At 62.7% G+C, this 115343-nt stretch carries 84 protein-coding genes, 1 pseudogene and 1 riboswitch (2 of these 86 only partly in view); of the genes and pseudogenes, 58 read left to right on the top strand and 27 right to left on the bottom strand.

Going from position 1 to position 115343, the window contains the following annotated elements:
- On the bottom strand, positions 1-1215 hold the 5' portion of the coding sequence (locus JM946_RS18950; RefSeq protein ID WP_203168927.1) for a GntT/GntP/DsdX family permease. It extends 96 nt beyond the left edge of the window; the window shows 1215 of its 1311 coding nt (coding positions 1-1215); it begins with the start codon at positions 1213-1215; the stop codon falls past the left edge of the window.
- A 185-nt stretch (positions 1216-1400) separates the two neighbouring features.
- Between JM946_RS18950 and JM946_RS18945 the strand changes: the two genes are divergently transcribed.
- Entirely contained in the window at positions 1401-2312 is a 912-nt protein-coding gene (locus JM946_RS18945; RefSeq protein ID WP_203168926.1) for a polysaccharide deacetylase family protein, read from the top strand.
- An 83-nt stretch (positions 2313-2395) separates the two neighbouring features.
- On the opposite strand, the gene JM946_RS18940 is transcribed toward JM946_RS18945, so the two are convergent.
- The gene (locus JM946_RS18940; protein ID WP_203168925.1) at positions 2396-2746 is read right to left on the bottom strand and encodes a UrcA family protein; all 351 of its coding nucleotides are present in this window, start codon (positions 2744-2746) and stop codon (positions 2396-2398) included.
- A gap of 326 nt (positions 2747-3072) precedes the next feature.
- On the opposite strand from JM946_RS18940, the gene JM946_RS18935 reads away from it, so the two are divergent.
- The 11 genes from JM946_RS18935 (at position 3073) to JM946_RS18885 (ending at position 23341) form a co-directional block, all read left to right on the top strand.
- Positions 3073-4926: a winged helix-turn-helix domain-containing protein gene (locus tag JM946_RS18935; protein ID WP_203168924.1), complete on the top strand. Its 1854-nt coding sequence runs from the start codon at positions 3073-3075 to the stop codon at positions 4924-4926.
- Between the two features lie 125 nt (positions 4927-5051).
- Complete coding sequence (locus JM946_RS18930; RefSeq protein WP_203168923.1) at positions 5052-7457, top strand: TonB-dependent receptor; 2406 nt, start codon at positions 5052-5054, stop codon at positions 7455-7457.
- 98 nt (positions 7458-7555) lie between these two features.
- Entirely contained in the window at positions 7556-9118 is a 1563-nt protein-coding gene (locus JM946_RS18925) for an MFS transporter (RefSeq protein ID WP_230979863.1), read from the top strand.
- Positions 9115-10257, top strand: coding sequence for an HlyD family secretion protein (locus JM946_RS18920; RefSeq protein WP_203168921.1), 1143 nt, complete (start codon positions 9115-9117; stop codon positions 10255-10257). Before JM946_RS18925 ends, JM946_RS18920 begins: the two co-directional genes overlap by 4 nt.
- Positions 10238-11683 carry an efflux transporter outer membrane subunit gene (locus tag JM946_RS18915; RefSeq protein WP_203168920.1) on the top strand — a complete coding sequence of 482 codons (1446 nt, stop codon included), beginning with the start codon at positions 10238-10240 and terminating at the stop codon, positions 11681-11683. The genes JM946_RS18920 and JM946_RS18915 overlap by 20 nt, the downstream gene beginning before the upstream one ends.
- Before the next feature lie 174 nt (positions 11684-11857).
- Positions 11858-12181 carry a hypothetical protein gene (locus JM946_RS18910; RefSeq protein ID WP_203168919.1) on the top strand — a complete coding sequence of 108 codons (324 nt, stop codon included), beginning with the start codon at positions 11858-11860 and terminating at the stop codon, positions 12179-12181.
- A gap of 510 nt (positions 12182-12691) precedes the next feature.
- Positions 12692-14908: a cytochrome-c peroxidase gene (locus tag JM946_RS18905; RefSeq protein WP_203168918.1), complete on the top strand. Its 2217-nt coding sequence runs from the start codon at positions 12692-12694 to the stop codon at positions 14906-14908.
- A gap of 46 nt (positions 14909-14954) precedes the next feature.
- Positions 14955-16811 carry a hypothetical protein gene (locus tag JM946_RS18900; RefSeq protein WP_203168917.1) on the top strand — a complete coding sequence of 619 codons (1857 nt, stop codon included), beginning with the start codon at positions 14955-14957 and terminating at the stop codon, positions 16809-16811.
- A gap of 479 nt (positions 16812-17290) precedes the next feature.
- On the top strand, positions 17291-18475 hold the full coding sequence (locus JM946_RS18895; protein WP_203168916.1) for an HlyD family secretion protein: 1185 nt from the start codon (positions 17291-17293) through the stop codon (positions 18473-18475).
- Positions 18472-21204, top strand: coding sequence for an ATP-binding cassette domain-containing protein (locus tag JM946_RS18890; RefSeq protein WP_203168915.1), 2733 nt, complete (start codon positions 18472-18474; stop codon positions 21202-21204). Before JM946_RS18895 ends, JM946_RS18890 begins: the two co-directional genes overlap by 4 nt.
- Entirely contained in the window at positions 21197-23341 is a 2145-nt protein-coding gene (locus tag JM946_RS18885; RefSeq protein WP_203168914.1) for an ATP-binding cassette domain-containing protein, read from the top strand. The genes JM946_RS18890 and JM946_RS18885 overlap by 8 nt, the downstream gene beginning before the upstream one ends.
- Positions 23342-23349: 8 nt before the next feature.
- Here the strand turns inward: JM946_RS18885 and JM946_RS18880 are convergent, their stop codons facing one another.
- Positions 23350-23835, bottom strand: coding sequence for a DinB family protein (locus JM946_RS18880; protein ID WP_203168913.1), 486 nt, complete (start codon positions 23833-23835; stop codon positions 23350-23352).
- Between the two features lie 89 nt (positions 23836-23924).
- Between JM946_RS18880 and JM946_RS18875 the strand changes: the two genes are divergently transcribed.
- Positions 23925-24548 carry a TetR/AcrR family transcriptional regulator gene (locus JM946_RS18875; RefSeq protein ID WP_203168912.1) on the top strand — a complete coding sequence of 208 codons (624 nt, stop codon included), beginning with the start codon at positions 23925-23927 and terminating at the stop codon, positions 24546-24548.
- Positions 24549-24551: 3 nt separating this feature from the next.
- Here the strand turns inward: JM946_RS18875 and JM946_RS18870 are convergent, their stop codons facing one another.
- A complete protein-coding gene (locus tag JM946_RS18870) occupies positions 24552-25520 on the bottom strand; it encodes a LysR family transcriptional regulator (RefSeq protein ID WP_203168911.1) in 969 nt (322 codons plus the stop codon).
- Between the two features lie 200 nt (positions 25521-25720).
- On the opposite strand from JM946_RS18870, the gene pcaD reads away from it, so the two are divergent.
- The 6 genes from pcaD to JM946_RS18840 all read left to right on the top strand — a co-directional run bounded on the left by pcaD (position 25721) and on the right by JM946_RS18840 (position 33081).
- Positions 25721-26479 carry a 3-oxoadipate enol-lactonase gene (gene pcaD, locus JM946_RS18865; RefSeq protein ID WP_407700582.1) on the top strand — a complete coding sequence of 253 codons (759 nt, stop codon included), beginning with the start codon at positions 25721-25723 and terminating at the stop codon, positions 26477-26479.
- 155 nt (positions 26480-26634) lie between these two features.
- Positions 26635-28191, top strand: coding sequence for a S10 family peptidase (locus JM946_RS18860; protein ID WP_218042981.1), 1557 nt, complete (start codon positions 26635-26637; stop codon positions 28189-28191).
- A 466-nt stretch (positions 28192-28657) separates the two neighbouring features.
- On the top strand, positions 28658-29071 hold the full coding sequence (locus JM946_RS18855; protein WP_203168908.1) for a hypothetical protein: 414 nt from the start codon (positions 28658-28660) through the stop codon (positions 29069-29071).
- 502 nt (positions 29072-29573) lie between these two features.
- A complete protein-coding gene (locus tag JM946_RS18850; protein ID WP_203168907.1) occupies positions 29574-31313 on the top strand; it encodes an amidase in 1740 nt (579 codons plus the stop codon).
- 92 nt (positions 31314-31405) lie between these two features.
- Entirely contained in the window at positions 31406-31894 is a 489-nt protein-coding gene (locus tag JM946_RS18845) for a hypothetical protein (RefSeq protein ID WP_203168906.1), read from the top strand.
- The gene (locus tag JM946_RS18840) at positions 31891-33081 is read left to right on the top strand and encodes a PQQ-dependent sugar dehydrogenase (protein ID WP_203168905.1); all 1191 of its coding nucleotides are present in this window, start codon (positions 31891-31893) and stop codon (positions 33079-33081) included. Before JM946_RS18845 ends, JM946_RS18840 begins: the two co-directional genes overlap by 4 nt.
- A 31-nt stretch (positions 33082-33112) precedes the next feature.
- Here JM946_RS18840 and JM946_RS30530 read toward each other — a convergent pair.
- Positions 33113-33829, bottom strand: a pseudogene (locus JM946_RS30530) (DUF6597 domain-containing transcriptional factor); the annotation flags it as partial.
- 287 nt (positions 33830-34116) lie between these two features.
- On the opposite strand from JM946_RS30530, the gene JM946_RS18835 reads away from it, so the two are divergent.
- Both JM946_RS18835 and JM946_RS18830 read left to right on the top strand, forming a co-directional pair.
- The gene (locus JM946_RS18835) at positions 34117-34734 is read left to right on the top strand and encodes a porin family protein (protein ID WP_203168904.1); all 618 of its coding nucleotides are present in this window, start codon (positions 34117-34119) and stop codon (positions 34732-34734) included.
- 217 nt (positions 34735-34951) lie between these two features.
- Complete coding sequence (locus JM946_RS18830; RefSeq protein ID WP_203168903.1) at positions 34952-37270, top strand: PQQ-dependent sugar dehydrogenase; 2319 nt, start codon at positions 34952-34954, stop codon at positions 37268-37270.
- Between the two features lie 75 nt (positions 37271-37345).
- Here the strand turns inward: JM946_RS18830 and JM946_RS18825 are convergent, their stop codons facing one another.
- Complete coding sequence (locus JM946_RS18825; RefSeq protein WP_203168902.1) at positions 37346-38743, bottom strand: pectate lyase family protein; 1398 nt, start codon at positions 38741-38743, stop codon at positions 37346-37348.
- Between the two features lie 316 nt (positions 38744-39059).
- Here JM946_RS18825 and JM946_RS18820 point away from each other — a divergent pair, with 316 nt between their 5' ends.
- Positions 39060-39284 (top strand): hypothetical protein, encoded by a 225-nt coding sequence (locus tag JM946_RS18820; protein WP_203168901.1) that lies wholly within the window; start codon positions 39060-39062, stop codon positions 39282-39284.
- Between the two features lie 140 nt (positions 39285-39424).
- Positions 39425-39709 (top strand): EF-hand domain-containing protein, encoded by a 285-nt coding sequence (locus JM946_RS18815; protein ID WP_203168900.1) that lies wholly within the window; start codon positions 39425-39427, stop codon positions 39707-39709.
- Between the two features lie 66 nt (positions 39710-39775).
- On the opposite strand, the gene JM946_RS18810 is transcribed toward JM946_RS18815, so the two are convergent.
- Positions 39776-41041 (bottom strand): putative Na+/H+ antiporter, encoded by a 1266-nt coding sequence (locus tag JM946_RS18810; RefSeq protein WP_203168899.1) that lies wholly within the window; start codon positions 41039-41041, stop codon positions 39776-39778.
- Between the two features lie 230 nt (positions 41042-41271).
- On the opposite strand from JM946_RS18810, the gene JM946_RS18805 reads away from it, so the two are divergent.
- Entirely contained in the window at positions 41272-41916 is a 645-nt protein-coding gene (locus JM946_RS18805; RefSeq protein WP_203168898.1) for a YciE/YciF ferroxidase family protein, read from the top strand.
- On the opposite strand, the gene JM946_RS18800 is transcribed toward JM946_RS18805, so the two are convergent.
- Positions 41913-42299 carry a c-type cytochrome gene (locus tag JM946_RS18800; protein WP_203168897.1) on the bottom strand — a complete coding sequence of 129 codons (387 nt, stop codon included), beginning with the start codon at positions 42297-42299 and terminating at the stop codon, positions 41913-41915. The two genes, JM946_RS18805 and JM946_RS18800, sit on opposite strands and share 4 nt — an antisense overlap.
- A 118-nt stretch (positions 42300-42417) precedes the next feature.
- Between JM946_RS18800 and JM946_RS18795 the strand changes: the two genes are divergently transcribed.
- Positions 42418-45462 carry a M36 family metallopeptidase gene (locus tag JM946_RS18795; protein ID WP_203168896.1) on the top strand — a complete coding sequence of 1015 codons (3045 nt, stop codon included), beginning with the start codon at positions 42418-42420 and terminating at the stop codon, positions 45460-45462.
- 46 nt (positions 45463-45508) lie between these two features.
- On the opposite strand, the gene JM946_RS18790 is transcribed toward JM946_RS18795, so the two are convergent.
- Positions 45509-48385, bottom strand: coding sequence for a di-heme oxidoredictase family protein (locus JM946_RS18790; RefSeq protein WP_407700574.1), 2877 nt, complete (start codon positions 48383-48385; stop codon positions 45509-45511).
- Between the two features lie 222 nt (positions 48386-48607).
- Between JM946_RS18790 and JM946_RS18785 the strand changes: the two genes are divergently transcribed.
- Positions 48608-49366, top strand: coding sequence for an SDR family NAD(P)-dependent oxidoreductase (locus tag JM946_RS18785; protein WP_203168894.1), 759 nt, complete (start codon positions 48608-48610; stop codon positions 49364-49366).
- A 55-nt stretch (positions 49367-49421) separates the two neighbouring features.
- Here JM946_RS18785 and JM946_RS18780 read toward each other — a convergent pair whose 3' ends face one another.
- Entirely contained in the window at positions 49422-51221 is a 1800-nt protein-coding gene (locus JM946_RS18780; protein WP_203168893.1) for a glycosyl hydrolase family 18 protein, read from the bottom strand.
- Between the two features lie 385 nt (positions 51222-51606).
- Complete coding sequence (locus tag JM946_RS18775) at positions 51607-51777, bottom strand: hypothetical protein (RefSeq protein ID WP_203168892.1); 171 nt, start codon at positions 51775-51777, stop codon at positions 51607-51609.
- A gap of 335 nt (positions 51778-52112) precedes the next feature.
- On the opposite strand from JM946_RS18775, the gene JM946_RS18770 reads away from it, so the two are divergent.
- Both JM946_RS18770 and JM946_RS18765 read left to right on the top strand, forming a co-directional pair.
- Complete coding sequence (locus tag JM946_RS18770) at positions 52113-53177, top strand: zinc metalloprotease (protein WP_203168891.1); 1065 nt, start codon at positions 52113-52115, stop codon at positions 53175-53177.
- Positions 53178-53298: 121 nt separating this feature from the next.
- Positions 53299-53667, top strand: coding sequence for a nuclear transport factor 2 family protein (locus JM946_RS18765; protein WP_203168890.1), 369 nt, complete (start codon positions 53299-53301; stop codon positions 53665-53667).
- 53 nt (positions 53668-53720) lie between these two features.
- Here JM946_RS18765 and katG read toward each other — a convergent pair whose 3' ends face one another.
- Positions 53721-55943 carry a catalase/peroxidase HPI gene (katG, locus tag JM946_RS18760; RefSeq protein ID WP_203168889.1) on the bottom strand — a complete coding sequence of 741 codons (2223 nt, stop codon included), beginning with the start codon at positions 55941-55943 and terminating at the stop codon, positions 53721-53723.
- A 213-nt stretch (positions 55944-56156) separates the two neighbouring features.
- Between katG and JM946_RS18755 the strand changes: the two genes are divergently transcribed.
- Positions 56157-56438, top strand: coding sequence for a DUF4880 domain-containing protein (locus tag JM946_RS18755; protein ID WP_203168888.1), 282 nt, complete (start codon positions 56157-56159; stop codon positions 56436-56438).
- 3 nt (positions 56439-56441) lie between these two features.
- Here JM946_RS18755 and JM946_RS18750 read toward each other — a convergent pair whose 3' ends face one another.
- Positions 56442-59297, bottom strand: coding sequence for an ATP-binding protein (locus JM946_RS18750; RefSeq protein WP_203168887.1), 2856 nt, complete (start codon positions 59295-59297; stop codon positions 56442-56444).
- A 323-nt stretch (positions 59298-59620) separates the two neighbouring features.
- Here JM946_RS18750 and JM946_RS18745 point away from each other — a divergent pair, with 323 nt between their 5' ends.
- The 8 genes from JM946_RS18745 (at position 59621) to JM946_RS18710 (ending at position 71850) form a co-directional block, all read left to right on the top strand.
- Positions 59621-60247 (top strand): TetR/AcrR family transcriptional regulator C-terminal domain-containing protein, encoded by a 627-nt coding sequence (locus tag JM946_RS18745; RefSeq protein ID WP_203168886.1) that lies wholly within the window; start codon positions 59621-59623, stop codon positions 60245-60247.
- Positions 60241-61284, top strand: a complete 1044-nt coding sequence (locus JM946_RS18740) for a TetR/AcrR family transcriptional regulator C-terminal domain-containing protein (protein WP_203168885.1) — start codon at positions 60241-60243, stop codon at positions 61282-61284. The genes JM946_RS18745 and JM946_RS18740 overlap by 7 nt, the downstream gene beginning before the upstream one ends.
- A 156-nt stretch (positions 61285-61440) precedes the next feature.
- Positions 61441-64296 carry a TonB-dependent receptor gene (locus tag JM946_RS18735; RefSeq protein WP_203168884.1) on the top strand — a complete coding sequence of 952 codons (2856 nt, stop codon included), beginning with the start codon at positions 61441-61443 and terminating at the stop codon, positions 64294-64296.
- A 7-nt stretch (positions 64297-64303) separates the two neighbouring features.
- Positions 64304-65575 (top strand): alginate lyase family protein, encoded by a 1272-nt coding sequence (locus tag JM946_RS18730; protein ID WP_203168883.1) that lies wholly within the window; start codon positions 64304-64306, stop codon positions 65573-65575.
- Positions 65562-66092 carry an RNA polymerase sigma factor gene (locus JM946_RS18725; protein ID WP_203168882.1) on the top strand — a complete coding sequence of 177 codons (531 nt, stop codon included), beginning with the start codon at positions 65562-65564 and terminating at the stop codon, positions 66090-66092. Before JM946_RS18730 ends, JM946_RS18725 begins: the two co-directional genes overlap by 14 nt.
- Positions 66089-67090: a FecR family protein gene (locus JM946_RS18720; RefSeq protein WP_203168881.1), complete on the top strand. Its 1002-nt coding sequence runs from the start codon at positions 66089-66091 to the stop codon at positions 67088-67090. The genes JM946_RS18725 and JM946_RS18720 overlap by 4 nt, the downstream gene beginning before the upstream one ends.
- Before the next feature lie 76 nt (positions 67091-67166).
- On the top strand, positions 67167-69884 hold the full coding sequence (locus JM946_RS18715; protein WP_203168880.1) for a TonB-dependent receptor domain-containing protein: 2718 nt from the start codon (positions 67167-67169) through the stop codon (positions 69882-69884).
- 121 nt (positions 69885-70005) lie between these two features.
- A complete protein-coding gene (locus tag JM946_RS18710; protein WP_203168879.1) occupies positions 70006-71850 on the top strand; it encodes a hypothetical protein in 1845 nt (614 codons plus the stop codon).
- A gap of 155 nt (positions 71851-72005) precedes the next feature.
- Here JM946_RS18710 and JM946_RS18705 read toward each other — a convergent pair whose 3' ends face one another.
- Positions 72006-72911, bottom strand: coding sequence for a fibronectin type III domain-containing protein (locus JM946_RS18705; protein WP_203168878.1), 906 nt, complete (start codon positions 72909-72911; stop codon positions 72006-72008).
- 164 nt (positions 72912-73075) lie between these two features.
- A riboswitch (cyclic di-GMP riboswitch) is annotated at positions 73076-73176 on the bottom strand.
- Positions 73177-73391: 215 nt separating this feature from the next.
- Here JM946_RS18705 and JM946_RS18700 point away from each other — a divergent pair.
- From JM946_RS18700 to JM946_RS18670, 7 genes are all read left to right on the top strand, one after another.
- A complete protein-coding gene (locus JM946_RS18700) occupies positions 73392-73532 on the top strand; it encodes a hypothetical protein (protein WP_203168877.1) in 141 nt (46 codons plus the stop codon).
- A 151-nt stretch (positions 73533-73683) separates the two neighbouring features.
- Positions 73684-74265 carry an RNA polymerase sigma factor gene (locus JM946_RS18695; RefSeq protein WP_203168876.1) on the top strand — a complete coding sequence of 194 codons (582 nt, stop codon included), beginning with the start codon at positions 73684-73686 and terminating at the stop codon, positions 74263-74265.
- The gene (locus JM946_RS18690) at positions 74262-75278 is read left to right on the top strand and encodes a FecR family protein (RefSeq protein WP_203168875.1); all 1017 of its coding nucleotides are present in this window, start codon (positions 74262-74264) and stop codon (positions 75276-75278) included. Before JM946_RS18695 ends, JM946_RS18690 begins: the two co-directional genes overlap by 4 nt.
- A 426-nt stretch (positions 75279-75704) precedes the next feature.
- Positions 75705-78521, top strand: a complete 2817-nt coding sequence (locus JM946_RS18685; RefSeq protein WP_407700581.1) for a TonB-dependent receptor — start codon at positions 75705-75707, stop codon at positions 78519-78521.
- Positions 78522-78525: 4 nt separating this feature from the next.
- Complete coding sequence (locus JM946_RS18680; RefSeq protein ID WP_203168873.1) at positions 78526-80064, top strand: tryptophan halogenase family protein; 1539 nt, start codon at positions 78526-78528, stop codon at positions 80062-80064.
- Between the two features lie 3 nt (positions 80065-80067).
- Positions 80068-80775 (top strand): SapC family protein, encoded by a 708-nt coding sequence (locus JM946_RS18675; protein WP_203168872.1) that lies wholly within the window; start codon positions 80068-80070, stop codon positions 80773-80775.
- 3 nt (positions 80776-80778) lie between these two features.
- A complete protein-coding gene (locus JM946_RS18670; RefSeq protein ID WP_203168871.1) occupies positions 80779-81474 on the top strand; it encodes a DUF6445 family protein in 696 nt (231 codons plus the stop codon).
- On the opposite strand, the gene JM946_RS18665 is transcribed toward JM946_RS18670, so the two are convergent.
- From JM946_RS18665 to JM946_RS18640, 6 genes are read right to left on the bottom strand one after another with little or no spacing between them, the layout of a single operon-like run.
- Positions 81443-82402, bottom strand: a complete 960-nt coding sequence (locus JM946_RS18665; RefSeq protein ID WP_203168870.1) for a vWA domain-containing protein — start codon at positions 82400-82402, stop codon at positions 81443-81445. The two genes, JM946_RS18670 and JM946_RS18665, sit on opposite strands and share 32 nt — an antisense overlap.
- Positions 82399-82935 (bottom strand): tetratricopeptide repeat protein, encoded by a 537-nt coding sequence (locus tag JM946_RS18660; protein WP_203168869.1) that lies wholly within the window; start codon positions 82933-82935, stop codon positions 82399-82401. Before JM946_RS18660 ends, JM946_RS18665 begins: the two co-directional genes overlap by 4 nt.
- A complete protein-coding gene (locus JM946_RS18655) occupies positions 82932-83945 on the bottom strand; it encodes a vWA domain-containing protein (RefSeq protein ID WP_203168868.1) in 1014 nt (337 codons plus the stop codon). The genes JM946_RS18660 and JM946_RS18655 overlap by 4 nt, the downstream gene beginning before the upstream one ends.
- Positions 83942-84775, bottom strand: coding sequence for a hypothetical protein (locus tag JM946_RS18650; RefSeq protein WP_203168867.1), 834 nt, complete (start codon positions 84773-84775; stop codon positions 83942-83944). Before JM946_RS18650 ends, JM946_RS18655 begins: the two co-directional genes overlap by 4 nt.
- Before the next feature lie 41 nt (positions 84776-84816).
- Complete coding sequence (locus JM946_RS18645) at positions 84817-85671, bottom strand: DUF58 domain-containing protein (RefSeq protein WP_203168866.1); 855 nt, start codon at positions 85669-85671, stop codon at positions 84817-84819.
- Between the two features lie 2 nt (positions 85672-85673).
- Positions 85674-86696: an AAA family ATPase gene (locus JM946_RS18640; protein WP_203168865.1), complete on the bottom strand. Its 1023-nt coding sequence runs from the start codon at positions 86694-86696 to the stop codon at positions 85674-85676.
- A gap of 253 nt (positions 86697-86949) precedes the next feature.
- Between JM946_RS18640 and JM946_RS18635 the strand changes: the two genes are divergently transcribed.
- The 3 genes from JM946_RS18635 to JM946_RS18625 all read left to right on the top strand — a co-directional run bounded on the left by JM946_RS18635 (position 86950) and on the right by JM946_RS18625 (position 90034).
- On the top strand, positions 86950-88395 hold the full coding sequence (locus JM946_RS18635) for an ATPase domain-containing protein (protein WP_203168864.1): 1446 nt from the start codon (positions 86950-86952) through the stop codon (positions 88393-88395).
- Positions 88396-88411: 16 nt separating this feature from the next.
- Positions 88412-88795, top strand: a complete 384-nt coding sequence (locus tag JM946_RS18630) for a response regulator transcription factor (protein WP_218042979.1) — start codon at positions 88412-88414, stop codon at positions 88793-88795.
- A 225-nt stretch (positions 88796-89020) separates the two neighbouring features.
- Entirely contained in the window at positions 89021-90034 is a 1014-nt protein-coding gene (locus JM946_RS18625; RefSeq protein ID WP_203168862.1) for a TerC family protein, read from the top strand.
- A gap of 3 nt (positions 90035-90037) precedes the next feature.
- On the opposite strand, the gene JM946_RS18620 is transcribed toward JM946_RS18625, so the two are convergent.
- From JM946_RS18620 to JM946_RS18600, 5 genes are read right to left on the bottom strand one after another with little or no spacing between them, the layout of a single operon-like run.
- Positions 90038-91486, bottom strand: coding sequence for an aldehyde dehydrogenase family protein (locus tag JM946_RS18620; protein WP_203168861.1), 1449 nt, complete (start codon positions 91484-91486; stop codon positions 90038-90040).
- 17 nt (positions 91487-91503) lie between these two features.
- Positions 91504-93921, bottom strand: coding sequence for a TonB-dependent receptor (locus JM946_RS18615; protein WP_203168860.1), 2418 nt, complete (start codon positions 93919-93921; stop codon positions 91504-91506).
- Positions 93922-93973: 52 nt separating this feature from the next.
- The gene (locus JM946_RS18610) at positions 93974-95497 is read right to left on the bottom strand and encodes a parallel beta-helix domain-containing protein (RefSeq protein WP_203168859.1); all 1524 of its coding nucleotides are present in this window, start codon (positions 95495-95497) and stop codon (positions 93974-93976) included.
- Positions 95494-96657 (bottom strand): cytochrome-c peroxidase, encoded by a 1164-nt coding sequence (locus JM946_RS18605; protein WP_203168858.1) that lies wholly within the window; start codon positions 96655-96657, stop codon positions 95494-95496. Before JM946_RS18605 ends, JM946_RS18610 begins: the two co-directional genes overlap by 4 nt.
- Positions 96654-97292: a c-type cytochrome gene (locus JM946_RS18600; RefSeq protein ID WP_203168857.1), complete on the bottom strand. Its 639-nt coding sequence runs from the start codon at positions 97290-97292 to the stop codon at positions 96654-96656. The genes JM946_RS18605 and JM946_RS18600 overlap by 4 nt, the downstream gene beginning before the upstream one ends.
- A gap of 196 nt (positions 97293-97488) precedes the next feature.
- Between JM946_RS18600 and JM946_RS18595 the strand changes: the two genes are divergently transcribed.
- From JM946_RS18595 to JM946_RS18580, 4 genes are all read left to right on the top strand, one after another.
- A complete protein-coding gene (locus tag JM946_RS18595) occupies positions 97489-97881 on the top strand; it encodes a GFA family protein (protein ID WP_203168856.1) in 393 nt (130 codons plus the stop codon).
- A gap of 232 nt (positions 97882-98113) precedes the next feature.
- On the top strand, positions 98114-101122 hold the full coding sequence (locus JM946_RS18590; RefSeq protein WP_203168855.1) for a glycosyl hydrolase: 3009 nt from the start codon (positions 98114-98116) through the stop codon (positions 101120-101122).
- Between the two features lie 390 nt (positions 101123-101512).
- Entirely contained in the window at positions 101513-103669 is a 2157-nt protein-coding gene (locus JM946_RS18585) for a chorismate pyruvate-lyase family protein (RefSeq protein ID WP_203168854.1), read from the top strand.
- Positions 103670-103752: 83 nt separating this feature from the next.
- Positions 103753-108360: an AAA domain-containing protein gene (locus tag JM946_RS18580; protein WP_218042978.1), complete on the top strand. Its 4608-nt coding sequence runs from the start codon at positions 103753-103755 to the stop codon at positions 108358-108360.
- Positions 108361-108387: 27 nt separating this feature from the next.
- Here the strand turns inward: JM946_RS18580 and JM946_RS18575 are convergent, their stop codons facing one another.
- The gene (locus JM946_RS18575; protein WP_203168852.1) at positions 108388-108855 is read right to left on the bottom strand and encodes a hypothetical protein; all 468 of its coding nucleotides are present in this window, start codon (positions 108853-108855) and stop codon (positions 108388-108390) included.
- 231 nt (positions 108856-109086) lie between these two features.
- Positions 109087-109284: a hypothetical protein gene (locus JM946_RS18570; protein ID WP_203168851.1), complete on the bottom strand. Its 198-nt coding sequence runs from the start codon at positions 109282-109284 to the stop codon at positions 109087-109089.
- Between the two features lie 167 nt (positions 109285-109451).
- On the opposite strand from JM946_RS18570, the gene JM946_RS18565 reads away from it, so the two are divergent.
- From JM946_RS18565 to tssE, 7 genes are all read left to right on the top strand, one after another.
- On the top strand, positions 109452-109886 hold the full coding sequence (locus JM946_RS18565) for a YqaA family protein (RefSeq protein ID WP_203168850.1): 435 nt from the start codon (positions 109452-109454) through the stop codon (positions 109884-109886).
- 310 nt (positions 109887-110196) lie between these two features.
- A complete protein-coding gene (gene tssA, locus JM946_RS18560) occupies positions 110197-111210 on the top strand; it encodes a type VI secretion system protein TssA (protein WP_203168849.1) in 1014 nt (337 codons plus the stop codon).
- A 53-nt stretch (positions 111211-111263) separates the two neighbouring features.
- A complete protein-coding gene (gene tssB / locus JM946_RS18555) occupies positions 111264-111770 on the top strand; it encodes a type VI secretion system contractile sheath small subunit (RefSeq protein ID WP_203168848.1) in 507 nt (168 codons plus the stop codon).
- Between the two features lie 52 nt (positions 111771-111822).
- Positions 111823-113310, top strand: a complete 1488-nt coding sequence (gene tssC / locus JM946_RS18550) for a type VI secretion system contractile sheath large subunit (protein WP_203168847.1) — start codon at positions 111823-111825, stop codon at positions 113308-113310.
- Positions 113311-113399: 89 nt separating this feature from the next.
- Positions 113400-113882, top strand: coding sequence for an Hcp family type VI secretion system effector (locus tag JM946_RS18545; RefSeq protein WP_203168846.1), 483 nt, complete (start codon positions 113400-113402; stop codon positions 113880-113882).
- 125 nt (positions 113883-114007) lie between these two features.
- A complete protein-coding gene (locus JM946_RS18540; protein ID WP_203168845.1) occupies positions 114008-114820 on the top strand; it encodes a type VI secretion system accessory protein TagJ in 813 nt (270 codons plus the stop codon).
- Between the two features lie 17 nt (positions 114821-114837).
- Positions 114838-115343: the 5' portion of a type VI secretion system baseplate subunit TssE gene (gene tssE, locus JM946_RS18535; RefSeq protein WP_203168844.1), read on the top strand. The gene runs 271 nt beyond the window's last position; only the first 506 of its 777 coding nucleotides appear in the window; it begins with the start codon at positions 114838-114840; the stop codon falls past the right edge of the window.

Here is a 115343-nt window from a genome sequence, read left to right as displayed (position 1 = left end):
CAGATTGAAATACTCCTTGCACATCCAGAAGCCCGAGTCGTTGATGTGCGAGCACATGAGACTGCCCGCGCCGACCGCAAGCACCATCCAGTTGGGATCCACGCCGGTGGCTTGAACCAGCGGCGCCACGATGCCGGCGGCGGTCAGGCCCGCGACTGTGGCGGAGCCGAGCGCGATACGGATCACCAGCGCGACCAGCCAGCCCAGCACCAGCGGATGAATCGGCAGATTCGCCAGCAAGGCGCCGAGGTCGTTGTTCGCGCCGCTGTCCACGAAAATCTGTTTCAGCGCGCCGGCGCCGGCGATGATGAGCAGGATGGCTGCGATGTCACGTACCGCCTCGCCATAGCCAGTCATCAATTGCTTCATCGGCATGCCGCGCGCGACACCCAGCGTCCAGGTGCCGATGGCCAGCGACAGCAACAGGCCGATCATCGGATCGCCGATGAATGTCACGACTGCACGCGTCCGCGGCGCCAGGTCCGCATACGACAACACGGTGGCGCTCGCGATCAGAAAGACCGGCAACAGCGCGCATATGAAGCTGTTGGCGGTGCTCGGCAGGTTGGCCTCGCTCAATTCGGTGGGCTTGAAAAAGGACGGCCAGGTGACTTCGACCTTGCGCAGCGAGAGCGCGAACACCGGACCTGCGATCAGCAGCGTCGGCACGCCGACCAGCAAACCATAGAGCAGCGTCACGCCCATGTCGGCGCCGAACTGATTCACCAGCGCGGCCGGCGAAGGATGCGGCGGCAGGAACCCGTGCGAGATCGACAGGCCCGCCAGCATGGGGATGCCCACATACAGCGCCGGCAACTTGGAGCGATAAACCACCGAGAAGATCAGCGGCACCATCAGCACGAAGCCGACGTTATAGAACAGCGGGATGCCGACGATGAAACCGGTCAGCGCCATGGCCAGCGGGATGCGCCGCTCGCCGAACAGCCGGATCAGCGACTGCGAGATGCGCTCGGCCGCGCCGCTGTCGGCGATCAGTTTGCCGAACATTGCGCCGAGCACGATGATGATGGACAGCGGGCCCAGCATGCCGCCGATGCCGATTTCGATGCTCTTGGGGATCTGTTCCAGCGGCAGGCCCAGCATCAGCGCCGCGGCGAGGGCCGAGATGATGAACGCGACGAACGGCGGTACCCGCCCGGCCGCGATCAGAAGGATGAGAATGCCGACGGCCGCGGCAATGCTCAGCAGGGTCATGCCACCGACGCCCAGCGATCCCGGTCCATGTTTGCGTTGGTCGACGGTGAGTCAGCAGCCATGTGAAACCCTGTTCGAGTGATGCGGCGATCCGTACGAGCGCCGGATACTGACAATCTGCAGCGCCTGTGGCAATACTTTGAGTAATACTATGGGGCTCCCGGATCGGCCACGGAGTGCGGCGGATGATCAAACAGTTGCTGGTGTTTTGCATGCTCGCGGCCATGTCCGCGTTGGCGACGGGCGAGGAAACGCGATCGATCGCTATCACCATCGACGATGCGCCTCGCCCGGACACTCTTCATTTCTACGCTCCCGCGCGCACCGCTAAACTGATCGAAACGCTGGCGCAGGCCCGCGTGGAGCAGGTGATGTTCTTCTGTAACTCGGGGCGCATGGATGCGGCCGGCGCCGAGCGCATCCAGGCGTATGTCCGGGCCGGACATTTGGTGGCCAACCACACGCATTCACACGCGGATTTGCACAAGGTCGGCGTCGATGCGTTCCTGGCCGATATTCAGCAGGCGGCGCAGGTGTTGAGCGCGTTCCCCAACTACCGTCCCTGGTTCAGGTTTCCCTTCTTGCACGAAGGGCTCACCGTGGAGGTGCGCGACCGGATGCGCGGCGAGTTGCAAAAACTCGGATATCGCGCCGGTTACGTCACCGTCGACACTTACGACTTTCACATGGACCGGATGTTTCAAGCCGCCCTGCAAGCCGGCAAGAAGATCGATTTCGACCGGCTGCGCGCGGCGTATGTGGACCTGCTCACCGACAGCGTCGAATTCTACGACCAGGTCGCGCGCAGCCAGCTGGGCCGTTCGCCGCGACATGTCCTGTTGCTTCATGAAAACGATCTGGCCGCGCTCTACCTTGGCGACCTGGTGAATCACCTGCGGGACAAAGGCTGGAAGATCATCAGCCCGGAGCAGGCGTTCCTCGACCCCATCGCCACGATGGAGCCGGACACGCTGCTGTTGGGTCAAGGCCGCATCATCGCCCTGGCCACCGCCAACGGCTATGAAGGTCCGACCCGCCGCTGGGAGAACGAAGCGGAGCTGGAGCGCGAATTCGCTCGTCGGCAAGTGTGGAAATAACGTTCACGCGCAGAGAAGACAGCAACGGGGCGGATGACGCCGATGTCATCCGCCCTTGCTCGGTGGCGCTGTGAACTCCATCCCTACACATGCTTGCTCTTGGCTCGATGTAGCGAGGTGAGCATCGGTCGGTTGATTTGATTCACGGCGTTATCGATGGCCGCTCGATAACAGGTCCGCGCCACGTGCGCGCGAGCCAATTCCCGAGGCGTTTGATCGAGAGAGCAGACGCCGCGCGCAGCGTGCTGGATGCGCGAGTAGAGGACCTCGAGGCCCCACGGTTTGGAAATATCCAGATCGCGGTAGCTGACTTTGACGCTCGGCACGGCAACCACGGTTTCGATGCGATGATCGGAATTTGCCAGAACGGAATGGCCGAGCAGCGCCGTGCCCAAGGACAATGCCGCGACCGATTTTACGAAGAGTGAACGCATGTGCTTGCTCCTGTTTGACCCCATTGGCGCCGGCGCGGTGGCCGGCCGCGGGGCTAACTTGGAGGGCGCGCGCTGAATCCGCTTTGGAAACGGGTTGAATATTTGTGAATTCGTTGTGACGCTCAAATGATAAAACGAGGCGCGAATTGCTCTAACGCAATGCATGAGCGGTCGGGCTAAGCCCGTCAGCAAAGCGCTGGTTGCTGCGACCGGCGCGAGCCATGCGACGCTGGTGCAGTTGATCGCGCGCAACCCGGGGTTAGAATCGGCCGTGGGTACGGACGCCGGGCTTGTGAGATTCTTAATCGTGCTGCTGGCCGATCTGCATGGCGCCCGAACGCGTGATCTACGAGTTTGGCGATTTTCGTCTCGACGCGGCGCAGCGGTTGCTGTTGCTCAAGAGCGGCGCTCATATGTTGCCGCTCACCTCCAGAGCTTTCGATACGCTGCTGTATCTGGTGCAGCATCCCGGGCAACTGTTGAACAAGGCCACACTGTTGAAGGCAATCTGGCCTCATGTGGTGGTCGAGGAGAACAGTCTCAATCAGAACATCTCCCTGCTGCGGCGAGTGCTGGGCGAGCGGCCGGGAGAATATCGCTACATCGTCACCGTGCCCGGTCGCGGTTACCGATTCGTTGCCGAAGTTCGAGCGGTTGACCAGTCCACGGAGTCGGCAAGTCGCGTCCTTCCAGCGGACGGACAGATGCGCATCTCCATCGCCATCCTGCCGTTCGCGAATCTGACCGGCGATCCTGCACGCGGCTATCTGGGCGAGGCGATGGCGGAGGAACTGATCAACACCTCGGCGCGTGTGCGGTGGTTGGATGTAGCCTCGCGAACATCCACCTTCGCTTTCAAAGACCGGCAGTTGGACGTGCGTCAGATCGCGCGCGAGCTGGAAGTGGACGCTGTGCTGGAAGGCAGCATCCGCCGCGCCGGCGATCGCATCCGAGTCACCGCGCAGTTCGTCGACGGACGCACCGGCCGTCATCTCTGGTCGGAGAGCTACGATTGCAGCGGCGAAGATCTCTCCGGAATGCAAGACGAGCTCACGGTCGCTATCGTCGATGCAATCGTAGGTCATTTCACCATGGGCAGCACGAGACGCATGGCGCCGACGCGTCATCTCGATGCTTATCATCTGTATCTGCAAGCCATGGCGTTGCGCGCTCAGCCTACCGAGGGCAATCTCGACGCAGCGATACAGCTGCTGGAGCGGGCAGTTACGAGAGATCCTGAATTCGCGCGCGCCTGGTATGCCGTCGCGGAGACTCGAGCATATAGAGTGATCAATGACGGGTGCTCGTCAAAGCTGCTGCACGAGGCAGAGCGCGACGCCAGGCACGCCCTCGAGCTCGATCCTTCAGTATCGCGAGCGCACGGAGTGCTCGGATTGATCGACGCATGTTATGGCCGATGGGTCGATGCCGAAGGCCGGTTGCGCAAAGCGCTGGCCATGACGGCCAATAATCCCGACACACTTGCTTTTCATGCTGTCTATATCGCGCGTCAGGTCGGACACGAGCGCCAGGCGCTGACTGAGATCGAGCACGCATATGCACTGGCGCCTGCATCGCCCGCGCTTGCGCTCCAACTGGGTACGCAGAGGTTGCTCAATGGCGAGAGCGCGGACGTAGACAAATGGATCGACATCGCCGTCGCGAACGGCTATCCCACCAGCCTCGCTGCAGTTCACGAAGCGCGCGCACGGATTGCGACTAACCAGGGCCACTTCTCGGAGGCGGCACGGCAACTGGCGGAAACACTGTCGCCGGCATCGCGCGAGGCGGGCGGCTTCGACGCCGTCCAGGCTTTTTATCGAGCGCAGTCCGATCGATCACGTTGCGAACGAGCCATCATGGCACTGCAAGCGTGGCAGGAGAACCTGCGCCCGCAGGATCTGGATCTGCCGACTGCGCAACGCTTGATGGTCTGGTTCACGACGCTCGGGGCGGTGGAAGCGGCCTACGAGGTCGCGCAACGCGCGCTGGATCACATGACTCCTTCGGGCGTCATCGGCGGCGGGTGGGGCATTCTGTGGCTCGAAGAAATGCGGCCGTTCCGCGATAGTTCACACTTCCAACCCCTGCTCGCGCGACTTGGGTTGTTCGGCTATTGGCGCCAGTACGGACCACCGGACAACTGTGTGCTCCGTGGCGAGTTGCTACGCTGTTTTTAGAACCGCATCGGCCGTGGCGGTGACTCCGATATAACCCCGTCGCGACTGATCCTTTATGGCATGCCCCCTAAGATGTTCGGGCGTTGCGCTGCCGGCGCACGCACAAGAAACAACTGGGGAAGTTTATGCGCTCGTCTGGAATTCTCGGCTCGTTGCAGCTCGCCGCCGCCATCGGCGCGGTACTGGCGACGGCCGTGCCTCATCAATCTCACGCTGCCGATGCAGACCCTGGCGCTCAGGCGCAGCAGACCATCGAGAGCGTGATGGTCACTGCGCGGCGACGCGAGGAGGCCGTGCAGGATGTACCGGTGGCGATCGCCGTATTGAATGCGGACACGATCGAAAACACCGGCTCCTTCAATGTCGGCAAGCTGCAGCAGCTGCAGCCGTCGGTGCAGTTCTATTCCAGCAACCCGCGCAATTCGGCGGTGAATATTCGCGGTCTGGGTGCGCCATTCGGTCTTACCAACGACGGCATCGAGCAAGGCGTCGGCATCTATATCGACCAGGTGTATTACTCCCGCGCCGCGACCGCGACGTTCGACTTCCTCGATGTGGATCAGATCGAAATTCTGCGCGGTCCGCAGGGCACGCTGTACGGCAAGAACACGACCGCCGGCGCGATCAATGTGACTACGCGCAAGCCGAGCTTCGAACCGGAAGGGCGGGCCGAGATCACTACCGGCGATCTTGGTTATCTGCAAAGCAAGGCGTCGATCACCGGTCCGTTGATCGGCGATACCGTCGCCGGCCGCTTGAGCGGCTCGTACACCTCCCGCGATGGAACGATTTATAACGTCGCCACCGGGCAGCATATCAACGAGCTCGACAATCTCGGCTTCAAAGGTCAGGTGCTGATCCAGCCGAGCAGCACGCTCGGCATCACGCTGTCGGCCGACTACACCCGTCAGGATCCGCTGGGTTACGGCCAGCTGTATGTTCGCACCGGGTCGACGCAGCGGGCGCTGGCTCGACAATACGCCGCGCTTGCGGAAGCTTCGAACTACGAGGTGCCGAGCACGGATCCGTTCGATCGCGTGACCGATCTGGACGCGGAACTGTCGGCCGAGCAGATCTTTGCTGGCGCATCGGCGCTGGTCGAATGGGATATCGGGCCGGGGCGGCTCACCTCCGTGTCGGCGTTTCGTAAATGGGATTGGGGTCCGGCCAACGATCGCGACTTCATCGGCTTGCCCATCACCACGGTTTCGCAGAACCCGTCGGAGCAGCGGCAGTGGTCGCAGGAACTGCGATTCGCTGCGAGCGGAGAGCAACTGGATTACGTGGTCGGGCTGTATGGCTTCTATCAGACAGTGGATACCGCCGGCGTGCAGGAGCAGGGGCCACTGGCCAGCCGCTGGCTGTTGAGTGGCGCCAACGCCAACAATCCAGACATTCTGAACGGACTGCGTGCCGAAAACGACATCGGCTTGAAGAACACCAGCGTCGCGGCTTTCGGTCAGCTCACCTGGCACGTCTCCGACAAGCTGCGCCTGCAACCTGGTCTGCGCGTGAACTACGACAAGAAGGATGGCAAGTACATCGCTACCGTGACCAATGCGACCAACACGCCGTTGACCGCGGCCCAATTGGGCGTGCTGGCTCCGCAGAACTACACGCCAGAGTTCAGCGACACCAATGTGTCGGGCGACTTCACCGTGTCCTACGACCTCAGCGACAGCGTGCTCGGCTATGTGACCTATGCGCGCTCCTTCAAATCGGGCGGCATCAATCTGTCCGGCTTGCCGCTCGACGCCAATAGCCAGCCGATCACGGCGGTGCAGACGGTCGATCCGGAGCGCGTTCATCACTACGAAGGCGGACTGAAGAGCCAGCTGTTCAATCGCAAGGCGACGGTGAATCTGGCGGCCTTCTCGACCGAGATCTCGGACTATCAAGCCACCGTGACCAACAGCCAGGCGAACGTGATCCGAGGCTATCTCGCGAATGCCGACGAGATCCGGGTCAGAGGCGTGGAGCTGGATATTTCCGTGCAGCCGCTCGATGGCCTGAACTTGTATGTGAACGGCGCGTTCACGGATCACGAGTACACGAAGTTCCCCAATGCACCGTGCCCGCCCGAACTCTCCGGCGGCACCACCGCGAGCGCCGCGAATCCGCCAAGCGCGCCAGGCACGCCGGGCGGCTTCAGCCCGCCGTTCTGCGATATCTCGGGCCAGTGGCTGCCGGGCGTTTCCAAGACGGCGTTCTCGTATGGGCTCGAGTACGACTTCGACCTGCCGTTACTGGGCGCTGACGGCGGCGGCTACTTCGCGTTCGACGGCAGCTATCGCTCCAAGTTCTCTTCCAACCCATCGCGCTCGCGCTACACCGATATCGAGGGTTATTCGCTCGCGAATTTCCGAGCGGGGATCCGCGCCGGCGGTTGGAATGTTTATGGCTGGGTTCGCAACGCCTTCGAGGAGGACTACTTCGAGTTCCTGGCCACCCAATCGGGCAGCACCGGTCTGGTGGTGGGCCAGCCCGGTGATCCGCGCACCTACGGCCTGACGGTGAACAAATCTTTCTGAGATCGGTGCGATCGTTCAACAAAGCGCCGGGCTGATCAAGAAACCGGCGCACCCGTCACACACCATGGCAGCATCCTCCATCGAGGTTCGCTGCCGTGATGTCTCTGGCCGACACTCGCCAAAACCGCCCCCCGAGCCCTCCTTGGGGTGCGATCGCGGTCAGCACCTTCGGTGCGGTGGTCGGCGCGACCATGCCGCTCGCAGTGATCCTTTCCATGCCGGACGTGAGCGGCGGCCTGTCGGCCAGCGCGGACGAAGCCAGCTGGATCGTGACTCTTTATAACGTCGGTGTGTTGGTGGGATTGCCGGCGGCCGTGGCCGTGGCGGGTGCCCTGGGCCGCCGTCGGGCCATGCTGATCTTCGGGCTCGGCTTGGTACTCACAAGCTTCGCGATTGGCGTGGGCGTGAGCCTGCCGTGGATCTTCGTCGGCCGTTTTGCGCAAGGATTCTTCGGCGGGGCGCTGCCGCTGCTGATGATGTTGATCGCGCTCACGAGCCTGCCGCCAGGTAAAGGGCAATTCGAAGGACTTACGTTGTTCGCGTTCGCGACGACCGTCAGCTTGGGCCTCTCGGCCTGGACGGCGGAGACTTTGGTCGCGATCGGCGGCTGGCGCGCCTTATTCATCTCACAAGCCATTCTCGGTGCGATCTACACCGGGCTGGCGTTCCTCGTACTGCGCGGCGAGCGAGGCAATCTCTCGTTGCTCAAGAGCTTCGACTGGCCGGGGTTCGTGCTGCTCTCGATCGGGCTCGGCCTGATCGTGATCTTTCTTTCCGAAGGCGAGCGCCGCTTCTGGTTCGAGAAGTGGTGGATCACCGCCAGTCTTATCTGCGGCCTGCTGAGCATCGGCTTCGCGATTCATAACATGCGGCTGGCACAACGTCCGCTGCTGGCGTTTTCGATCTTCAGCAGCCCGACGTTCTCAGGCGTGCTGGTACTGCAGGTGATATTTCGCTTCGGCACGCTGCTGGCCGTGTTCATCGGGCCGCAATATCTCGCGCGACTGCAGGGCTTTCGCACCGAGCAGCTCGGCGACCTCATGCTGGTGATGGCGTTGGGGACGTTGCTCACCACGCCGGTGGCCTATTGGTTGACCGCGAAGTCGGATCCGCGAATTCCGCTGTCGCTCGGATTGGCGGCGATTGCCATCGCCGCGGCCATCTGTGTGCAGATCACATCGGAATGGGCGGGCAATGAATTCATTCTGCCCCTTGCATTGGCGGGGGCGGGCCAGGCGTTGTTTTCCGTCGCGACCATGCGTTACGCAGTCTTCGGTGCGACTTTGCAGGATGGCCCCTCGCGCGGGATCGCATTCAACGTCGCCCGAACGTTCGGTCTCGTCGGTGGGCTCGCGCTCACGACCCACGCGGTGGTTGAACGACAGAAGTTTCATTGGTCGAGCTTGAGCGAGTCGGTCACCAGCCTCGAGCCCATTGCCGTTGAAAGACTAGCTGCCATGGGACGGATGCTCGGCTCATGGATACCGGACATCTCAGGTGTTCAGCGCGGAGCATTCGCGGGGCTCGCTCAGGGCGCGGCCAGACAGGCCTACACGCTGGCCTATCAAGACGCTTTCTTCATTACCGCCGTGGCACTCGCGTTAGCGGCGATCCTTGTCTGGGCGCTTCCGGCGCTGCCTCGCGAGAGGAGTCTGGCATGACCGTCAAACGTCTCACGACCGCGGGCGGGGTGGTGATCGGCGCCGCCCTCGTGATCTTCTTCGGTTACGCGCTGTGGCACGGCGTGACGCCGTTCGAACAAACCGACAACGCCTATATCAAGGGCGACCTCACGTTTGTTTCAACCAAAGTGCCCGGCTACGTCAGCGAGGTGCTGACCGAGAACAATCAGCGCGTCGAGCCGGGCCAGGTGCTCGCCCGCATCGACCCGCGAGATTTCGAAGCGGCACGGCGCGATGCGGAGGCGAGCGTCGCTCAGCAGCGCGCAGCTTTGATCCAGATCGATGCGCAGGAGCGGCTCCAGCAATCGCAGATTCGCGTTGCCGATGCGGCCGTCGCGAGCGCATCCGCTCAGTTGCGTCGTGCGGAAGAAGAGTTTGTCCGAGCGTCTGCGCTCGTCGAAGAAGGTGGAGTGAGCCGTTCGATTTACGACGCGGCAGCGGCGGAACACGTTCGGGCCCGGGCCGCGGTGGACCAAGCCACTGCCCAGGCGAAGTTCGCTCGGAATCAGCTCGATGTCATTGCCGCGCAAAGAGAGCCGGTTTGGGCCGCAATGCACGGCGCCGAGGCCAAGCTCTTCCGAGCCCGCAACGATCTGGAAGCGACCACCATCCGAGCGCCGCGCGAAGGGCTCATCGCAGGCCGCAACGTTCGAGTTGGCGAGTTTGTGATCGCGAGTGCGCGACTCATGGCTGTAGCTCCGACGCAGGATCTATGGGTCGAGGCGCATCTTCGCGAGACGCAGATCTCCCGCGTGCGGCCCGGCGATCGTGTGCGCATCGAGGTCGACGCGGTCCGGGATCTCGCGTACTGCGGAAGCGTGGAAAGTGTTTCCGGCGCCAGCGGCTCGGAGTTCGCGCTGCTGCCGCCGGACAACGCCACCGGCAATTTCACCAAGATCGTTCGACGCTTCACCGTGCGCATTCTGCTCGACCCGGCGCAGCCCGGGCTCGAACGGTTGGCGGGCGGGATGTCGGCGCAGCCCATGATCGCCATCGGATCGCATGCTGATGGCCGCGCCCATCGCGGCGTGTTGGGATGGTTCTCCGGCGCGTTCGGATGCGAGCTGCCGAAGTCGGACCTGGCTGAGGAGGCCGCAGATGAGGACACCGTTAGTTAAGGCCAGCAGCGTCGCGCTGCTGGGCCTCACCCTCACTGCGTGCGCTTTCATACCCGATTTGGGAGATAAGCGCGGCATTCCCTCGGTCGACTCCTATGTGACGGAGCAGAGTCTGAACGTGGACTCGATGGGCGAGTGGCCCGCCGAACGATGGTGGCAAGCGTTCGGCGACGAACAGCTCGAACGGCTGATCGAAGAGGGCCTGCGCGACTCCCCGACCATGGCCATGGCGCGAGCTCGTCTGCTCCGAGCGGAAGGGTTGGCGCAAGTGGCCGGAGCGGCGTTACAACCCAACGTCGCGCTGGGCGCGAGCGCTGCCTACGCCAAGCCCAGTTACAACACGGGTCTGCCGACGCCGCCTGCGCTCCACGGATGGAACGACAGCGGCAGGATCGGTTATGACGCCAGTTTCGCGTTGGATTTCTGGGGCGGCAACCGTGCAGCGCTCGCCGCCGCGGTTGGGGAAAACCGCGCCGTCGAAGCAGACCTGGCCGCGACGCGCCTGCTGCTGACCTCCGCAATTGCGGATGCCTACGCTCAGCTCAGCGCCCTTTACGCCGACCGTGACGTTCTCGAGCGCACGCTGATGGTGCGAGAACAGACGTTGCATCTGGTAGCACGGCGTCACCAGTACGGTTACGACTCGGAGGCCGATCTGCGCCAGGCCGAGGCGGGACCGCCCACCGCACGAGCGCAGCTCATTGACGCCGACGAACGCATCGCTCTTACACGTAACCGGATCGCCGCGCTCATCGGTGCAGGTCCTGATCGAGGCCTGGAAATCGCCCGGCCCACCGCGCGCGCCCAGGGCAATGTGAGTTTGCCGGGGGATCTGCGGGCGGAGTTGATCGGCAGGCGGCCGGATCTGGTCGCTGCCCGCTGGCGAGCCGAAGCGGCCTCTCGCCGCATCGACGTCGCGGTCGCCCGGTTTCGGCCGAATGTAAATCTGGTCGCGGCCTTCGGGCAGCAGGCGCTCGGGCTCGACAACGTCTTCGCCACCGGCTCGACCGCGGGCTCGATCGGTCCCGCCATCAGCCTGCCCATCTTCGACGGCGGACGACGCGCCGGCGGCTATCGTGTGGCTCGCGCCGAATACGATGCAGCTGTAGCGAGCTATGACGCGACCTTGAGTCGCGCCCTTCAGGAAGTCTCGGATGCGCTGATTCAGCAACGCGCGGTCGCGTCCCGGCTGAGCGAAGAGGAGAGGGCGGTGACCGCCAACGAACGAGCGCTGGCGCTGGCTCGTTCGCGCTTCACGGCGGGCGCTGCCGATCTGCAGTCGGTGCTGATCGCAGAAGACCGCCTGCTGGTGAGCCAGCGCGCCCTGAGCGCCGATCGGGCGCGCCGACTTTCGTTGGACATCGCACTCGTTCGTGCGCTCGGCGGCGGCTGGGATTATGGTGCGTCCACGTTATCCACCGAGTGAGCGTCGCTTCACGCCCGTCGGGTTCACGGGTTCACAGTAATCAGGCCATGCCCCTTGCGGATTTCCATAATTGTGAGGAAAGTAGCAGGCAGGAGGGCCCGCCGCGGCCCATCCTGCACACAAGTTGGATAACGAGCTGTCTCATTTGCGCGGACCGCGCGAAAAGGACGCACTATGCAAAAGATCAAGGGGGGCACGCGGCTGTGGTCGTCCGCGGTGCTGACTTTCGGGATGATTCTGCCGGCGCTGAGCACGGCTCAGGAGCCTGCGGCCACCGATTTCGTCAAGCCGGTCTCGGACCGTCAGTGCGATGAGTTCAATCACTCCTGGGTAGTGACCAGTCAACACACCTACCTGAGCATCAAGGTCGTGGTTCGCTGGGCGGCCACCGGCGCCAAGGACATGCAGGAAGAGTTCATCCTGGCGCCCGGCGCCTCTCGCGCCCTCGGCTGCGCCTCCAAGGTGGAGGTGGTGGCGGCGGAGATCATGCAGTTCTAGCCCGCGCTGGCGACGTCCCTACCGACGCCGACCCAACCCGGCGCGCCAGCCCGAACTGAGCGAGAATCGTTCCATCCGACCAGGCGACGCTCAGCGTCAACTCCAAAACTGGTCAACGGCGCCTACTTCGAACTGATGGTCGTGTCGTCGCCGGGCGCGCGTCCGTCGACATTCGTTTGCTGATCGCAGCGGCCAACGATCCCTCGCATGCGTCGGCAGTACAAACATCCATTTGCGAACTTGTCACTTCGCCAAATCTGCCGCGACGTCCTACCCGTCGTATACAACCATTCTTCGTGCTTGCTGTAAGCGTTCGTTTTCGGTACTCAAGTACTATTGTGACGAACGACACAGACGTGGATTCTGATTTGCGCTCGCTGTAGAGTCGCCCCTCGATGATTCGAGGACTTGACGAGGCAACGAGAACGATTGTTTCGGGGTTTTGAATATCCGGCGATATCAGACAACAAATATTCACATCGACAATAACTAACCCGTGGAGTCATCAGCATGGATCGCTCGGCTGGCGTGAATTCAACGCCGTCTTCCTCGCTTTTTTTTCGAATCCTGCGGCACACTCGCATCGTACTGATCGGCGCCGGCTGCGCCGCGATGTGCTGGGCCGCGAACACGCCGGCACAAAACAATGGCCCGGGCGGCGGATCGCCGACCGCGATCACGACGATACGAACGCCACAGCAGGCGCGGGCGCTGGGCCTGGATTCGCTGCGTCGGGCGGTGCGTAACGACAAAGGGGTGCCGCTGCCTCGACAGCTCGACGAGTTCGTCAAGAATCGCAAGGTGGCCGTGCAGTTGGGCAAGGCCTTGTTCTGGGACATGCAGCTCGGCAGCGACGGGCTGATGGCCTGCGCCAGCTGTCACTACCACGCCGGCGCCGACGTGCGGACCAAGAATCAATTCAATCCCGATCGGCTCACGGTCGTCGACGATCGCATCGACGACGTGATCGGCTATTACCTGGCGCCCATCAACGCCGATCTGAATTTCGAGACGCGACAACCGAATGAAAAGATCACGCGTGAGGATTTTCCGCTCATCAAATCCATCGAGCAGTACTATCGCGCGCCCGACGGCCGGGTGCTTCCCGGCAATAACAACAGCAACGACATCATTTCTTCGATGGGCACGCTGTTCACGTTCTTCGACGGTGTGCGGCCCGGCTCCGTGTTCGATGCCGGCACGCTGCTTCCCGATCCCACTTGGCACGTCGGCGGGCGCAACGTGCGGCGCGTGGAGCCGCGAAACGCGCCGTCGGTCATCAACGCTGTATTCAACTTCACCAATTTCTGGGACGGTCGCGCCAATCCTCACTTCAACGGCAAGAGCGCTTTCGGCGCACAGGATCTGCGAGCCAGGGTGTATGTAAATCGCGCCGGTCAGGGCCTGGTGCAAGAGATCGTCGCGCTCGATAACGCGAGTCTCGCTTCGCAGGCCATGGATGCGCCGGTGAGTTTCGTGGAGATGTCCTACGGCAGCCCGGCGCACGGCAACGCACGCTCGCTCGCCGAGATCGGCGTGAAACTGTTACGGCGTTCACCGGAGGGCAAACGACTCGTGCCGCTCGGCTTGCAAAGGGTCCATCGGCTCGACTCGGTGCTCGGTCCCTTGTCGAACGTCACCGCGCATGGCCTGAAGACTTCGTATGAATCGTTGATCAAGCGCGCGTTCCATGAGCGCTACTGGAATTCGCCGGACATGATCGCGCTACCCACGCCGAGTGTCGATTCGTTCACTCAGATGGAGGCGAACTTTGGATTGTTCTTCGGGCTCGCGGTCGCACTGTACGAATCGACCTTGGTGTCCGACCTGACGCCGTTCGATCTGTGGATGGAGACCGGCCTTTTCAATTACGGCTTCGGCAAGCAGGAGCTGGCGGGCTTGAATCTGTTCGTCAACGAAGGCAAGTGCATCGATTGTCATGCCGGCCCGGAGTTGACCAAGGCGTCGGTGCGGGAGGCGCAAAGCGGCAAGGGCGTCATTCGAGCGATGGCCATGGGCCAGGGCGTGGCGCTGTATGACGTCGGCTTTTATAACATCGGCGTGACGCCGGCCACGGACGATCTCGGTCGCGGCGGCAACGATCTGAACGGCTATCCGCTCGCGTATTCGCGCCAGGCTTTGTTCGAGCGTCTGGAGCTGTTGCCGATGACGTTCCCCATCATCGGCAACGATCAGCTGCTGGCCACCGATGAGGATCTCGGCAGCGACGTTTGCCAGGATGCCAACAACAATGGCGTGTGCGAGCCGAGCGAGCCCATTCTGCCGGCCTTTCAGCGCATCGCGGTGGATGGGGCCTTCAAGACGCCTGGCCTGCGCAATGTCGAGCTGACCGGACCTTACTTTCACAATGGCGGCGTGGCCACGCTGCGCCAGGTGGTGCAGTTCTACAACCGCGGCGGCAATTTCTGTCGCTTGAACGGCCGTGAGCTGGACAAGAGCATCGTACCGCTCGGCTTGAGCGCCGCGCAGGAACAGCAACTGGTCGCCTTCATGCTGTCACTGACCGACGCGCGGGTTAAACATCGCATGGCGCCGTTCGATCATCCGGAACTGCGCCTGGCCGAAGATGGCTTCGACACCGACGGCAGGATTCAGATCGAAGCCGTCGGGGCGTTCGGCTCCTGGCAGCCGTTGCAGACATTCCTCGACCTGGATCCGAACGACGCCATCTTCACCCCGATCGGAGAATGTACGCCGGCGCAATAGCCGTAAGCCCGCAGCCAGCCGCTCACACGCAAAGGAGATGCACGCAATGGAATCGCGCGAAAGCTGTTCGGTGCAGGACAGTCTGGGGCAGGAGCGTGGAGCGGGCTGGCTCGGGGCCGATGACGAGCTGATCTTTCCAAAGCACAAGCGCGTCTTCGCTCAGTACGTGACGGGCGAGGGCGGCGTCACCGAGCTGCGGCTCTACTACGGGGATAAGGAAATCTCGTTCGACGAGCCGGAGCTGTTCGAGTTCGGCGAGGGCCTGGCGAAGCAGCCGCGCTTCATTGCTGGCACAGCGACGACGTGGGGTCCGAATTACGAATGGCCGCGCATCCGGGAGTTGCTCGAACAGCTCGTCGATGAGGGCGTCCTGCAGCGCGCGACGGCCGAAGCCGAACCGGAGCTGCCTGCATCGCGCGAGCCATCCAGACCCTCGCCGCTGCCTCCTGCGCCATGCGCTGTTCCTCGAACCTGGCTGGAAGCCGAGGCGCTCATTCCGGAGCTGACCGGTCGGCCGCTGGAGCTCGGCTATCTGGAACTGGTGCTGCCGCTGTATCGCATCCCGCACGTAGCTATGGATGCAGAAGGTCGCCAGGTCGGTGAGGGCAACGTGTTCCCGAAGGCGCTGCGGGTAGAAGTGCCCACCGAATGGCGCGCCTGTCCGCATGCCGGCAGTCGCTACCAACACGAGCGGCCGATGAATGTTTCTGCGCTCAAGTCCATGCGAGCGCATTGGAAACAGATGATGGTCGCGCTGCTGCGGGTACGTGAGGTGTATTTGCAGAAGTTTCCGCGCGCCAGGCAGCAATGGACCGTAGGCGATCTGCATTGTTTGTCGGCGCTGGTGCTGTCGATACCCGGTTATCTGATGCTGCGCGCTCAGGATCGGGTCGAGAACGGGCAGCTGCATCCAGTGCTCTCGTCGATGTACCGCGTTACCGACGGCGTGCGGATGGTCATGCATCACATGTTGTTCTCCGAAGATCTCGAGCCGACGTTGCCTCTGCACGCGCCGATGACGAGCGCAGAGCTGTATGCCTACGCAGAGCGTAATGACATCTTCATCTCGGACCACGGCGTTTGCGCCGGTCCGCGGGCGATGATCGAGGAGTTCCTGCGTGTGATCATGGACGGGCAGGAGATCGAGGACGCCGCATCGGTGGAGCTCGCGCCTGAGGTGGAAGCAGCGCTCAACGACCTCGACCAGGTTTTCGAGTACGTGTTGCACGGCCTGCAGGCGTATTCCGTCGTTTTCTCCCGTTGGCCGGCGATGACTCGGAGTTACGAGCAACTCGTTCCCATCGTGGCCGAATGGGCCGACGACCGCGCGCGGCCATTCCAGGAGCGCATGGAGCGCAGTCTCACGTTCCTGCGCATGCTCACGCGTCAGAACACCGAGGAGCGACGACTGAAGCGCGAGCAGGTCTATGTCGAAATGTATGCGCGATCTGCGAATGCTTTGCATACAACGGAAGTGGACGAGTCGCTCAAGGAGCGCATTGCCCCGATCGCGGTAGGAAACGATGCCGCAGCCGGCGCCTCGCTGCACACCTTACTGAAGAGACGTTTCGACGGGATCCGAGGCGCCGACGATGCCGCCATCGCACGCATGACGGCGGTGCTGATGGATTACTTCCGACGCGAACAGGCGATCGTCCGCGCCAGCGCCGAGATCCAGCAGAACATCAACCAGCTGCTGGGCCGGCAGCCTCCGTCCCGGCCTCTCACCGGAACGGACCTCGCCATCCACTATCGCTTGCTCGAAGCGGTCTACACGGCGGAGCACCTTGCGACAGTGGGTGGCCACTTGCCTTATCTGACGGACGACCTGGAGGAACAACTGCAGCTGCGCATCGTCGTCACCGGCGACGCGATCGATATTTCGCCACGGATCCACGCGTGATCCGGCGCGGCTGCCGACCGGACTCGGCCAACGTGGGGTTGGCCGGATCTACGTGCGATGGGCACGGAATGCAATGACAGGAGCGATAGCCATGAAAGTCAAAACTCATGTGCGTGCCGGCGCGCTGGTTGCGCCGATCTCCCCGGGCGTGGGCGGCGGCCGCTGCGGCGCTTGATCTCACTCCACTGACCTGGCCAGCATGGGGCTGGCCGATCCACGTGCGATGGGCACGGAACGCCATGACAGGAGAACGACCATGAAGGTCAAAACTCAGGTACGTGCAGGCATCCTCCCGCCGGGCAGCGGCGGCGGACGCTGCGGAGCGTAATCCCTAAATGGGAATGACTTAGGAGCACGGTTGCTCCTTGCGGATTCCGAGGGAACGGAACCGTCGCCATTGTTCGCACGCCGGCAGCGGGTCGTGGCGACGGCTTCCCCTTCGGTCGACCATTCGATCGACACAAGTCGATGTTTTAGTCATGGCTACTTCTTTCATGCGCACCTGCCGTTCCCTGGCGAATGACAGCTCGCGCTATGCCTTGATCATCTGGGGACTGGTGGCGGCGCTGCTGCTCGCGTGGTTGGGCTGGCTGTCGTTCGCGAGTGTGACTACCTACGAGCTGTCGACGTCGGCGCGGCTCGAAGTGGCGCAGGCGGCGCATCCGATCGCGGCGCTATTGCCAGCGAAGATTCAGTCGACGTCGGTGCGGCTTGGCCGGCAGGTCAAGGCCGGCGAGGTGCTGGTCGAGTTCGACGCCAGCAGCGAGCGACTTCGGCTCGCCGAGGAAGAAGCGCGGCTCGAGGCCATTCCACCGCAATTGCAGGCGCTGGAGAAACAGCTCGCCGACGAGCAGAAGGCGGCGGAACAAGCGCAGCGAGTGACCGCCAGTGCAGTCGAACATGCGCGGGCGCGCTATCAGGAGGCGCTAGCAACAGCAAACTTCGCCGATGAGAATGTTCGCCGACTTTCGCAGCTCAGCGCTTCCGGTCGCGTCGCGGAGATCGAGCAGTTGCGCGCACGTGCCGAAGCGGTGAAGGCGCGTTCAGCCGCCGACGCGTTGTCATTCGAGATCAAGCGCCTCGAGGCAGACGCCTACGGCAAGGCGAGTGAGCGCAGCGCCTCGCTCGAAGCATTGCGACGCCAAGTCGCAGAATTGAAAGGGGCGAGCGAACTGACGAAGGCAGCCATCGCGCGTCTGCGCCAGGACATCGAGAAGCACATCATTCGTGCGCCCGTGGATGGTGTGATCGGAGAAGCTCCACAGTTGGATGTGGGCGCATTCGTCGATGAGGGCGGCGTGCTCGGCAGCGTCGTGCCCTCGGGAAATCTGCGAGTGGTCGCGGAGTTCGTTCCCGAGCAGGTCATGGGACGGGTTGTGCCGGGGCAAGCTGCCCGCATGCGGCTCGATGGTTTTCCTTGGGCGCAGTTTGGCACGCTGGCGCTCAAGGTCGAGCGGATGGCCAGCGAGATTCGCGGCGGTCGCATCCGGGTCGAGTTGACGCCTGAGCCGGGTCAGGATCCGCGATTGTTACAGCACGGGTTGCCGGGCTCAGTGGAAGTGGCCGTCGAGCGCACGACTCCGCTCGTGCTGGCCTTGCGAGCGGCGGGCCAACGAATGTCGCGACCGGCGCAAATGGGGCAGGCTCGCGAGTCCACATCGTGAGTTTCTGGCCCGCCATCAAGGAACGTCTGCTCAAGCCCCGCCGCCGCTGGTGGGTGCCCGAAGTGATCCAGACCTCGGCCATGGATTGCGGGCCGGCGGCGCTCAAATGTTTGCTGGAAGGATTTCACATTCCGGCCAGCTATGGGCGGCTGCGCGAGGCCTGTCAGACCTCGATCGACGGCACCTCCATCGACATGATCGAGGGCGTCGCGCGCCAGCTGGGTCTGGATGCCGAGCAGGTGATGTTGCCCAGGGATTATCTGTGGGTGCCGGAGGCGAATGCGTTGCCGGCGATGGTCACGATCAAGCATCCCAATGGCATGACCCACTTCGTGATCGTGTGGCGGCGGCATGGCCGGTGGTTGCAGGTGATGGACCCAGCGGTCGGGCGGCGGTGGACGACCTGTCGTCGCCTTACCGGTGAATTGTTTCCCCATCGGCTGCGTGTGCCTGCCGCCGATTGGCACGAATGGGCGGTGTCGGGCGAGACCGTCCAAATCATGATCGGCCGGCTTCGAGCGCTCGGCGCCTCGCCAGCGAAAGCGAACGATATCGTCGCGCGCGCCACGCAGAAGAATCACTGGTACGCAATGGCGACAGTAGACGCGGCGACGCGGTTGCTCGGCGCACTGACCGCTGGAGATGGCGTCCGGCGCGGAGAGCAAGCAATCGAATTGCTCGAAACGCTGGTCGCGCGTAGCGCGGAGGAAGCGCCGGGAACATGCAAAGCCATCCCACTGCTGTATTGGGCAGTGTTGCCGATGGCAGATTCCGGCGGCGAAGAGCTGCTGCTGCGTGGCGCCGTGTTAATGCGAATACGCGGGCGATTGCCATCCACTCCGGGAGCCGAGCAACTGATACCAGAACTTCGCGCGGCGCTTACCGAGCGCGCCGTGCACCCGATGCGCGAGCTGTGGAGCATGATACGAGCCGATGGTGTGCTCACGCCTGCAGCGCTGCTCGCGGCACTGGGCTTTGCTGTCGGCGCGCTAATCATGGAAGCACTGCTGTTTCGCGGTCTGTTCGAGGTCGCGCAGGATCTGAGCGTCGCCAGTCAGCGCGCCGTCGCGTTCGCAGCCTTGCTATGTTTCACCACGCTGCTATGGGTATTCGAATTCCCGATCGTGGAAGAGTCGTTGCGTCTTGGGCGGCGGCTCGAATCCCGCCTGCGCCTGCTGCTGCTTGAAAAACTGCCGCGGCTCAGCGATCGGTATTTCCAGAGCCGGCCCATTTCAGACGTGGCCGAGCGCGCGCACAGTATCTATCTCTCGCGCCAGCTGCCGGACCTCGCAGTTCGAATGGTGAGAGTGGGGTGGGAGTTGATGTTCACTCTGGTGGGCATCGCAGTTATCGATGTGCAAAGTCTGCCGCTCGCGGCTGCCATCGCCATTCTTGCCGTGGGCATCTTGATTGCGGCCCAGCCGATGTTGAGCGAGCGGGACATGCGCGCTCGCAGCCACGCCGGCGCTTTGCATGGTTTTTATCTGGACGCTTTGCTGGGCATCGTTCCCATCCGCACGCACTCCGCCGAACGATCGGTGCGACGCGAGCACGAGGGCTTACTGACCGAGTGGGCTCGCGCCGCGCGCAGCGTCCTGCGTCCGACTCTTTTGGTGAAGGCGCTGCAATCGTTGGTTTGTATCTCACTGGCCGGTTGGCTACTGCTCCGACACATAGAATCGGCGGGCATCACAGGCAGTTTGCTGTTGCTTGTTTATTGGGTGGTGAAGCTGCCCACACTGGCCGAGAGCCTGGCGACGTTGGTGGCTCAATATCCCGCGCAACGTAATGTCGCCCTGCGTCTGCTCGAGCCTATCAAAGCGCCGGAGCAGCCAGAGGCGGGCGTCGTGAGAAAGCCGGGACCGCATCCGGTGCAGCGCTCCACGGCCATCGCCATCGAAATGAAAGATGTGGACGTGGTCGCCGCTGGCCACGTGATCTTGCAGAACGTTTGTTTGAGCATTCGTCCCGGTGAGCATGTGGCCATCGTCGGGCCGTCTGGGGCCGGCAAGTCGAGTCTGCTGGGGTTGCTACTGGGCTGGCATCAGGCTGCCGCCGGTTCCGTTTTCATCGATGGCGTGGCGCTCACTACAGCACGGCTGTCGCAACTTCGTGGGGAGACTGCGTGGGTCGATCCAGCGGTTCAACTCTGGAATCGCTCGCTCCTGGAGAATCTGCGCTACAGCTCGAGCGCCGGGCCACACTCCACACTGACGCACATCCTGGAAAGCGCCGATCTGGTCCGAATGCTCGTCGGGCAGCCGCAGGGTTTGCAGACCGTGTTGGCGGAAGGTGGCGCTTCAGTCTCCGGAGGCGAAGGTCAGCGATTGCGCCTCGCGCGAGCGATGTGGCAACGGAATGTGCGCCTGGCGTTGCTGGATGAGCCGTTCAGAGGTCTCGATCGCGAACAGCGGCATCGGCATCTCACCGAGGTTCGCCGCTTCTGGCAGGACGCGACGTTGATCTGCGTGACTCACGATGTCGGCGAAACCAGAGCATTTCCCCGTGTGCTGGTGGTTGAGAATGGCCGCATCGTGGAGGATGGTCGGCCCGAGGAGCTGGCGCTCGCCGCAGGCTCGCGTTATCGCAATCTGCTCGACGTTGAAGAAGCGCTCCGTCAAGGAGTCTGGAGCGCGGCGCTGTGGCGTCGCATTCGACTGGATGGCGGCCGATTGCAGGAGTCGAGCCGAATGTTTCTGACTCCACGGAGCAGCGCTGGCCATGAGTGAGCTCGCCGCACTGGCGTGGCCCGTGAGCCGCATGCCCGAGGCGGTTGCCTCGCTGGCGCGTCTTGCTGGCATGAAACCGTCGCACTCCACTGCGTCCATGCCCGCATTCCAAGGCTCGCCCGATCACGAAGATTTCGATCGCTGGCTGCTGCATGTGGGCGCGAGCCAGGGCATCGAAGTTGAGCCCGTCGAAGCGAGCGGGGCGGAAGTCGAAGAACTGCTGCGTGGCGCCGGGCCTGCGCTGCTGCGCTATCGAGAGATCGACGGACCAGAATCCGGCGAGCCTTCGCTCTTGCTGCTGCTTCGTTCTCGCGCGCGCATGGCGGTGTTGGTGGATCGTGAGCTGCGCATCGTCGAGTTCCCGCTCGAGCAGGTGAAAGCGTCGCTGTGCGCCGAGCAGGAGCGGCCGGTGATCGCGGATGTAGACGCGCTGCTGGAGCAAACAAACATCGCGCCCCGGCGCAGAGTAAAGATCAAGCGCCTGCTGATTCAGGAGCGCATGGCGGGGCAGCGCGTGCCTGGCTGTTGGCTGCTGAGGATCCCGACCACGGCAAGTTTCTGGAAGCAACTCGCTTACCAGCGGCTGCCAGACCGTCTGGTCGCGATGCTGGCGATCTTCGGGGCGTTGTTCGCTATGGAGATTGCCGGCTGGTCCCTCATCGGACGTGGCGCTCTGGCGGGCCAGCTCGACGCCGGCTGGCTGCTCGCCTGGGTGTTGCTGTTGCTGGGTACCGTGCCGCTGCGACTGGCCGGGGGCTGGCTGCAGGGAACCTTGTCGATTGCGGCTGCGGTGCTGTTGAAACAACGGCTGCTGTCAGGCGCTTTGAAAATAAGCATGGAAGAAGCGCGACGACGCGGCGCGGGCCAGTGGCTCAGCCGTGTGATCGAATCAGAGGCTTTGGAGTCGATGGCGCTCAGCGGCGGCTTCGCCGTGCTGATCGCGAGCATCGAGCTCGGGCTGGCGGCATGGGTGCTGGCAATGGGAGCAGGCGGCGCGTGGCACGTAGTGTTGCTGTTGGGCTGGTTGCTCATCACGGCCGTCCTCGCGAAGCGCTATTACGTCCGGCTGCGCAAGTGGAGCCAGGCTCGACTCGGCCTGACTCACGATCTCATCGAGCGTATGGTTGGCCACCGTACGCGCATGGTTCAACAGGCGGCCGAACACAGACACGAAGACGAAGATCACGAACTCGACCGCTACGTGACTTCCTCGAAGGATTTCGATGGCGCATACGTTCCCCTCGCCGCGGGTGTCCCGCGTGGCTGGCTCGTTGTCGGATTGCTGGGGCTTGCGCCCGCGTTTGTTTCAGGCGCTGCGGAGACGACGGGGCTTGCCATTGCGCTCGGTGGTGTGTTGCTGGCGCATCGTGCGCTGAGCTCGGTCGCGGTCGGCCTGTCCTCGCTGCTGAGAGCTGCGGTGGCGGCGAAGGAAGTTGCACCTCTATTCGCGGCAGCAAGTGAGAGCGACGACTCTGCCGGCACACTGCCGGCCGCTGCAGAGCCGAGCCCATCGTCTGCAGAGTCGGCCAGAGTGTTGGTGCACGCACGCGATCTCGTCTACCGTCAGCGACCGCAGTCGGCGCCGGTCATCGACGGTTGTCACTTCACCATTCATCGCAAGGATCGCATCCTGCTCGAGGGGCCGTCCGGCGGTGGCAAGTCGACGCTGGCCTCCCTGCTGGTCGGCCTGCGTCAACCGGAATCGGGCTTGCTGTTGCTCGACGGCCTCGACCGGCACACTTGGGGCGACACGTGGCGGCGGCTGAGCACCGCCGCGCCGCAGTTCCATGAGAACCACGTACTCAGCGGAACGTTCGCCTTCAACTTGCTCATGGGCCGGCGTTGGCCACCCGAGGAGTCGGATCTGGAGGAGGCCGACGAGCTCTGCCGTGAGCTCGGTCTGGGCGAGTTGCTCGACCGCATGCCTTCGGGGCTGATGCAAATCGTCGGCGAAACCGGCTGGCAACTTTCCCATGGCGAGCGCAGCCGCCTGTTTCTGGCTCGCGCGTTGTTACAGCGCGCCGAGCTGGTCGTGCTCGATGAGAGTTTTGCAGCGCTGGATCCAGACACTCTGGATCGTTGCTTGCGTTGTGCTCTCTCCCGAGCGCCGACGCTGCTCGTGATTGCTCATCCCTGAGCAAGCGATCACGCCGCCTCCTCGATATAGTCCGTGATCGAGTCACGGCTCGGCGTCATGCCCCTCATCTGCAACAGTGCGCCGGCATTGCCGCGATGATAGTTGCCGTGCATGCATACATGCAGAAGGATTTCGCCGCGAGTCATGCGCGCCTGCTTGCCGCTGGTGAAAGTGAATTCGACCGGCTGCAGGAAATCGTCATCCGACAAGCTGCGCACGTAAAAGGAATACCACTCGTCCACTTCCTGCGTGCTTTGCGCCAGCGCCGGCAGCTCGGGCATCGTTTCGGAGCGCGCTGCCTTGAACGTGTGCGGCAGTCCCAGCAGGTGATGCTGGAAGATGCGGTCGACCGCATGGATGTGATCGAGGATGCGAAGCATGATCCACCGGTCTTCGCTGGTCAGCCGGGGGAGATTCTGCCGGACCGTGTCGTACAAGCCGCGATCTGCCCAGCGTTTGACATCGATGAGCTGCGTGTAGGGATTGAAAGACATGGCGTTCGTCCTCCGTTGCCATTTCAGCGGACGGGTGCAGAATACGAGCGATAGCTCGCATTGCCTACTCGCATTCCGGAGCGCAGCCGATGGCGCGAAAACCGCTTACCAGGCCCAGAAAGCACGCCTCTCAGGAGCGTTCGCGCGCGACTGTGGATGCGCTGGTGGAAGCGACTGCTCGCATTCTGGTCAAGGAGGGCTTCGATAAGGCCAGCACCAATCGCATCGCCGAGCAGGCGGGCGTAAGCGTGGGTTCGCTCTATCAATATTTTCCCAGCAAAGAGGCGCTGGTTGCGGCAGTCATCGAGCGCCACACTCGGCAAACCATGGAGCTCGTGCAAGGTACGCTCGCGGCAGTCGAGCATCTGCCGATGGAACAAGCCGTGCGCAGGCTGGTAGCGATGGCGGTCGACGCGCATCGCATCGATCCGAAGTTACATCGCGTGCTCGCCGAGCAGTTGCCGCGCACCGGCAAGCTCGAGAGCGTGGAAGTTTTCAATCGCGAGAACTTCGTCTTGTTCAAAGCCTTCCTGGAGAGGCATCGCGGCGAGATCCGCGTCGTGGATCTCGACCTGGCGACCTTTGTCTGCGTGACCTCGATCGAGGCGTTGACGCACACGGCGGTCTTGCATCACTCCCAATCGTTTACTGAAGAAGTATTCGCCGCGCTGGTAGAGGAGGCCACGCGGCTCATCGTGCGATACCTGCAGTAGCTGTCATCGACGAGGTTTGACTCGACGGCGACTGCGCGGCTCCGATCGACCGCGAGTCGGAGCGGGGGCGAGTTGGGATCGCACCGACGGAGCTTGCTCCTGCAAGTACGACCACAGGCGGCTCGCGATGGGACCATGCGGCCGATCGGCGCGGCGTGCGACCACCAGATCTTCGACTACGCCGGGGTAGTGACGACCTGCGAGAGACACCAGGCGACCGTCGCGCAGCTCGTCCTCGATCAGAAATCGCGGCAGATGGCCCCAGGCCATGCCCTGCACGATCAGCTCCTTTTTCATGGTGTGATCGGCCACGGTGCATTGATGGGCGCCGTCGACGATGTAGTGACTTTCGCCCGGACCTCGCCGCGTCGTATCGCGAATCACACACTGAGTGAGATCGCGCATCTGCGCGGGCGCGATCGTCGCTGTCACGGGGAAGGGCAAGAAGCCCGGCGCCGCGACCGGGATCAGCGTCACTTTGCCCAGATCGATCCACTCCAGTCGCTCGTCGGATTTGTCGATGCGGTGGACGATGAGATCCGCCTCATCGTCGAACAGGCGCTCCCACGGCCCGGTGACTGCCTCGAAGTGCAGGTGCAGGCGAGTCTGACGAAAGCGAGCGAAGAACGTGCTCAGCAGTCCCAGCAGAGCGGGGCGCGGGCACAGATCGCCGAGCACCACTCTGAGCTGTGTTTCTTCGCCCATGGCCAGCTGTCTGGCATGCGTGCCCACGTCCTCGGCCAGCTGTAGCAGCCCTTGCACACGACGATGCAGCGAACGTCCCGCCTCGGTGGGCTGAACTCGATAGCCGCTGCGATCGAGCAGCTGCACGCCAAGTTGCTGTTCGAGCTTCGCGACGGCTGCAAACACCGCGGGATGGGATCGATGCAAACGTGTGGCCGCCGCTTGAAACGCGCCGGCCTGCACTACCGCGTCGAAGCATTGAAGCTCGTTGAGAGTGAACTGAGCCATTGTCAGAAGAAGTTACAGAGTCTGTCCGAAGTTAATAATATCCATCGAACAGCGGACTGGCTACGATTTCCCACGACGACCAGCCAGGAGATGTTTCGATGAGCCTCAAAACAGCCTTGACCGCAATCGCCGCGACTGCCGCTTTGAGCGGGTCGCCTGCGCATTCTTCCACCGAATCTTTCTTCACGACCGGCGACGGCATGCGCATGGCCTATCGCATCGACGGTCCGGCGGATCGGCCGGTGCTCATCCTGTCCAACTCGATTGGCACATCGCTGCATATGTGGGACGGGCAGATCGATGCCCTCGCGCGCAATTATCGCGTGGTTCGATACGACACGCGCGGTCATGGCAAATCGGGAGCGCCGCTCGGCGCGTATTCGCTCGACCGTCTCGGACGTGACGTGATCGAGCTCATGGATGAGCTGCAGATCGACCGAGCTCATTTTCTGGGGCTCTCGCTCGGCGGCTTCGTTGGGCAATGGTTGGGTATTCACTCGCCCGAGCGCATCGATCGGCTGGTGCTCGCCAACACTTCGCCGTACCTCGGGCCGGCCAGGCAGTGGGATGCGGCGATCCACGCCGTGGAGCAAGCGCCCGACATGAAGGAAACGGCCGAAATGTTTCTTCGCAACTGGTTCCCTGCGCAGTGGATGGAATCGGATGCGCCGGTTGTGAAGGAGTTCCGCGCGATGTTGTTAGCGACGGACCGTCACGGCATTGCCGGCGCTTGGGCGGCGGTGCGCGATGCTGACCTGCGTCGCACGATTGCGCTCATCAACCGTCCCACGTTGGTGATCGCTGGCCGCCATGACACGGTCACGGCGGCTAGCCATGGCGAGGCGATCGCCGCTGCGATTCCGGGTGCCCGTTTGGTGGTGTTGCCGGTGGTGCACCTTTCGAACATCGAACAACCGGAGCAGTTCATTCAGACGGTGACCGATTTTCTGGAAGGCTGAGTTACGCTGCGCGAAATCCTCTATTCTGGACGGGGACTGCCGAGCCGCCGTGCAGGCACTCGGCAGCAGCTTCGAGGTCTGACACAACCTTCATGTGTCCCAGCGGCAGTCGCCCTATACTTGCCGCCCTCCGTTGCAAGACTGGTGGATGCATGATGACCAACTATCGCCTCGTCGCTGTACTCGCTGCATTCCTGTCGCTCGCCACGCCGACACTCGCCGGCGCCGCTCAGACCACGCTGCCGGTGGAGCAGGAAAAACAGCAGGAAGAAAAGCAGGAAAGGCCGGCGCCCGAGCCCAAGGTGTGGACCACGCGACACCAGATCCGGATCGGCGGCAAGGCGGTGGACTACGAGGCCAAGACCGGCACGCTGCTCATGAAGAATGAGAAGGACGAGCCGATCGCTCTGTTCGGCTTCACTTCGTATGTGCGCACCGGCCAGGACACGACCACCCGGCCCATCGTGTTTGCATACAACGGCGGCCCGGGCTCGGCCTCAGCCTGGTTGCACATGGGCATCCTCGGCCCGCGTCGCGCCGTGATCCAGGATCTCGAGAGCAATACGCGCGGTCCGTTCAAGCTGGTGGACAATGAATACAGTTTCCTCGATCGCGCCGATCTGGTGCTGATCGATCCGGTCGGCACCGGCTTTTCGCGCCCGGTCGGCAAGGCCGAGGGCAAGCAGTTCTGGGGCGTCGACAACGACATCCGGTCGGTGTCCGATTTCATCGTGCGCTATCTGGGCGAATTCCAGCGCTGGGCCAGCCCGAAGTTCATCATCGGCGAAAGCTACGGCGGCATTCGCACCGGCGGCGTGACTTACGATCTGCTGACCCGTCACAACGTGTCGCTGAACGGCATCGTGCTGGTGTCGCCTTACATGGACTTCCTCACCGCGACCGCGGGATTGAACAGCGACGCGGGCGACGCGAACTTCCTTTCCACGTACGCCGCAACGGCCTGGTATCACAAGGCGCTGAATCCGCAGCCGCCCGAGTTGGTGCCGTTCCTGCGCGAGGTGGAGCAGTGGATCGATACCGTTTATCACCCGGTGCTGTTCAAAGGCGCACGCGCTACTGCCCAAGAGCGTCAGGCTGCGCTCGAAGGTCTGCAGCGCTACACGGGCGTGAGCGCGCAGTATTGGGACGCCGCCAATCTGCGGATGGACGAGAATCATTTCTTGCAGGAGCTGATGCGCGCGCAGGGCAAGACCATCGGCCGCATCGATTCACGGTTCTCCGCCGGCATGCCCAGCCGCATCGGTGAGACCACCGCGTTCGATCCTTACGCCAGCGCCGTCGCTCCGGCCGTCGTCGCCACTTTCAACGACTATGCCCGCCGCGAACTCGGCGTCGTCACCGATCTGAAGTACGTGCTCTCGGCCGGCCTCTACAAAGATTGGGACAACACTCACGTACAGCCGGACTCCAACGGCCGCCCGATCCCGTACGCCAACGTGCTGCCCGACCTTTCGTACGCGATGACCATGAACCCGAAAATGAAGGTCCTCATCCAGCAGGGCTACTTCGACCTCGCCTGCCCGTACGGCACCGTCCAGCACGCCGTCGACCACCTCAACATCACTCCGGAGCTACGTCGTAACATTCACATCGAATATTACGAAGCCGGCCACATGATGTACGTGCACACCGACTCCATGGGCAAGTTCGGCGAGACCACCAAGACGTTTATCGTCGAGAACTCGAACTGAGGAAGGAACGCTCCCGGAGGCATGCGGCCTCCGGGAGCGGTGGCTGTGTTCGAGGCATGATGCGCTGGGCGGATCGAGCAGGCATCAAGAAGATTCTCAAAATATCAAATGATATTGACCTGGACCCTACCCCGGTCATCGGGCCCCACCAGCGCCACGCAGGTGGCATCAGCTTGGCGGTGCCGGCGACCTTGGGCGATCGCGCGGGAGCGCCGAACTGTGCATAGCCACTCATCAACATGCTCATAAAACTTGCAAGTGCACTGTTGCTGGTGTTCGAACTGATCAAACACTCCTTACGCATGCCGTCAAGCAACGCTAGCGAGTTCTACGTATCCGTGTTCTCGATGATCTCTGAGGATAAGTTGCCTGGATGGTCGAGACCTTACGCTAGCGTGTATGCAGTGAGCAACGCATTGTCCCGTCGGGCCTATGACCGGGTGCTGGCGATGCTCCACACCCCAGCATGGAGTTTCCGTGGAAGGAAACTTCGACGCGGTTCCTGAAAGAATTGTTCGAGACTGCGCTCATCTTTGGCGACGATGTAATCGCGCGCAAAAGCCTGAGGGAAATGGCCGCTAGAGACGGTTCGCCGCTCGAACTTCGAGGCCGCATGAACGTGCTCATGCGCTGGAGATTCGAGGGGCTGCTTGCAAGCGAAGCTGCGGCGCTGAACATGACTGCCACATACTTTGCTAGTTTCCCTGAGTACGATGAATATTTCAAAGGGGCGATGAGTGAGTTGCTTGGCCAGGTTTCGGAGGCCAGAACGCACTTTGAGCGTTCGATGGCACTCGCCCCCTCGAATGCGGGGGAGCTGAGGGAGGCGTTAGGGAATCATCTCGCCGCCTTGTCTGCGCCACATGGTCACAGACGATGATGGATATTGCGGTCTGCTTTTGCGAGATCGCGCGTCTTGTATGGCGAGCGGGTCGCGCAGGACGGCGGCCGCCAGCTCGAAGCTCACGACCTGGTGTGTGCGCTTCTGGTTCTATATGGCGACCGAGGATTCGCTGCAACCTGACCAATGCCTCTGGCGGGAAGCCAGTAAATACGGCGTTGCGCTCCAACTCGCGAAGAAGGGAGATCGAGATGTTCAACGAGGTGTAGGGCCCCGATCTGCATTCGGCGGAGGGATGTAGCGTCGACTTCGGCGGTCGCGGCATGACCACACGAACATTTCGGCAGCAACGCCGTAGCCCCGGTTGCTGTCAAGTTGCTGTCAATCAGTTCCTGATATTTTCCTGCTGCGCCCCGAGATATAACAGCCGTTTCTCACACGACCGGGGGAGACGGACATGCAAAAGCGAGAGGGGCATGCGGGTCGACAAGAGGCAGAGTCGGGTTCGCCTACGCAGGATCGGGAGTCTGAGCAGGGTGGGGTGAGCCGGCGATCGTTTCTGCGGGTCGGGGCGATGGCGGGAGGGGCGGCGCTGGCGGGGTGGGGGAATGGGAGCGTCGCAGCCGAAGCGGGCCAGGAACTGGGTGGCGATCCGGGTGGGGATCGGGATGTCGCGGGAGCTTCCATAGCGCAGCTGCAGTCGAGAATGGCGGCGGGGAGGATCAGCGCGGCGGAGTTGGTCGATATCTATTTGCGGCGAATCGCGGCCATAGACAAAGGGCTCGACCTGCGCAGTATCGTGCAGCTCAATCCGGACGCACGACGAATTGCCATGCAGCTCGATCAGGAGCGTCGACGCAAAGGAGCGCGAGGGCCGTTGCATGGGATTCCAGTTCTGCTGAAAGACAACATCGACACCGCCGATCGTATGCAAACGACGGCAGGCTCGCTGGCGCTCGCCGGGGCGTCGGCCTTGCAGGATGCAACGGTGGCGAGAAGATTGCGTGATGCTGGCGCCATCATTCTCGGCAAGGCCAATCTCAGCGAGTGGGCAAACTTCCGCGGCTTTCAAAGCTCCAGCGGTTGGAGTGGCGTGCGCGGCCAGTGTCGCAATCCGCATGTGCTAGATCGAAATCCCTGCGGCTCCAGCTCGGGCTCGGCGGCGGCGGTGGCGGCAGCACTCACAACAGTTGCTCTCGGCACAGAGACCGACGGCTCGGTGGTTTGCCCCTCAGGACAATGCGGAGTGGCCGGGATCAAGCCCACCGTGGGACTGACAAGTCGCGCAGGCGTCGTGCCCATTTCCGATACTCAAGACACAGTCGGCGTGCACGGCCGGAGCGTGGCCGACGCCGCGACAGTGCTGGGTGCACTGACCGGCGTCGACCAACGCGACGCGAAGACAGCGGCGAGCGCTGGCAATTTCTCACGTAACTACGCGCAGTACGTGAGCTCGACCGGCCTCAAAGGCGCACGCATCGGCATCGCGAGGCAGTTCACCGGAGCCACCACTGAAACGGATGAAGTCTTCGAGGAAGCCGTTCAAGTGCTCCGCGATGCCGGCGCCGTGGTGATCGATCCGGTGGAGTTTCCGTCGTTCGACGAGTTCAACGCCGATCAATCCGAGCTCATCGTGCTGATCTACGAGTTCAAGCGCGATCTGAACGCTTATCTTGCGACGCGCTCTGGCGTGCCGGTGGGCACGCTGGCGGACGTGATTCAGTTCAACATCGAGCACGCCGAGCGCGAACTGAAGTTCTTCGGACAGGAGTTGATGGAGCTTGCCGAATCGGACGTATTCAGCGAAGCGGAATATCAGCAGGCGCTGGTACGCGGTCGGCAGCTCGCGGCCGAGCGGGGCATCGATGCGGTGCTCGCCACTCACAATCTGGACGCGATCGTCGCGCCGACCAACTCACCGGCGTGGCCGACCGATCTCATCAACGGCGATGCCTTCCTGTTCGGCAGCTCCGGCTTCGCGGCCGTTGCGGGCTACCCGCTCGTGAGTGTCACTGCCGGTTATGTGTTCGGGCTGCCCGTGGGCATCACGTTCATGGCATCGGCCTGGAGCGAGCCGACATTGATACGCGTCGCGTCCGGGTTCGAAGCAGCCGCGGCTGTCCATCGAGCGCCGCGCTTCCTCCGCACGTTCCAGCAGGGCGAGGGCAGTCGCACATCCGAAAAGCCATCGCGTACCTTCGCTTCGAGCGCATTGAAGACGCACGCCGCGAAACTGGATCAGTTCCTGGTGCCGAGGCTGCGCCGATTGAACTATCTGTAACCCAGAAAGCGAGCTGAACGGCGGCGCCGGAAAAATACAATACCGGCGCCGCCCTCCGCAGCATGCTCCGGCGCATTGCCAATGGAGTAGCAATGCAAGCCGCTCGCCTGGTCCGCATCGCGTTCGCCTTCGTCATCGCCGGCTGCGCCGGTTACCTGCTGGCTTCCTTTCTGTTTACGGCGGCCAATCTGTGGCGTCTCAGCGAGGTCGGCGCGCAGATCTCATTCGCCGATGCCGCACGCACCTTCTGGTTCGACGTTCGCGGCCTGGCGCCGTCCCTGGTATGGACTCAGTACGGCAGCCTGATCTTCATCGGGCTGGCGATCGCATTTCCCATCGCAGCGTTGCTTCGCTACGCCGCTTTGCGCGCGACGAGTACCGCGAAGATCGAGCCATTCCTATACCCACTTGCCGGCGCTACCGCCATCGCCACGATTCTGGTGCTGAGCTTCCAGACATACGAGGTTTACGCCTTTGCTGGCGCGCGAGGCTGGCTCGGCAACCTGGCGCAATGTTTTGCGGGCGCATGCGCCGGTTATTTGTTCCAAGTCCTGATGCAGCCATCGGAGGCACGCGCTTGAGTCTCAAACGTTGGGTCGAAATAGCTATGCTGGCGGTGGCGCTCGAAAGCACCGCGGCGACAAACATGCAAGTGGATGTCATCACTCAAGGCCTGGACACGCCTTGGGGGCTGGAGATCTTGCCCGATGGCCGCATGTTGGTCACGGAGCGTTCCGGCGCGCTGTATCTACTGGATGCCAACGGCACACGACTCGCGAAGATCGCAAATGTGCCGCCCGCGTTCGTGAAGTTGCAGGGCGGCCTGCTCGACGTGGTGGCGCATCCGCAGTTCGCAACCAACGCGACGCTATATCTATCGCTCGCCCACGGCAGTCAGAAGCACAACACCACTCGCGTCGTACGCGCCGTGCTACGTGACAACGCGCTTACCGACGTGACGGTCATCTTCGACACGACACCCAAAAGTAGCTCCGTGCATTACGGCGGCCGCCTCGCTTTCATGCCCGATGGCACGCTGCTGGTCACGACAGGAGAGGGTGCGGATTTCCGCGAGCACGCTCAGCGACTCGACAGTCTGCTGGGCAAGGTGGTTCGCATCAACGACGACGGCAGTATCCCGCAGAACAATCCATTCGTCGGCCGCACGGACGCCGAACCGGCGATCTGGTCATATGGCCACCGCAGCCCGCAGGGCCTCTTCGTGGATTCAATGAGCGGCGTCGTGTATCTCGCCGAACACGGGCCCCGCGGCGGCGATGAAGTGAATGTCATCGAGAAGCAGGCCAACTATGGATGGCCCATCGCCACCCACGGCCTCGATTACTCCGGCGCACGTATCTCGCCCTTCGAAACATACCCGGGCATGCGAGAACCGCTGGTCTACTGGACGCCATCGATCGGCCCAGGCGGTGTCGCGCTCTATCGCGGCGAGATGTTTCCGGAGTGGGAGGGCGACCTGTTCGTGGCCGTGCTCGGTCATCGACATCTGCGGCGCATCGATATGGACGGCGACAAAGTCCTCAGGCAGGAGCGCTTGCTAGAACATATGGACGCGCGCTTTCGCCAGGTCGAAGTCGGCGCCGATGGTGCGCTCTACGTGGTGATCGAATCGGTCAAAGGCGAGCCGCGTTCCGGACAGGTCCTGCGCCTGACGCGGCGGACACATCCCGGGCCAGCAGAAGATTCGTCACATCAGTCGACGCAGATGTCCGCTGCGCAGCCACCTGGCGCGGCGACGTTCCAGTAAAGAAGCGAAATTCCCGGATGAAGTGCGACTGATCGTAATAGCCCCGCAGCGGGTCTGCATCCCTGACGCAGCCCGAACAGCGCTGCAGGAACGCGTGGTATGCGAGCTTGAAGCGCACGATGCGACAATACGATTTGGCGGACATGCCCGACCACGCGATGAAACGTCGCTCCAACGTTCGTGGATCGATCCCGTAATCCCGCGCCGCCTGGGTCAGCAGCGTGCCGCCGTACTCTGCGCGGATCCTGTGCATCAAGTGCTCGATGATCGGATCCCGCTCGTTCATCGTGGCATGGCGCGCGAGCAGGAAGCGATCGAGCGCCACGGCGATCTCATGCGGATCGGCGCAATTCGCCAGCTGATCTTCCAGCGCGAGCAGGCGGCGATCGTTCAAATCGGGTAGCTCCACTGTACAGTCGCGATAGTCTGTCAGTGGCGAACGAAGCAATCCTCGCAACGAGCGGGGCTCGAGCTTCACTCCGATGACTCGAATGCGCCCGCGGTCGCAAGTCACAATGGATCGACTGCGCCCACCGATGACGTAACTGCGGCGCATATTCGCCGCTGCTGCGGCTGGCTCGAGATCGGCGCGTTGGTAGCCTTCGCCAAACACGAAGACAAGCTCCGCGTAGCCGTCAGGCATGTGCAGTTCGTGCTTGTCCATGGCGCGCGCCGCTACGTCGACGACGTAGTACGACTTCACCTCCGCTCGAAGCAAAGGGGTCGGCTGCAGCAGCCAATAGCTCATTTCCTCGCGAATCAGCGAGGGTGCGGCGAGGCTGTCGAGATTCGAGCCATGCATGCGCTCATCTTAGAGCGCGGCGCGATGATGTCCAGAACGAACCGGCGCAATCACAAACGGCGTCGCGTTGTCTTGAACGACGAGGGCAGTGCTGGCTTCGAGTTCCCCAAGCATTGTTGAATCCCAAGCAACACGTTCTTCTGCGTCGGCCGATTTATCGACATCGCTTGCGAGCGCAATCTCTCTCCCACGTCGCAGCGATGCGATCGTGAATGAATCTTTAGGAGAGAACGATGTTGACGAAGAAGAGTCTGATTGGACTGACTGCACTGGGCGCGCTTGCGCTCAACGCCGTGCCGGCGATGGCGCAGGTGACCGCGGGCAGTCAGGAAGTTCATGCGTACGTGGGCGAAACATTCGGCGACGACCTGACCGATCGCAGAATCTCCGGACGCACGCCCGAGCTCGATGACGATGTGACTTACGGCCTGCGCTATGGTTATAACTTCACCGATGCGTGGGGCCTTGAATTGTCGTTGGGACAGACCAATAGTGCGGTCACGGGTCTGCCCGGACGCGATATCGATCTGGACCTCACCACGTTCGATGTCGATGCGGTTTATCACTTCAATCCGAGCGGACGTTTCGTGCCGTACGTGGTTGCGGGTCTCGGTTACGCCAGCGCGGATCTCGATCGCCCGATCATCGGAGCGGTGAACGGCGGGTCGGTGCGCATCGGTGACGACAACGGCTTCACCGCGAACGCGGGCGTCGGCGCCAAGTATTTCGTAACCGACAAGGTGTCGTTGCGGCTGGATGCGCGCTATCGCTATCTCGACAAAGTGGTGGATCGCTTCGACGATTCGCTGAACACGTTCGAAACGACCTTCGGCGTCGGCTTCCACTTCTAAACAGTCCGGGCGGCTGACCGGCGCGATTCGATCGCGTCGGCGGCAGCTCGCCGGCTCCGAAATAACTGATAAAAAATCCGACGTAGTATTCGGAGTACACGCTTGAACGCGTCCGAATCTTTATAAACATCCGCCGCACCCTCCGCGGGAACGAACCAGGGGAGTTGGGCGTAGCACTAGGGAAAACGCGGGTGACACTTATAACGAGGACGCCCTCATGCCCCAGGCGAAGCTCTCAACAGGGATGTTGCTGTCATTGGCATTGCTGCTGATCGCCGCTTGCGACAGCGGCGGCGATGGTGGCGGGCAGGCTGCACAGGAGCCGCCGCCCACTTCACCGGGACCGCCGGATCCGCCGGCGCCACCGAATCCGGATCCCGAGCCGCCGGCCGCGACCGCGGGATTGGACGCGCGTCCCAGCAACACGACTTGTATCGCGCCACCTCGCCCGACCGGCAACGCCAGCTTCGCCACTGAGCGAGTGTTTCCAAACCTCAGGTTCGCCAATCCCAATGGCACCAGCAGGAATCCGCTGCTGCTGATCCAGGCGCCGCGCGATCGCAGCCGCTGGTTCGTGGTCGAACGCTTCGGCACAGTGAAAGTGTTCGAGAACAATCCGGCAGTGACCACCGCCTCGATGTTTTTGGACATCGGCGCGCGCGTCGAATCCTCGTGCGCCGAGTGCGGTTTGCTGGGGATGGCGTTCCACCCGAATTTCCCTGCGACGCCGAGGGCTTACGTCGTCTATACCACCCTGAACTACAGCGGTGGCCGCGGCCCGGACACCCATCTGTCCGAGTTCACATCACCCGACGGCGGGCTGACGCTGAATCCAGCGTCGGAGCAGGTCGTGATCACGATCGCCAAGGACTCGGTGCATCACCACGGCGGCAATATCATCTTCGGTCCCGACGGTTATCTGTACTTCGCAACGGGCGACGGCAACTCGGCGCGCCGGAACGACGCGCAGGATTTGCGGTCCTTGCTTGGCAAGGTGCTGCGCATCGATATCAGCGGAACCACGGGTTCGGCGCGGTATCGCATCCCCTCGGACAATCCATTTGCCGACAGCACCACGCTCTGTAACGTCAACGGCGCCGGCCCGCAGAACTGTCCCGAGATCTGGGCCTGGGGTCTGCGCAATCCCTGGCGCTGGAGTTTCGATCGGGACACCGGCGATCTGTGGCTGGGCGATGTCGGCCAGCGAGACATCGAGGAAGTGAATCGCGTGGTCCGCGGCGGCAACTATGGCTGGCGTTGTTTCGAAGGTACACAGGATCCCCAGCTGGGCGGCTGCGGCACGCCGGTCGGTGCGATGTTGCCGCCAATCGCGCAGTACACCCACGAGCTCGGTCAGGCCGTGACCGGCGGCTATGTGTATCGCGGCAGCGCTTTCCCGAACCTGATCGGTCGTTACTTCTTCGCCGACTTCGTGAGCGGACGCATCTGGAGCATCCCGAACGGCAGCGCGCCGACCCTGAACATGACCGCCGCTGAGGGCTTCGATTCGGGCTTGAACCCGTCGTCGTTTGCTGAAGATCCAGATGGCGAGCTTTATGTAGTCAACATGCGAGGCACCCTACATCGCATCGTGGCCACGGGCGGTAGCAGTGCGCCCGGCGTTCCCGAGCAGCTGTCCGCCACAGGCTGCGTGAGTGCGACTGATCCCACAGCGCCGGCCAGCGGCCTCATTCCGTACACGCCCAGCGCGCCATTCTGGTCCGACGGCGCGGCCAAGGAGCGCTGGATGGCATTGCCAGACGGCCAGAACATCGCAGTCGGCGCCAACGGTGATTGGGATTTCCCCAACGGCACGGTGTTGATGAAGAACTTCCGCCTCGATAATCGCCTGATCGAAACGCGGTTGTTCATGCGACACCCCGACGGAGTCTGGGCGGGCTACACCTATGAATGGAATGCTCAGGGCAGCGACGCGACGCTGGTCCGCGGTGGCAAGCGTGTGCCTGTCGGCGCGCAGGAGTGGATCTATCCGAGCGAGGCGCAGTGTCTGCAGTGTCACACCGAAGCTGCGGGGCGCTCGCTTGGCTTGGAAACGAAACAGCTCGCGACCAGCATCACGTATCCGCAAACCGGTCGACAGGGGCATCAACTGCTGACGTTGAACACCATCAACACGCTGTCGCCGCCGATCGCCGCTCCGGCTGCGGAGGTTGCATACCCCGATCCCACTGGCACCGCGGGCACGTTGAGCGAGCGAGCTCGTTCCTACCTGCATACCAACTGCTCGCTATGTCATCGCCCGAACGGACCGACGACGGCCAGCATGGATCTGCAGTACTCGACGCCGCTCGCGAGTACCGGCGCCTGCGATGTCGCTCCAACCCTCGGCGATGTCGGCATTGCCGACGCTCGACTCATTGCGCCTGGCGCCGCCGATCGCTCCGTTATCCCGGCGCGTATGAATCTGCGGGATCATCCGGACGCGATGCCGCCGAACGGCCTTGGCGCGCAGGTCGATACGGCGGGCGTAGCGCTGATTCGCGAATGGATCAACTCGCTGTCGAGCTGCAATTAGAGCGCGCAAAAAAAAGCGTCTGCGCGCCGTGAGGCGTGCAGACGCTTGCGGGATCTTTCACCCGGGACGTAGAACTTATCGGCTGCTGAGCACCGGCGGTTCGGGCGAGCGACGCGAACGGCCTTCGACGTCGGCGGCCATGCCGTGCAGGAACAGCTCCAGATTGGTATAGCCGCTCGCCGTCACGGTGTTCGGATTGGCCGGCAGCTGAAGTGCACGACGGTTCTCCGGATAGTTCGGCCAGCCGCCCGCGTTCCTGTTACAACGTGAGGTGCCGTTCGGCGCCACGCAGTTGATGAACGAGCCGGTGCGATCACGCACCTGCTGCACGACGCGGCGATCCACTGAATCGCGATCCGCAGGCCGCGCGCCCGCGAACTTGAGCACATGATTCAGCGCTACGCCGCCGGCGGTCGGCAAGGTCGTGAAGCCGGCGGGCCAGGCGACCGGAGAGGTCGACTTGAAGTTCTGCACGTTCACGCTGCCGTACACCGACTGCACGATCGACCACTGATCCGAGGTCATCCCTTCGGCATCGTTGTCGGCCAGGAATATCCGGCTGCCAGAGGGCAGTCGCGTCGAGTCGCCGCGGATCAGGATCGGCCCGTCCTGCCGATACTCGGGGCCCTTGACGTACACATTGCCGACCACCGAGTTGTTGGTCCGCTCGCCGCTCTGGCTCTGCATCTCGGTCGCTTTGTTCGACCAGTTGTAGATCACGTTGTTGACGATGGCGGTCCGCGTGCCGTTGGTCAGCGGATTGCGCGACTTGGCGCCGCTCATGATATTGCCGGCCAGCGTGATGCTGCCGTCCACCGGGCCGATGATCACGCCGTAGCCGTGCTCGCCCTCGGGGTGGATGGACTGATGCAGCGGCTCGGCGAAGATGTTGTTGGTCAGGCTGACGTTGTTCCAGTTCTGCCAGGCGCTGGCCACCTCGTCGATGGACCAGCTGAAGGAGCAGTGGTCGATCACGATGTTGCTGATGGTGGTGCCGGGCGCGCCCGAAATTTTCAGAGCGTCGCGATTGCCGGCAGGTTCGCCCTGGGGATCGTCGCCGGGACGCACGGCGAGGTGCTGAACCAGCACGTCCGACGTTCTCACGAACAAGCCGCCGCCGCGAAGCATGATGCCGGGCGAGGGTGCGGTCTGACCCGCGATCGTGATGTTTCGATTGCGCAGCACCAGGTCGCCGCTCATTCGAATGGTGCCCGAGACTTCGAACACGCACACGCGCGGGCCGGTGGCGTCCACGCAGGCGCGCAGCGAGCCGGCGCCGGAGTCATTGAGGTTGGTGACGCGGTGGACGGTGCCACCCCGACCGGCGGGTGTAGTGATTCCATGGGTAGAGGCCCCTGGGATCACGGGAACGGCGCCTGCGGTAAAAGTTGCAGCACCGGACGCGACGGCAACCGCGGCGAGCAGGCAGTGACGCACAGCGCCGGCTGCGGAAAGGCGGTTGGATTTCATCATCGGAGAATCTCGGTCATGAATGGGTTTCCTCTTACGTCTGCGTGAGTCGCCATCTCTGGCCACCCGCATGAGTCGTGCCTCAGGGCCGGGAGCACGAATAAAGTTACAAGCCCGCTGGCGGCGATCCCATCGGAGATGCCCTGAACGCGGGCGGAGTGTACCCGCAGCCCGGTGGAGCCTTTACCTGCACCCTAAAGGCGACATCCGGCAGGCGTGCGCGTCGCTCATGCGCGACGTCGGAAACATTCTCATGGGAACTTGCGCGGCCGTGCTCCGGTTGAACAGGCATTCACCGGGAAACGTCGAGGAAAGGGCCATGCGCAAAATGTTTGTTTCGATTGCTGCCTTCGGCGTGCTCGCGGCTTGCACCGGTGACGATCCGAACCGGAACAACGAGGGACCGTTCGAGGGCAAGCCGATGGATTCGAGCCCCTCGGTGCGTGATCGCTCCACCGAGGTGCCAGAAAACAAACAACGCCCCTACGCCGACGACCAGTCGACCGAGCAGACCACTGCCGCGCCACCGGATCCGGCTCAGTAGCCCGCTCGACGCGTCACTGGCTGACGCTGTGTGCGGTGGCGGCTACCTTTACCGTCACCCATTCCTGCAGGCTCGGTTGGAACTGCAGTGGGGCTGCGCCGTTCCCCGCTACAGGACCGTCGTTTCAGGTGGAGGCATACATGAAAGCTTTGATCGCATTGTTCGCCGCGGCACTGTTCACGACCGCGGTTGCGGACGACCAGTCGAAACGGGACAAGACCCGCGACTCGTCGATGCGCACTTCGGAAGTGAAGTTCAAACAATTGGATCGCGATGGCGATAACCAGTTGAGCAAAGCCGAGGCGCAAAGCGAGGACGTGCTGAGCGCGCGCTTCTCCAAGGTAGACTCGAACTCCGACGGCTTCCTCAGCAAGCTGGAGTACGAAAACAGTGAGAACACGGATCGGCCAGTGACCGACCGTTAGTGTTGACTCGATATCCTTGATGGAATCACGAGCTGCGCTCCGTGCATCGCACGGAGCGCAGCGACGTCACAGGAGCAGGAACGCTGCAGCGGCCAGCAGCGTCGGGCCAAGGGCGCCGAGAAGCAAGCCGCCTGCACCGATCGTTTCATCGGCGAAGCCGCGTTTCAGCAGGGAGGCTCCCGCAGGATTGGGAGCATTGGCGATGACAGTCAAGCCGCCACCGGCCACGGCGCCGGCGACCAGCATGTACTTCGATTCGTCGCTGATGTCCGTGATCAACGAGCCGAGATAGGTGAGCGCGGCGTTATCGGTGATCGCGGTGAGAGAGGTCGCGCCGACGAACAGCGCCAGCGGTTCGAGGCTCGATACGATGGGCTGCAGCCACCAGCGCTGCATGCCGCCCAACAATACCAAGCCAGCGAGGAAGAAGCCGACCAGCAGCGCCTCTTTCACGATCAGCGGGCTTTGATACTCCTCGTAGGCCTGCGCGAAGCCCAGAAACATCAGGAACAGGCCCAGGAAGATGATGGGGTGATGGGCGAACATGACCACCGCGCCCAGGAACAGGAAGTGCACGAACACTACCACCAGCGGAGTGCCCGGACCCTGTAGCGTGGGATCACCCTCGATCGAGGGAAGTTGCTTGCGCAGTAACGCGGTCACCACGGTCGCATTGATCATCACCACCAGCGCCGCCTTCCAGCCGAAGTTGAGCAGCATGAACGTCGAGTCCCAGCCCCAGGTGGCGGCAACCATCAACACTGGCGGCGCCGCATAGGAGGTGAGGGTGCCGCCGATGGAGATGTTCACGAACAGCACGCCCAACGCCAGGTATTTGGCGCGCTCTGGCACCTGCGGCCGAAACACCTGTGGAGCGAGCATCAAGGCCGCGATGGTCATGGCGGCCGGCTCGGTGATCAACGAACCGAACAGCGGCACGATAGCCAGGCTCAACCAGGCAAGCATCACCGGGGTGGGTAAGGGCGCCAGGTGCGCGACGGCTCGCAGACTGGCCTGAACCGCGTGGAGGATGGGCCGCGAGGCCGCGATCACCATGACGACGAAGACGAACAGCGGCTCGGTGTAGTTGCGCGATTCGGCGTAGGCCACAGCATTCTCGCCGCCCGCCATCAACGCCATGGAGGCGATCAGCACGATGGCCCAGAAGCCGAACACGACTTCCACTTCGCCGAGCAGATGGAACAGACCGGCATGACGCGGCGAGCGGACCGCGAGCCGTTCGAAGTGTTTGACGGAGAAAGTGTGAAGCAGAGCCAGCGCGAACAATACGGCGGCAATCTTCTGCAGCAGCGGATCGGTCTCTATATTCATGGCGCAGTCAAGTCGCGCGGCGGCCCGACCAGCGCATGAACCTATCGCGCGACCTGATTCGGCGACACCCGGCGCGAAGTGTAACAGATCGAGCTGTGTACTGCGTGCACTACGGATCGATCCGCCGGAACGATCGCAACGCTCGAGTCGTTGCGAGCAGGCGTCCGTTGCGGACGCGGCATGCATTGCAATGCTGGTCAACGATTCGGCAATGATTGGAGGGACGCTCGATGGCAACCAAGAAAAAGTCGCGTGCGCGCGCGAAGACACGTTCGCGGCCGAAGCAACTGTCGCCGGGTGCGACCGAGTTGCTGACCCTGGAGCTGCAGGAGATCCATAGCGCCGAGAATCAGCTGATGCGCATCGCGCCGCGGTTCATCAAGGCGGCGCAGTCGCCCCAGCTGCAGCAGTATCTGGATCGGCGCATGGAGACCGGAATGCAGCTCATCGAAGATATCGAGCAAGCGTTCGAGGAATTGGAGCAGGGCCCCAGCCGCAAGAAGAACGTGGCGGCCGAAGGTCTGCTGAACGACGTGCGTCAGCACATTCAGGAGATCGCTCCGGGTTCGGCGCGCGACGCGGTGTTGATCGCCGGCGTTCAGAAGCTCGAACACTACTGCATCGCTGCCTGGGGCACATCACGCGCCTTGGCCGCGGCGCTGGGTATCCGGTCCGTGACGGAGTCGATGACGCGAGCGCTGGACGAGGGCAGGGACCTGGATCAACAGCTGACGCAGCTGGCCGAAGAGTCGATTCTGCCCAACCTGCTCGCCGATGAAGACGCCGACGAAGCCATCGAGGAGGAGGACGAGGTGCAGCAAACCCCGAAACGTTCGCGCCGGAGCTCGAGCTCGGAGCGTCGCGCTCCTCACTAGCTGGAACTTTGCGAGCGCAGGTAGTCGACGATCTGCTGGCGCACGGCCTGATCGTCGATGCCCTTGTAGGGCTTCATGTTGTTGTTCGGAACCACCTGGTCGGGATTCTGGATGAATTTGTCCAGGGTCGCATCGTCCCAGGTGATCCCGGAGCTTTTCAGGCCTTGCGAGTAGTTGCCGTAGCCGGAAGAGGCGCCGGCTTTGGCGCCGTGGATCTTATGCAGCGACGGTCCCAGCCGATGGTCGCCTTCCTTCACCGAATGACAGGTCCGGCAGTGATTGTTGAAGGCTGCGGGCGCCGGCTCCGCGGCTGACGCGGGGGGCGCCGCCCAGGCGATCCCCAACACGACCCATCCAGCCGCCACAACGTCACGAGTGATCATAAAGACTCCCCCCGACACGGCCTATGCAGGCTTAACGCCGGGTTTTTGGGGTTGTTCCGAGCTGCTCCCCGCAGTAAGTTGCTGGCCTCGCCGAACAGAGGCTCACGGAGGGCAGGGCGTGGTGAAGCACCGCTGGTCTTTGACGCTTGCATTGCTAACGCTGGCCTCGTCGGCCGTCGCGCGGGATCGGATGGACCTGCCTCGCGCGACTGTGCTGACCGTAGAGAGCGCAACGCCCGCGGCAGCGAAAAATGTTTCCAGGCAGCAGTTGTTACATTCGGCCCACCGGGCTGTCACATCGCACGCGACCCAGCTTGGGGTCGCGAGCGGGCAGCCGTTGCAACCAGCAAGCGTGCATGCGTCACCACACGGCGCCACCGTAGTCACTTACACGCAAGCACTCGGTGCTCATGAAGTCTGGGGAGGCCGTATCGCCGCGGTCCTGGATAGCAGCGGAGTCGTTCGTGCGGTGACAGGCGGCTTCAGCCCGAATGTGAGTTCCGCGAGCAGCACGGCGTTCAGGCTCGATGCAGCCTCGGCATTGCAAGCATTGCTGAGGAACAGCGGCATCGCAGCGGGCACGCCGACGGCGCTGGAACAGCGCGGCGGATATTCGTATTTCTCGGTCCAGTCGGCGTCGTTTCGAACGCTGCGTCCGTCGCGACTCAAGCCGGTGTATTTCCCCGCCCGGGGCCGGTTGATCGCCGCCTACTATGTCGAGATCTTCGGCTGGCGCTCCAATCAAGCGCATGCCGAGGGGTGGGGTGCCGTTGTGTCCGCGGAAGACGGCAGCATTCTGCAACGAACCCGGCTGACTCACGATCACGCTCACTCCTATCGCGTTTTCAGCGACACCGATGGCACGCCGCTCGAAAACGCATTCGGCGATACCGCGCCTCATCCCACCGCAGCTCCCGACGGTTGGCAGCCGACCGCGCCGGCGCCCATGCAACTCGTGACGCTCGATCATGCGGGAATCTCGACCGGCGATCCTTGGCTGCCGGTCGGCGCGACCCACACCGTCGGTAACAACGCCGATGCCTTTTTCAATAGCCTGGTCGCCGTCGGCGGCGTTTGGGACTTTCAAGGTGACGGTCCGATGTTCAGTCCCGACGAGGGCGATTTCCGCGCTCCGCTGAGCGGCCCGGCGAGGTTCGATTATTTCTATGACGTGACTGCCAGCGCGTCCGACTATGTGCAGATCCCGGGCGAACCTGCCACGCCGGTGCCGACGACCTCCACTCAGTTGAATGCGAAGATCGTCCAGGCCTTCTACGCGGTCAACTATCTCCACGACCTGTTCTACGACCTGGGCTTCGACGAAGCGGCCGGCAATGCTCAGCATGACAACTACGGCCGCGGCGGTCTCGCCGGCGATCGCGTCGTCGTCAATCCCGCCTTTCTTGGCTCATTCACGTTCGCTCCAGCGGATGGCGAAAGCCCGCAGCTGTACCTCGGGCCGAACAATTTCAGCGGTTCGCTGCGGGATCCCTCGGCGTTCGATTTCTCGGTGCTGTCGCACGAGTGGACGCATGTTTTGTTCGGCCGGCTGGCGGTGGCCGGCCCGAGCGCGCAGAACCAGGCGTTGAATGAAGGTACCGCGGATTTCGTCGCCACGCTGTTGTCAGCAACCGCGTCCGATCGGAATGCCGCGCCGAATTCGACGCCGTTCAGCGGCGCCTACGCGGCGGGCGCATACACGAATCTGGACTACGATCTGCCGTGGGACACGTTGCCCGCCGCAGGCTCGCCAGGCTATCCAGACAATGCTTACTATCACGGCGTCCGGCGCTTTCCGTATTCAGCGGACCTGTCCATCAACCCGCTGACGCTGCGTCACATCGGCTACAGCAACGATTTGCCAGCCGCCAGGTCGCGGCCGTTCGATTGGAAATTCCGTTCGCTTGCGAATCCGCAGATTCATAGCGCGGGTGAGGTGTGGGCCAGTGCGCTATGGCAGTGCGCACGAAACATTCTCGCTGACGAGTCCCGATTCGCCTTCGACGACCGCAAGCGACGCATTCTGGCGCACCTCGTCACCGGTCTGAAGATGTTTCCTGTGGATGCCGATTTCATCGAGGCGCGCAACGCGGTGCTGTTCGCCATGCGCGCCAGCGATCTCACCGATTATGAGTTATGCCGGCGCGGCTTTGCGAAGCGCGGCTTCGGTGCCGGCGCGCTCGCTCCCAAACGGAACGACGCCAGCAATGACAGCGTCAAGGAAAGCTTCTCGAACTCCGATGCGGCGCTGACCTTCGTGGACTGGCAGCTCACGGAGACCAGTGGCGACGGTGACGGGGTGCTGGACGCTGGCGAGACGGGACAGCTGATCGTGACTTTGAAGAACACGGGCCTCACGCCACTCACCGAGTCGGGCATCCAGGTGCCCGCAATGCCCGGCGCCTATGTATTCCCCGCCGGCGCCTCAGCTGCCGGCATCGCCTTGCAGCCGAATGAGGAGTACACGACCGGCTTCGATGTGCGGCTCGCGCCGGGCGCATCCAGAGTGACGTTCAAACTCACGGCGCGCGATGAACAGCGATCTGACGTACACGCGCGCCAGCACGCAGATTTCACCGTGAACTACGACCTCCGGCGCGATCTCACGACCGACCGGCTGTCCTCGGAGCAGAGCTTCGCCGCCGACTGGACCACCGGTTTCGAGCTGGATCACGGCTGCCCGGTCACCTGCGAGAGCGACTTGACCAACTGGCAACGCCTGAAGCATCGCGGCCAATATGCATATCGCATCGGTAGCGAACACATCGGCCTCGATGCGCATCTCGCGACCGTCCCGTTCGACGTGCGCACCGACGTTCCACTGCGCATCATGCTCACGCATGACTACGACCTGACTCGCACGTCACTGTTCGGCGGACCCACCGAAGGCGTGATCGAAATCAGCGTAGACGGCGGCGCGTGGCAAAGTATCGCAACTCACCTGGTCGCTGGCAGCGCCACGTACTCAGGGAATAGCAGCGGATGGGAAACAGACATTCTGGATTTCGGCCAAGCGCTCGGCGGACACTCGATACAACTGCGTTGGCGCCTGATGGCAGGAGAGGGCTTCGATCCTCAGCCCATCCACTGGGCCCTGTCGCGCATTGAGATCAGAGGCGCGGCCATGCCAGTGTTCTCCAGCATGTACGCTGAGCGGAGGTGATTGAGTCACGCCGGCAGCAGCAACGCTGCCGGCGTGATGTGCGCCTTTATAGTGAGCTCAAGAAGCTCAGCAGCGCCGTACGATCTTGCGTATTCAACTGCTCGAACAATCGCCGGCTCGTGGTCGCTTCGCCACCGTGCCACAGGATGGCCTCGGTCAGCGTGCGTGCACGGCTGTCATGCAAGTAGCCGACCCTGACGCCGGCGCCGGCCACCTTCTCGGTGTAACCGATGCCCCACAGCGCCGAGGTGCGCCACATGCTGCCGGTGGCCTGACCTTCGACCAGGTTGTCGGCCAGCTCGGGCCCCATGTCGTGCAACAACAGATCGGTGTACGGCCGGATGGTTTGATTGCGCGCTTCGGCCAGTTCCGAATGTGTGCCGGTCTTCATTTCCTTGACATGGCAGGCCGCGCACTTGGTGGTTTCGAACACTCGGGCGCCGGCAGCCACCTGCGCCGGATTCACATCGAGATACGACAGCGGCGCCACGCCTTTCGGAAAGCCGCTGGGCACACTGCGCTGAGCGGGCACGCCCAGCATGGCGACATAGCGGGTCATCAGCTTGAGCACGTCTTCAGAAATGCCGGGCTCGACCTTGTCGGTCGTGCACCGCGCCGGACCAAACAAGCAATCGCGGTTGGGATACAGCGGCGAGGTGACCGACATATCCTGGAGCGCCGCCACCGCCACCTGATGGCGCAAGCTGGCCTTCGACGCCTTCCAGCCGAAGCGGCCGAGGCGCACGTCGCCGGTTTCCGGGTCGTACACATAGTTGGCCGTGCCCTTCACGCCATCCGTGTCTGGAGCCACGCGAGCGCGCGCAATGATGTCGGCATCGGGAATGGCTTCGAGCAGCCCCATACCGATGACAGGCTGCGCACTTCGCAGTGAGTACACGCTCGGAGTCGGTCCATCGAACTGCACCTTGGGCTTGCGCAGCTCGACCGTCGTGCCATCCGGCAGCGTCACGGTCCTGGATTCGAATCCCGACACTCGAACCGCGGTGCCCCAGTCGGTGCGGACGCCGCCGCTCGCGGGCTGCGAATTCATCTGTGCCGCCATACCGTACACCGGATGCGGCAGTTGCTGGCCGCTGCCGTCAGTCTGAGCGGTGCGCACGACCATCGTATCCAGCTTCTGATTCACGACCTGAGGCGCGAGGCCGCGGCCGTTGTTGATGTGACAGCTGAAGCAGGTCGACTGGTTATAGAACATGCCCTGCAACCCGACCGCGTCCAGATTGCGATCGTTGCCCGGCTCGTTGTGGTCGCCGGTGCGCATGTTGGTGTGGAACCAGCGTCGGCCTTCCACGAAGCGCTGCATGTTCTGCATGCCGATGTTGTTGAACGGCTGCTGGAAGATGAAGGTGGAGTTGTCGGCGTAGTCGTAAGAGACGGAGCCGAGACCGCCTTGCAACGTTTCCTCCGGCAACGGCGCGTTCATCAGTCGTGGCTGCACGCCGTACCACGGACGCAAGCCCGTGCCCACGACATAGGTCCACTCGTTGGTGTAGTAGCGCAGACCACCCGAGTCGCCCACGGCGGCCATGGCCTCCGGCGTGGAGAAGAACGAAGTCGACACTTCGATCACGTCGCCGACCCTCAACGCACGCGACGGCACGCTGCGACCGTTGGGCAGCAGAATGCCATTGGCGTCGGGACTGAGCTCGGCATGACCGGGGTAGTTGTCGACCGTCACGCTGCAGCCGTCGTTGAGGCCGCTCGCGTTGGCCAGTCGGCCTTCGGGCGGTTTCGGCACGACCTCGCAGCTGGCGCGATCGTTGCCATACAACGAGGGATCGACCAGCCGTCCCGGCGCCATCCAGCCGAAGCCCGTCACGCCGGGCCGATCGAAGGCGCGGAAGAACGAATGACCGCCGGCGCGCTGCGCTTGCTGGAAATATTGATTGACGCGCAGGGTCGGGCGGTCGACGCCGGCCACGCGGCTGTTGTCGATGATTTCAAAACCCCAGGTGCGGTTCTTGAAATAGTTGGCCACGAAGTTGAGGTGCGCGCCCGGTCCCTTGTCCACCGGATTGCCGTTGGCGTCGACCGTTTCGTTCGGTCCCTGGCCCATCTCGTTCCATTCTTCGCCGCGCTCGCGAGCATGGCGCGAACGGCCGATCACGCCGAAGCGCGTCACTATGGTGCCGTCGGCCAGCGTGAACTGAATGCCTTCGAGCGGCGGCTTCTCCGCCGCCGGCGGCGCGAGTTGCTCACCGCTGCTGGGGAAGGGCGTGATCGAGGTCGTCACCCGACCGCCGAGCGAGTTATCGCTGCCGGGCGACTTGAACTCGACCTCGTACAACGAATAGCCGAACGTCGTGGCGCGCTTGACGCCGTTGATGCGGACGTACTGAACGTTGGAAGTCAGATTCATGAACTCTTCCACGCCGCCCCGGCCGCCCGCGACGTAACGCAGCTGATACCACGTGTCGCCATCGTCGGAGACCAGAATCGAATACTCCTTGCCGTATGCGTTTTCCCAGGTGAGCTTCATGGAGCCGAGCTGGGTCTTGGCGCCGAAATCGAACTGGATCCACTGCTCGTCGCTGCGTTGGCTTTCCCAACGAGTGTTGCCGACGCCGTCGATCGCCCGGGCCGCGGTGTTGCCGCCCTGGAAGCTCGACGCTGTCGCCGCGACGGGTTTCACCACCACGCCGGGGTTGCTCACATCGACGCCCGAAGGCAGTTGCAGCTCAGGCGGAGGTGGCGGCATGGCGGGCCCGCCGGAGGGCATATCCGGAAGCGTCGCGACCGGCGGCGCCTCGAGTTCCGGCTCGGGCATCGGCTGCTGCGGCTGGTTGGTGGGTGGCTGATCGGTCGGAGGTTGATTGGTCGGTGGGTCCGTCGACGTCGGCGGGGGAGAAGTGGAGTCCGATGATCCGCCACCTCCGCCGCAAGCAACCAATAGCGTTGCCATCGCGATCCCGATGAGTGAGTTCCTATACACGCAGATTTCCTTTTCGATGAACTGTGCAGACGACTGCCAGTGCATCGTAAGAGGAGACCTGTCGCCTCTGGCGCGTCGCCGTTAGGCGACGTCACTCACTGAAGACAACTTCCGCTATCGCGTTTCCGCCGCTGCATCATATGCTTTCAGTCTTGACAGCGTGCCAATCACGCGGCCCATGGAGACAGCGTCGTGCAAATCGACCTTACCGGACAGAACGTTCTAGTCACCGGCGCGAGCCGCGGCATCGGCGCCGCTATCGCTCGAGCGTTGGCGGCGTCCGGCGCGCGTGTTTGTATCCACTACGGGATTCAGAAGGCTGCGTCGGAAAGGTTGGCGGCGCAGATCGGCAACGGTGCGTTCGCCGTCGGCGCCAACCTGGCCGATCGACAATCCTGCATCTCATTGTGGGAGCAGGTGGAGCAGCGCTGCGGCGCTGTGCATGCGCTGGTCAACAACGCAGGCGTCGCTCTCGAGTCGCCGCTCGATCAGCCGACCGACCAGTGGCACGCCGCCTGGGAATCGACCCTGGCGATCAACCTCACAGCGACGGGGCTGTTGTGCCGCTCGGCCATCGCGCATTTTCAGAAGATTGGCGGCGGCCGCATCGTCAACATCGCTTCACGAGCCGCCTTTCGCGGCGACACGCCGGACTATCTGGCCTATGCGGCCTCGAAAGGCGGCATGGTGGCTCTCAGCCGGTCTATTGCTCGCGGCTTCGGCAAAGCAAACATCAAGTCGTTCGTACTCGCGCCCGGTTTCACCCGAACCGAGATGGCTCAAGCCTTCATCGACAAGTACGGCGAGGGCTTCGCGCTGAACGACATCGCGCTGGAAAGATTGACGGAGCCGAGTGACATCGCGCCCACCGTGGTGTTTCTGTTGAGCGGCCTGGCGGATCACGCCACGGGCACGAGCATCGATCTGAATGCCGGCTCGTATGTGAGATAAGAAGAGGGGTCGACCGCGAGCTCACCCGCGGCCGACCTTGGCATCTACCGCTCGATCACTGACGGACCTTGGCGGTTTCTTTCACCAACGTCGCGTTGGCGTCGTCGCCATCGAGGGACCAGGAGAACAGGCCGCCCAGCCCGAGGCTCTTGACGTAGGCGGTCTTGGTCGCGATGACCACCGGGTCGTCGAAGCTCCAGAACTCGGTGCCGTTGTAAGTCCACAGCTGCTTGGTCACCGGGTGATAGAACTTCGGCGCGTTGCGTGGCGCGAGCACCTTGTAGTCATTGATGCCCGGTTCCCACGTGCCAGGCGCTGGACCCGTCGCCGGCTGATACAGACCATTGGTGCCGCCGTTCGGCACGCCGGTCCAGCCGCGGCCATAGAACGGAATGCCGATGACGAGCTTCTGCGGAGGCACGCCTGCCGAGAGCAGCTTGTTCACCGCCGTCTCGGTGGCATAAGTCTTCGCTACGCCAGTCGCCGGATTGTTGGGATCCATGTGCAGGTTCGACTGGAAGTTGGTCGGACCCTGCGGTTCGAAGCCGCCGTGATAGTCGTAGCTCATCAAGTTGATCCAGTCGAGCGACTGCGAGTATTGCGCGGGCTCGGTGTTGTCGATCTTGTCGGCGCCCGCGCCGATCGCCACCGTCAGGTGATACTGGCGACCCGTTTGTGCGCTCAGCTCGTTCAGCTGCCGACGGAATTCGGCCAGCAGCAGCGTGAAGTTGCGCTTGTCTTCGGGGCTGACCGAGTTGTACGGCATGCCGCCGCCGCCCGGGAATTCCCAGTCGATATCGATGCCGTCGAACACGCCGGCCGCCGCGCCCGGGCCACCGGCGCCGTCGCCCACCGGCAGATTGCCCTTGAGATAGATATCGATGCACGAGGCCACCATGGTCTGGCGCGCCGCCGCCGTCATGGAGAAGCGGCTGAAATTCTTCGACCAGGTCCAGCCGCCGAGCGAAATGAACAACTTGATCTGCGGATGACGCGTCTTGAGCTTCTTCAGCTGATTGAAGTTGCCCTTCAGCGGCTGATCCCACCGGTCGGCGACGCCGTCCACTGAAGTGGCTGCGTCATACGACTTTTGATAGTCCGCGTACGCATCGCCACCATCGCCGTTGCCGCTCTCGGCGCGGTTGATGATGCCGCAGCGACCATCGTCGTACACGTTGCCAAACGCATAGTTGATGAACGTCAAGTTCGCGGCCGCGCCGCTCTGATCGATATTCTTCACATGATAGTTGCGGCCGTACACGCCCCATTGCGTGAAATAGGCGCCGACTTGCTTGTCGCCGCCGCCGCCGGGGGTGCCATTGGTCACAGTGATCGTGACTTCGTCACTGCCGGTCGCGCCTTGGTTGTCGGTCACGGTGAGACGGAACGTCAACGCCGTGTTCGCATTCACCTGCGGCGCTGTGAAACTTGCGTTCGCGGTGTTGGCTCCACTCAGCGACACAGAAGGTCCCGCTGTCTGTGTCCACTGATACGAAGCGATCGTTCCATCCGGATCCGAGCCGGAGCCTTGCAAGCTCACTGCCGAACCTTCCGCGATCGAACGATCGGCGCCGGCGTTCGCCGTCGGCGACTGGTTCGAGCCGCCGCTGCACTCGTGCAGCTTGCGCCATACTCCCCATTCACCGGACTGGGTGGGGATCTCGTTCTGCGTCCACCATTTCGCCTCGTATGCCGAGCCTTGGTAGGTGACGCGATTGCCGCCCACATAGACGGCACTGTTGCTCCAGGCCGGGAACGGACACGGCTGTGCCTGCGCCAGGCTGGCAGACGAATACAACAGCCAGAGAAACACCGCCGCGATGCCCAGAGGCACGCGCGCAATTGATGCTGTCACTGCAAATTCCTCCATAAATTTAAGTTGCTGGTCAGGCGGATCGACCGGCGCAGCCGGAAGAGGCCATCGGGGTCCCGGAAGCAGTGGTGCAAAGAACGGCGATCTGATGTCGCTTGAAGGTCGGCGTGGAATCCGACTGCACGAACAGAAAGAGAGTTGGCTTCCTGGCCACGCGAACCGTCCATGTCGATCCCTCCACAAGTACCTACGGCGGGTCCATCGCCGCTGCCCGCGGGCTAGTACCACGGTAGATCCAATATAGTACCAATGCAGGCCAAAAGCCAAGGGGTGTCGGTGGCCACAGACTCAGGGCAGTCTATGGTCTGTAAAATCAGCCGGTTGAGGAGAGCGGTGGGCCTGATGTGGTACTAAAGTGGTCTCAAGATCAGCGCCTCTGCTGCGGCAACAGCAGCTTGCCCAGGGCGCCGCCCGTCTGCGCGGCGATCTGCTGCGGGGTCCGCTGCATGCGCTGTTGGGCCTGCGGCGTTCGCAGTGAGCAGTCTTCCGGCAAGGCCGCTGCAAACCGGGTGGCGAAAACATCCTCGGAGAGATGCACGTGATGGCGGCTCCGAAGTTTCAGACCTTGCTCGAGAATCGCTTCTTGTCGGTTGGATTGATCACGCAGTCTCTAGCGGATTGGCGGCCCTGGCTGATAGTTCAAAGGCCGCATCGCGCGAGTAATCCCGACGATCAGGACCCTTGCAACCGGTCCGCGCCGCATGCGTCACCACTGGGAGCAAACGTTCCCTCGCGACAGATCGATTACGGCCTGATCGGGTCGGTCGCGAAGATCCGATCACGCACGGCGAAGGGCGAGAGTCATCGTGTTGCTGCACTCAAGAAGGTCTCGCTCCCTTCGATCGCACCATCTCAGAACAGGGGGCATGAGCCATGACGAGCCAATGGGCTGCGAAACTCGCGTCGCACGATCTGGTGCTCGATGCGCTTCCGGCGGACGTAGAGCGATCGATCAGACAGCGCAATACGTGGTTGCGAAACCTCAGAGCATCGAGCCAGGGCTTCGAGTTTGTGCTCGTTGACGTGAGCCGCTGGAATCCTGGGCAGCATGTGCGCGTGGCGTTCGACGGTGGCGACGCGGCGCTGCGTCGAGATGTCATGGACGCTACGCGCGAGATCACGGACAGCTGTAACCTGACGCTTGATTTCGGCCCGAACACGGCGGCCGGTCAATTCCGAACCTGGTCTTCGACGGATGCCGAGTACGCCGGTGAGATACGCGTGTCATTCGAGCACGACGGCTACTTCTCACTTGTCGGCACAGACAGCGTCAATCCTGAGATATCGGGCGGGCCCATCGGCGGTGGGCCGGGGCAATGCAGTCTCAATCTCGGCGGCTTCACCATCAATCGCCCCAACAACTGGCGCGGCGTTGTGCGCCACGAATTTCTGCACGCGCTGTCGTTTCATCATGCGCATCAGAACTTGCGCGGGCCCTGTGAGCAGGAGTTTCGTTGGGAAGATGACGAAGGCTACCAGCGCACCGAGGATGCGCGCGGTGCGTTCGTGAACGATTCGGAGGGACGGCGGCCCGGCATCTACACGTATCTTTCCGGGTTCCCGAACTTCTGGGACAAGACCAAGGTCGATTTCAATTTACGGACCGAGGACCATCCCGATGTAGTGGTCGGTCCGTTCGATCCACACTCGGTGATGCTGTATCGCTTTCCGCCGCTGTTTTATAAGAACGTGCCGAGCGCCTGTGCGCCTCAGGGCGACGGTGAATCGCTCTCTGAAGGCGACAAGCGTGGACTGCAGCTGCTGTATCCGGGGGTTGTGTCGCAGATCGAAACGTTGCAGTCGCGTCGTGAAACCGTGCTCGCCGCCGTGGATCGGGCGCAATCGACCGAGTCGCAGGGATTCGAAAGCAGCGCCTCGGTCGCGCGGCTGGCCCGGGCAACAGCGTCGACGATGAGAAACGTCCTGCAGATGCGCTAAACCCAAACCATCAGGGCGTTGCTTGCGCGCGTGCCGAGGCGAAGAGCAAAGACAAACTCGGCACGCGCTGTCATGTAAGCGCGCTACCGTACCGCGCGAGTTGCAATGAAGGAGTCGTGCCATGTCTACTGAAAGTGTCGCGCGTCGGCTGGTCCAGCTGTGCAGGGAAGGCAAGTTCGATGGTGCGCAGGACGAGTTGTATGCGCCTGACGCCCGCAGCATCGAGATGGAAGGGATGATCGGGGAGTTGGGATCGGTCCAGGGCCTGGAGGCGATTCGCGAGAAAGGGCGGAAGTTCTCGGAATCCTATACCGAAGTGCACGGTGTCGAGGTCAGCGATCCGCTGATCGCGGATCCGTTCTTCAGCATCGTGATGGCTTTCGACGCCACGTTCAAAGAGGGCGGGCGGCGAGCGATGCGGGAAATCTGCGTGTACGAAGTCAGAAACGACAAGATCGTGCGCGAACAGTTCTTCTACGCGATGGACTGATCGGGCTGGCAACAGGGGCCAGCATCGCTGCTGACCCCCGCCGCCTCGCAAGGTCACTTCACGTCGAATCGATCCGCCATCATCACTTTGTTCCAGGCCGAGACGAAGTCATTGACGAACTTCTGTCTGGAGTCGTCGGAGGCGTAGAACTCGGCGATGGCGCGCAGCTCGGAGTTGGAGCCGAAGATCAGATCCACTGGAGTTGCAGTCCACTTCAGCTGGCCCGTGGCGCGGTCGTGGCCTTGGTAGAGGCCCTCGGCGTTCGGGGCTTTCTTCCACTCGGTCGACATGTCGACCAGGTTCACGAAAAAGTCCGTGGACAGCGTGCCGGGCCGCGAGGTGAACACACCGTGCTGAGCGCCACCGGTATTGGCGTTCAGCACTCGAAGGCCGCCGACGAGCGCGGTCATCTCAGGAGCGGTGAGGCCGAGTAGCGCCGCGCGTTCGACCAGCGCTTCGGCGGGCGGACGCTCGTAACCGGTCTTCAGGTAATTGCGGAAGCCGTCCGCCTCCGGCTCGAGCAGAGCGAAGGAAGTCACATCGGTGAATTCCTGGGTAGCGTCGGTGCGGCCCGGCGTGAAGGGAACCTCGATCTTGTAGCCTCCGTCGCGCGCAGCCTTCTCGATAGCGGCAGCGCCACCGAGCACGATCACGTCGGCCAGTGACACCTGCTTCTTGCCGGCCTTCGCATTGAAGTCCTGTTGCACGCGTTCGAGCACACCCAGCACCCGCGAAAGCTCTTGCGGATCGTTCGCTTCCCATTCTTTCTGCGGAAGGAGACGAATGCGCGCGCCGTTCGCTCCGCCGCGCTTGTCGGTGTCGCGATAAGAAGCCGCCGACGCCCAGGCCGTGCGCACCAGTTCCGGGACCGTCAAGCCCGAGTTCAGGATCGCGGACTTCAGCTTGGTCACATCCTTGCTGTCGATCTGGCGATATTCAGCTTTGGGAAGCGGGTCTTGCCAGATGAAAGTCTCGCTCGGCGTCAACGAGCCGACGTAGCGCGACACCGGGCCCATATCGCGATGGGTCAACTTGAACCACGCACGAGCGTAGGCGGCCGCGAATTCCTCCGGATCGTCGAGCCAGCGCTGCGTGATCTCACGATAGGCCGGATCTTCCTTCAGCGCGAGGTCGGTAGTCAGCATCACCGGAGCGTGCCGCTTGGTGGGATCGTGCGCGTCGGGCACCAACTGAGCCGCGGCGGGATTCTTCGGCTTCCACTGTCTGGCGCCAGCGGGGCTGGTGGTCAGCTCCCAATCGAAGGCATAGAGGTTCTGCAGGAAGTTGTGAGTCCACTGCACCGGGTTGACGGTCCACGCGCCCTCGAGGCCGCTGGTCACGGCGTCGGCGCCCTTGCCAGTGCCGCATTTGTTTCTCCAGCCGAGGCCTTGATCTTCGAGGCCGGCCGCTTCCGGATCGGCTCCGACGCAGTCCTTCGGCTTGTGCGCACCATGCGCTTTGCCGAAGGTGTGGCCGCCGGCGATCAGCGCGACGGTCTCCTCGTCGTTCATGCCCATGCGGCCGAAAGCCTGGCGAATGTCCCGTGCCGCGGCGAGCGGATCGGGATTGCCGTGCGGTCCTTCCGGGTTCACATAGATCAGGCCCATTTCAGTTGCGCCGAACGGCTTGCCGAGCACGCGGTCGCCGGTGTGACGTTTGTCGGTCAGCCACTGGCCCTCGGGGCCCCAGTTCACCTCTTCGGGTTCCCACTCATCGGCGCGGCCGAACGCGAAGCCGAGGATCTTGAAACCCATGTCTTCCATCGCCACGGTGCCCGCGAACACCATCAAGTCGGCCCAGGAAAGCGAGTTGCCATACTTTTGTTTGATGGGCAGCAGCAGTCGGCGCGCTTTGTCGAGGCTGGCATTGTCGGGCCAGGCGTTCAGCGGAGCGAAGCGCTGCATGCCGCCATCCGCGCCGCCGCGGCCGTCGATCGCGCGATACGTGCCCGCTGCGTGCCACGACATGCGAATGAAGAACGGCCCGTAGTGGCCGTAGTCGGCGGGCCACCAGTCCTGTGACGTGCGCATCAGTTTCTTCAAGTCCTGCTTGAGGGCGTCGACGTCCAGATCCTTGACGGCCTGCGCATAGTTGAAGTCCGCCCCCAGCGGATTGGCAGAGGCTGCCGAATCGCGCAGCGGCTCCAGGCTCAAACGATTCGGCCACCAGTAATCGTTGTTGGGCGCCGCAAGCGGACCTTCGGCCTGCGCGGCCGCCCCCAACGTGCACAGCACGGCGACCGAAACAGCCTTCTGTAACTTAACCAGTTTGCTCATTGTCTCTCTCTCGAACAAAGCGCTGCGCGGATGCGCGGCGAGCGGCAATGTAGCTAGCAAAGGTAAACGGCTCTAATGAGTGGTTTGGATGCGGCCGATAGCCGCTATCGATTGAACCCCGAGGGGGATAAAAGCCGCCTTTGATCCAGTCCTCTATAGAAGAAAGTCAGGTTGCAGCGTTGCGTGAGCAAAGGGTCCACAGATCACGACGGTTTGCAGACATCCGCCGCCACGGAAAGGCGGGTGGTGGAGCAGGCTGCCTACTGGTTTATTCGAGGAACCGACGAACAGCTGGATGCGGCGGATCGCAGTGAGTACCTGCGATGGCTCAGGCACAGCCCGAACAACATTGCAGAAATGTTGCAGGTTGCTGCTTACATCGGGAAGCTCAGAAAGTTGCAACTGATCGCTTCGACGCTTTCCGCAGACAGCAACATCGTCGAGCTCGATGCCAGAAGCGACGCGCAAGCAAGGGCGCGACCGCACCGGCGATAGATTTCACATCAGGCGCTGCGTGGCTTCCGCTGCGGGGATCTGGCTCAGAGCTTTGTCTCTCATGAGGAAGCCCTCCGTGTGACCCAGGTCTCGCAGCAATTGCGCGGCCTGCTGCAAGTCCTGAGTGCCGAAGCCCTCGGTGAATCGACCGTAGGTGCCGGCGAGCAGGTCGCGTGCCTGTTCGCTTTGCCCCTGTTTGTATCGGAGGCGCGCCAGCGTCATAGCGGTGCGCAGCTCCCATGCCAGCGCGGATTGACGACGGGCGATCCGTGAGGATCGAAGCAGCAGGCGCTCGGCACGCGCCTCGTTTGTTTGTTCGAGAGATAGCAATGCATTGGCCTGCAGGCGCAACAGCTCGGGCAGCTGCACCGACTCCGCGCCGGGCACTGCATTGCGCCTGATCGTGCGCAGGATAGTGAGCGCTTCCTCTGGCCGTCCGGCAAGGGTCAAGCCGTCCGCGATCGCGCAGGCGACAAACGTTCTCGCTACATCCTGCCGCTCGTCACGCATCTGTTGCAAAACGCCGTTGAGCAGCGACGCGCCAGCTTCGGCAGAGCCACGGCCGATCAACAACGTTCCTTGCATCGCGCGCTCCACCGGGTGGAAAGGTTTCAGCAGCGGCCAGTGAGTGTGGCGGACCAGTTGATCCAGCGCGCTCTGGACCGCGTCCCAATGACCGCACCATAGGTAGACCGGCGTCGTGTAGAGCAGGGCGAAACAGGTGTCGAGCGGTTTGCCTGACTTCATCGCCGTCGTGGCGGCCTGCCGCGCGGTGGCAATCGCTCGCTCCGGGAAGCCGGAGAGCCAGAGGGCACGAGACATCACGACCAACCCGCGCACCCGATGGTCGTTGCCACACAATTGCAGGTTCCGTTCGCCGGCGCGAGCAAAGCCCGCATCGAAAAGTTTGTTGGCCCCGGCCTGATCGCCAAGGAAATGTCGCGCTACGCCTTGCATCAACTCCGAGATGGCGAGACATGACACGTCATTCACCTGTCTCGCAGCGACATCCCATTCTTCGGCCGCGACGAGAGCGCCGCGGAAATCGGCGACACGCGTAAGAAATAAGTGCCGTGTGGCAAGCATGCGCAGCCGCTGTGACGGTTCGGCCAACGGGTCGGCGAGCTCTAGAGTGCGTGCGATGGCGGACAACACGTCATCGCGGCCGCCGCGGATCCACATCGAGGAGATGGCCCAAGAGCTGCGGAGGAGCATTTCGCGCCTGCCGCCGCGAGTGGAATCATCGAGCGCCGCGAGACCGGCAGAACTCCATCGGTAGGATTCACCCAACAAGGACAGCTCTAAGAACACCGAAGCCGCCGCGGCCGCCAGGTCAACCGCGAGGGCTACGTCGAAATCTCCACCGCTGCGTGAGAAGCACCACTCTAGCGCGGATCGGATGTTCCCAAGATGTTCTCGCAATGCGTGCGCGCGGCCGGTGTACTCCAGGTCGATGAGTCCGCCATGCCGCTCATCGAGCAGCCGCTTGAAGTATTCCGCATGGCATCGGGCGGCGCTGTCCGCTTCACCGCTCTCGTGCAGTTTCTCCAATCCGTAGATTCGAGTCGTTTCGAGCAGTCGGTACCGCACAGTGCCTGCATCGCCGGAGTGAACCGAGACGAGGGATTTCGCGACCAGCGCATCGAGGGTGTTGAGCGTGGCCGCATCGTTTCCAGATTCGCCACGAATGATGGTGCTCGCGGCCTCCAAGGTAAAATCGCCCACCAGCACGGACAATCTACGCATCGCTGCCTGTTCGTCCGCGGGCAGAAACCAGTAGCTCCAGTCGAGCAGGGCGCGCAGTGTTTGATGGCGGGGCAGGGCGGTGCGTCGCCCATGCCAGTCCAGACCGAGATTCTTGTTCAGCAGATCCGCGGTCGCGGCGAGGCCGTGACTGCCCACTCGACCGGCGGCCAGTTCGATTGCCAGCGCCAGGCCTTCGAGCCGGCCGCAGATGCCGGCCACGAGCGCCGCACTCTCGTCGTTCAACTCGAAATGCCCGCCACTGGCGGCGGCGCGCTCCATGAAAAGTTGCACGGCCGGGAAGGCGAGCACATCGGCGGCCTTCATGCTGGAGTCGGGCGCCGGGCTCGCCAGGGCAGGCAGCCAGTACGCGCGTTCCCCCTCGACGCGCAATGCTTCGCGGCTCGTGGCGAGGATATGCAGCGCCGGCGCATCCTTGAACAATGTTTCCGCGAGCGTGGCGACCGGCTCGATCACGTGCTCGCAATTGTCCAGGATCAGCAGCAGTCGCAACGTTCGCAGGTGTTCGAGCAGCGCTGGCGTCGCGTCTTCGGTTTGTACCTGAAGACCCAGCGACGCGGCGATGGTCGCGCCGACCAGTTTCGGATCGGCGATCGCGCCGATGTCGACGAAACACGCGACGTCAGCGAATCCATCCCGCATGGCGTGCGCAACGGCGATGGCGACGGTGGTCTTGCCCATCCCGCCAGGGCCGATGATCGTGATGAACCGATGTTTCAGGAGGTCGTCGGCGACGCAACGCACGACCGGCTCCCGACCCAGCATGCGGGGCAGCTTCGGCGGCAGGACCAGTCGCTTACGGACGGCATCAGGAAGTTCCGGCAATTTTGCCGTCGATGCGGCCGTGACTGCGCGAGCGATCGGAGCAACGAAGCAATAGCCTTGACCGGTCACATTCTCGATGTAACGAGTGCCGTTTTCACCGTCGCCGAGCGCTTTGCGAAGCGCGCTCATGTGAACTCTCAGATTGCTGGGGCTGACGACCAGGTCGCGCCAGACTCGCGCGGTCAGATCTCGTTGACTCACCACCTCGCCGGCGCGCTCGACCAGTGCGATCAGAATATCGAGCGCACGATCGCCCAGAGCGACAGGCACGCCGTCTCGTTCGATGACTCGTGTCGCAGGCGAGAGACGGAATGGCCCGAATGAAATGGTTCCGCTGTCTGAGCCGTGCATGGGTCAACTCCGACCGCGGCATGTTTGAGGCGAGAATATTCCTATCTAAAAACGTTGCAAGTCTTGACTGGCATGTACCGCGGCGGCTGAGCATGGGTTGCTTGGGGAGCGAGGTGACAGAGCGGCTACAGCTGAGCTTGGTTTCATCCAACCGGGCGCTGACCCGTCCAAGAAATGCCAGCGTGATTTCTTCGACACTGAAGGCGCTGGAGAAACTCGGGCGATCAAGGGGAGCTCCTGTCATGAACCTGAAACTTGCCGTCAGCCCACCACCCACGCGCGTCGCCATCATGGAGCAGCTGGCTGGCGTGCTTCGCGATGCCGATGCGAGCACCACCAACATCGAATCCGCGCTTGCCAGAACGAATGTTTCCAAGGAGGCGGTGACCGCGGAGTTCGGTGGCAGCCGTCAACTGCTGGTGGCGATGGTCGCGCAGTTATCGGAATCGATGTCCGCTCCGCTCACCGACGATTCGTCCCGATCCGAGTTGCGAGAGCGCCTGCTCGCGTTTGGTCAGCGCGTAATGGACAGTTACGCCACCTCACATCTGCGTGGCCTGTATCGAATCGCCGTCACCGAGGCGATCCGTCACACCGGACTGGGTCGTGACTTCTACGAGGTGGGGCCAGGGCGTTTGTCACAACGGCTCGCCGATTTCCTGCAGGTGGCGCAAGCCGAAGGTGCGCTGCGCGCCGCGGATCCTCATTTGTTGGCGAGTCACTTCCTCGCGTTGCTGCGAGCGAACGTCGAGTCCGCCAATACCTTTCCACACGAGCTTGCCACCAATCCGGTCGCCCGAGCCGTGTACGTTCGGAACGCGGTGGAGTTGTTTTGTGAGGGCATCGATGGAGGGACAGCGCCATGTTGAATCTGCTTCGGCGTGCGGGTGTGCCCGGCGGCATCCCTCGAGGAACTACGGACGGCCGGTCGCACGTGTGCGGCGTGCCCGACGAGCTGGCCATCGAAATCGATTCGGACGGCTCGCCGGTGAGCTTTCCGGCGGCGGACTGGTTTGTTTGTTTCGTACCCGGGCTGCAGAAACAATGGTGGCATCGCTTCGCCGCTGCGAAGTACCAGCACGTGTTCGTGATGCGCAGGGTGGACGACAGCTCGTGGATTCTGGTCGAGCCGTGGTGGACGCGAATGCTGGTGAACGTGCTCACCCTGGATGAGGCGGTGAAGTTCCTGCGCTGGGGCGCGTCCGGCAAGATTCTGCAGATCCGCGAAGCTATCCCGGGCTCCGGCAATCAAGCGCGCGGCTGGTCGAACTGTGCGGTGCTGACCGCCTTCCTGCTCGGACGCGCTTATTGGACGTGGACGCCTCATGGGCTGCATCGTCGACTGTCAACCGAGCCCGGCGCGCGGCCGATCGATCTCGCACAGTGGCTCGCCGAGCACGTTCGTGCTGTCGCCACTCGCAATTCCGATCAAGCCCTGGCGGAACTGGATGCCACTGCGGACACGTCACTGCGAAGCGCCTTGCTCCAACTCGGCAACGGCATCATGACCGCATTGCTATCCCGCTCCGGCCTCGCGCTGTACAAGCTCGCCATTTCCGAATCCGGTCGCTTCGAGGCGGCGGCGAATGCCTACTGGGAATTTGCTCCCAAGCGTGCCATCGAGGCCGTACGCAAAGTGTTGGAACAGGCGCAAAGCCGGGTCGAGATCCACGTTGAAGATCCGGCAGCCGTCGCACGGCAGTTCTTTGCGATGCTGCGTGGGGACATTCATCTGGAGATTCTGTTTGGGTCCAGAGGGTATCCGAGTGCGACGGAGATTCATCTGCGGGTGACATCCGCCGTCGATGTGCTTCTGAATGGCGCTCGGCTGCTGGCGCATGCTCCGACATGTCAGACAGCAGACGTCGCGCCTCCGCCCATCGCCGTCGCAGGGGCCGCCCAGTGACCCGCAGAACCGCGAGCGGACCCGATCTCCAGCGACGATGAGCCTCGATTGAGGATCCTCCCCACCTCTGCGTCGTAACCCAATGACGCCGCCACGCGCCCGGTGAATCGCCGGGCGCGAACAACCTGGGCGGCGCGTAACGCATTGGGGGAGAACATGAAATACACGCATGCCGCGATCAGGGCGCGGCTCTGTCCGGCGGCCATCGGTCTGTGCATCGCGCTTCCGGCGCTGGGACAAGGGGCGGCGAACACCGGGGACGCGCCGCAGCTCGAAGAGATCGTCGTGACGGGGGTGCGCGAGACTCAGCGCAGCTCGATCGAGATGAAGCGCATGGCGCCGGTGATCGTCGATGGCATCGTCAACGACGAGATCGGGGCGCTGCCGGACAACTCCGTGGGCGACACGCTCGAGCGCATCACCGGCGTCGCGGCCGATCGCTTCAAGGGCAACGCCAACGAACTGTCGGTGCGCGGTCTGGGTCCGGCGTTGAGTTTCTCGACGTTCAATGGACGCGAAGTCAGCACCGCGGGCCCGGATCGATCGGTGGCGTTCCAGCAGTTCCCCTCCGAGCTGGTCAACGGCGTGCTGGTCTACAAATCTCAGCAGGCCGACTTCGCCGAAGGCGGCATCGCGGGCGTGATCGAGCTGCGCTCGCTCAAGCCGATCGAGTTCGGCAAGCGGCGCTTCCAGAGCGAAGTGCGCGGCGTGTATCTGCCCAAGGACGACGACATCGATGGCCGGGACGGGCTCGGCGATCGCGCCAACATTTCCTATATCGACAGCTTCGATACCGCGATCGGCCAGCTCGGCGTGAGCATCGGCTATCAGCACCAGGACCAGGCCGCGCCCGAGGACTATTACATCACCAACTCCTCGTTCATCCCGTGCGTCACGTCCGCGAACAGCCCGACGACGATCACAGGTTCGGCAGCTGAGCAAACAGCCGCGGGCACGAGCTTCAATTGCAGCAACGCCGCCACCGCAGCCGGCACCAGCGTAGGGCCGCGCTATTTCGCGACTTCGTCACGCTCGTTCCAGCAAAAGGAAACCAGCGAAATTCGCGACGGCGCAATCGGCACATTGCAGTGGAAGCCGACCGACGCGCTCGACATCACCATCGACGGCCAGTACTCCAAGCGCGACAGCCTCGAACTGCGCAATATGCTGGCGATCACCGAAGCTGCTCGCGGCATTCGACCGGAGATCATCGGCGGCGACGGCAACGGTTACAGCCCTGGCTCGCTGATCCGCTACACCGGCAACTCCAATCTCGAAGTGCAGATGGAGCGGCGGCTGCGTGAGGAAGAGTACAAGGGCGGCGGCGCGGCCGTGACCTGGACGGGTGAGCGGCTCACCGTGGTGGGCGACCTGTCCTATTCCGAATCGCGCCGGACGGAATTGCAGAAGGCCACGAACATGCGCTCGCTGCGCCGGGTCCTGTACACGCTGGACGGTTCAGGCGACGAGGTGCCGACCGTCGTGTTCGACGACTTCGACATCACGGACCCGGACAACTTCCTGATCGCGACGCCAGCCAACAACACCAACTACGCGCGCTATCGCAAGACCACCGACCGCTTTGACGAAATCAGCGCCGCACGGCTCGATTTCAAGTATGCGCTGGATGGTTTCGTGCAGGCCGTGAAAGTCGGTGGCCGCTACTCCGAGCACGAGCGCACCAACGACGCGAACAACAATGCGGATCGACCTATCCCCATCGCTTATGACGGCCGCACGCCGGCGCAGCTTACGGCCGACGCCAACGCCAATTGCCGCCGCCCGTTCCCGACTTCTTCTTATATGGACGAGTCGTCGACCAACGTGGGCGGCTGGGCGCTGTTCGACAACGACTGTGTGTTCCGCACCTACACCGGCGCGGACTCGCTGCCGTTGCAAGCGGACTCGCGCGGTCCCGAGGACACCAACGTCACCGAGAAAATCACAGCGTTCTATGTGATGTCCGAGTTTGCCGCGCTGGACTGGTCCGTGCCGATGACGGGCAACATCGGCGTGCGTTACGTGACCACGACAGTCGATGCGACCGGTTATCGCTCGGAAGTGGCGGTCACTCCGTCTGTCGGCGGAGCCGCTGCGACCATCACGGTGATTCCCGGCACGTTGTCGACCATCAGCGATTCGGCGGACTACGACTACTTCCTGCCGAGCTTGAACCTGAGCTTCGATCTGTCCGATGTCACCAAGCTGCGCTTCGCGGCCTATCGAGCGCTGTCGCGGGTCGGCATCGAGGAGTTCAACGTCGGCATCACTCCGGTTGCCGATGCGAACGCGACGACAGTCGAAGGCGTGCTTGCGAACTCCACGACGGGCAATCCCCATCTGAAGCCGCTCACCAGCTGGAATCTCGATGCCTCGCTGGAACTGTACCTGTCGCAAGACACGCTGGTGTCGTTCGCGACTTATTACAAATGGCTGAAGGGCGCGGCGTTCGACGCCGTTCAACCGTTGCCGACCACCATCATCGCCAACGGCGTCCCAGTGACGTTCAACGCCATCGCGCCGGCCAACGATCCGGAACGGCGGCGTCTTTACGGCTTCGAATTGACGGGCAGCCACGCGTTCACCTGGTTGCCGTCGCCTTTCGATGGCTTCGGCGTCAGCGGCGGCTACAACTACGTCGATGCGGATTTCGAGTTCCCCGATCCGTCGGCGGTCGGCCCCTATGTGTCGCCGGCGAATCTGCGCGGCCTTTCCAGGCACAGCGCGAACGGCTCGGTGTACTGGGAGAAGAACAGGTTCTCGATTCGCGCCTCGTACGTGTACCGCTCGGACTATTCCAAGCCCAACAGCAACACCAATCGCAGCGTCGATGGTTCGGGCTACTTGAACATGTCCGCGCAGTACGATGTCACCGACTACTTGCAGCTGAAGGTGCAGGCGCTCAACCTCACCGACACGCGCGACATCATGTACAAGCCGGGCGAGGACGCCATCACCGAGGTCAGCGAGAGCGGACCGGCTTATTATTTCGGCGCACGCTTGAGATTCTGAGATCGCCGTGAACCTAGCGAAGATTCTGTTCTTAGCCAGCCTGCTGAGCCCTGCGGCAGCAATGCCGCAGGAGGCTCCGCCACCGGCAGCGCCGCTGTGTAACGCCTCGCAGGGTTACTCGGCGGCGTTCGATTCGCGTCGGACGTTTCTTTGGCGTCCCGATTGGCTGGCGACGACCAAGGCGCGTGGCGCGAAAGATCCTGCGCTCGCCGCTGCCTGGCAGGACGTGATGGCGCGTGCAGACGATGCGCTCGATGGACCGACGTACAGCGTGGTGAACAAAACGCGCGTTCCTCCCAGCGGCGACAAGCACGATTACATGAGCATGGGGCCGTATTGGTGGCCCGACCCGAAGCAACCGAACGGCGAGCCGTACGTGCGACGCGACGGCGTCGTCAATCCGGAGCGCGATTCGTCGGCCTTCGATACGACCGCGCTCGACAGAATGAGCGCGGCGGTCGAGGCGTTGTCGCTTGCTTATTATCTGAGCGACGATGTGCGCTATGCGCGCAAGGCAGCCGAGCTGCTCCGCGTCTGGTTCGTGGCGCCGGCCACGCGCATGAATCCAAATGCGTCCTTTTCGCAAGGCATTCCGGGCCGAACTGAAGGAAGGGCGGAAGGCGTGCTCGATACCTTTCGTCTGATGCGCGTGGTTGAAGGCATCGGATTGATCGGGCCAGCGAAGGTCCTGAGCGGCGAGGAGCAGGGCGCGCTCGAGAAGTGGTTCGGTGATTACGTCACCTGGATGATGACGAGTCCCACCGGACGCGAGGAGCGGGACGCGCATAACAATCACGCGCTCTGGTACGACTACCAGATCGTTCAGTATGCGTTGTTCTCGCGGCGAGAAGCGGTGGCCAGAGAGGTTTTGGGGCAGGTCGTGCAGCGACGCTTCGCTACGCAGATCGAGAACGACGGCCGAATGCCTCACGAGCTGGGGCGCACACGCGCGTTTCATTACACCGTGTTCGCGCTCCGCGCCGCGGCCGGCCTTGCCGATCTTGGTCGTTGTCTCGACATAGACCTGTGGCGCTCGACGACTCGCGACGGTCGGGGCTTGAAGCTCGGCATCGATTTCCTGTTGCCCTATGTGGGCCGAGAGCGCGAGTTCCCTTATCCGGACCCAAAAGCGGGTCCGAACGAAGAGATCTTCGAGTTGTTCTCGCGCGCGGCATGGGCGTATGGTGAGCGCGAATATCGCAACGCCGCCGCCATGCTTGCTCGCCACAATCCTCGCAGCCGGATTCAGTTGATCATCGCGCCGTATGCGACCGAGTGAGCTGCCATCCACCACCGAGCGGGACTCGTTCCTGCGCGCGCTTTCCGAGCGCTATCGCCAGCCGCTCACGGCTTACTTCCTGCGGCGGGTCCATTCGCGAATCGAGGCAGAGGATCTGACTCAGGAAGTGTTCCTGCGCCTGGTGCGACGATTCGAAGTCGAGTCGATCGACAATCCGGAGGCGTTCGTCTTCTGCACCGCCGTGAACCTGCTGCGCGATCGCTCGCGGCGGGGCAAGGCTCAGCGCAGTCATTTGAGCGAGCTGGCGCATCAGCAGGACGGGCTCGAGGAACTCTCGCCGGAGCGGCTGTTCGACGGCCAGGAGTCGTTGAACATGGTGCTCAGCGTGCTCGACGAGCTCGACCAGAAGACCCGCGACGCCTTCATCCTCCACCGACTCGAAGGCATGAAGCAGGCCGAGATCGCTCGAGTGCTGGGTGTCTCGGTCAGTTCGGTGGAGAAGTACATCATCAAGGCGCTGTCCCGGCTGATGGCGCGATCGGCAGGAAGCAAATGAGCCAGGGTGAACGGCGAAACTTGTCGGACGAGCTGCGCGAGCAGGCGGCTGCCTGGGTCGTGCGCCTGAACTCCGGCCCGAGCGAGATCGATCTGGATCGTTTCAGTCAGTGGCGGAATCAAAGCGCACAGCACGAGCGTGCCTTCGATCAGGCGATGGCCGCGTGGCTCGCTGTGGGCGAGCATGCTTCGGACCCGCGACTGCTGGCGATGCGCCGAGACACACTGGAGCGAGCACGTCGGTCGCAGAATCGTTGGTCACGTCGCGCCATCGCAGCGGCCGTTGCAGCGATGATTGTCGCCCCGCTGCTCGCCATCGGTGTGTATCAGTGGCGCATGCCGGAGGAGCAGCGGTTCAACACCGCTCATGCCGAGCAGCGCATGATCGTGCTCGATGACGGCACCCGAATGTCGCTGGATGCAGTGACGCAGGTGACCGTGCAGTACACGCCGGACGTGCGCAACATCGAGCTGCTGGCCGGGCGAGCGAATTTTGAAGTGGCCAAGGACATCACCCGGCCGCTGAAGGTGAAGGTCGGGCCTCGCACTGTCACCGCAATCGGAACGGTATTTACTGTAGAGCGCGAACCGAGCCAGGTGGTGGTCACATTGGTGGAAGGCCGGGTCGCCGTCTCTACCGGAAACCAGGCGCAAAACCCGATCGAACTGCGACCGCGACAGCAACTGCGGATGCTGGCTGGCGGTGAAGTCGCCCTGCGCGACGACATCGATCCGTCTCAAGCGCTGGCGTGGCGCGAAGGCAAGCTGATCTTCGACAACGAGCCGCTGCGGACGGTCGTGTCCCGCATGAACAACTACATCGCGACGCCCATTGTTGCCGAAGGCGCCGCAGCCGAGCTGCGCGTCAGCGGCGTGTTCAAAGCCGGCGATACGGCAGCCTTCCTTGAAGCGATCAAGGCCTACTTTCCAGTGACGGATGAGCGCCGCGCCGATGCGGTCACGCTGCGGCTGAACGAGGCTGGCGAGCCGGCGCGTTGAGGAAAGTGTCGAGTAGCGCGTCGTAATGAGCAGACCTGCGAAACGCAGGCGAACAGAACGAGTCAGGGGGAGGGTGATGTCGGTCACGACCTCGAAGCAACGGTGCTTCTTGCGGCGGGCAACGTCTGCGGTGTGTGCGGCGGTGATCGTCGCGTTGTCGCCGGTGTACGCCGGCGCGGCGGAACCTGTTTACGAGCTCAATATTCCCTCGACCGATCTCGGAGACGCGTTGCGCGCCTTTGGCACTGTGTCCGATACCCAGATTCTGTTTGCTCCCGATCTCGTCCACGGTCGGCGCAGTGTGGCGTTACGCGGCAAGTTGTCGATTACCCAGGCGATGGACCAACTCTTGTCCAACACCGAGCTGACCTATCGACGCACGGCGTCCAACGTGATTCTGATCACTCAGGCGAAGAAGGTCGATCAGCCGCGACTCGCGCAGATTGTGGCGCCACCGGTCGGGCCGCCCGTCGCAACGCCAGCGGACTTCGGCATCGTGGAAGAGGTGATCGTCACCGCTGGCAAGCGCGCCGAGAACATCCAGGATGTGCCCGCGTCGGTGCTGGTCGTCACCCAATCCGCGCTCGAGCGGGCAACGGTTCGTGACTTCGACGACATCGTGAAAGTCGCGCCATCGGTCACGATCACCAAGACCAGTCAGCCGGGCAACAACAGCATCAACATTCGTGGCATCGGCACGTACGCCTATAGCATTGCCACAGAGCCGAGCGTGGCCGTGGTCATCGACGATGTGCCGCAGGCATTTCAGGCCGCGGCGTTCGCGGCGCTGGTCGATGTCCAGCAGATCGAAGTGCTGCGCGGTCCGCAGAATACCTTGTTCGGCAAATCGGCGTCCGCGGGCGTCATCAACATCACGACGCAGCCGCCCACCGATGAGTTCACCGCCCGAGTCGATGCGATGGCGACCGACGATGGCGAGCAGCGCTATGCCGGGACGGTTTCAGGCCCGATCAGCGACACGCTGAAGTTTCGCCTTGCCGCCAATGCCAGCGACTATCGCGGCAATGTTCGCAATCTTGCCACCGGCAATTGGTTGAACGGTCAGCGGGATACGACCTTACGAGGCAAGCTCGTGTGGACGCCCACCGAGGATTGGACGGTGACGCTGTCGCCGTATTACACCGAGACCGATGCGTCGTGCTGTGCCGGGGCTGAGTATTTTGTATCGCCCGGGTCGACCACCGGCGGCGCCGCGACTGGCCCAGGGCGTATTCCCATGTCCGAATTCCTGGCGGGCATCACCCCCGGGCCCGACAATCGTCGTCTGCGCATGGACGTGGATGCGCAGGGCGATGCAGAAGACTATGGCGCCGGGCTGAAGATCGTCAGGCGTTTCGGCGATTTCACGCTGGCCTCGATCACTTCATACGATCGCTATGAACTGATCGATCGACAGGACACGGACTCCACCGATATCGACTTCTCGGTGTATCAGCCCATCTCTCCGCCGGGCGGCTCGGCGAATGGCGGCTTCTTCGAAATCAACTCGACCACGCAGGAATTCCGGCTCACCTCGCCGGAGCAGCGCTTGCGCTATGTGGCCGGCGCATTCTTCAGCGACACACGCTCGCGACGTTACTTCGTGCGCGGCTCGAACACGCTGGATGATTACAACGTGGCCGAGGCTCCGTCGCGGACGCCGCCGAACTTGCCGACCACCAACAGCACTACGTATGCGCGGTATCTATCAACGGCGCGAGCCACGAATTATGCGTTGTTTGGCCAAGGCAACTACGGTCTCACAGATAGCCTGGATCTGCTCGTCGGTCTGCGCCTGAACCGCGAGGAGATCGAATACACCTTCTACGATCTCGGCAACGACCTGACCTTCGGCAGCCCGAAGTGCTCCAATACCTCGCCCTCGGGCTTGCGGATCCAGACGTGCAATCACGATACGTCGGTGACGGGCCGCCTCGGTTTCCAGTATCGATTCACGCCCGACATCATGACGTTCGTAACATACTCGCGTGGTTATAAGGGGCTCGCCTACGATCTCACGAGCACGCTTACGACGCGCAGCCTGGTGGGCGGTGTGCCCCTCGCCGATGCGATCGCGGCCAACCAACCGGTGCCGCCGGAAACGGTGGACAGCTACGAGATCGGCTTCAAGGGCTCATTCTTCGATCAGCGTCTGATCTGGAACATGACCGCGTTCCATATGATCTTCGCAGGCTTCCAGGCCCAGAGCCGCGATCAGACGCTGAATCAGAACTTGCTCAACAGCATCGGCAAAGTCACGTCGGAGGGCGTGGAGACCGAGATCGCCGCGCGCTTCGGCAACTTCACCGTCAACGGTGGCGGCGCTTACAACCGCGCTGTGATGCAAGACTTCCCGAACGCGGGCTGCTTCCCGCGTCAGACCGCGGCGGAAGGCTGCGTCGGCGGCGTGCAGGATCTGTCGGGCAAGCCGCTGTTCAACGTGCCCAAGTGGAATCTCAACGCCAACCTGCAATACGACATTCCTCTCGGCGACAGCGCCTGGAATGCGTTTGTCACCGCCGGTTGTCGCTGGCAGACCGAAGTCGTATTCAATCTGCTGCAGGATCCCGACTCGGTGCAAGGCGACTATGGCATCGCGAACCTGGCGGCGGGGCTGCGCAGCGAGCGCTGGAAGCTGACCGGCTTCGTGAACAACGTGTTCGACAAGAGCTATGCGCTCACCATGGGTCGCTCCGCCAACATCAACGTACCGGCCGGCGGCAATGCCATCAATTGGAAGCCCGGTCGCGACAGCGCCCGCTATTTCGGGTTGCGTGCCTCGTTCAATTTCTAGCGAAGTCAGGAAACGTCCACCCCATTCGACGTTTCCTGTTTGGCGACCCCGACAACGGGTCGGGGTCGCCTTCTTTTTGTCGCCTGCTGTTGCCAGCCTGTCGCAAGGAAAGTCGTCTCTCATGAGTTTTCACCGAGTCTGTTTGTTGATTGCCGCTGTGATCGTGTCGCTGCCGGCGAGTGCGGATCGACCGCACCCCGGCGCGGCGTACAATCAAATCGTCGAGACGCGCATCCGTCCGCAACTGGAACGATTGCTGACGCAGTTGGTCGAGGACGGACGCGAGATGCAGTTGGGCGGCACTCCCGTGTTCAACGGCTCGGATCGTTTTCTGCCTGGCAAGATCGCGCTCGCATTCTCGGACCTGATCACGACCCTGCAGCCGGACGATCCGCGCTTGCCCAAAGCGCTCGAGGATTTCCGTCGACTGGCCAAGCTCACCATCGATGATCCCAATGACAGTTGGGGCATCTATTACTATCTATCGGCGCTCAATGCCCTCAATCGCGATGGCATGCTGCAGCGGGCGGTCGATCCGCTGACCTTCGCGAAACTGCGCGTGCGTCTGGACTGGCGCACCTTCGTGGATGTGGAAACATTCAAGCTGATCGAGCATCCCAGCAACTACTACTGTGTGGCTTTCGCAATCGCGCGTTTGCGCCACAAGCTCGGTTGGGAGGATGCGAGCGGTGCGGAGCGATTGTTCTCGGCCATCACAGCGCACTATGCGAAATACTCGGGTCCGTATGGCTTCTCCGACGAGACGGACGGCGAAGGTCGATACGATCGTTACAGCGTGCTGCTTGCCGGCGAGATCGCACAGCGCTTCCTGGAAACAGGGGATGCGCCGCCGTCGCAAGTCGTAGAGTGGCTGCGCAAGTCGATCGATGTGATGCTGATCCGGCTCAATCCGAGCGGCGAAGGGTTCGAGTACGGTCGCAGCCTCGGGCCTTACAGCGAGACCGCGATTGTCGAAGTGCTGACCGCTGGCGCTGTGCTCGACCTGCTGGATGAGGAACAGAAGGCGTTGGCCTATGCGTTCGCTTCGCGCGTCGCGCAGCGCTATGTGGATTTCTGGCTCGACTCGCAGACCGGCTCGGTGAACCTTTGGGATGGTGGCCGGCGCACCGACGCCTACCGAGGAAAGTTTCGCATCCTCGGCGAGAATTTCTCGCTGGGGCATCAATACATCTATACCAACGCTGCCTGGAACCGGCTCGGCTACAGGAACAAGCCGCCGATGCAGAACTTTGCAGAGGCGCTGTCACGTCTGCCGTCGCGGACTGTGACTTGGTTCGAACGCGGCGCTTATGATCGCGCTTTGCTGACCCTGCGTGATCGCGGCCGGATCATCAGTTTGCCGCTGATCAACGGCGGGGCAGGGCAGCACATGCACAGCCCTTACTTCCCCATCCCGTTTTCCAACGGTTTGTTGAGCGGCGTGCCGGACGGTCAGGAGCCATTGCTGGCGCCGCGATTCGAGTTGGCCGACGGCACGGCGCTGATGCCGTTGGCTTTCTTCCGTAACATCGAGTTCGACGTCAAGGGTGGTCGCACCGAGGTCCGCTATCGCCAGAGCGAGATGGATCGCATGGGAAGCGTCGGGCCGATCGCCGATGACAGAATTTCGGTGCGTACCACTTATTCATTCGAGCGGGGCACGATCGTTCGCACCGACGTTTACACGCCCAAGCAACGCGTCTCGGTCGACCGAGTGATCATGGAGCTGGCGTCGTTCTCGGCGCCAGCGTCGACCGATGGCCTCGTTACCCGCTTCGCGAATGGGACGATCCGGGATTTTCAAGTGACGGGATTCGACGCGTGCGAGTCCAGCGCCGTCGCCGGCGACGCGCGGTACCGCGTATCCACGGGTTCCTTTGCGACCACGGTGCGCTGTACTCGGAATGCGTTCACGTTCGATGAGCCCCTGACGATCTCCTGGCGACTGCGCTATCAGCCGAACTGATTTCCCGAGTCGTGAGATCGATGTCGACCTGCTGGCGGGACGCTTGAAGTTCTCCTGTCGACAGCAGATAGAAAAACGGCGATCGGTTTCCCGATCGCCGTCTCTGGATCGCTACGTGGGCCAAGCTCACGTAGCGTCTTACTTCGGTCCGACGATCACTGCACCACCTTGCTGTACAGATTCGAGTTGCTGCTCTCCGTGCCGTTCGAGGTGTAAGCGCGCACCGCGAAGTAATAAGTGCCGGGAGAGAGATTGTCGAAGGTGTAGCGCGTCATGCCCGCGTTCGCCAGTTGCACCGTCTGCGTCATGGCCTGCGGCGAGGTGCCGTAGGAGATGCGATAGCCGGCGAGATTGGTCAGCGTGCTGCCATCGGTGTTCTGAGTGGGCGGCGTCCAGGACAACTGGGCGCCACCGCTCGACACGTCCACCACCGCGATCGAGAATGCCGGCAAAGTTGCGCTGGCGCGGCCATCGCTCGCGCTGATGGTGATGTTGCCGTAGGAGCCGACCTGCGCGGCCGTCGGCGTGCCGGAAAGCTGGCCGGTGACGGTGTTGAACGTCGCCCAGCTCGGACGATTCGCGATCGAGAAGGCAAGCGTGTTGCCGTCAGCATCGCTGGCCGTAGGGCGGAAGCTGTAGGAGCTGCCGGCGCTGACGGAGCGAATCGGCGTGCCGGAGATCGTGGGAGCGCGATTCGCAGTCGTCGTCGTGCCACGCACCGACGCAGTGATCGAGAAAGCAGGCAGCGTCGCGACATTCACGCCATCGGTCACGCGAATCCGAATGTTGCTCCAGCTGCCCGCCGACTTCGGATAACCCACCAAAGCGCCGCTGTTCGGGCTGAATGCGGCCCAGCCCGGCTTGTTCACGATCGAGAAGCGCAGGGTGCGGCCTTCCGGATCGCGCGCCGTAGGACGGAACTCATAAGTGGTGTTGGTGTAGACCGCGGTGGCCGGCGAGCCGCTGATGGTGGGCGGCTGATTGACGCTCTGGGCCTGGGCGGTAGTGGCGAAACAAGCGTAAGCGGCGAGAACAGCCACGAACGAGGTAGCGATGCGCATGATGGACTCCAGCAAGCTCAGTCTTCGATGCCAGCCCGCGCCACGCGGTGTTCGCGGGCGGTGCGGGTTCCTGTGTCTGGCAAGGGAAGCTGGCGTTGCGGAGCCGGCGCTGGAGACGCGGGTCGCTGTCCTGCACTTCACGCCACGAACCGCAAGCGGTTCGAAGCGGCAACCCCGCTATCCGTGATGCGGCTGCTTCTGCAGCGGCATCCGAGGACCGGAGGCTTTGCGTCGCCGTCTTTCGACGGGTATGCCCTTACTCGACGGCGGACATTGTGCAGCCGGGGAGAAAAATGAAATATCCGACCGCCCCTCATGGCGCGCGGTGGAAGACGGGCAAAGCGCCTGAGGCCAACCAGCAGGGATTGTCGAGCCTGCGTAGGCGCTAAGACCGCGCCTGAGCGCGACTACGCATGATCGCTCAGTCCAGTGTCGGCTATTTCAGTTATCGCGCTCGTTGGGGTTCTGGCCCAACACGAAATGGATGATTTTTCTTCCAAGGCCGGCCTGCTCAACATGTTCGGTTTGATCCAGAGCGACGCCCACCTGGTCGGACCGAACCAGCGTCGGTCGTCGGCGAGCGATGGGCGCAACGAGCGCGACAAGGCGGTCGGCTATTAGCCGGCGTCGTCTTGCTCTCGGCTGAGCGGACGATTAACAATGCACCCAGCGCCCGGGGGATCGAGGAATGGGCGCACCCACACGGAGTCGTGTCACAGCTGGCATGGACGCGTGTGTTCCTGTGTATATCACAGACAATTCGGCAGGTTACATGTCGAACGAACACAAGCTGTTGGAACTCTTCGTCGCGCTTCGGCGCCGACTGGCGCGAGCGGTGTCCAGGATCGTGCCGCCGCCGGAGATCGAAGACATCGTTCAGGAAACCTACGTTCGGGTGTGCCAGTTCGATCGGGTGAGCGACATCCGGCATCCGCGCTCGTTCCTTTATCGGACTGCTCGCAATCTGGCGCTCGATCACATCAAAAGCAGCGCCTCGCGCTGCACCGTCCATCTGCCGGACAACGATGACGAAGACGGCGAGGCCGATCTGTCGCAGGTCGGACGCGATGTTTACGATCAGCTGGCGGCGAAGCAGGAGTTCGAGATTTTTTGCGAAGCCGTGCAGCAGCTGCCGCTGCAATGCCGCCGCGTGTTCGTATTGCGTAAGGTGTATGGCTACTCGCAAAAGGAGATTGCGCGAGCGCTCGACATCAGCGAGAGCACCGTGGAGAAGCATATCGCGTACGGAATCAAGCGTTGCAGCTCTTTTGTCGCCGAGCGAACCGAGCCCGGGGAGGTCGCCGACCTCGAACAGCGCAGGCGAAAACGTGCGCGCGAAAGGGGCCAACAGTGACCAACGTTTATCCATTGCCACCCCAGAAGCGCAACGTCGACGAGGCGAGCGAGTGGCTCGCGAAACTGGATCGAGGCTTGTCGGCCGCCGAGCAGCAGGAGCTCCAAGCCTGGCTCTCGCAACATCCGGAGCATCGCCGGTCGCTGCTGCGGCTCGCGGCCTTGTGGGACAAGATGGACACTCTGTCGCGCCTGAGCGAGTTGTTTCCTTCGGCTCACCCACGTCAGCGGCGCAGGTTGCGCCATTCCGCCATCGCAGCCTCGCTGGCCATGGTCATTGTTGTTGGCTGGCTCGCCGTGCAGTACTCGGCCGAGCCGCCGAGCGCGCCCGCGGATCCCACGTTCGCCGAGGTCACTCATTTGTATGAAACGGCCATCGGCGAGCGCTCGACGGTCCGGCTGCCCGACCAATCGGTGCTGACCCTCAACACCAACAGCCTGGTGAACGTGACTTACAACTCCGTTCAGCGCGTCCTGGTGCTGCAGCGGGGTGAAATGAGCATCGAGGTCGCGCACGATCCTCGACGCACGCTGAGCGTGATTGCCGGGCAGAAGCGGGTGCGTGCGGTGGGCACGGCGTTCAATGTTCAGATCATCGATGACGCGCAGGTCGAATTGATCGTGACCGAAGGCACGGTCGTGGTCGACGAGGACATCGAGCGCGCGGGCTCCGCGCCCACCACCCCACGAACCGTCACCAAGGGTGAAAAAGTGCTGCTCGGTGTCGATCGGGAGACCATCTCCAAGGTCAGCGACTCGGCGTTGTCGGCGGAGCTGTCCTGGCGCCAGGGCAATTTGGTTTTCCGGGGCGAGACCCTGGCGGTGGCGATCGCCGAGGTGAGTCGCTACACGCCGATCCAATTCGAGATTGCCGATGAGCGTTTGAAACAATTGCGCATCGGCGGGCTGTTCAAGGCCGGTGACGTCGACGGCCTGCTCGCCACCCTGAAAGAGAATTTCAATATCGATTCCGAGCGGCTCGACGCCGAAAGAGTGTTGCTGAAGGCGCCATAGGCCATGCGCTGCAAGTTCGGGAACCGCCGGCGCCTATGGAGGAAAACCGCGCGGCAATCGTCCCTTGAGCGTGCGAGGAAAAAATTCGCACCCGAGGCCGATGCGAAATTGCTGCGAGCCCTGCTGGCCGCGGGGCTGCTTGCCAGTCCCGCTGTGCCGGCGTGGGCCGGCAGGCTCGACGAAGTGGTTTATTTCGACATCCCTCGGCAGCGAGCCGACCTGGCGTTGACTGCCTTGGCCGAACAGGCCGATCTCACGCTGATCTTTCCTTATGAGAAAGTCAGCGAGATCACGGCCAACCGGCTGGTCGGGGTGTATTCGATCGAGGAGGCCATCGCACGCCTGCTCGAGAACACCCCGGTCACCATGGCGCTCAACTCGAACGGTCGGCTCTCCATCGTCACGGAGCATGCGGGGGAGTCGGGGATCGTGCACAGAAACAAATGGTCACGGGCGCTCATGACCTTCATGGCCGCCGCTTTTGGCGCGCGCGAGGGGCTGGCAGAGGAAGTCGAGCAGGGCGTGATCGAAGAGGTCACCGTCACGGGCATTCGCGCGAGCTTGACCCGATCCAGGGACATGAAACGCGAAGCCGGTGGCGTCGTCGACGCGATCTCCTCGGAAGATATCGGCAAATTTCCGGACACCAATCTCGCCGAATCGCTTCAACGCATCAGCGGCGTTTCCATCGACCGCTCCGGCGGCGAAGGCCAGGCCATCACGGTGCGTGGCTTCGGTCCGGAGTTCAACACTGTCCTGGTGAACGGCCGGCAGATCGCATCCGAAGATCTGTCGCGCGGCTTCAGCTTCGACACGCTCGCCTCCGAGTTGGTGAGCGGCATCGTGGTGCATAAGACTTCGACCGCGAGCATGCAATCCGGCGGCATCGGTTCGACGGTGAACATCACCACGGCGCGACCGCTCGACATCGGCGAATTCAGGATCGCAGGCAGCATCAAGGAGCTGCATGACGAAAACAGCGAGCACACCACGCCGCAGGCGTCTCTTCTGATCTCCGATACCTTCGCCGAGGACCGCTTCGGCGTGCTGCTGGCGTTGTCGTATCAGGAGCGCCAGACGCGACTGAACCAGGCGCAGACCGACGGCTGGCTGGAGAATACCGACATCCCGCAAAGCGAGATCAACGGCGGCGCGGGGTGGAGCGGCAACACCTTTCTGGCGCGCAACTACGATCACAAAGTGACTTTCGAGGAGCGCACGCGCAAAGGCGGCAACCTGGTGCTGCAGTTCGCTCCTTCCGACAGCGTCCGCGTCACCGCCGACGCGCTGTACTCGGATTTCGACATCGAGACCGACGCCACTTCCTTCGGCCACTGGTTCACGGCGCCCAATCTCGAGGACGTGGTCACGGACGAGAACGGTACGATCATCGATCTGTATCAGGAAGTGGGCCTTGCCACCGACATGCATGCGAAGAAGTTCGATCGTCTGACCGAGACGGCTTCGTACGGCTTCAACGTCAGCTGGGACGTGAGCGATTCGCTGAACCTTTCCTTCGATGTGAACACGTCGGACGCCGAGCGCGAGCCCAACAACGGCGGCGGCGATCAGCTCTCGCTCATTGGCTACGCCAATCGCGTGCGCTTGCAGCTGATGCCGGGCGAGATTCTGCCGTACGCAAGCGGATTCGAAAGCGCCAATCCCAACATCTACAGCGGCCAACAGGAAATCGACGGTGTCGCGTACAACCCGGCGGTGACACCCGCAGGCGTGTCCGATTATCTGGATACGTCCAACAGCCGGGCGCATGTGATGCTGCGCCGGGGCTGGGCAGTGGAAGACGATATCGATCAATTCCGCATCGACGCCACCTGGAACGAGGGCCAGACGAGCGGGCTTACGCGAGCGCGATTCGGCGCGATGCTGTCGCAGGAGACTAAAGCCCTGGAGCGCTGGGACAACGAAGGCGTGGGTATTCACTGCACCTTCTGTGGCTATCCGGACAGTCCGCTGCCCATGACGGATCAATGGGTGTTCAACGCGGGCGACGATTTCTTGAGTGGCGTGAGTGGCAGCGGCCGAATGCCGCATCGCTGGCTGAGACACAACGGCGAGGCGCAGTTCGCCTATCTGGAGAGCGTCAGTGGCGTCAGCTTCGACGCGGTGAGACGCGACAACTCCTTCGTCGTGGACGAAGACACCAGCGCGGTCTATATCGAGCTGGACTTCGCGGGCGAGCTCGCGGGAATGCCGATCAGCGCGACCGCCGGCGCTCGCTATGAGAGCACTGATGTGAAGGTCAAGGGCACCCAAGCGCCGGTGATTCGCCTGGATATTCTGGATGCAACCGAGATGTTGGCCGCGTTCGGTCCTGCGACCCCGATCGGGGCCGAGTCGGACTACGACGCGTTGTTGCCGAACTTCAGTCTGAAGCTCGACATCACGGATACCTTGGTTGCGCGCTTCGCCGTCTCGCAGACCATCACGCGCCCGACGCTGGAAAACATGGCGCCAGTGACGACGCTGGTGACCACGCGTCAGGGCGGCAACCTGGCCGCCGCCAGCGGCAACCCGGAGCTGGTGCCGTTCGAGTCCGACAACATCGATCTGTCGCTCGAGTGGTACTACAACCCCTCCAGTTACGTCGCCGCCGGCTATTTCCAGAAGGACGTGACCAATTTCATCATCACCGGCACGGAGGATCGCACCTTCGAGCTGCCCGGCGGCGGACTGCTGCTCGATCCCTCCACCGGCACCGACGTGAACAATCCCGATCCTGCCGACACGCCGGCGGTCTTTACCGTGACCTTGCCGAGCAATGGCGAAACCGCGAAGGTCACGGGCTTCGAGCTGTCGGCGCTGCATACGTTCGGCGAGTCCGGCTTTGGAATCATGGCGAACGCGACGTTCGTGGACAGCGACGCCGAGCTCGACGTGGCCGACATCACTCAAACATTCGCCGTCACCGGATTGAGCGACTCGCTGAACGCGGTCGCCTTTTTCGAGAAGGGCCCGTACCAGGTGCGCCTCGCTTACAACGAGCGCGAGGAGTTCCTGCAGCGGCTCACCCAGACCAATGGCGACGGGGTGGTGTTCGTCGACGACTATTATCAATGGGACATCAGCGGCAGCTACGACATCAACGATCATCTCACGGTGTTTTTCGAGGGACTGAATCTGACCGAGGAGGTCGTGACCAAGCACGGCCGGTTCCGCAATCATTTCCTGCTGGCCGAAGACAGCGGCCGGCGCTGGGCGCTAGGCGTGCGCGCGACGTTCTGAGGCCATGGTGACACCCGTCCAGTCAGTCGTCGTCGTTGGAGGAGGCACTGCAGGCTGGATCACCGCCGCGCGCATCGCCGCCGGGCACAACACCAAATCCGGCGGCGTGCGCGTGACCCTCATCGAATCGCCGTCGATACCGACGATCGGCGTGGGAGAGGGCACGTGGCCGACGATGAGGAATACATTGCGCAAGATCGGTATCGCCGAGACGCAGTTCATCCGCGAATGTGACGCGGCGTTCAAGCAGGGAGCGAAGTTTGCACGCTGGGTGAACGGCGGCGCGGAGGATTTTTACTATCACCCGCTGGTGTTGCCGCAGGGTTTTCCCAAGATCAACCTGGCTCCTTACTGGCATCAGGACTCGAGCGGGCGGTCGTTCTCGTCGGCGGTCTGCTTCCAGGAAGCGGTGTGTGAGCACGGGCTGGCGCCAAAGCTCATCACCACGCCCGAGTACGCTGGCGTGGCCAACTATGCCTATCACTTGAACGCGGGCAAGTTCGCTGAGCTGCTACAACGACATTGCGTCGAGCAGCTCGGTGTGCGGCATGTGTTGGACGATGTCACAGCCGTCAACGCTGCGCCGAATGGCGATATCACATCCGTGGCGACCGCCGCGAACGGCGCAATCGGCGGCGAACTCTTCGTTGACTGCACCGGGTTCTCGGCGTTGCTGATCGGCAAACATTTCGGCGTGCCGTTCATCGATCGTAGCGACGTGCTGTTCGTGGACAACGCGCTTGCGGTTCAGGTCCCGTATGACGATACCGATGCACCCGTTGCATGTCATACGATCTCGACGGCGCAGGCGGCCGGGTGGATCTGGGATATCGGACTACAATCCCGACGCGGCGTAGGTTACGTCTATTCCAGTCGCCATACGGACCACGAAGCCGCCCTGTCCACGCTGCGAGAATACGTCGGGCCGAAGCTCGAGGCGCTCAGCGTCCGACGCATCCCGATTCGCTCCGGTCATCGACGCCTGTTCTGGCAGAACAACTGCGTGGCCGTGGGGCTCTCCGGCGGTTTCCTCGAGCCGCTCGAAGCCTCGGCGCTGGTGTTGGTGGAGTTGGCTGCCGAGATGATCACCGAACAACTGCCCCCGTGTCGCGAGGTCATGGATGTGCTCGCCAGGCGCTTCAACCAGACATTCGCATATCGCTGGGATCGCATCATCGACTTTCTGAAGCTGCATTATCTGCTCAGCCAGCGCGACGAGCCGTTCTGGCGCGACAATCGAACCGCCGCCAGCGTGCCAGACGGCCTGCAGGAGCAGCTCCAGCTGTGGCGGTACTGTCCGCCCGGCGATCACGATTTCACCAGCAACAAGGAAGTGTTCCCGGCGGCCAGCTATCAATATGTGCTGTATGGCATGGGCTTTCGCACCGAGACTCGTTGGCATGCCCATACCATGAGGCAGGCGGATCGGGCGCGGGAGCAATTCCAGCAGAACGATCGGGTCATCCAGCAAGCGCTGGCGACTTTGCCGAAACATCGGGAGCTGCTGCGCAAGGTGCAACAGTATGGCTTTCAGACCGTGTAGCGCATGAACAGATTGGTCGCGCTCAACAGCGCAGCTCATCGACAACTGCGCGTGGACCAGGCGCAGGTGCTGGCTCAAGCGGCGCAGCTCAACATGCTGCCGGTGGTGCTGGGCGAGTTCCTGAAGCTATGCGTGCAATATCCCATCGTGCTGACCAAGAACGCCGCCACCGGGCGTTTCAGCTGCATCGCTCTGTTCGGCTTCGACAAGCACGAGAATCTGTTCTGGCAACAGGGCCGTTGGGACGCCATCTATGTGCCGCTGCAGGTGACCCGCCAGCCGTTCTTCCTGGGCGACGGCGCCAACGATCAGGACAAAGTCGTCTGCATCGATACGCAGAATGTCGCGGTCACGCAGACGCATGGCGAGCTGCTTTTCGACGAGCACGGCGCCGAGACCGGCTATCTGCGCCAGGTGAAGCAAATGCTCGCCGCCCTGCTGGAAGGCGAGCAGCAGACCGAGCGCTTCGTGGGCAAGTTGCTCGCTCTGGAATTGATCCGGCCGATGCGCCTGGAAATCGAGTTTGTGGATCGACGGAAGCAGCGGGTCGAAGGGTTGTACAGCATCGATGAAGAGCGGCTGAAAGGCTTGCCCGGCGAGAGCGTTGCAGAGCTGCATGCGCTCGACTGGCTCGCGCCCCTCTATACGATGCTGGCCTCGCTCGGGCACATCTACTCGCTCGTGCAACGAAAGAACCAGTGCTTGCTCTGAAACGTGTTTACTCTGAATCAGGCGGCTTCGTTCTCGATGCAGTCTCTGGGCGAGGAGCAGCGGCCGCTCGCCGTGGTGGAGGATTTCGCGCTCGATCCAGAAGCGTTGTTCGCCTATGCGGAAAGCGGTGCGCCGCTGCGAGCGACATTCGGCGACTTCTATCCAGGCATTCGCAAGCGCGCGCCGCACGAGTACGTGGAAGACCTGGCGCGATTTGGCGATTTGCTTCGTGAGCGTTTCGGGATGCCCACGCACACCACGCCGCGAGTCATCTACTGCGCGCTATCGATCACGACCACCGAGCCGCACCGGCTGCGCCCGGTGCAGAGGGTGCCGCACTTCGACACCAGCGCAGCGAATCAGCTCGCGATCGTCCATTATCTGTGCGGGCCGGAACACGGCGGCACGTCGTTTTATCGACATCGCAGCACCGGTTTCGAAACGATCAGCCAGCAACGCATCCGGGCATACTCCGCCACCCTCAAGCGAGAAGTGGTGACGAATCCGCCGCCGGCGAAGTACATGGACGGAGACGATTCTTTGTTCACGCGCATCGCGAGCTATCAGGCCCGCTGCAATCGGGCGCTCATCTATCCGAGCAACGTGCTGCACTCTGGAGACATCCGCCGCGTTTCATCGCCAGACGTGGCGCCGCGAGCGGCGCGCCTCACGGTGAATTCGTTCGTGCGCTTCGAGTAAAGACGAGACTACGCCACGATCCGTCCGGCCGGAATCTCAGCGCCAGTGTCAACACGGCGAGCGCTACAGGCAGCCAATGAAGATCGGTCGGCGTGGGGCGCCGGCGAGCGAATCGTGGGTCTCGCAAGGTTTCGCTCAGCGATGCAGGCCCGGTCAGGCGCGCGTAGTCGAATCCGAGCTGGTCCGCGAGCGCACGCAGATGCGGCTCGCGCACAGCCGAGAGGTGCTCCGTCGCGGGAGCATTGGTGCCCCCGAAGGCGCTCATCTGTACGACCTCGTCGGCGCGCCAATAGCCCGTGCGATGTCCATCTTCATCGACTCGTGGAATCGGGCTGGGCTCGTCGGAGCCTGCGCCGATCAACCAGCCGCGAATGGAATGTTCGGGCAGGTCTTCGATCACTCGGGGCGGGTAGGCGGGATCCAGCGGCGGCGCTTCCTGTCCGTCGCTGATGAAAACGATGTCGGGCTTCGCATCGGCAGGCAGCTGAGTTTCTTGGGCCGTCAGCACCGACCAGTACACCCCTTTGGTGATTTCGCTGGCATTCGACCAGCGCATGCGGCCGTCGATTTTTTCAAGCGAGGCGAGCAGATCGCTGTAATGAGCGCAGACCTCGACCGGCGCCAGCAACAGGATGGTGCGATACCCGGTGAATGCCGCCCAGCCAACTCGAGAGCCACACGGCATATCGCGCAGTGTGCGGCGGGCGGCCTCGTGCGCATAAGCCAAACGGCTGACGGGCGCGCCATGGAGCTGGTAATCCTCGACGTTCATGCTCTGACTGATGTCGAACACCACGATGTAGTCGTAGGCGTCTCGCGGCAGGTTCACAGGCGGCATCAAGAGACCCGCCAGCAACAACAGGAACGCGAGCGCTATGGCGCGCGACTGCTTGTCCGTGGCGAGGCTGAGCGACGGCCGCCATCTCATGGCAGATCGATCCTTGCCCCCTGCAGGGTGCTGACACTTTGTTCCTTTTCCGGAGGGTCTTCTTTCTCTTCGATCTCCTGCTCGAGCTCCGGCGCGAGCTGCAAGGCGCGCGAGAGATTGTATCGGGCGTCCCAGTGCGTCGGCTGATGGCGCAACACCTCGCGATAGCGCTGTTTCGCCAGCTCGATCAGCGGCAGCGACCGGAATGCCTGCTCGGCGCCGTTCTCGAGCGCGTCGCGCATATACAAGTTGCCGAGGTTATACAGCGCGGCTTGCTTGAGATCGCGGCGGTCGCCTTCGATCAGCGCCTTGTATGCTTTCATCGCCGCCTCGGACTCGCCGGCGTTGGCCAGCGCGAGCGCGCGTGCCAAGCGCGCTTCCGGCACGTCGGCATCGAACGCCGACACGCGGGCACTGGCGATGGCCACGTTGGTGCCTTCGATTCGATTCAGGCGTACCGCGTAGTACGCCACCAAGCTGGCGCACGTCAGCGCGGCGATAGCGAAGGCGCCATGCACGGCGGCACGCTTCATTGCCAGCTCCGCAGCAACATCGATCGATACAACAGCAGCATCGCGCAGGCGAACGCCGCGACGGCGATGAAATGACGGCTGTAGTCGCGCCGTGGAATCTGCTCCAGGAAGTCCAGCGGCAGATTCTGCTGTCGGCCCACTTCGGCGACGGCTCTGGACAGGTCCTCCGGCACTTCGGCCTGGTAGGCCCGGTAAGGCGTCGGCAAGGATTGAAAGAAACGATGCAGGGCCAACTCGGGCGCATTCGCCCAACGATCATCGGTCGTATCGAGCGTTGCGCTGTTGTAGGAGCGAAGATACATCCAGTAGAGCGCGATCCGATTGCGCGCAAGACCGATGCGGATGCGCTCCCTGGTCTCTTCGTCCAGGTGCGCGCCACCATCGGAAACCAGCAGCATGATGCGACTTCCAGAGTAAGCGCGCTGATCGAACTCGGCGATACCCGCGACGAGTGCGCGACCGACCTCGGTGTCCGCCAGCCCACGGCCAGTCACGCCCGCCGAGATTCCTGCTTGCATGACTGCGTCGTGTTGAGTGAATGAAACGACGCTCAGCGGGCGATTGCTGAAGTACATCAACGAGAAGCGATCGTCGGGTCGCTGTGCGACGAACTGTGACAGGAGCTCCCGCGCTACATCGGCCTTCTTGCGGCCACGGCCCGTGTGATACAGCAGCGAGCTGGGATCGATCTCTCGCCAGTTGGCGGGCAACATCCGATCGTCCATGCTGCGGCTACGGTCCAGCAGCACGAGAATCTCCGCACCCGTGCCCGTCCGCTGCACGAAGCTTTGCGGGCGGCCCGGTTGGGCCAGCGCAAGAATGCTGCTGGCGATCGCCAGGATGGCGAACAGCGGCCACAGCCAGCCCACGAGTTGACCGACACGATCGCGCGGCAGCCAGGCCACCGATGGAAACGCGAGCGTGTCACGCCTTCCGCGCAAAAGCGGAAGCAGCGCTAACGGCAGCAATACCAGCAACCACGGATGCTCGAATGTGAGCGCTTCACTCATGACGCGTGCCGCCGTTCGATCCGGCGCAGGTCCTGACAGAGCGCACGCAGCGACAAAGCGTTGCTCGGCGGCCCGGCGCCGAAGAATCGCTCGTTGGAATCGGCGAAGAATCGTTCGATCTCCGCGCGCCGTGGCTGCAGCTGCGGCGCGCGTTCGAACAAGGTCGGCAGCGTTTCGATTTGCAGCACACGACCCGCCGTTTGATCGAAAGCACGGTGCAGCGCCTGCCAGGCCTCGGGCGCGCCGTCTTCCATCCGTCGCAGTTCATGTAGCGCGCGTGCAAAGGGCCGGCCGAGACTGTCCCGCCAGTTCCGCCATTGCCACCATGCGAGCCACGCGATCAAGGTGACCCCCAACGCGAGGGAGCAGGCCAGGAGTCGCGTACGCGTCGGCGTCGTATCGAGCATCGATACTTGACGGTCGGGCCTCAGGTCGCTGGCGGTAGGCGACGCGGAATGGGAAATCAAAGGAGCGACGCTGATCGGTGCAGCCGGGATTCGCAACTTTGCAACACCGGCCTGATCCTCGAGCTCCCAGGCGGGCAAATTGACCGTAGCCAGCGCCGGCGGCGCGTTGATCAGCTGATAATTCACAATCAGCCAGCGCTTGCCGTCCGGCGCTGGTTCGATCCTGGCAGAGCGGCGCTCGAACCAGATGTTCACCCGTTGCACTGGCGGCAGCGTGGCGGGATCGAAATTCACAGCAGCGGACGTGAGCAGCACTCGCTGTGTGACCAGATCTCCAACGACGTAGCCGAACGGGCGTGGCTGCTCGACGACGGCGGTTGTGACTTGTGAGGCGGCGAGGGTGTCGGCGGCCGCGACTGCCATGATGAGTAGCGCCGCCAACCGAGGCATTCGCCGCGCGCGCTTCACGCAGTGGCCTCGAGGAAGTAGTTCGACAGCGCCTCGCCGGCGAATTCGCCGCTGATGAAAAAGGGACGAATGCCGCGAGCCGAGAAGATTCGATTCAGCTCGGCGCGGCGTCGTTCCACTGCTTCGTGCCAGCGTTCACGGGTGACAGGCCGAAGCCATTGAGTGCTTCGACGGCCAGATTCCACGTCTCGCAGCGGCATGAGTCCATCGTGCCTGGGCGGCTGAATCTCGGCCGGATCCCACACCACGAGCGGCACGACGTAGCAGTGCGCGAGCAGATCCAGCACGCCGCCCAGTCGATCCAGCGGCCAGTGGAAATCGGAGGCCAGGAAGATCAAGCCGTGGCGCCCCGCCAGATGCAGTACTGCTTGTTCCAATCCGTCGCTGCCTCCGGCTGCGCCTTTGCAACTGGTCAGCATCGAGGCCATCACTTCGCCCACGCCTCGGCTCAACAGCGCCGGCACGAACAAGTCGGGCCGCTCTCGAGCGTCGAACGCGAGCATGCCGAGCGCATCGCCGACGCGGAATGCGCTGTGCCCGAGCGCGGTCACAAAATCCGCCAGCACGTGCAGCTTGGATTTGGGAAGGCCGAAGCTCATCGATGCGGAAACATCGGCCACGACATACACCGGCACACTGACCCGCTGCCGATGGACTCGCACCAGCCAATCACCGCGCACTTCGCGCAGACTGGCGCGAAGATCCAGTCGGCGCGGATCCGGGCGATCGAAGATGCTCACATGCGAGACGAACTCCTGGCCGCCGCCCAGGCTCGAGCCGGGGTGCGAGCCAGGTCGCCAACCGCCGGATCGGTGCGGCAATCTGTAATGAAACTCGGGCGAGGTGCTCATGGTCAGCGCGGGGTCGGCACGTTTTCCAGGATCTTTTCGATCAGCGCCGGTGCGAGCTGGGCACGACGCAACTCATAAATCGGTGTAAAGAACACACGGTGACCGAGCGTCCATGGCGCCACCGCCTGGATGTCTGCTGGCGTGATGTGAGTGCGCCCGGCCAGCCAGGCGACGACCCGTGCGGCGCGAGTCAAAGCCATCATGCCTCGCGGGCTCACGCCGGCGAGGATCAGCTTGTCCATGTCCACGCCCTCCAGGCGCACCCCAAAACGCTCCGGCGCGTGACTTGCATCCCACAGATCCAATACGTAACGCTCCAGCGTTTGGCTCGCTTGGATACCGCGCTGGATCGCCGCGCCGATCTCGTTGAGCTCTTGCCAGGCCAGGATGCCGGGTGTCACTCGCTCGAGCAGTCGATCGACATCGTGGAAGCCGGGATCGAACACCAGTGCGCGACGGATATCCGGCGCGACCGGCGAGGGCATGCGCAGCTCGAACATGAAACGATCGCGAGCGGCGGAGGCGAGCTCGAACGTTTCTTCTTTCTCCACCCGGTTGCGATCGGCGAACACGATCATGTGCGGAAACCGATACTCGCGGTTGAAGGCCGACACGGTGCGCTCGGCCATCGCCCGCAGCAGCAGCGATTGCACCTGCGGGCGGGCGCGGTTGATCTCGTTGAAAAAGAAGGTCGCCAGCCGCTCGCCGTGCCGGAGCAGCGGACCGGGCTCGATGCGCGGCTTGCCTTCGGCGTCTACGTAGGTGTGATAGATGAGATCGCCGGGCATCAGATCGATGGTGCCCTCGATGCGCTCGAAATCTCCACCGATGGCGCGAGAGAAGGCCCGCAGAATGGTGGTTTTGCCCACGCCGACATCGCCTTCGAGCAGCACGTGGCCGCGGGCGAACAGCGCGACGTTGATCAGTCGGATGGTGTCTTGCTGACCGATGACGGCCTCGCCGACTGCCATCTCGACCCGCAGGGCCTGCGCCCGCCAATCCTGCAGCTGTTCGTCGACCGCCATCGGACCCCCGCCGCCAGACTTACCGAACCGCGACACCGCACGATGGCCCGATCCTAGCCCCATCAATGCGCGCCTGGCTACCACGGCGGCGCCAGTCTCCGGGCCAGATTCCAAAAAGTTCCCTCGGAACTGATGGCAGCCGGTGGCACTTATTTCCGAATGCATCGCTGTCGAGCCGAACCGCAGCGAGGAGTTTGGGATCATCTGAGGCCATGGCGCGTTCATATGCATTGGATGCCGAAGCGGAGGCTGGATGCAACTTGAAGTCGTTGCGACGCGCGTGAGTACCCTCGATCGGATCTTGCCCGGCGGATTCCTGAAGGGGGGCGTTTACATCATCGACGGCGCGCCCGGCACCGGCAAGACCATCCTTTCCAGCCAGATCTGCTTCAATCGCCGCCCCGAGGAAGGCAAAGCGCTGTTTGTGACTTTGCTGGCCGAGTCGCACACGCGCATGTTGCAGCACCTGCGCCCCATGTCCTTTTTCACCGAGCGCATGTTGCCTCATCAGTTGTATTTCGTGAGCGGCAGCGCCGTGCTCGCGAGAGAGGGCCTGGCGGGGCTGCAGGAGCTGCTCAAAGTGGAGCTCAAGCGGCATCGCCCGGGTGTGCTGGTCATCGACGGCTTCGCCGCTACACGAGACGCCGCGAGCTCGAATCTTGAATTCAAACGTTTCGTGCAAGAGATCCAGAGTCACGCAGCCACCGGAGATTGCGTGGTGCTGCTGTTGACGAGCGGCGCCGATGGCGCCATGGAAGTGACGCATACGGTGGTCGACGGCATCGTGCGCCTGACTCACCAGTTGGTCGACCGGCAGACCGAGAGAACGCTGCAGGTCGTGAAGTTCCGCGGCAGAGGTTTCCTGCCGGGCAAACATTCGTTCCATATCACGGATGACGGACTAGTGATCTATCCCCGGGTCGAGGCGTTGTTCTCCACGCCTTCGGTTCCGGACGAATATGAATTGTCTCGCCGCTCGACCGGTATCGAAGGCGTGGACGCCATGCTGGGCGGCGGCTTGCTCGCGCGCACCACGAACGGACTGTTCGGGCCGACCGGGAGCGGTAAAACAACGTTCGGCCTGCAGTATGTGTCGCGCTCGAGCGCGGCCGAGCCCGGCGTGTTCTTCGGTTTGTTCGAAAGTCCGCAACGGCTGCGGGCCAAGGCGCAAGCCATCGGCATCGACCTGCAGGAATTGGAACGGCGCGAGCAGTTGGAGCTCATCTGGCGCCCGCAAGGCGAACGCCTGCTCGATGAGCTGGGGCACGAGATCGTCGACGCGATCCATCGTCGCAAAGCCAAGCGGGTATTCATCGACGGCTTCGGCGGACTGGTCGAGTCGGTCATCGGTCCGGAGCGCCTGACGCGTTTCATTTCCTCGCTGGCCAACGAGATCCGGGCGCTGGGGGCGATGACGATGGTGTCGATCGAGAGTCGCAACATCCTCGGAGCGAACATGGAGTTGCCGAGCAGAGGCCTGTCGTCGCTGCTGGAAGGCTTGATCGTCATGCGATATGCGGAAGTCAAGGGCGAGATCCGCCGGCTGATCTCGGTCACCAAATTGCGCGACAGCGATTTCGATCCGTTCTTGCGCGAGTTCAAGATCACCTCGCAGGGGTTGAAGGTCGGAGACACCATGGGAGGCTTCGAAGCGCTCATGTCGGGTTTCGGGCGGGATCCGCGAGCCACCACCACTTGAGTGCCATAGCGCTGCCATGTCGAAGTCAATCCTGATCGTGGACGATGAGCTGGATCTCGCGGACGTGGTGGGCGCGGCGCTGGAAGACGAAGGCCATCGCGTTACCGTTGCCGCCAATGGCAGTGAAGGTCTGCAGCGCTTTCAGGAACAGCGGCCCGACCTGATCATCTGCGACCTGATGATGCCGTTCATGGACGGGGCCACGATGTGCAGGCAGATCCGCAGCGATCCGGCCGGCGCCGACGTGCCTATCATGGCCATGAGCGTCATGGACGAAAATGCGCTGAAGGTGGAGTGTGTGGTCTACGACGCCTATCTTCGCAAGCCATTCCGGCGCGCCGTGCTGCTCGAAGCCGTGAGCGCGCTGCTCAACCGTACGTGCCCACGCCTGGGCCGTTGAACGCCAGCGCCATGCATGTTTAAATCGCAACGCCTCTTGAGGGGAGTAGCCGGAGCGTTCGCTCCTGCAGTGTCGTCAATACGGAGTCTTGTCGCCGGCGCGGGTGACAGGGCGCCCGGCGCTGCAGTCCACGTCCACACGTGGGTGGCAAGACCGAAATGGCTATTTCGAGTCGCTCCCTTACACGTCGGTTGCGCGCCGACTGCCCATCGATGAGAGGCCCTCATGAGCTCGGTCGGTACGCCACTGCTTTGGTCTTTGTTCGGCGTCTTCGTCCTGGTCGCCATCGCCATCGACTTCTTCGCGCTCAATCGGCAGGGCGCCCACAAAGTCTCGATGCGCGAGGCGCTGGTGTGGTCGCTGATCTGGATCGCCGCGAGCGCCGCGTTCGCCACCTGGCTTTGGTGGCAACTGTCATCGAGTCCTGACGCGGCGATTCGCGCGGTCGCAGATACCAAGCTGTTCGAATTCATCACCGGCTACCTGGTCGAGAAGGCGCTGGCGGTGGACAACGTGTTCGTGTTCCTCATGGTGTTCACGTATTTTTCGGTGCCGGCCGAGTTTCAGAAGCGCGTGTTGATGATCGGCATCCTGGGCGCTATCGTGCTACGCGCGGCCATGATCCTGATCGGCGCCTGGATGATCGCGCGGTTCCATTGGATTCTGTACCTGTTCGGCGCCTTCCTGGTGTTCACGGGCATCAAGATGTGGTGGGCGGCGGGGCAGGAGCCCGACCTCGATTCGAATCCCGCGCTGAACTGGCTGCGTCGGCACATGCCGGTCGCGCCCGACTACGATGGCGAACGGCTCGTCACCACCGTGAACGGCGCGCGAGTAGCCACGCCGCTCGCGCTCGTCGTGCTGTTGATCGGCATCGTCGATGTGGTGTTCGCAGTCGATTCCATCCCCGCCATCTTCGCCATCACCACCGATCCGTTCATCGTGCTCACGTCGAACGTTTTCGCCATCCTGGGTTTGCGTGCACTGTATTTTTTGTTCGCGGGCATGCACGAACGTTTCCATCTGCTCTCGTATGGACTGGCGATCGTGCTGCTGTTCATCGGCGCCAAGATGCTGCTGATCGACGTCTACAAGATTCCCGTCGCCGTGTCGCTGGCAGTCACAGCCGCCATCCTGGCGGTATCCATGCTGCTGTCACTTTGGATTCCGCCCAGCGAACGGCCGCGGAGCGCGTATCCGTTTTCGCGGAAGCGGAGTACGGATAGCCCCAGCGAGTGACGCTTACGTCATGTATTTGATGAGCATCTCGCTTAGCCGTCGCTTCCGGCCATCGTAAGGAGGAAACAGCATCTCCAACGCCGACAGTGGGCCGGCGGCCATCATGGCGCGTTCGTGAGAGAACGCCTTGAAGCCGAAGAAGCCGTGGGCGTTGCCGATGCCGGAGGTGTTGACGCCGCCGAAGGGGAGGTTGTGTTGGGCGAACTGTTGTAAGCACAGGTTCACGCACAGGCTGCCAGAGCTGGTGTGGGTGGAGAGCGCCTGGACGGTGCGATCGCTCTTGGTCCAAACATACAGCGCGAGCGGCTTGGGCGCGGCATTGATGTCTGCAATGACGGTGTCGAGAGCGTCGAAGGTCAGGATGGGTAAGACCGGGCCGAAGATCTCCTGGTGGCGGATCTGCGCGTTGGGAGGAACGTTTCGCAGCAGGGTAGGTGATACATAGCGCGACTCGGGATCGGAGGCGCCGCCGAATGCAAGTTGCCCGCCGCACAGGACCGCCTCATCGACGAGCCGCGCGACGCGCTCGGCGTGGCGGCGGTGAATCATGCGGGGAAAATCCGGGCTGTTCTTGATGGCGACGTCGTTGTCGCCGTAGCGTTGAGTGATGGTGCTGCGACAGAGCTCGATAAAGCGGTCGGCGACGTCACGATGCACGTACACATAGTCAGGCGCGATGCAGGTCTGGCCGGCGTTCACCATCTTGCCCCAGATGATGTGTTCGGCAGCGCTGCGCAGATCGGCGGTGGCGTCCACGATGACGGGCGACTTGCCGCCGAGTTCGAGCGTGACCGACGCGAGATGGCGAGCCGCCGCGGCCATCACCACCTTGCCGACGGCGGGCGAGCCGGTGAAGAAGATGTGATCGAAAGGCAACGACAGCAGGGCGGTGGCGGTGTCCGCGGCGCCTTCGACCACGGCAACTTCATCGACAGAAAACACCGCGCCGATGATGTCTTTGACGACCTGATTGGTGTGTGGCGTGAACTCTGAAGGTTTGAGAATGGCCGTGTTGCCGGCGGCTACGGCAGAGATCAGCGGCCCGAGGGCCAGGCTCAGGGGATAGTTCCAGGGACTGATGAGCAGGCAGCGGCCTTTCGGCTGATAGATCACACGAGAGCTCGTGCCGAGCGCCGCCATCGTCGGGCTGATGCGCTGTGGCTTCATCCAGCGCTTCAGATTCGCGATGGCATGCTTGGCCTCGCCGACCAGCGGCAGCACCTCGGTGAGGTTGGTTTCCGTCGGATGTTTGCTCAAGTCGCGGTGAACCGCCTCTTGTATGGCCTGGTTGTGCGACAGAATCGCCTCGAGCAGCTTTCCGAGTTTGAGGCGCCGCTCGCCGGCGGTCGACTGCCGCAACTTAAGGGCAGTCGCCGCCTGAGACTCGAACAGCTTTGAGAGCGGCGCGTGGGCGCTCTCTGGGTCAGGTGTGCGGCTGTGTGTGGCGTCCATCGTCGTTTCGACTCGCATCAGAAAGAAACGGTCGCCTCCACTCCCCACCACCGCGGCTCGGAGATCGACGCGAACGGCGTTCCGAAAGTATCGGTAGTGATGTTGTTGATGCCGGTAACGTATTGCTCGTCCAGCACGTTGGTCACGTAGGTCGCGAGGCCGAACTTCTCGTTGGCGCTGGTCCAGCCGAGTCGCAGGTCGAGACGCTCGGTCGCTTCGCCGACCCTGAATATCGACTGGAGTGCGCAGTTGCCTTGTCGTTCGGAATCCGCATTACAACGTGACTTGCCGCGATACGCGAACCGGCCGGACAGTTCGAGATCGCCCGCGGCGCCCAGCGCCCAGTCATAGCTCGCACCGAGCGCGGCGCTGAGATACGGCTCACCCGTGGGTTCGCCGGAAAGGTCGAGCGGATCCGTGCCGCGTGTGATTTTCTCCTTGTAGGTTGCGTCGATGAATGCGACGTTGGCATAGAGCCTGAACTGATCCACCGGCCGCCACTGTGCGTCCACGTCGATACCCCAGGCCTTCTCGTCGCTGACATCGATCACGTACTGCGGAATGTCGGAGCCGGCCACGTCGTTGACCAGCGCGATCGCCTGCTTGTTCTCATAGATGTAATAGAACGCCGAAGCATTCAACACCACGCCGGCGTCCGGGAACACGCTCTTGATGCCGGTCTCGACATTCCAGACGTCTTCATTCTCGAACTCCGAGCCGACCTCGGTGCTGTTGTAGCCACCCGCCTTGTAGCCCTTGGCCAGCGAGCCGAACACCATGAGGTTGGGCGCGACTTTGTAATCCAGCACCAGGCGCGGACTCACGTCGTCCCAGGAATCCTTGCGCGTCAGGCCACCGGGCGGCGTGTCCACCGCGAAGATGATGTCCGAGAAGCGATAGGCTGCAGCCGGAATCGGGAAGTCGTCGAAGAACTCGAGCTGTTGGAGCGTTGCGACGACCTGGTCGAGCTCCGGCGTCTCGTGGGGCCCGTTGATCCAGGTGAACTTCTTTTTGTCGTGTGTGTAGCGCAGACCGAAAGTCAGGTTGGTGCGGTCGTTCACGTGCCAGATCATGTCGCCGAACGCCGCGAACGCTTCGAAGTCGCCGCGGTTGTACATGGCCTCGCGCCAGGGCAGGCCGAGCATGCTGACGCCGAACGGCTCGATGAAGCTGCTGGTGCCGGCGAACAGCGGGAACGGCAGGCCCAGCTGATCGAAGATGCCGAGGTTCACGCCCAAGGTGTCGATGCCGTCAGTGAACGTGTGCGTGTCGCTGATCTGGTCTGCTTTTTCCTTGTAGTAGCTCACGCCGCCGACCCAGTCGATGCGAGCGGATTGGCCCGAGAGCTTGAACTCCTGGTAGAAACTCTCGTTGTCCTCGATGTTGGCGGTATCGAAATAGGTGGCGATCAGGTTGGTGCCGTCCTCGTCTTCTCGATTGACGGTTTCGAACTGGCGCCACGAGGTGCTGGAGCGGAACTCGGCCGCGCCGAAGCTGTGATCGATGAACAGGTTCACCTGGTCGAGCTGGCGCGATTCTTCGTTGCCTACCACGTCGTTGTACACCGGAGCATTGCGAGGATCGATGTAGGTGGCGGGATCGGCTGGGAACGGGATCTGCGCTTGGTCGGCCTGCACGGGCACGATGCCGATGGCGGGCCGCGCCAGTTGATCCAGATCGTCGTGATCCCAGGAGAGCGTCGCGCTGGTCTTATCCGACAGTTCCCAGCGCAGTGCGGCTCGGCCGGCCCAGTTTTTCTCGGGCATCAGATCCCGGCCGGTGGCCGCATCTTCGAGCCAGCCGTCGCTCTTGTTATAAACGCCGTTGACACGCAGCGCGACCTTCTCTCCGAGGGGCGTGTTCAGCATGCCTTCGTAGTACTGCTTGCCGTATTCGCCGAAGCGTACGCGCAGCAACGAATGAAACTCGTCTTCGGGCTGTCGAGTGACGATCGAGATGGCGCCGGCCGCGCTGTTGCGGCCAAACAGGGTGCCTTGCGGTCCCTTCAATACTTCGATGCGCTCGACGTCGTTGAACGCGAGCAGCGATGCGCCGGAGCGTGCAGCGTAGATGCCGTCGACATACACACCCACGGCGGGGTCGGTACCGACGCCGAAATCGCCGGTCTGAATGCCGCGAATCTGATAACGCGGCTGCGTGGGGCTGTTATCCGAGACCACCAGGCCGGGCACGAAGCCATTCAGATCGCCGAGGTTCTCCGCGACCACATCCTTGATCAGCGTGCTGTCCACGACCTGGATCGCGATCGGCACGTCCTGCAGAGACTGAGAACGCCGCTGGGCGGTCACCACGATTTCTTCGAGCCCGGCGCCAGTTTCTTGCGCCGATACAGCGCCGGGCGCGACGGCCATCACCGCCACGCCGGTCAGCGCCATGGCCATTGCATATGCGAGCCGCTTGTTACTAGTTCTCATGAGCCCTCTTCCTCTGGCCAGTCAGTAGGCAGTCATCATCAGCACTTCATCTTCAGTTGGTGACCTGGAGCATGTACTGGGCCACCGCCAGGCGCGTCTCGGGATCGAGATAGTCCTGTGGCGGCATTTCAGGGTAGTCGTCGCGCTTCTTGGTGGGCTTCGCGATGTAGTCGGCGAGGCCTTGCGGATTGTCCATGTACAGCGCCTGGATCACTTGCACCGGCGGGCCGATCATTCGGCCGTTGTATGTATGGCAGCCAGTGCAGATGCCGAGGTACACGACTTTGCCGCGCTCGCCCGGCTTGATCTCACGCGGTGGCACCGGCGGCAGCAGATAGTTGACGGTCGCCGCGGTGTTGGTGAAGTCACATTCGGCGAAGTCGCCCACGCCGACCGTCACATACTGATGGCGATTGATGATGCAGCTGCCCGGGCTCGGACCGACACGCACGATGTCGAGGTTCCTGGCGCCCACTTTCGCTTCGGCGAGCAGCAGGGCCTTGGCCTCGTTGATCGTGTCGTAGCCGTTGCGAAGCATCACATTGTCCAGAATCTTCACGCGATCCGAGTTCGGATCGGACTCCGGATCGGCGGTGATGTTCGAAGCATGAGCGTGATCCGTGATGATGATGCCGGCCACCTTGTTGTCGGAGATGATGTTGCCCTCGATCACCACGTCGTCGGCCGCCATCACCAGAATGCCAGTGCCCGCCGGAATGCCGGCCACCGTCGAGCCGGGCGCGCCGAAGTTCGGGTGATTGTTTCCGATCACGAAGTTGTTGCGGAAGATCACGTCGACCGTGTCCTTGATCGGCAGGCCGGGCGTGACGAACGCGAGCAGACCGCCGGTGTTGTTGTGCACGTAGTTGTGCTCGACGATGGCGTGGCGGCTGTTTTCGATTTCGATGCCGGCGACGCTGTCGAACACGTCGTTGTGCGCGACCAGGATGTTGTCGCTCATGCCGATGTAGATGGCGGCGTCGGCGATCTTCGAAACCACGTTGTGCTCGACGATGCCGTTCTGGCCCAGCTGCGGAAATATGCCGTACACGCCCGAGTCCACTATCACGTTGTTGCGGATCTCGAAGTTGTTGCCGGCCTGGCCCATGATGCCGTTGCCCTTGTAGTTGCGGATCTCGAGGTTCTCGGCCACGAAGTTGTTGCCCGAGTACAGAATGGCGTCGTTGAGCTTTTTCTGTCCGTCGAGCACGGCGCGGCGGCCTTGCTCGATCACGCCGATGATGCGGATGTCGTCTTTATCGACGTACACCGTTTCGTGGTACGTGCCCGGCATCACGCGCACGATGGTCCCCGCGGTGGCCGCCTTGATCGCCGCCTGGATGGATTCGCCGTCCTTCACGACGACCACGTTGGTCGGCGCCGGCCCGGCGACCGATCTGATCGCGCCGGCAGGATTCGCGTCGGCATTGCCCTCGGCCTTGAACCCGCCGCTGTAACTGGCGCCGCCGGTTGACGAACTGATCTTGAGATCCTGTTTACTGCTGCGCCCAAGGTACGCGCCGGCGGCGAACGCCACCGCGGTCACGAGCACCCACAGGATGAGTCCCTTTTTCATGTCGATTCTCCTCGATGCGTTGCCGTCATCCCCGACGGGACGCGGGTCGGCGGCTGCGGCAGAAACGTCTCGTCCGTCAGTGCGCCCAGAAAATCCACGATTCGGTCCACCTCGGCCTCGCTGAGATCGGGATCCGAGATATGCCAGTGCAGATACAGCGGGACATCGCTCGGCGCCGAGTTGCCACGTCCCTTGTTATAAAACTCCACGACGCTGCGCAGATCGTCGAATGCGCCGGAGTGCGAGTAGGGCGCGGTGCGCGCGATGTTGCGCAGGGTCGGCACCTTGAAGCCGCCTTTGAGCTTGGGGCTGCCCAGGATCGCCTCGGCGCCGACATCGAACGGGTGGCCATCGGGTTCCGGCATGCCGATGACCGCGATCTGTTCGTTGGTGAACAACGGCGGGGTGTGGCACTCGGAACAGCGCGCGACGAACGAGCGGAATACGTTCAGTCCCTCGATCTCTCTTTGGTTGAGCGCAGCGTCGTGGCCGTGCACATAGCGGTCGTAACGGCTGTTGAGCGAGACGAGCGATGTTTGGAAAGCCGCCAGTGCGGTGAAGACCTGTTGTTCGGCGATCGGGCCACGTGCGTTTGGGAATGCTTGCTGAAACAGGCGACGATAGACGCCGTTGCCATTCAGACGGGCGAGCAATTGCGCTGGCGTGTTGCCCATCTCGCGAGGCGAGTAGAGCGGGCCGGACGCCTGCGCTTCCAAAGAGTCGGCGCGCGCATCCCAGAAAAAACGTTTCAGGAACGCCACGTTCCAAAGGGTCGGCGCCGCTCGGCCCGCGTCCTCGCCGTGCATGCCGATCGAACGCGAGCGTCCATCCGACAGACCCTTGGCCGGATCGTGGCAACTCGCGCAGGACAAAGTGCCATCGCCCGATAGCACGGGATCGAAGAAGAGATAACGACCGAGATCGATCTGCTGAGGCGTGAATCCGTCCCGGTGGGGAGGCAGACCGGTGCGTGTGCCACCGAGGCCGCGATTGCCGAGCGAGTCGTAGAACTGATAAAGCGTGCGCAGCTCGCACACGCCGCCATCGGTCTTCTCGAAACCTGGTGGGCAATTCGTATTGAGCGTGAAATCGCTCGGTGCCGGCCCGGTGGCGCCAGCGGTCCCTGCAGCCGCGATGACCAGCACGAGCGCGCGAATCATTTCGGCCGGCCTTGCTGATGAATGAAGGCGATGATGTCCTCGAGATCGCGGTCCGTCGCCACCGTTTTGGCCATCATGGCCATCTGTCGTCCTGGCGTATCTTTCGGATCGACACCGCGCACGCCATCTCGGAAGTGCGCGAACTGTCGTTGGATATATGCCGCGTCGAGGCCGGCGAGTCTCGGCGCCTGCAGCGCTGGATTGCCCTCTGCCTTGCCGCCGTGACAGGCGCCGCACTTGCCTTGGTAGAGGTTGTTGCCGTTGTGCAAGTTGCCGGAGGCGGGCTTCGCATTGAAGGTCCTGGGAAGTTTCGCGATGTAGCTCGCAATCTTCGCGACGGCGGCGTCGTCGCCGAGCGCTGTCGCGGCCGCCTGCATCTGAGCGCCGAGCGCGTCGGATCCATCAGCGCCACGGCGACGGCTGCGGAAGTTGTGCAACTGACGTTCGATGTATGCCGCGTCCTGACCGGCGATGGCCGGCGCGTGGAGCGCAGCGTTGCCTTCACCTTTGTTGCCATGGCAGGCCACGCAAGGTGCAAACAATTTCTCGCCGTCGTCGGCGAAACAAGTGGAGCTGCACATCAGCCACAAAGTGCCCAACGTGAGCGCAGTCCCCCAGAATGGTCTTATGAGCATCAGATAAAAAGATGCTGTTATTTGTTGATGCTGGTGCATCGCGTTCATACCCGACATACCTGCGGATTGCAAGCAGCGACCGATGTGTGTTTCGGCTGGCGGAACTCGCAGAGGAAACCGTCGGACAGTCCGACTGTTGCTTCTCACCGAACTGGTTGTAAACACTCCTTGGCGGTTCAATTGGAGGAGAGGTTGCATGGATCGATTTACTGGCGGCTGCCTGTGCGGCAACGTCCGACTCGTGGCGACCGGGCGACCCTATCGGGTCGGCATCTGTCATTGCCTGGACTGTCGCAAACATCATGGCGCTCTGTTTCATGCTTCAGCGATATTTGCTCAGGATGCGGTGAGCATCGAGGGTGAAACGAACAGCTACGCGGGGCGGCATTTCTGTCCTCGCTGCGGCTCTTCGGTCTTCGGGCGCAGCGGCGACGAAGTCGAGGTCAACTTGGGGTGTCTGGATGCTCCCGATCAGTTTCGACCGAGCTACGAGCTGTGGACGATCCGTCGCGAGTCGTGGTTGCCGCCGTTCCCGCTCAGCAAGCATTACCAGCGGGATCGTGAAGGGACGAGTCGCTTCGAAGAGTGAGACCGAAGCCCACCCCCGCGCGGCGGCGACGCGCTGTTCAGTTTGTGCTGCTTGACACCTCACCACTCGCAGAAGTAGAAATGTAAGCGCTTTCACAGCCGAAATCGCAGGACAACTCGAGAACCATGGATCGGAAGGCGTGTCGCTTCCGGCGTAAGGAGGGGGTATGTGCGCGGCGCGCGTTCGCAGGATGCTGCTTGCATTGGTATCGGGGTTGGCGGCCGTTGCTGCCATGGATGCCGGAGCTTTCAACGGGGAAGTGGCCGCAGGTCGCGGCAGTTACTCCACCGTGCTGCCACCGGGCGCGGCCAACATTCAGCCCACCATCTACAAGACCGCGAATGTCACAGGAAAAATACAAACGAACGACTGGTGGAGCTCGACCGCGTGGCTGCAGTACTCGGAGCGGCAGTATCCGCATCCGCTAGCCGTACAGAATCAGGCCAACGGTCTGCGCCTGTTCTATCCGGGGCCGACCATCACCGGCAATTCAGCTTGCGTGTGCGGCTGGATGCCGGCCTCGACCGATCCGAACGGCAATGACGATTTGACCATCGGCCACAGCGCCACGGCGAACTTCGCCGATACTCGCGTCGATGGTTTCAGCGACTGGTTCGTCACCAACGTGTCGAGCAGCGGCGGCAGTTCGCTGAAAGTCACCTATGGCCACGGTTCGCCGTACGTCTATGCCGAGTATGCGGGCGGCACACCCCGGATCACATTCCCCGCGGCGCCCGTCATCTGGTCGGGCAACGCCAGCACGCCGGTGCTCGGTGTGACGATCAACGGTCGTCACTATGCATTGTTCGGTCCCACCGGTTCGACGTGGTCGGGCCTCGGCAGCCCGGTGCTGACCAACAATCTGGGCGGCCGAAACTATTTCTCCGTCGCGGTGCTGCCCGACAATTCAGCCGCGACGCTCGCCAAGTTCCAGCAGTACGCCTATTCGTTCGTCACCGGCACGCAAGCCAACTGGTCCTATGACAAGCCGACGGCCGAAGTCGTCACCACGTACAACTACACGACCGTTGCGAAGCAGGGAACGCAAACCGGCACGCTGTTCGCGCTGTATCCGCATCAGTGGAAGAACAGCAGCAAGGCGCTGCTGACCCAGACATACGCCTCGGTACGCGGCGTCATGAAGCTGGCGGAAGGAACATCGTTCACCACTCGCATGAAATTCCCCGGCGTGTTGCCGTCGCTGCCCGATCTCGGTACTTACAACCGCACCACGCTGGCCAACTACGTCAACGAAGCGGAGGCGGAGGTGTACGACGGCTCGCCCGACACTTATTGGTTCGGCAAGCGCCTCGGCAAGCTCGCGACTCTCGCGCCGATCGCAGACCAGGTGGGCGACGGCACCGCTGCCGCCAAGTTCCGCAATGAAATCCGAGGCTCGTTGCAAAGCTGGCTGAAGGCGAGCGACGCGCAGGGCGCGCTCAAGTCCAGTCAAGTGTTCTATTTCAACAGCAATTGGGGAACGCTGTTCGGTTATCCCGACAGCTATGGCAGCGTGCTGGAGTTGAACGATCACCACTTCCACTACGGCTACTTCATCAAAGCCGCTGCCGAGATCGCCCGCGTGGACAAGTCGTGGGCGAGCAATGCCGAGTGGGGCGCGATGATCAGGCTGCTGATCCGTGATATCGCCAGCCCCAATCGTAGCGACGCGCTGTTTCCGTTCCTGCGCAACTTCGATGTCTACGCCGGGCACACCTGGGCCTCGGGGCACGCCAACTTCGGTGACGGCAACAACAACGAATCTTCGTCCGAAGCCATGAATGCCTGGTCGGGCGTCATCCTGTTCGCCGAGGCGGTCGGGGACACGGCGCTGCGCGATCTGGGCATCTATCTCTACACGACGGAGATGAATGCCATCAACGAATACTGGTTCGACGTTACAGGCCAGAATCACCATCCGAATTTCACCCGCGCCACCGCGAGCATGGTGTGGGGTGGCAAGACCGTTGGCGACGGCGTGTGGTGGACCGGCAATCCCGAAGAAGTTCACGGCATCAACTGGCTGCCGATCCAGGCCGGCTCCCTGTATCTCACGCAATTCCCGGATTACACGCGCCAGAACTACGAGGCGCTGGTCGCGGAGAACGGCGGCACCCACTGGAATGAGTGGGGCGACATCATCTGGATGTATCGCGCAATACACAATCCTGCCGACGCCATCAATCAAATGAATGCGGGAATGGCTTCGATCCTGATCGAGCGCGGCAACTCGCGCGCCAACACCTATCACTGGATCCACAATATCAACGCACTCGGAACCACCGATCGCGCTGTGACATCGGATCATCCGTTGTACGCCGTGTTCAACAAGAATGGCGCACGCACCTACGTCGCGTACAACATGACCAATGCTCCGATCACGGTGTCCTTCTCGGACGGAGCGACGGTCAACGTTCCAGCCAACGCGTTCAGCAGCGGCAATGGCACTGGCGGCGGCGATACGCAGGCGCCATCGGCGCCCGGCGGGCTCACCTCGCCAAGCAAGACTTCCAGCAGCATCACCCTGGCCTGGAACGCTTCGACCGACAACGTGGGGGTGACCGGTTACCGGATCTATCGCGGCGGCGCCGCTGTCGCGACATCATCGAGCACGGGCTTCACCGACACCGGCTTGAGCGCCGGCGCCAGTTACACCTACACGGTTCGCGCCTTCGATGCGGCGGGCAACGAGTCAGCCGCGAGCAATAGCGTTACCGTTACGACCGACGGTGGAGGAAGTGGCGGTCACGGTCACACGGTTGGCGGCAGCAGCGTGCAGTTCTACGTCAACAACGCGCCTTGGGCCGATGTTCACTACATCATCAACGGAGGCGCGCAGCAGAACCTGCGCATGACCAACTCCGGTGGAAACAACAGCTATCAGGTGCCAAACGTGGCGGCAGGTGCGACGGTGACATACCGGTTCACCATCGGCCTTGCTGGTGGCGGCGCTACCGAGACGGCGTGGGTGACGTTCACGATGGCCGGCGGCAGTGGCGCTCATGGTCACAGCATTTCCGGCAGCAACGTACAGTTCTACGTCAACAACGCGCCCTGGGCCGACGTGCACTACACCGTCAGCGGCGGCGGGCAACAGAACGTTCGCATGACAGCTTCGGGCGGCAACAATACATACACATTGCCGGATGTTCCGAGCGGCGCCAGCGTCAGATATCGCTTCACGATCGGGCTCGCCGCTGGAGGCGCCACCGAGACCGCATGGGTAACGTTCACCAAATAACGTAGTTGCAACCAGATGCGCCTGGTTGCCGACCCATGCATATCGCCCGGATTGCACGCAATACCGGGCGATTCCGGACTTAATGAATAATGCGTGCGCAATCTCCGCCGCGCGAGATCCCCGTCGGCGAATGCCCTTGTAGCGCGTAACAAAACTGAATAGGCAGCTTCGCGTCCTGTCGTCACTCGCGCACCCGAGTTGATGTGCGGTAGAAAGCTCACGGGCGAGCCCATTGCGGAAGTCAGTCACTCCCTGGCTTCGCGCGCCAAACCGGTCGACAATACGAATCTCGACGTGCACTGGCGCAAGCCACGTTGCATCGACCTTCATCGCGACCATCCTGCGAGAGTTGCGGGAACCGGAGCGGACGATCGTTCAAGGAGCTTTTTCGTGAGCACGCCTTCAGCCACTGCGATCCGACACCAGAACGAGGGCACGAGCGCTCAGAGCCACAACGCGCTGTTCGGACGCTTGTGGTCGCTGGCGTCGTCGTCCGCTGGCGATCACGTCGCGATCAGCGACGCAAGGTCGACGCTGACGTATGCGCAGCTGGCGCGTCGTGCGATGGCTTTTGCGGAGGAGTTGCACGAGGCGGGTGTGCAGGCGGGAGATCCCGTCGGCGTATTCCTAGGCAACAGTCGCGAGTTCCTGATCGCGACGTTTGGAATCTGGAAGCACGGCGCGGTGCTCGTTCCGCTCAATCCACAGCTGCGAGAAACGGAGCTGATCAAGTGCATCCAGGAGTGCGGCCTGCGCTCACTGGTGACGTCCGCTCGCAATCATGCGCTGATCCAAGCCATCGAAGACAAGGGCACGCTGCTGGAGCGCCTGTGGCTGTGTCCTCTCGATCGAGATGAGTGGATCTATCGCGGGGGCAGCGCTGGCCAGCAGGCGAATCCCGCCCCGCGTGTAACGCGCGCTCAGAGCATGGCGGAGCGGCCGGCGCTCATTCAGTATTCGACCGGATCTACCGGCCATGCCAAGCGCATCACGCGCACCGACGCCATGCTCATGCGCGAAACCACCTCGGTATCGGGCGTGCTCGAGGTCACGCCCTCTGACCGAGTGCTTGGGGTCGCGCCGTTCTTCCATAGTCACGGCCTGATGAACTCGGCGATGCTCGCCTTGCTGAGCGGCGCCAGTTTGCACATCGTGCATGGCTTTTTGCCTCGCGATGTAGCTCGACTGATCGAGCGCGAACGCATCACCGGCTTTCCCGGCGTGCCCTTCATGTTCGATCTTCTGACCGAGCCGGCGGAGACGCTCGACTTCTCCAGCATTCGTTTCGCCATCTCGGCCGGCGCGCCGTTGCCGATTGCGACCGCCGACAATTTCGAGCGGAAGTACGGTGTGCGCATTCGCCAGCTCTACGGCTCGACGGAAACCGGAGTGATCGCGATCCAGAGTTCCGATCCGAACGCCGACTCTACATCCGTCGGCAAGCCGGTGCCCGGCGTGTCGGTGCGAGTGGTGAACGATCGTGGAGAGCAAGTCGGGGCGGACACGGCCGGTCGGATCGAGATCACGAGTTCTTTCGCGGCGACGGCGTACGACAACACCTCCGGCAACGAGGAGTGCCGCTTCGCAGACGCCGTGTTTTATCCCGGCGATCTCGGTCGCATTGGCCCGAATGGCGAGCTGACGCTTTGCGGGCGGCATCGCGGCTTCATCAACGTGGGCGGCAGCAAAGTGGATCCCACGGAGATCGAAGCCGTGCTGCGCGAGATGCCGGGAATTCGCGAGGCGGTCGTGTTCGGCGTGCCCGATGGCGCTGCCGGGGAAAAGATCAAAGCAGTCGTCGCCGGGAGCGCCGGCGTTACTCGCGAAGCAGTTCGCTCGCATTGCGCGCGGTTGCTGGCCGAGTTCAAGGTCCCCAAGATCGTCGAGAGTCGCAAGGAGCTGCCCAAGAGCCCGCTCGGCAAGATTCTGCGAAAGTATTTGATGGACGAAACCGCCGAAGGGCAGCCGCGCACAATGTTCGATCCGGCGCGCGGCTTTCGTATCGTGCCGGAAGGCGAGACGGCGCCATCCGATCTGCTCGAGATGGCCACGTTGCCGCCGTTTCTAAGAGTTCTGCTGGTGACGGACGGCACCGTGACCAAGAGCATCGAAGCGCATTTCTGGGAGCCGGTGGAGGTGAATGTACTGGCACATGCCTGGGTGTCGAGCGACCGCGCCCATCCTTCGATCGGGATTCACATCGGCGATCTCGTTCTAAGACGCTGCGTGACTTTGCGTGGACGCATCACGCGTTCGGTGTACGCGTTCGCCGAGAGCATCATCTCCAAGGACCGTGTGCCCGCGGATATGACCAGCCAGTTGATCCAGGGAGCGAAGGGGATCGGCGAGCTGTTGCGCGAAGAACGGACGGAGACGTATCGAGAGCTGGTGGGCATGCGCCGAGGACAGGCGGGCGAACTGGCCGTGCACCTGGGGGTGGAGCGAAGCGCACCGGTGGTCGCGCGCGAATATACGATTCGCTTCAAGGGACAAACGGCGATGGTGATCGAGGAGGTGTTCGCCGTGGCCCGGTTCGAAGGAATGTAACCTCGCTGTGTCCGGATCGCGACGGGCTTCGCTGAACGAGATGCTTTAAATCTGGTTCAGGCGTCGCGCCGAATACTGTCGGGATGATCGAGCACATTCGGCACAAACTCCGGCAGCTTTACCTGTTCCTGAAGGAAGCCAACCAGCTGCGGTTTCCTCCGGTTCGGAACGTGAGCCAACATCCCCGGATGATCCGCCTGGCGGATGCGCCGGATCATCCCTGCGTACAGATTCATCTGCCGGGCGCCGACCATGGAGCGCAGGTTGCGGACGATTGTTTGCTGCGAATCGCGCGCCCGGTATCGACACCGTGTCCGCCGCCGCCGTTCAATGTCAGCAACTGGCTGTTGCCGGATTGGGACGATCCCACCAAGGCGGCGTATTTCTCGGCCACTCGCAATGTCGCGGCGGCGGACAGCCCCCCGCTGAACATCCGTTTCGACGATGACGAGCAGCGCCTGGCTGATTTCGAGGCCTGGGTCGCGCAGCGCGAGGAATGGGCGGTCACGGAGCTGGCGGCACGCAAGGCGCTGGGCTTCTTCGAACTGTTTTACGAGATTCATTCAGCCATCGAGCGCGACGGCGAGCTGCTCGAGCTGGTCGCTGCTGACGGTCGGCTCAACTGGCGCGCGGTGTCCTCGATCGAAGGCAGCGTTCCCATCGATCATCCGGTGATGCTCAAGCGCGTGGAGCTGCGGTTCGACGCCAGCGCGGCGGAATTCAGCATTCACGAGACCGACCGGCCCACCGAGCTGTACAGCGCACTGTTCGTGGATTTACAGAACACGGCGGCGGCGTCACTGCGCAACCGGACTGCGGAGCTGGAAAACGCCGGCCTGCATCCGTGGGGCGGCGATGAAACGGAGACTTATCTCAAAACGCTGGTGCAGACGTTGTCGCCGACCAGTGGACGTTTGTTCAAGGAGCGCGTTTCCGACGAACCGTCCGACGCGCCTCGCATGTGGCGCGATCCGATGCTGATCCTTCGCAAGCGTGTCGGTGGCATCGCCAATGCGGTCGACGCCATCATCGACGACATCGATCAGCGCAAAGCGTTCGCGCCGGCGATGGTGCAGATCACGGGCACGTCCATCGACCAGGCGCCTGGGCCGCAGCCGCCGCAGAAAACCCTGTCGGATGAGACTGCCACCCACGCGGTGCTCAGCGCACCGATCGATGACGACGATGTATTGCTCGGCAAGGAAGCGAACCAGGAACAGATTCAGATCATCAAGCGCCTGAGTCACAGCGGCTCGGTGCTGGTGCAGGGCCCGCCCGGCACTGGCAAGACGCACACCATCGCCAACCTGATCGGTCACCAGCTCGCGCAGGGCAAGTCGATCCTGGTCACGGCGCAGACGGCAAAGGCGTTGCGCGTCCTGCGCGACAAAGTGCCCGAGGTACTGCGTCCGTTGTGTGTGGCCGTTCTGGGCAGCGATCAGGATGCGCGCCGGCAGTTGGAAACATCCATTGGCTCGATCACTGAGCGATTGACGACCGAGACCAGCGCGTCGCTGGCGGCGCGAGCGACCCGGCTCGGCGAACGACGCCGCGAGTTGCTCAACGAGTTGAAAGTCCTGCAGCGAGATCTGCGCGAGGCGCTTGAAAACGAATATCGCGAGATCACGGTCGATGAGCGTCGCTTTTCACCGTCCGACGCGGCGAAGTATGTGAAGGCGCATGGAGCGCAGCACGCCTGGATCCCGGGCCCAGTCAAGCTGGCGGCATCGCTGCCGCTCGATTCGCACGAGCTGGGACGACTGTATGCTTTGGGCGCCGCATTCACGGCGGAAGAGGAACAGGACGCGCGCCGTCCGCTGCCCAACCTGGATGAGCTGCCCTCCGAGCGCGAGTTCGAATCGATGGCGTCGGAACATCTGCGGCTCGCAGCGGCGGACTTGTCGGCTGGTACCCATCGCTGGATGAAGACGGGCAGCAGCGCAGCGATTCAAGCGCTGGCCGCCACTCTCGCTGAAGAATTCTCGGAATTGAGACGCCGCCAGGCGTGGCGCCCGTACGCCATCGTCGCCGGCATCAACGGCGGCACGCAACGCGAAGTCTGGGAACAACTGATTCAGGGCATCGAAGAGGCGGCGGAAGCGAACGCTCAATGCGCGTTGTTACGCCACCATCGACCGCAGTTGTCCAAGTCGATGCCTGCAGAAACGCAGCGACGCATCGCGCAGGAGATCGTGCAGCACCTGGAAGCGGGGCGAGGCCTGGGCTTCGTCACCATGGCCACGCGTTCGGAGTGGCGGCAGTTCGTGAAAGAGGCGTCGGTCGTGAACGGCGAGCCGTCGCGTCTCGATCATTTCCATGTGCTGGCGATGGTGGCCGACCTGGAAGTGCGGCGGCTGGAGATCGAAGACTCCTGGAACGCGCTCATCGGCCGGCACATCGATTCGCTGTTTCGCTCGATGGGGTCGGAGCCGGAGCTTGCGTGCCGTGCGCTCACGGACGAGATTCGTCATTGCCTCGATTGGCACGAGCATACGTGGGGCACGCTCGCCGAGCAGCTGCGCAGCGAAGGGTTGCGATTGGACGAACTGGTCGCTCAGATTCCCCGCGAGCCGAGTCCGCTGGCCGAGTATCAAACGGTCGAGCGTCTGTCCTCGGAGGTGTTGCCCCCGTTGCTGGCAGCCGAATCGGATCGCCGCAAGCATCGTGAGATCAACGAGTGGTTCGATCAGCTCGCCACGCGCGTTGGCGAGATCGATCCTCAAACAGTCGGTGTTGGCTGCAGCTCACGACTGCTGGCCGCGGTCGAAGCTCGCGATGCGGCTGCGTATCGGAGTGCGCGCGAGTACGCGCAGCGACTGCTGACCGTGAAGCCACTGACGCTCGAGCGAGACGAACTGTTGGCTCGGCTGCGAGAGATCGCGCCTCGTTGGGCGGATCGCCTGCAGGATCGCAAGGCGCCGCATGACAAGGGCCATCCGCCGGGCGATCTGGAGCTGGCGTGGATCTACCGTCAGCTGCAAGACGCGCTGGTGCAGATGGATCGCCTCGACGCGCAGACGCTTCAATACGAGGCGGACCGCACGCGCGATCGCCTGCGTCCAGTGACGCAGGAGCTGATCGACGCCACCGCCTGGGGTCAGCAGTTGGCGCGCTTGCAAGGAAACAACGCCATCCGGCAGGCCTTGATCGGCTGGCTGGATACGGCCAAGCGTCTGATGTCGACCCGTCACCTCGAGCGCCGGCAGACACTGCTCACCGAAGCGCGCAAGCTGATGAAACATTCGGTCGAAGCGGTGCCGGTGTGGATCATGCCGATCTCCATGGTCGCCGAAACGTTCGATCCGCGCGCCACGCGCTTCGACCTGGTGATCGTCGACGAGGCCAGCCAGGCGGATCTCAATGCGCTCATTCCGCTGTACATGGCGCGGCAGGTGGTCATCGTCGGCGACCACGAGCAGGTCACGCCGCTGGGTGTGGGCAAGGAGCAGACGGCGCTCGAGAATCTACGCAAGTCGATGTTGCATGATTTCCCGAACGCGCATCTGTTCGACGCCATGTCTTCCATCTACGACATCGGACGGCAGGCGTTCGGCGATGCGGTGCGCCTGGTCGAACATTTCCGCTCGGTGCCGGAGATCATCGCTTTCAGCAATCGGCTGTCCTATGACGGAAAGATGCTGCCGTTGCGTGCGGCGAACTCGACGCACATCAAGCCGGCGTGCGTGGCGTATCCCGTGGAAGGCACGCGAGAAGGGGATGTGAATCCGCGTGAAGCCGAGGCGATCGTGTCGCTGATCAAGGCGATGACGCGCCATCCCGCTTACGAAGGCAAGACCATCGGCGTGATCTCCATGGTCAAGGAGGAGCAGGCGCTGCTGATCCAGTCGCTGCTCCACAAGCGGATCGACAGTGTGGAACTGGAAAAGCGACGTATCCTCGCCGGCATTTCGGCCGAGTTCCAGGGCGACGAGCGCGACATCATCCTGTTGTCGCTCGTGGATAGCGCGCCGGAGGACGCGACGTTACGCACCGTGCGAGAAGGTGCGTACGAGTTGACCAAGAAACGTTACAACGTTGCTGCGAGCCGCGCGCGAGATCAGCTGTGGGTGGTGTATTCGTTCGACGCAGATCACGATCTGAAGACCGATGACCTGCGCTTCCAGCTGCTTCAGCACGCGCAACAGCCGAATCTCGCTGCGCCCCGCGCCGAGCGCGATCGCCTCGAGCCGGAGTCGCCGCTCGAGCGCGAGGTGGCAAAGCGTCTCGCCGCGGCCGGCTTTCGCGTGAAGCAGCAGATGAGCATCGGCCACTACCGCATCGACATGGTGATCGAGAGCGGCGATAAACGCCTCGCCGTGGAATGTGACGGCGACCGCTATCGCACCCCCGAGAGTCTGAGCGAGGACATCGCACGACAAGCCGTTCTCGAGCGCCTGGGCTGGGAGTTCGTGCGCATTCGCGGCAGTGCCTTCTATCGAGACCAGGACGCAGCTTTGCGTCGTGTGTTCGATCGCCTGGAAGAACTCGGCATGGCGCCGGATCCGGAAGACATCAATATCGCGCCGGTGGAAGAGCCGGTGTCCGCGAAGTCGCTGGTCGAGGAGCTCCAGGAAATGATGGGCAGGCCGGTGGTGGCAGCGACGCTACCGCCGCCCGTGACTGAAGAAGAAGGCGCCGTGACCAAAGCCGAGGTCAAGAAGGCGACCAGGCCGCGCAGACGCTCCAGTTGATGGGCGTGTCACCGCGCGGCCTGGAATTCACTTGGGAAGCCGCTCGATCGCAGCCTTCAGCAGCGCCACCATCTCCTCGGGCGAATGGTGGGAAGGTTTGGATCCCGGCGGCGGCTTGACGTTCGAGATCACGACCAGTCTGTCGCCCGACAGGACGGCGGCGGTGGTCCCATTGTAATAAGCGGCATCTCCCACGCCGGCCAGATCGATGGATTTGTTGCCCATCGTCAGCAGGCGCTTGGTGCGTTCGAAACGCGGCGCGGCCTGCGACTCGATCACGTTGATGCGCAGGCTGCGCTTGGGGTTGGCTACCTCCGTATAACTGCACAACGCCGAACCGTCGACCGCTTCGCTCTGCTGACCTGCATTGAACGCCCGACCCATCTTGGTCTGCAGCTCCGCGGGACTCAGCAGACAGGCATTTGCCAATCCCACTGCGGGCAATCCCAATGCCAGCAACGCGACAGCGGGCCGTAACGACTCGATCACCTTCATCGGTAACACTCCCTGACTGGTTGTCGATCTTCAGTGGCTGAGCGCCGAGCACGAAGAATATAGCCTACTCGTCACGTCGGCAGTGGACGGAGGTACACGTCGCGGCTGTGCAGACCGCGGCGCTGACGCCGCCTGGCTCGCCTGACGAAGGACTTTGCTTGGAAGGAAGGTGCAGGCGTGCGGCGACTGGCGCGTCTGTCCGGGTTTACCGCGGGTGCCGCGTGCTGCTTGTTACCGTCGCCATTGAGATCGCTGACCGTCCGATATCTGTTCCAGCAATCGGGCGAACTCATCATCGGCGGGCGGTGGCGGCATGCAGCTGATGCTCTCCAGGAGTTCGCGCAGACGGGCCGACGCGCCGGTGTGAGGATCCAACCCCGCAAGCTCCAGCACCTGGTCGATGCGTTGCTCGAAATCGAGTGACGGCATATCTGCGGCCCTGTGTATGCGCGCCCGCCGTGCATGACACCGGCGCGCCCTAAGATGTCAATGCGCCGCAGTACAGATAAGTTTCAAACTTTCGCCGGGCGATGACGGGCGCAAAATCGCTAAGCTTGGATGGATGATTCGGACGCGTTTCGGTCACTACACAGGTCATGGAAACTATCGCCATCTACGCCGGACTGTTTCTGTCCGCGTTTTTCTCCGCCACGCTGCTGCCGTTGCAGTCCGAAACGGTGCTGGTCGCGCTGCTGCTGACCGATCGGTCGCCTTGGCCGGTGATCGTCATCGCGAGCGTCGGCAACGTCGCCGGCGCGGTGGTCAATTGGCTGATCGGTCGCGGTATCGAGCAGCTCCGCGATCGACGTTGGTTTCCATTGAGTGCGGCCAGCCTGCAGCGCTCGCAGGCCTGGTATCTACGCTACGGGAAGTGGTCTTTGTTACTGAGCTGGATGCCGGTGATCGGCGATCCCATCACGGTGGTCGCAGGCGTGCTGCGTGAACCGCTGCCGATGTTTCTGGTGCTGGTGAGCATCGCCAAGATCGGCCGCTACCTGGTGTTGGCGGGCTTGACGCTCGGTTGGACGTGAACGCTCGACAGCATGTGTTCTTCGACGCGGTGCGCGCTGGGACGTGCGTCTCATATCTGCATACAGCACTTCGCGATCGCCGACCTTTGTCACTGGTCTGACCGGCAGCGAGCTGACGAGTGCACGGAACGCTGTAATCACCGAGTAATACGCCGGTTCGCCGGTGCCGGAACTGGTCGACATATTACAAACCAAATCGTTGACATGAAGATGAATTGGTTCATTCTTGACGCGCCGCGGCGACCGGGGAGGTCGTCGTCGGGCGTACGGAATACCACCCAGCGGCGAATCAACACGAACAACGTCTGGCATGCACGGCGCACTCAGCAAACTTCTGCAGCCCATTTCCGCAGAGAATCCCTGCGGAGCCGATCTCGAAGACACGCAGCTGCTGGCCTCGTTCGACGCTTATCGTCTGTTCGGCCAGTCGGCGCCGCTGAGTGAAGAAACGGATTGGCGCGAGATCCGCGATCGCGCGCTGGAAGCCATCGAGACCAGCAAGGATTTTCGGCTGCTGGCGCACGTATCGAGCGCATTGCTCCGAGCCGAGGGTCTCGCGGGTTTCGTCGACACGCTGAAAGTTGCATCCCACTGGCTCGAAACCTGGCCGGCCGAAGTGTTTCCTCGCGTCGACGAGGACGCGATTCTGCGACGTAACGCACTGAACGGTTTCGCCGACCGCATGGCGATCGTCGACGGTCTGCGGCGTGCGCCATTGCTCGTGCATCGACAGCTCGGGCCGCTGTCGATTCGAGACATCGAGATCGCCACCAACCAGATCGCGCCGGTGGAAGGCGAAGCGGCTTCGATCGACGCCACTCAACTCGTGGCGCATCTGAGCACCACCGAAGTCGAAGAACTCAACGCGCTGAGCGCACAGCTCAACGACGCGATCCAGAGCCTCACATCCATCGAAGACGCGATGCGTTCCGCAGGCGGCGTGCAAGCAGCGCCCGACTTCGGAAACCTCACCAGCCCGCTGAAGCGCACGCTGAAGCTTGTCACCGAGCACTTGAGCACGCGCGCACCGGCATCGATCGCCGCCAGCGAAGCGCAGTCCGAAGATGCGTCGGCGGGTGGAGTGGCGAGCGGCACGGTCGGTGTCGCCGTGGGCGGCATTCGCAGCCGCGAAGATGCCACGCGCGCGCTCGACGCGGTTGCGGACTTCTTCCGCACCAACGAACCCTCGAGTCCGGTTCCGCTGCTCATCGAGCGCGCCAAGCGACTGGTGGGCAAAGATTTTCTCGCCATGCTCGAGGAGCTCGCGCCAGACGCCCTGGATCAGGCCAAAGCGGCCAGCGGCGTGCGAGACAACACAGACTAAGCGCCGCTTTGGATCGAGCCGGCAACTATCAGCAGCCATACGGGAGATGAGTCGTGGCCAAGCCCAGCAGTCAGAAATTCATCGCGCGCAACCGCGCGCCACGCGTGCAGATCGAATACGACGTCGAAGTCTACGGCGCACAGAAAAAGGTGCAGATCCCGTTCGTCATGGGCGTCATGGCGGATCTGTCGGGCGACGCCAAGGAGCCGCTGCCGGGCGTGGATGAGCGCAAGTTCGTCAATTTCGACGTCGACAACTTCGACGAGCGCATGAAGTCGATGAAGCCGCGCGTCGCGGTCAGCGTGCCGAACACGCTCACCGGCGAGGGCAATCTGCAGGTCGATATCACTTTCGAGAGCATGGACGACTTCTCGCCGGCCGCGGTCGCGCGCAAGGTCGACTCGCTCAACAAGCTGCTCGAAGCACGTTCGCAGCTGTCCAACCTGATCACCTACATGGACGGCAAGGCGGGCGCCGAGGAGCTGATCGCCAAGGCGTTGAACGATCCGGCCCTGCTGAAGTCGCTGGTCGAGCAGGCCAAGCCGGCCGACCAGGCCTGAGCGCCGTCGAACCACCCGGGTCTGGAACAAAATTTCGTGAAGGAAACGAGTCATGGCTGAAGCCCAACAGGCCGCACAGGCCGCAGTCGCCGCCGATGCGAACGAGTTCGCCTCGCTGCTGCAGAAACAATTCAAACCCAAGACCGATGGCGCGCGCGTCGAAGTCGAGCGCGCGGTGCGCACGCTCGCCGAGCAGGCGCTGCGTGAGACGGCCGTCATCTCCGACGACGTGGTCGGCACCATCAAGGCCATCATCGCCGAGATCGACCAGAAGCTCACCGAGCAGATCAACGTGATTCTGCACAACGAGCGTTTCCAGCAGGTCGAGAGCGCCTGGCGCGGTCTGCACTATCTCGTCAGCAACACCGAGACCGACGAGCAGCTGAAGATCCGCGTCATGAACATCTCCAAGAAGGAGCTGGGCAAGAATCTCAAGAAGTACAAGGGCGCGGCCTGGGATCAAAGCCCGATGTTCAAGAAGTTGTACGAGCAGGAATACGGCCAGCTGGGCGGCGAGCCCTACGGCTGCCTGGTCGGCGACTATCACTTCGACCACACCCCGGGCGATGTGGAACTGCTTGGCCAGATGGCGCAGATCGCCGCTGCCGCGCATGCGCCCTTTATCGCTGGCGCGAGCCCCACGCTGATGGGCATGGATTCGTGGCAGGAGCTCGCCAACCCGCGCGATCTCGCCAAGATCTTCGCCGCTCCGGATTACGCCGCCTGGCGCTCGCTGCGCGAGTCCGACGACGCCAAGTATCTGGGCCTGGCCATGCCGCGCTTCCTGGCGCGTCTGCCGTACGGCGCCAAGAGCAGCCCGGTCGAAGAGTTCAACTTCGAAGAAGAAACCGGCGCCGGAGATCACAGCCGCTACACCTGGGCCAACGCGGCCTACGCCATGGCGGTCAACATCAACCGTTCGTTCAAGAACTACGGCTGGTGCTCTTCGATCCGCGGTGTCGAATCGGGCGGCGCGGTCGAAGGCCTGCCGGTGCACACCTTCCCGAGCGACGACGGCGGCGTGGACATGAAGTGCCCCACCGAGATCGCCATCAGCGATCGTCGCGAGGCGGAGCTGGCGAACTGCGGCTTCATGCCGCTGATCCATCGCAAGAACACCGATACCGCGGCCTTCATCGGCGCGCAGTCGCTGCAGAAGCCGGCCGAATTCGCCGATCCGGATGCGACCGCGAACGCGCGCATTTCGGCTCGCCTGCCTTATCTGTTCGCGAGCTGCCGTTTCGCGCACTTCCTCAAGTGCATGGTTCGCGACAAGGTCGGTTCCTTCAAGGAGCGCGCCGACATGGAGCGGTTCCTGTCCGACTGGATCATGGGCTACGTGCTGGGCAATCCCGAGAACGCGGGCGAGACCATGAAGGCGCAGAAGCCGCTGGCCGGCGCCGAGGTGAAGGTCGAGGAGATCGAGGGCAACCCCGGCTACTACTCGGCTCGATTCCATCTGCGACCGCACTACCAGCTCGAAGGCGTGAGCGTGACCTTGAGCCTGGTGTCGCGGCTGCCTTCGCAGAAGCAGGGATAAGCGGCTCAACCGTTGAGGGGCGTCGAGCGCACCTGGGGCGTAGCGGCGCGGGCAATAACTAGCAACTAGCAACCGATAAGGATCGAATCATGGCAGTGGATATGTTTCTCGAGCTGGAAGGCGTCAAGGGCGAGTCGGTCGACAAGGTCCACAAGGACAAGATCGACATCCTGGCGTGGTCCTGGGGTCTGTCCAACAGCGGCACGCTCCACCACGGCAGCGGCGGCGGCAGCGGCAAGGCGGCGTTCCAGGACATCTCTATCACCAAGTTCATCGACGCCGCCACGCCGAACCTGATGCTGTTCTGCGCGAACGGCAAGCACTTCGGCAAGGGCAAGATCATCGTGCGCAAGGCCGGTGAGAATCCGCTCGAGTATCTGGTCATCGAGATGACCAAGGTGATGGTGTCGTCGTATTCGACCGGCGGCAGCGGCGGCGAAGATCGTCTCACCGAGAACATCACCCTGAACTTCGCGCAGGTGAAGGTCGAGTACGTCACCCAGAACGAAAAGGGCGGCAAGGGTACGCCGCAGGCGTTCGGCTGGAACATCGCCGAAAACGTCAAGGTGTAATCGACTCGCCGACTGGCGGACGCGTCACGCTGCGCAGCTCTCGCAACAGGCGAGGCAGCGCAGCGGGCGCGTGGTTCCCATGCGGCGCCCTGGTAACGAAGGGCGCTGCCGATTCCGGGTGATACATGAGCAAAGCCGAAGAGCTGTTCGGGGCGGGCGATCTCGCCGGAAGCATCCAAGAGTTACAGAATGAAGTCCGGCGCCAGCCCGCCGACAGCAAACTGCGCGTGTTTCTGGCGCAATTGTTGATGCTGACCGGCGATTGGGAACGCGCGCTCAATCAACTTTCGGTCGCCGCCGATCTGGATGCCGGCGCGTTGCCGATGAAGCATGCCTACAGCGCCGCGATTCAATGCGAACGCATCCGCGCCGACGTGTTCGCGGGGAAACGTTCTCCGCTGGTGTTCGGTGAGCCGCTGCCCTGGATCGCATCTTTTCTTCAAGCTCTCGCACTGGATGCAGAAGGCAAGGCCGCTGAAGCCGCGGCGGTGCGTAGCGCCGCGCTGGAGTTGGCAACGCCGACGCCGGGCAAGATCAACGAATCGCCCTGCGAATGGATCGCCGATGCCGACTCGCGCCTCGGCCCGATTCTGGAAGTCTTGTTGAACGGCGCGTACTACTGGGTGCCGTTCGAACGAATTCAAAGCGTCTCCATCGAAGCGCCGTCGGATGCGCGCGATCTCGTGTGGGTTCCGGCGCATCTCACCTGGACCAATGGCGGCGAGACCATGGGCCTGCTGCCAGTGCGTTATCCAGGTTCCGAGCGCAGCGAAGACGCTGCGATCCGCATGTCGCGCAAAACCGAGTGGCGAGCACTCCACGACGAACACTACGCGGGTCTCGGTCAGCGCGTGCTGACCAGCGACGCCGAAGAGCTCGGCCTGCTCGAGATTCGCGAGATCGTGCTCGGCGCGGCGAGCGAAGCCGGGGCGGACTGACGGGCTGAATCACTCCGATGGAACTCAGCCTTCGCGAACGTCTGCAACCTGCGCTGTTCGATCGTCTGATCGACGACGAGCGGCTGCTGGCCTTGTATGAAGTGTCTGTCGCGTTCGCCGAGTTGCAACGCCTCGGTCTCACCGAGCGCGACCTGATCGCGATTCTCGAAGGGCAGGGCCTGCAATTCGGCGGCCGCAGCGAGTCGGTCGGCGATGACTCGGCAAAGATCTCTTTGCGGTTCACGTCGGGTGCCGGGCGCACCACGCCCTCGCAATTGAAAGCGCTGACCGTCAAACCGCCGGGCGCGCCGCAAGGCATCGCGCTACAGGCCTTCTGCGAATTCGCGGTCAGCAACGTACTGAACACCACGCCGGAGTCGGCCGAGCAACGCGCGGTTGCGGTTCGCAAGTTGCGCGAATATGTGTGTCGCGATCTGGCCTCGCTGCTCAACTGCGGCAGTCTCGATGCTTCCATCGATCTCACGGATTATCCGCACGTACAGCGTTCCGTTGTGAACTATGG

Source organism: Steroidobacter gossypii (assembly GCF_016801985.1).
GTDB lineage: Bacteria > Pseudomonadota > Gammaproteobacteria > Steroidobacterales > Steroidobacteraceae > Steroidobacter > Steroidobacter gossypii.
This window is presented reverse-complemented; position numbering and strand designations above follow the sequence as displayed.

Excerpts from the sequence above, each read along its gene's own strand:
- JM946_RS18945 (WP_203168926.1), top strand. The coding sequence starts at position 1,401 with ATGATCAAACAGTTGCTGGTGTTTTGCATGCTCGCGGCCATGTCCGCG.
- JM946_RS18940 (WP_203168925.1), bottom strand. The coding sequence starts at position 2,746 with ATGCGTTCACTCTTCGTAAAATCGGTCGCGGCATTGTCCTTGGGCACG.
- JM946_RS18935 (WP_203168924.1), top strand. The coding sequence starts at position 3,073 with ATGGCGCCCGAACGCGTGATCTACGAGTTTGGCGATTTTCGTCTCGAC.
- JM946_RS18930 (WP_203168923.1), top strand. The coding sequence starts at position 5,052 with ATGCGCTCGTCTGGAATTCTCGGCTCGTTGCAGCTCGCCGCCGCCATC.
- JM946_RS18925 (WP_230979863.1), top strand. The coding sequence starts at position 7,556 with ATGTCTCTGGCCGACACTCGCCAAAACCGCCCCCCGAGCCCTCCTTGG.
- JM946_RS18920 (WP_203168921.1), top strand. The coding sequence starts at position 9,115 with ATGACCGTCAAACGTCTCACGACCGCGGGCGGGGTGGTGATCGGCGCC.
- JM946_RS18915 (WP_203168920.1), top strand. The coding sequence starts at position 10,238 with ATGAGGACACCGTTAGTTAAGGCCAGCAGCGTCGCGCTGCTGGGCCTC.
- JM946_RS18910 (WP_203168919.1), top strand. The coding sequence starts at position 11,858 with ATGCAAAAGATCAAGGGGGGCACGCGGCTGTGGTCGTCCGCGGTGCTG.
- JM946_RS18905 (WP_203168918.1), top strand. The coding sequence starts at position 12,692 with ATGGATCGCTCGGCTGGCGTGAATTCAACGCCGTCTTCCTCGCTTTTT.
- JM946_RS18900 (WP_203168917.1), top strand. The coding sequence starts at position 14,955 with ATGGAATCGCGCGAAAGCTGTTCGGTGCAGGACAGTCTGGGGCAGGAG.
- JM946_RS18895 (WP_203168916.1), top strand. The coding sequence starts at position 17,291 with ATGGCTACTTCTTTCATGCGCACCTGCCGTTCCCTGGCGAATGACAGC.
- JM946_RS18885 (WP_203168914.1), top strand. The coding sequence starts at position 21,197 with ATGAGTGAGCTCGCCGCACTGGCGTGGCCCGTGAGCCGCATGCCCGAG.
- JM946_RS18880 (WP_203168913.1), bottom strand. The coding sequence starts at position 23,835 with ATGTCTTTCAATCCCTACACGCAGCTCATCGATGTCAAACGCTGGGCA.
- JM946_RS18875 (WP_203168912.1), top strand. The coding sequence starts at position 23,925 with ATGGCGCGAAAACCGCTTACCAGGCCCAGAAAGCACGCCTCTCAGGAG.
- JM946_RS18870 (WP_203168911.1), bottom strand. The coding sequence starts at position 25,520 with ATGGCTCAGTTCACTCTCAACGAGCTTCAATGCTTCGACGCGGTAGTG.
- pcaD (WP_407700582.1), top strand. The coding sequence starts at position 25,721 with ATGCGCATGGCCTATCGCATCGACGGTCCGGCGGATCGGCCGGTGCTC.
- JM946_RS18860 (WP_218042981.1), top strand. The coding sequence starts at position 26,635 with ATGACCAACTATCGCCTCGTCGCTGTACTCGCTGCATTCCTGTCGCTC.
- JM946_RS18855 (WP_203168908.1), top strand. The coding sequence starts at position 28,658 with ATGGAGTTTCCGTGGAAGGAAACTTCGACGCGGTTCCTGAAAGAATTG.
- JM946_RS18845 (WP_203168906.1), top strand. The coding sequence starts at position 31,406 with ATGCAAGCCGCTCGCCTGGTCCGCATCGCGTTCGCCTTCGTCATCGCC.
- JM946_RS18835 (WP_203168904.1), top strand. The coding sequence starts at position 34,117 with ATGTTGACGAAGAAGAGTCTGATTGGACTGACTGCACTGGGCGCGCTT.
- JM946_RS18830 (WP_203168903.1), top strand. The coding sequence starts at position 34,952 with ATGCCCCAGGCGAAGCTCTCAACAGGGATGTTGCTGTCATTGGCATTG.
- JM946_RS18825 (WP_203168902.1), bottom strand. The coding sequence starts at position 38,743 with ATGATGAAATCCAACCGCCTTTCCGCAGCCGGCGCTGTGCGTCACTGC.
- JM946_RS18820 (WP_203168901.1), top strand. The coding sequence starts at position 39,060 with ATGCGCAAAATGTTTGTTTCGATTGCTGCCTTCGGCGTGCTCGCGGCT.
- JM946_RS18815 (WP_203168900.1), top strand. The coding sequence starts at position 39,425 with ATGAAAGCTTTGATCGCATTGTTCGCCGCGGCACTGTTCACGACCGCG.
- JM946_RS18810 (WP_203168899.1), bottom strand. The coding sequence starts at position 41,041 with ATGAATATAGAGACCGATCCGCTGCTGCAGAAGATTGCCGCCGTATTG.
- JM946_RS18805 (WP_203168898.1), top strand. The coding sequence starts at position 41,272 with ATGGCAACCAAGAAAAAGTCGCGTGCGCGCGCGAAGACACGTTCGCGG.
- JM946_RS18800 (WP_203168897.1), bottom strand. The coding sequence starts at position 42,299 with ATGATCACTCGTGACGTTGTGGCGGCTGGATGGGTCGTGTTGGGGATC.
- JM946_RS18790 (WP_407700574.1), bottom strand. The coding sequence starts at position 48,385 with ATGGCAACGCTATTGGTTGCTTGCGGCGGAGGTGGCGGATCATCGGAC.
- JM946_RS18770 (WP_203168891.1), top strand. The coding sequence starts at position 52,113 with ATGACGAGCCAATGGGCTGCGAAACTCGCGTCGCACGATCTGGTGCTC.
- JM946_RS18765 (WP_203168890.1), top strand. The coding sequence starts at position 53,299 with ATGTCTACTGAAAGTGTCGCGCGTCGGCTGGTCCAGCTGTGCAGGGAA.
- katG (WP_203168889.1), bottom strand. The coding sequence starts at position 55,943 with ATGAGCAAACTGGTTAAGTTACAGAAGGCTGTTTCGGTCGCCGTGCTG.
- JM946_RS18745 (WP_203168886.1), top strand. The coding sequence starts at position 59,621 with ATGAACCTGAAACTTGCCGTCAGCCCACCACCCACGCGCGTCGCCATC.
- JM946_RS18740 (WP_203168885.1), top strand. The coding sequence starts at position 60,241 with ATGTTGAATCTGCTTCGGCGTGCGGGTGTGCCCGGCGGCATCCCTCGA.
- JM946_RS18735 (WP_203168884.1), top strand. The coding sequence starts at position 61,441 with ATGAAATACACGCATGCCGCGATCAGGGCGCGGCTCTGTCCGGCGGCC.
- JM946_RS18725 (WP_203168882.1), top strand. The coding sequence starts at position 65,562 with ATGCGACCGAGTGAGCTGCCATCCACCACCGAGCGGGACTCGTTCCTG.
- JM946_RS18720 (WP_203168881.1), top strand. The coding sequence starts at position 66,089 with ATGAGCCAGGGTGAACGGCGAAACTTGTCGGACGAGCTGCGCGAGCAG.
- JM946_RS18715 (WP_203168880.1), top strand. The coding sequence starts at position 67,167 with ATGTCGGTCACGACCTCGAAGCAACGGTGCTTCTTGCGGCGGGCAACG.
- JM946_RS18710 (WP_203168879.1), top strand. The coding sequence starts at position 70,006 with ATGAGTTTTCACCGAGTCTGTTTGTTGATTGCCGCTGTGATCGTGTCG.
- JM946_RS18705 (WP_203168878.1), bottom strand. The coding sequence starts at position 72,911 with ATGCGCATCGCTACCTCGTTCGTGGCTGTTCTCGCCGCTTACGCTTGT.
- JM946_RS18700 (WP_203168877.1), top strand. The coding sequence starts at position 73,392 with ATGGATGATTTTTCTTCCAAGGCCGGCCTGCTCAACATGTTCGGTTTG.
- JM946_RS18695 (WP_203168876.1), top strand. The coding sequence starts at position 73,684 with ATGTCGAACGAACACAAGCTGTTGGAACTCTTCGTCGCGCTTCGGCGC.
- JM946_RS18680 (WP_203168873.1), top strand. The coding sequence starts at position 78,526 with ATGGTGACACCCGTCCAGTCAGTCGTCGTCGTTGGAGGAGGCACTGCA.
- JM946_RS18675 (WP_203168872.1), top strand. The coding sequence starts at position 80,068 with ATGAACAGATTGGTCGCGCTCAACAGCGCAGCTCATCGACAACTGCGC.
- JM946_RS18665 (WP_203168870.1), bottom strand. The coding sequence starts at position 82,402 with ATGAGATGGCGGCCGTCGCTCAGCCTCGCCACGGACAAGCAGTCGCGC.
- JM946_RS18660 (WP_203168869.1), bottom strand. The coding sequence starts at position 82,935 with ATGAAGCGTGCCGCCGTGCATGGCGCCTTCGCTATCGCCGCGCTGACG.
- JM946_RS18655 (WP_203168868.1), bottom strand. The coding sequence starts at position 83,945 with ATGAGTGAAGCGCTCACATTCGAGCATCCGTGGTTGCTGGTATTGCTG.
- JM946_RS18650 (WP_203168867.1), bottom strand. The coding sequence starts at position 84,775 with ATGGCAGTCGCGGCCGCCGACACCCTCGCCGCCTCACAAGTCACAACC.
- JM946_RS18645 (WP_203168866.1), bottom strand. The coding sequence starts at position 85,671 with ATGAGCACCTCGCCCGAGTTTCATTACAGATTGCCGCACCGATCCGGC.
- JM946_RS18640 (WP_203168865.1), bottom strand. The coding sequence starts at position 86,696 with ATGGCGGTCGACGAACAGCTGCAGGATTGGCGGGCGCAGGCCCTGCGG.
- JM946_RS18635 (WP_203168864.1), top strand. The coding sequence starts at position 86,950 with ATGCAACTTGAAGTCGTTGCGACGCGCGTGAGTACCCTCGATCGGATC.
- JM946_RS18630 (WP_218042979.1), top strand. The coding sequence starts at position 88,412 with ATGTCGAAGTCAATCCTGATCGTGGACGATGAGCTGGATCTCGCGGAC.
- JM946_RS18625 (WP_203168862.1), top strand. The coding sequence starts at position 89,021 with ATGAGCTCGGTCGGTACGCCACTGCTTTGGTCTTTGTTCGGCGTCTTC.
- JM946_RS18620 (WP_203168861.1), bottom strand. The coding sequence starts at position 91,486 with ATGGACGCCACACACAGCCGCACACCTGACCCAGAGAGCGCCCACGCG.
- JM946_RS18615 (WP_203168860.1), bottom strand. The coding sequence starts at position 93,921 with ATGAGAACTAGTAACAAGCGGCTCGCATATGCAATGGCCATGGCGCTG.
- JM946_RS18610 (WP_203168859.1), bottom strand. The coding sequence starts at position 95,497 with ATGAAAAAGGGACTCATCCTGTGGGTGCTCGTGACCGCGGTGGCGTTC.
- JM946_RS18605 (WP_203168858.1), bottom strand. The coding sequence starts at position 96,657 with ATGATTCGCGCGCTCGTGCTGGTCATCGCGGCTGCAGGGACCGCTGGC.
- JM946_RS18600 (WP_203168857.1), bottom strand. The coding sequence starts at position 97,292 with ATGCTCATAAGACCATTCTGGGGGACTGCGCTCACGTTGGGCACTTTG.
- JM946_RS18595 (WP_203168856.1), top strand. The coding sequence starts at position 97,489 with ATGGATCGATTTACTGGCGGCTGCCTGTGCGGCAACGTCCGACTCGTG.
- JM946_RS18590 (WP_203168855.1), top strand. The coding sequence starts at position 98,114 with ATGGATGCCGGAGCTTTCAACGGGGAAGTGGCCGCAGGTCGCGGCAGT.
- JM946_RS18580 (WP_218042978.1), top strand. The coding sequence starts at position 103,753 with ATGATCGAGCACATTCGGCACAAACTCCGGCAGCTTTACCTGTTCCTG.
- JM946_RS18575 (WP_203168852.1), bottom strand. The coding sequence starts at position 108,855 with ATGAAGGTGATCGAGTCGTTACGGCCCGCTGTCGCGTTGCTGGCATTG.
- JM946_RS18570 (WP_203168851.1), bottom strand. The coding sequence starts at position 109,284 with ATGCCGTCACTCGATTTCGAGCAACGCATCGACCAGGTGCTGGAGCTT.
- JM946_RS18565 (WP_203168850.1), top strand. The coding sequence starts at position 109,452 with ATGGAAACTATCGCCATCTACGCCGGACTGTTTCTGTCCGCGTTTTTC.
- tssA (WP_203168849.1), top strand. The coding sequence starts at position 110,197 with ATGCACGGCGCACTCAGCAAACTTCTGCAGCCCATTTCCGCAGAGAAT.
- tssC (WP_203168847.1), top strand. The coding sequence starts at position 111,823 with ATGGCTGAAGCCCAACAGGCCGCACAGGCCGCAGTCGCCGCCGATGCG.
- JM946_RS18545 (WP_203168846.1), top strand. The coding sequence starts at position 113,400 with ATGGCAGTGGATATGTTTCTCGAGCTGGAAGGCGTCAAGGGCGAGTCG.
- JM946_RS18540 (WP_203168845.1), top strand. The coding sequence starts at position 114,008 with ATGAGCAAAGCCGAAGAGCTGTTCGGGGCGGGCGATCTCGCCGGAAGC.